Below are 115,343 nucleotides of genomic sequence, written 5' to 3' on the forward strand. Positions count from 1 at the left end.
ACCGGTGGCGCCGATCCCACCCGCCACCCCGGTGCCACCCCTACCGCCGGCCCCACCATTGCCCCACAAACCCGCATCACCACCCCGACCACCGGCCTGCCCCACCGCACCCGAGCCGCCGGCCCCACCGTTGCCCCACAAAATCCCGCCATCGCCCCCCGCCTGGCCGGTGCCCGCCGCCCCATTGGCCCCATCACCGATCAACGGCCGACCCAGCAACGTGTTCGTCGGGGCATTGATCACCCCCCACACACCCCGCTCCAACACCTGCAACGGCGAAACATTCACCACCTCCGCAGCCCCATAGGCCGCCCCCGCACCACTCAACGCCGCCACGAACCGCTCATGAAACACCCCCACCTGCACACTGAGGGCCTGATACTCCGCACCAAAAGTGCCGAACAACCGCGCCACCGCCGCTGACACCTCATCACCGGCCAACGGCGCCACCCCCACCGTCGCCGGCCCCGCCGCCAACGCCGCCGCCCGCACCACCTCCCCAAGACGACCCAACTCACCCGCCGCCACAGAAACACCCTCAACCGAAGCAACCACAAACGACGACAATTCAGGTCCTCTCCCAAAGACACCACAACGCGAATTCGCGAGAAACGCTACACGCGACACACCCCCACCACAGCCAATGCCAGAAATTGAAAGAAATGTCGTATTGAGCGTTTGCGGCATGTTACGAGTCGTTCATCAGTGCTGGCGAATGAGTTGGACTCGGATGACGTCCCGAACGCCGATGTACTGGCCTTAGCTGCAGTTGTCTTTCAATACACGAACAAATCAGAATACGTGGGTGAATTAATTAAGTTGGGCGCAGCACGGACCGGGGTGATCACCGCGCCACGGCGCAAGGCCGCAGCGCCGACGCAACGGGTTCTCAAGGCAGACAGAGCGTTACGACAGGGGCATGCCTGCTGAATGGGCGGTCGTCGCGCAATGTGGGGGGGCGCCGGTTCGAGGTCGAAACTTCGCGGTGGTGGCGGCGGGGCGTAGGCGAGTAGTCCCCAATTAATAGTGAACGCGACTCGCCGATCCCAAGAAACGTCCACGGTTCAACCACCCAGCGACGCGTTAGCCTGTGCTGCAACAGTCAGCACAATCAGCGGTTTCCCGTATTGAGGCCGCACGACCTGCCTTACCTACCTGACCGCAATATTTGAATTTCATTCGAGTCTGCCAAAAGGTCGCAGTCTCACATGTAGCGCGATGGCGTCCGTTGTGTATGTGGCAGAGAGCAGAGATGGTGCTGTTGCGCGACCGGCGGTTAGTCGGATGGCGGCCACGGAGGAGAACAGCCTGGGGCCGCGCAGATGCAGCGGGTCCTGTCGCTTGAGCGACTAGGCGTCCGGGTACCCACCCAGGTACCTACCGAGGGAGATGCCATGAAAACCGTCGAGGACCGTCGCGCCCGAAGCCGCATTCCGCGTTCGCGCGGCGCCGTCACTGGGTTGCTCCTAGTCATTCTGGGCGTCTGGGGAGCGCTGATCCCGTTCGTCGGCCCCAATTTCGACTTCGCCTACACCCCCGGACAGGCCTGGACCGCGGCACGTCTATGGCTGGAAGTGCTGCCGGGCGTGGCCACCGCGCTTGGCGGTCTGTTGTTGATCGCTGCCCGGAGTCGCGGCCCCGCAATGCTGGGCGGATGGCTGGCCGCCCTCGGCGGCACCTGGTTCGTGGTCGGCACCGCTTTCGCGCCGATTCTGCGGATCGGCAGTGTTGGAGACCCGGTCGGCGCGTCGAATGCCAAGCGCGCTGTTGTGCAGATCGCGTACTTCTCCGGGCTAGGTGCGTTGATCATTTTTCTCAGTGGGGCGGTCTTGTCGCGCTTAATGGTTCGGTTAGCACGTGACGTTCAGTCGGTGCCGTCGGCCCAGCCGGTGGAGGCCCGGTCCGAGCAGCAGTACACCGGCTTGGTCGAGCCGGATCGCGACCCGCAGCAGACGGATGTGCTGACCACTCCGCGCGACCAGTACGTGCCCGCCGAAGGGCACAAGCGTGGGTTGTTCCGACGGCACCGCACACCGGTCGCGCACCAGTAGTGAGCACTGGCAGGGGCCTGACCGGGCTGTGACCAGCTCGGTCGGCGCCATCTTGGGCGTCTGGGACCGGGGTGCCGCCGCTGAACTTGGGGTTTCCACCAGTCCGCTGGTATCAAACGCTGCGTTGTCAGCCGGAGTGGCCATTACCCCTTACCAGATCATCAATACCGTTGTCGGGGCGGCGCCGGGGCATTTACATGCGCCCGTTACTACGCATACGCCGACGAATCCGGATACGTGACTGAATTCAGTGCGCGGAGGTCCGCGCCAGGGCGCAAGTTCCACCACTCGGCGGCACCGTACTCGGCGACGCCGCGATGAGTGCGCAAGGTGTGCAACGTGTTTCAGTGGAAACGACTACCGGTCCAGCGCGATGCGACCGGTGACACGGGATGAATAGGTGGCTCGAGGCCGCATGGGAACTGTGACAGCGGCGGAAAACGAAAAATGAACCCTCATTGCGAAATCGCTGAGCTGCAGTGCAGTTCAGCGGCGATGCTTCGCAGGGGTAGCGATGGTCAGTGCCGCGCGTTAGGCAGCTAACTCTTAACGCTACGTGAAATTTCAGAGCGGCGTCGCTACCGCCTCTATTGAGGCTGACAATTGATTAATCTTTGAACCGATTAACAGGCTGCGGATCCACGGCGAGGGGCCGGTGACTGTAGTGCTGCCGGTGCCCTCGCGGATGTGGGAGACGTCATTGATGTCATTGGAGGTCATCACTGCGAAGCACCCAGCTCAGCCGCTCCGGAACTGGGCAACCTTGCGTCCTCGCTGAGCGCGGCCAATGGTGCCTGTTCGACGGGCTCAATGGAACATCGTCATTCCGACTAGAGCACCGAAAAAGCAGGTGCCCGGCTGACCAAGCCGGACACCTGCCTCAACCGTCGCCCCACCTACAGCAAGCCGAGCAACTGCAGATCGCTGACGACGGTTGCGCCACAACAGATCCAATAGGCAATGGTCTTCCCTGGTGTCGGAGCCGCCCGACTTGGTGTCGTTCTTTTCGTCTCGAAGGTGTACAGCGTGTGCGGTTCGTCGTTGTCATCTTCGACGTATTCCACCACCAACGGCGCAATCCGGTGTGCCGCAGCCTGTTGCGACATCATCGACTTGAATTCCGATGCCATGGCCACCTTGGCCGTGCACGACGCGGCCGCGCTGCGCCAAGCGCTGGCCGACGGCGACGTCACCGCACTCACCCGGGTGCCCGGTATCGGCAAGCGCGGCGCCGAACGGATGATCCTGGACCTGCGCGACAAAATCGGCGCGATGGGCACCTCGGCAACGGCGACCACCTTGAACGGCCACGCGGTGCGGGGCCCGGTGGTCGAGGCGTTGGTCGGGCTGGGCTTTGCCGCCAAGCAGGCCGAGGAAGCCACCGACAAGGTGCTGGCAGCCGACCATGATGCGACCACCTCGACGGCGCTGCGGGCCGCGTTGTCGCTGCTGGGTAAGGCCAAATGAGCGGCGCCGGCGACGAAGAATTCGATCGGGACGTCTCGCCCTCACTGGCGGTCGGCGAGGGGGACATCGACGGCAACCTGCGTCCGCGCTCGCTGCGTGAGTTCATCGGCCAACCGCGGGTCCGTGAACAGCTGCAACTTGTCATCGAGGGGGCAAAGAACCGCGGGGGCACCCCGGACCACATTTTGCTGTCCGGCCCGCCGGGGTCTGGGCAAGACATCACTGGCGATGATCATCGCCGCCGAGCTGGGCTCGTCGCTGCGGGTGACGTCGGGGCCGGCCCTGGCACGTGCCGGCGATCTGGCCGCGATGCTGTCGAATCTGGTCGAACACGATGTGCTGTTCATCGACGAGATCCACCGCATCGCCCGGCCCGCCGAGGAGATGTTGTATCTGGCGATGGAGGACTTCCGGGTCGACGTGGTGGTTGGGAAAGGCCCGGGCGCGACATCCATCCCGCTGGAGGTCGCGCCCTTCACGCTGGTCGGCGCGACCACCCGGTCCGGGGCGCTGACCGGACCGCTACGCGACCGGTTCGGTTTCACCGCGTACATGGACTTCTACGAGCCCGCCGAGTTGGAGCGGGTGCTGACCCGCTCGGCTGGCATCCTGGGCATAGAGCTGGGCGCCGAGGCCGGTGCGGAGATCGCGTTACGTTCGCGCGGAACGCCGCGGATCGCCAACCGGCTGCTGCGCCGGGTGCGTGACTACGCCGAGGTCCGCGCCGACGGCATCACCCGCGATGTCGCCAAGTCCGCGCTGGAGGTCTACGACGTCGACGAGCTGGGTTTGGACCGGCTGGACCGGGGGTGTTGTCTGCGTTGACCCGTAGCTTCGGCGGCGGTCCGGTCGGCGTGTCGACGCTTGCCGTGGCGGTCGGGGAGGAAGCCGCCACGGTTGAAGAGGTTTATGAGCCTTTTCTGGTGCGCGCCGGCATGGTCGCGCGCACGCCGCGCGGCCGGGTGGCGACCGCGCTGGCCTGGACGCACCTGGGCATGACACCGCCGGCGGGGGTCAGCCAGCCCGGACTGTTCGAGTAGGAGGTACTGAAATGGTCACCGCCGCTATGGTCTTCGCCGCGCTGGCGGCGCTACTGCATGTCTACATCTTCACCATGGAATCGTTGACGTGGACCTCTCCGCGCACCCGCGCGACGTTCGGCACCACGGCCGAAGAAGCCGAGACCGCCAACTGTTGGCGTTCAACCAGGGTTTCTACAACCTGTTCCTGGCGATCGTGGCCGGCATCGGCATCGCGCGATATGCACCGGGCACCGGGACGTGGGTACCGCGCTGGTGTTCGCCGGCGGCGGGTCGATGGCCGCGGTCGCGGTCGTGCTGTTCGTCTCGGCGCGGGACAAGGCGCGCGCCGCGCTCACTCAGGGTCTGTTCCCCGTGATCGCGATCATATTGCTCGCGGTGGGTTGAATTCGCGAATTTCGGTACCCGCGCAGACGCGGGTACCCGTGCGTCCGTGAAAAACGAACTGTACGAGCGTCCCAGAAATTGCAGATGCCCCCCTGCCGTGCCGCGGTCAGCGGATTACTCCTGGTCATCCTGGGTGCACACGGAGCACTGATACCGTTCATCGGTCTCCGCTTCGATTTTGCGTACGAGCCGGCGCGCGACAGACACGGCTTTCGCTGCTGATGGTTGGCGCTGCTTTCACGCGTCGGCGCGCGGGTACCCACGCCTCATGAAAAATATCGAGGACGCTCCGTCCGAGGACGTATCCCGCGTTCGCGCGGCGCCGTCACCGGACTGCTTCTAGTCATCCTGGGCGCCTGGGGAGCACTGATCCCGTTTGTCGGGCCGAACTTCGACTTCGCCTACACGCCAGGCCAGGCGTGGACCGCCGCGCGCGGTTGGTTGGAAGTGCTGCCGGGGGCTGTCACCGCGCTGGGTGGGCTACTGCTGATCGTCGCCAAGAGTCGCGCCGGCGGGATGCTCGGCGGCGGGCTGGCGGCACTCGGTGGAGCCTGGTTCGTGGTCGGCCCAGCGTTCGTGCCGCTGCTGGGCATTGGTTCGGTCGGCGACCCGGTTGCCGCCACCGAGCGCAAGCGCGTGGCGCTCGAGCTCGCGCACTTCTACGGCTTGGGTGTGTTGATCGTGTTTCTGGCCGGGGCCGGGGCCGGGGCCGGGGTGCCCGGGTGGCGGTGCGGTTGGCCCCCGACGTCACGCCGGTCCAACCGGTGCAGCCGACGCCCGAGCCCGACCACTAGTACATGACAGGACTGGTCGAGCCCGACCGCGAGGTGTCCCCGGACGCGTTGACCGCGCCTCGGGAGCAATACGTACCGGCCGACGAACACGAATCGCGACGCGGCAGGTTGTTCCGTCGCCACCGCACACCGGTTGCGCATCCCGTAGTCGGCCAGGCCTTTCGGTAACGGCAGCCCGGAGTTAGCCGGACTCGCCGTTGCCGCCTTTAGCCTGGCCCTGGACGCCGCTGCCGCCCTGACCGCCTTGGCCATGACTACCCGAGCTGCCCCCGCCGGTGCCCCCGTTGTTCTGATCGGAGCCACCGAACGCGCCGAGTCCGCCGGCGCCACCCAGGCTGCCATCCCAACCCTGATTACCGGGGAAGGCTTCGGGATTGTTGTTGAACGTGGTCGCTATTGCGCCGCCTCCGCCACCGCCGCCGATGCCAGGTCCGCCGGCGCCACTGGACGAACCCACGCCGCCGGCGCCACCCGGGGCAGATGCGTTCGACTTGGCGGCGCCACCACCGGCGCCGCCGTCTCCGGCGGCGGCGCCGGGTCCGCCAGCGGCTCCACCGCCGCCGCCGCCTCCCCCAGCGGCGTTTCCACCCCAGGCTGTACCGGTGCTGGTCCCGCCAGCGCCTCCGCCGCCTCCGCCACCGCCGGTGCCGCCGTCCCCGCCCGAGGCGGCACCGCCACCACCGCCCGTGCCACCGGCGCCCCCTTCGGCAGAGACGACGGAGCTGCTATTGCTGGACGTGCCACCGCCACCGCCCGTGCCACCGGCGCCGCCCCGGCCCCCGGCGGCACCCCCGCCGCCGCCGTCACCGCCACCACCGCCGGCGCCGCCTCCGCCGCCTCCGCCGCCGTATCCAAAGGTGCCGGTGGAGCTTGTGCTGTACTGGCCGCCGGAGCCGCCGTTACCACCGTCGCCGCCGTCGCCGCCCTGGCCGCCCAAGGTGTTGCCTGCGCCGGCCACCCCGCCGCCTCCGCCCGCACCGCCGTCGCCGCCCTGGCCGCCGGGTGCGCTGGCGGTGGCGCCAATGGGGTTGCTGCTCGCATTGATGCCGCCGGCGCCGCCGGCGCCGCCGCCTCCGCCGGTGCCACCCTGGCCGCCGACTCCACCGCCTTGGCCGTTGAGGCCGGCGCCGCCGTCACCGCCCTGGCCGCCGACTCCACCGCTGCCGCCGTTGCCACCCGCGGTAGGTGAAAATGAGGATGTGCCGGCGGTGCCGTCGCCGCCGTCGCCGCCTCTGCCACCGGTGCCGCCGGTGCCAGCGGTGCCGACGCTGCCGTCCGCGCCGCCGTCGGTGCCGTGTCCGCCCGCGCCGGTGGTTCCGCCCGTGCCGCCCTTGCCCCCGTTGGCCCCGGCACCTCCGGTGTTATTGGTATTACTGCCGCCGTCGCCGCCGACACCGCCGACGCCGCCATTACCGCCCTTGCCGCCGTTTCCGCCGCCGGAGCCGCCGATACCGGCCCCGCCGGCACCGCCCTGGCCCCCGGCACCGCCCTGGCCGCCTTGCTTGCCCTCCGACGGGTCGTTCAGGTCGTCGGTGCCGGCGGTGCCGTCGCCGCCTTGGCCGCCGGTGCCGCCTTGCCCGCCGCTGCCACCGGTGCCGATGTTGCCGGCGTTGCCGCCGTCGGCACCGATTCCGGCCGCTCCTGCGGTGCCGCCGGTACCGCCGGTACCCCCGTCTGCGCCGGCGCCGCCGGAGGTTCCCGTATTGGCACCGCCGACGCCGCCATTGCCGCCGATTCCGCCAGTGCCGCCCCTGCCACCGTTGCCGCCTCCCTGGCCGTTGATGCCGCCGCCGCCGTCACCGCCTTGACCGCCGGCGCCGCCCCGACCGCCTTGCGTGCCCTCCGACGGGTCGGTCACGGCGTCGTTACCAGCGATGCCGTTTCCGCCGTTTCCGCCGTTGCCGCCGGTGCCGCCTTGGCCGCCGGCGCCGATGCTGCCGACCACGCCGCCGTCGATGCCGCTGCCGGCCGCTCCTGCGGTGCCACCGGTGCCACCTTTGCCGCCATCGGCACCGTCCCCGCCCGTGCTACCGACGTTGGCGCCGCCCACGCCGCCGTTGCCGCCGCTTCCGCCGGTGCCGCCTTTGCCTCCGTTGCCGCCGCCTTGGTCGTTGATGCCGGCGCCGCCGTCGCCGCCTTGGCCGCCGGCGCCGCCCTGGCCGCCCTGATGGCCTGCGCTGGGCGTGGTGTCGTCGGAGATGCCGGCAGTGCCGGTGCCGCCTTGGCCGCCGGTGCCGCCGTGGCCGCCGGTGCCGCCGGTGCCGGCGCTGCCGGCGACGCCACCATCGGTGCCGGTACCGGCCGCCCCAGCAGTGCCGCCAGTGCCGCCTTTACCGCCGTCCGCGCCGTTGCCGCTGAGGGTTCCGGTGTTGGAACCGCCCAGACCGCCGGTGCCGCCTTGGCCCCCGACGCCGCCTTTGCCGCCCTGGCCGCCCCCTTGGCCGTTGATGCCGGCGCCGCCGACGCCGCCTTGGCCGCCGGCGCCGCCCTGGCCGCCCTGGTGGCCCGCGGTCGGGTCGGTCGGGCCGTCGGTGCCGTTGGTGCCGGTGCCGCCGCCACCGCCGGTGCCGCCGGTGCCGCCGATGCCGCCGGTGCCGTTGCTGCCGGTGCCGCCGCCGTCGGTGCCGACGCCGGCCGCCCCGGCCTTGCCGCCGGTGCCGCCTTTACCGCCATCCGCGCCGGCGCCGGCGACGGTGTCGGTGTTGGTACCGCCCTGGCCGCCGGTGCCGCCGCTTCCCCCGACGCCACCCTTGCCCCCGTCACCGCCGCCCTGGTTGTTGATGCCGGCGCCGCCGACGCCGCCTTGGCCGCCGGCACCGCCCTGGCCGCCCTGGTGTCCAGCGGTGGGTGTGGTGCCGGAGGTGCCGGCACTGCCGGTCCCGCCGCTGCCGCCGGTGCCACCGGTGCCACCGACGCCACCAGTGCCGTTGCTGCCGTCGACGCCCCCGTCGGTGCCGCGGCCCGCCGCTCCCGCGGCACCGCCGGCGCCTCCTTTGCCACCATCGGCGCCTGTGCCGCCATTCCCGCCTGTGGCGGCGGTGTTGTCGCCGCCGGCGCCGCCGGTGCCCCCGACTCCGCCGACCCCGCCATTTCCGCCGGCGCCACCGCTGTGGCCGTCGATGCCGGCGCCGCCGTCACCACCCTTGCCTCCCGCCCCGCCTAGGCCACCTATGTCGCCTGTTTGAGGGGCCGCGCCACTCACTCCGGACAGTCCGGCGCCACCGGCGCCGCCCGTGCCTCCGTTCCCGCCGGACCCGCCGACACCGTTGGCGCCGTGGGCGCCAGCACTACCGAGGAAATTCAGCGTTGTCACGGAACCGCCGGCACCGCCGGCTCCGGCACTCCCGCCGGTCCCGCCGGTGCCGCCGTCACCGCCATTGTTGCTGAAGAACGGTGCGTCCCCGCCGAGCCCTCCCGCGCCGCCCGCACCGCCGGATCCGCCTTGGCCCCCAGTTCCGCCGGTGCCGCCGAACAGCGACTGCACAGCTCCGCCCGCACCGCCTGTGCCTCCGGCCCCACCGAACCCGCCGAGGTCCCCGGTCATGCCGGTCGCTCCGATGGCTCCCGAACCACCGGCTGCCCCAGCACCCCCGGCTCCGCCGGCCCCACCGGTCCCGGATAGCGAGAACAGTTGTCTGTTAGCTCCGCCGGCGCCACCGGCGCCACCGGCCCCGCCGGCTTGTCCGGTCAGAGCCATGCCGGGCGCCCCGGACCCGCCTGCCCCGCCAGCCCCGCCGTTGCCGCCCCCGAGCAGGCCGTTGGCCCCGCCGGCGCCACCGGCCCCGCCCGACCCACCCGCCACCATCGCGCTCCCACCGGCCCCGCCGGCGCCGCCGGCACCCCACAGTCCCGCCGACCCGCCCGCGCCGCCGGCCTTCCCGGGCGCGCCCGACCCGCCGTTGCCGCCGTTGCCCCACAGGATTCCGCCGTCCCCGCCGGCTTGTCCGGTGCCGTCCATCCCGTTGACGCCGTTACCGATCAGGGGGCGCCCCAACAGTGTGTTGGTGGGCGCGTTGATCACACCGAGGACGCCCTGTTCCAGGCTCTGCAATGGTGAGGTGTTGACAGCTTCGGCCATCGCATATGCGCCCGCACCGGAGACCAATGTCCGGACGAACTGGTCATGAAACAATGTAAATTGCGCGCTGAGCGTCTGATACTCCTGACCAAAGGTGCCGAACAATTTCGAGACCGCCGCCGACACTTCGTCGGCCGCCAAGGGCGCCATTCCAGTCGTTGCCTGCGCTATAGCAGAGTTGGCAATACGCAACATCTCACTGATCCCACGCAGATCGCCTGCCGCCGCAGCAAATCCGTCGGGTGATGCAACAACGTAAGACGACAATTCGGTCCTCCTCACGGGCGCTGCAAACTCATGAATCGCGGCAGAACCTTACGTCTAGAACGTCGACTTGTCAGTCGTTTTACTCGATTCGAATTGGATTCTAACTAGTCCTCGAATTGAATTCACATCTAACTCAAACCAATTGCAACACGACACGGGAATTTCCGCGAGCACGGGGCGAGCTTCTTTGCAAGGAAAGTCCGCTGCTCGGACGGTAGTCAGACGACGCACCGACCGAATCGAATGCAAGAAAACCGGTCACCCGCGGGCGACCGGTTTTCTTGTGTCGGCGTTACAGCAACCCGAGTAGCTGCAGGTCGGTGATGTACTTGACGATGACCGCCGGTGAGACGTGCGGAATATCCTTATCCGGGCCGATCTTCGCGTCCTGCACGGCTGCGCGGAACCGGTCCGTCGGGGCCATCGATCCGTTGATCGGCTGCTGCGGCTGCTGATAGTTGTGCAGCAACGGCAGCAATGAGTACTGGCGCTGACGCTCCGGCAGCGCCCGCAGCGACGTCTCGAACCGCTGCAGCCACTCGTGGTAGTTGCCGATCCGATCGATCGCGTACCCGGCGTCCACCAGCCAGTCGATGTACTCGTCCAGGCCGATCCCGTCGTCGTACGGGTTCATCACGTGGTAAGTGGTGAACCCGTCGCCGCGCTGGGGTCCCAGTGTCGAGATCGCGTCGGCGATGAACTCCACCGGCAGCCCGTCATAGTGGGCGCGCTGCCGGTTGCCTGTTATTCCATCGGGGCCGTCCAGCTGGTAAAACGACTTCGGCGCGATGCCGGAGGCGACCACGCTCAGGATGGTCCGGGTGAACATGTCCGGCAGGTTCAGCTGACCGGCGTAGGTGGTGTCAGCCAGGATCATGTCGCAGCGGAATACCGCTACCGGCAACCCGCACAGGTCGTGCGCCTCGCGTAGCAGCACCTCACCGGCCCACTTGCTGTTGCCGTAGCCGTTGGCGTAGCTGTCGTTGATCTTGCGTGTCGCGCTCATCACCCGGACGTCGGCGTCCTCGACGAACTTGCCCGGTGTGATCTGGTCGCCGACTCCGATGGTGGAGACGTAGGTGTACGGCTTTTGCTTGCTGGTCAACGCGATCCGGATCAGCTCGGCGGTGCCCAGTGCGTTGGGCCCGAACAGTTCGCTGTACGGGAGCACGTGGTTGACCAGGGCGGCGGGGTCGACGATGAGGTCGACGGTGTCTGCCAGCCGCTGCCAGGTCGCAGCGTCCAGACCCAGGTTGGCCTCGCCCTTGTCGCCGGCGATCACCTCGAGGTGATCGGCCGCCAGCTTGCGGTAGTGCGCCAGCAGCTTGGGGTCACCGCTGTCGAACGTCCGGTCCAGGCGCTCACGGGCGTCCGCGTCACTCTTGGCCCGTACCAGGGCGATGACTTTGCCGTCGACCAGGTCCATCCGTTCCAGCCAGTCCAGCGCCAGGTAGCGGCCCAGGAAGCCGGTGGCGCCGGTCAGCAGCACGGTGCGCACCTCAGTGGCCGGTCCGGGCAGCTGCGGGGCGGCGGCCAGGGTTGCGGCGTCGATGAACTTGTCCAAGGTCAGGTCGGCGGCGTGCACCTCGGTGGCGCCCCGCCCGTGCACCGAGGCGAAGGTGGGCCGCTTGGACCCGGCCTGCTCGGCTTCGATGTAAGCGGCGACAGCGGCCAGGTCGTTGGCCGGGCTGACGATCACGCCCACCGGCACGTCGACGTCGAAGATCTCGTTCAGCAGGTTGCCGAACGTCAACGCGGACAACGAGTCGCCGCCGAGATCGGTGAAGTGCGCCTCGGGAGACACCTCGGAACTGGCTGCCCCGAGCATGGCGACGGCGGCCCGGGTGACGGTGGCCAGCACGGGGGCGTCCTTGCCGGTGCGGCGAAGTTCGCTCAGCTCGTTGGCTTGGCCGGCGGCCAGGTCGGCATACAGCTGTTCCAACCGCTCCCCGTAGTGCGCCTTGAGCTTTGGCCAGGCCAGCTTGCGGATGCCGGTCAACAGGCCGTTCTCCAGGGTGAACGGCGCGGTCTCGACGATGAAGTCGCGCGGCACCTCGTAGGACTGCAGGTCGGCGTCGCGGGCCACGGTCTGCAATGAGTCCGCGATCAGCGGCTTCAGCTCGTCGACGGAATACCGCGCCAGCGCGTCTTCGGTGGGCACCACGACCGCCAGCAGGTAGGGGTGTGCGCTGTTGCCGTAGACGTAGATCTGCCGGACCAGCGGGCTGTTGCCGAACACCGCTTCCAACTTGGCGACGGTGACGAACTCGCCCTGCGCCAGTTTCAGCACGTTGTTGCGTCGGTCGACGTAGACCACCCGGTTGGGACCGACCTCGGCGACGACGTCGCCGGTGCGGTAGTAGCCGTCTGCGTCGAACACGTTCGCGGTGATCTCGGGCCGTTTGTAATAGCCGGGGAACATGTTCTCGGTCTTGAGTAGCAGCTCGCCGCGCGGATAAGGCCGGTCGGTGTTGAAGTAGCCCAGGTCAGGCACGTCGGCCAACTTGTAGTCGATCACCGGTGGACGCTGCACTTCGCCGTCGAACAGGACCATGCCGGCCTCGGTGGAGCCGTAGCCGTCCAGCAGGTGCATTTCGAGCAGAGACTCGACCCAGGCCTTCAGCTCCGGGGAGGTGGGCGCCGAGCCGGTCATCGCGAAGATGAACCGGCCGCCGAGCAGCTGCTGGCGCTGCCTGACCAGCACCTCGGCCGGGTCGGCGCCGTTGTCGACCTCGCGCAGGAATTCGCCGTACAGCGTCTCCCAGATGCGTGGCACGAAGTTGAGCTCCGTAGGCCGCACCAGGGCCAGGTCTTCGAGCAGGGTGGACAGGTCACTTTTGGCGGCGAAGTACGCGGTACCGCCGTTGCCGAGCGTGCCGTAGAGGATGCCGCGGCCCATGACGTGGCTCATCGGCATGAAATTGAGGGTGATCGACGCAGCGGTGGGGCCGAACCAGTTCTTGGCCGACCGGCGGAACATCTTGGCGACGTTGTGCTGCGGGTACATCGCACCCTTGGGTGCACCGGTGCTGCCGGAGGTGTAGATCAACAGCGCCAGCGCATCCTCAGCCACGTCAGCTACCGGGGCGCCCGGTAGGGCTTCGCCACGTCCGAGCACGTCAGCCAGCGTTTCGACCGGCACGCCGGAGTCGGACAGGGCTGCGACGGCACCATCGAGGGCCTCCCGTTGGTCGTCGACCTCGGGGTGGTAGTCGAACACCACCAGCTTGGTGGGGGTGAACCCGGCGCGGATCAGCTGCACGGCGTCGGTGAGCTGGTTGATGCTCGCCGCGAGCAATCGGGGCTCGGTCTCGGTGACGATCGGCTGCAGCTGCGCGATCGAGGCGCTGGTCTGCAGCGGAACCGAGACGGCGCCCATGCTGCCCAAGGCCATGTCGATGCTGGTGTAGTCCACGCTGGTGAAACCGAGCACGCAGACCCGGTCACCGGCCTGCACGCCGTCGGCGGCCAGGGCGTTGCCGATCGCGGCCATGCGGTCGCCGAGTTCGCCATAGGTGATCGTCTCGAAGCGGGGGAGAAGTTTGAGGGTGGTGCGTCCGGTCGCAGGGTCGGCGATGAACTCCACAGCGCGCTGGCCCAATGCGGGCCGGGCAGCGTAGCCCTGCACGACGGTCTGCAGCACGTGCGGGAGCCGCAACTCCGGGCGCTGCAAGGCCTCGGCGACGGCTGGGTCGGGCTGGGCGGCGGCGAATTGCGGATCGTTGGCGACGAGGTCTTGGGTACGGCGGGTGAGCTGCTCTTCTTCAGTGATGGTCGACATGGCAATCCTCTTCGAACGAAAAATTTGCTTTGAAGGCTATGTGCGCTGCGTTGCGCTGACTATAAGAACGTTAGCAAAACTAACATTATTCCTCAACGGCCCCGGCTGGGGAGTGCCTGTGAGTTGCAACACCGGTGTCAGCGTGGTATTCCACCCCGGTGCCGTCGCGCGTTCGAGGTCTGCAGCCGACGGAAACTAGATGTCGGCCAGCAGGCCACCGATGATCGCGATGCCTTCGGACAGTAGGTCGTCGCTGATGGTCAATGGGGGCAGCAGCCGGATGATGTTGCCGTACATTCCACAGGTCAGTACGACGACTCCGGCCGCGTGGACCGCGGTGGCCAGCCGGGCGGTCAGCTCGGGGTCCGGCTCGGCGGTGCCCGATTTCACCAGCTCGACGGCGATCATCGCGCCGCGGCCCCGCACGTCGCCGATCCGGTCGTCGCCGGCCTGCAACCGCAGCAGCGGCTCGGTGACCAGCCGCTCGATCTCCCGTGCCCGCTCGATGAGGCCGTCGGACTCGATGGTCGCGATGGTGGCCAGCGCCGCCGCGCACGCGACGGGGTTGCCACCGAACGTGCCGCCCAGTCCGCCGCCGTGCGAGGCGTCCATGATCTCGGCGCGGCCGGTGATCGCGGACAGCGGCAGCCCGTCGGCGATGCCTTTGGCAGTGACGATCACGTCGGGCTCGATGTCCTCGTGTTCGCAGGCGAACATCGCCCCGGTACGCGCGAAGCCGGTCTGCACTTCGTCGGCGATGAACACGACGTCGTTCTCCCGGCACCAGCGCAACAGCGTCGGCAGAAAACCCTCGGCGGGCACGATGAACCCGCCTTCGCCCTGAATGGGCTCGATGATGACCGCGGCCAGGTTCTTGGCCCCGACCTGCTTTTCCATCACGCTGATCGCGCGGGCCGCCGCTTTCTCCCCATCGGTGGCCAGTTCCTTGTCCAGCAGCCCGTCCCGGTAGGGGTAGGACATCGGTGCGCGATAGATCTCCGGCGCGAACGGGCCGAACCCGCTCTTGTATGGCATGGACTTGGCGGTCAGCGCCATCGCCATATTGGTGCGCCCGTGGTACGCGTGGTCGAACGCGACCACCGCAGGCTTGCGGGTGTGGGACCGGGCAACCTTGATCGCGTTCTCGACGGCTTCAGCCCCGGAGTTGAACAGCACCGAGCGCTTTTCGCCGGCGCCGGGGGTGATGCGGTTCAGTTCCTCGGCGACGGCGACATACCCCTCGTACGGCGTCACCATGAAGCACGTGTGGGTGAACTCGGCGACCTGCCCGCGCACCGCCTCGACGACGGCCGGTGCCGAGTTGCCGATCGTGGTCACCGCGATGCCTGAACCCAGGTCGATCAGGCGGTTGCCGTCGACGTCCTCGATGATGCCGCCGCCGGCGCGGGCGACGAATACCGGCAGGGTGACCGCGACGCCGTGGGAAACCGCGGCAGTGCGGCGTTTGTTGAGTTCCAGCGACGCGGGACCCGGGATTTCGGTGACCAGATGACGGCTTTGCTCGAGGCTGGCCACGGACCGCTCCTTCCGCGGCGCGCCGGTCACGTCGCGAATGAAAGCCTAACTGCTGGCCCGCATCCGGCGGGCCGTTGGGCTGCGCCACCCGTGGTGGGGTCGGTTTGCGACGTTCCCGAATGGCAGACTGGACCGTTGACGACGTGATCGAGCGCCGGGTCCGACTGGCGCCGTCCCCGATTTTTCGCGGGATTTTCGAACACTACCGATACGAGAGACAGGCTTTTCGATGCAGAGTTTGATGTTGTTCGCGCCGTTCCTGATCATCATGGCCGGCTTCATGTTCATGGCTTCGCGGCGCCAGCGGCGGGCCGTGCAGGCGACCATCGACCTGCACGAATCGCTGCGGCCGGGGGACCGGGTGCACACGACCTCAGGGCTGGAAGGCACCATCGTCGGCATCACCGAGGACGACGTGGAACTCGAGATATCGCCAGGGGTGGTGACGACCTGGATGAAGCTGGCCATCCGGGACAAGATCCTGCCCGATGACGACGACGCGGAGGAGGACTCGGCCGTCGCCGCCGCGGAGGACGCCGACGACGAGACGCACGTCGCCAAGGATTCCTGACCGGGGCTACCTGCCGCGTCCGTGACGCTGGTCTGAACGCGGCACGTAGTCTTTCCGGAAGCTCGCACGGGGCAAGTACCGATTTCAAGGAGAAGGAACGTGGCATCGTCTTCTGCGCCGGTGCAGCCTGCCCGCTACCTGTCGGTGTTCCTGCTCATGCTCGTCGGCGTCTATCTGTTGGTGTTCCTCACCGGCGACAAGAAGGCCGCGCCGAAACTGGGCATCGATCTGCAGGGCGGCACCCGGGTGACGTTGACGGCGCGTACCCCGGACGGCAAGCGTCCCAGCCCGGAAGCGCTGGCGCAGGCGCGCGAGATCATCAACTCCCGCGTCAACGGCCTGGGTGTGTCCGGCAGTGAGGTGGTCGTCGACGGCGACAACCTGATCATCACGGTGCCCGGCAACGACGGCAACGAGGCGCGCAACCTAGGGCAGACCGCCCGGCTCTACATCCGTCCGGTGATCGACACCCGGCCGGCGCAGGCGATTCCCGAAGAGCCCAGGCCGGCCGAGGAGCAGCCGGCCCCCGGTGCTCCGGCGCCCGGTGGAACGGCTCCGGCCCCGGGTGCCCCGGCTCCGGCCCCGGGTGCCCCGGCTCCTGCCCCGGGTGCCCAGGCCCCGGCGCCGGGCGGTCCGGCATCCGGTGCCCCGGCTCCCGCGTCCGGCACCCCGGCGCCACCCCCGCGTGGACAACCACGGCCCTATCCGCAGGATCCGCCGCCGAGCCCGTCGCCTGCCCCCAGCCCGGCGCCTGCGCCCGGTCTGTCGCCTGCGCCCAGTGGGGAGCCGGCGCCGCCCGCAGCACCTGCGCCCCCCGATCCGCGCCAAGCTCTCGCAGAGCGCATCGCGCAGGAGAAGAAGTGGCGGCAGAGCACCAGTCAGTACATCCAGATGATCGCCCTGCAGTTCCAGGCCACCCGATGCGGCAAAGAGGACATCCTGGCCGGTAACGACGACCCGAACCTGCCACTGGTCACCTGCTCGACCGACCACAAGATGGCCTACCTGCTGGCGCCGTCGATCATCAGCGGCGACCAGATCCAGGACGCGTCGTTCAACCAGGACCAACGCAGCCTCGGCTGGGTGGTCGATCTGCAGTTCAAAGGTCCCGCCACCAGCGTCTGGGCCGACTTCACCGCCGCCCACACCGGCACCGAGACAGCCTTCACGCTGGACTCGCAGGTCGTCAGCGCGCCGCGGATCAGGGAGCCGATCCCCGGTGGACGCACCCAGATCAGCGGGGGCGAGCCACCTTTCAGCTCGGCGACCGCCAAACAGCTTGCGAACGTGCTGAAGTACGGCTCGCTGCCGCTGTCCTTCGAATCCTCAGAGGCCCAAACTGTCTCTGCGACACTGGGTCTGTCGTCGCTGCGGGCCGGTCTGATCGCCGGCGGGATCGGGCTGCTGCTGGTGCTGGTGTATGCCCTGCTGTACTACCGGGTGCTCGGATTGCTCACGGCGTTGTCGCTGATTGCTTCCGGCGCAATGGTTTTCGCAATTCTGGTGCTGCTCGGCCGATATATGAACTACACCCTGGACCTGGCCGGTATCGCCGGTCTGATCATCGGCATCGGTACGACGGCGGACTCGTTCGTGGTGTTCTTCGAGCGGATCAAAGATGAAATCCGCGAAGGCCGTTCCTTCCGGTCGGCGGTTCCGCGTGGTTGGGCACGGGCACGCAAGACCATCGTTTCCGGCAACGCGGTCACCTTCCTGGCTGCCGCCGTGCTCTACGCCCTGGCGATCGGCCAGGTCAAGGGCTTCGCGTTCACCCTGGGCCTCACCACGATCCTCGACCTCGCCGTCGTGTTCCTGGTGACCTGGCCGCTGGTGTACCTGGCCTCCAAGTCTTCGCGGCTGGCCAAGCCGGCGTACAACGGCTTGGGCGCTGTGCAGCAGGTCGCCCGCGAACGCCGCACCGCGTCTGCAGGTGCCCGCTCGAGCAACACCAATACGGGACGGGGATAACCGATGGCCAAAGACCCCGAGGACCGCTCGGCCACCACCGACAGTGCGAAGGCGGCCAAGACGACGCCGGCCACGAAGCCGGCCGCCAAGCCCGCCCGCCCCACGGCGCGCAAGACCACCGCGGCCAAAGCCGCCAAGTCGACCGCGGCCAAACCCGACGCGACGACGGCGGCGACAGCACCTGCCAAGGTCGCAACCGAGGAAAAGTCCAGCGTCGCAGCCAAAGACGACAGCACGGAATCACCGACGGCCACCACGGTCGCTGTCACAGACACCCAACCGGACACCGCCGGCGGCCCTAAGCACAGCTTCCTGTCCCGGCTCTACACCGGTACCGGCGCCTTCGAGGTGGTGGGACGCCGCCGGCTCTGGTACGGGATCAGCGGCGCCATCATGGCGATCGCGGTCCTGGCGATCCTCATCCGCGGCTTTGCGTTCGGCATCGACTTCAAGGGCGGCACCACGGTGTCACTGCCCGCGGCCGGGGCCGCCGGCACCATCCAGGTCGCCCAGGTCGAAGACATATACACCAAGGCGATCGGCAAAGATCCGGAATCGGTGGTCAGCGTCGGCAAGGGGTCGTCGGCCACCGTGCAGATCCGGTCCGAGCACCTCACCAACGAGCAGACCGAAAAGCTGCGCAACGCGCTGTTCGACGGGTTGCAGCCCACGGGTGCCGACGGCAAACCCAACAAGAGCGCGATCAGCGACGCCGCGGTCTCCTCGACCTGGGGTGGTCAGATCACCAAGAAGGCGATCCTGGCGCTGGCCGTGTTCCTGGCGCTGGTCGCGGTCTACATCACCGTGCGTTACGAGCGGTACATGACGTTGTCCGCACTAGCGGCAATGGTTTTCGACATCACGGTCACCGCCGGCGTGTATGCCCTGGTGGGTTTCGAGGTCACCCCGGCGACGGTGATCGGGCTGCTGACCATCCTCGGCTTCTCGATCTACGACACCGTCATCGTGTTCGACAAGGTCGAGGAGAACACCCACGGGTTCCAGCACACCACCCGGCGCACTTTCGCCGAGCAGGCCAACCTGGCGGTCAACCAGACGTTCATGCGCTCGATCAACACCAGCCTCATCTCGGTGCTACCCGTTGTTGCGTTGATGGTGGTGGCGGTGTGGCTGCTGGGGGTGGGCACGCTCAAAGACCTGGCGCTGGTGCAGCTGATCGGCATCATCGTCGGCACCTATTCGTCGATCTTCTTCGCCACACCGCTGCTGGTCACATTGCGCGAACGCACCGAACTGGTGCAGACCCACACGCGTCGGGTGCTGCGGCGGCGCGGGGTGGCCGTCCCGGCAAAGGCGTCCAGCGCCAAGAAATCTCGCGGGAAGCCCCCCGTCGATAAGACCGATGACGTGTCCGGCGACGACGAGACAGAGCAGACCGAGGCGGTCTCGCTCGCCAAAGCAGAAACTGACACCCCACCGGCCGCCAACAAACCGGCCCCCGGTGCGCGACCGGTGCGTCCCACCGGCACCCGGCGTCCCACCGGCAAGCGAAACGTCGGCAAGCGGTAGGCGCATGGCCACCCGGTGTCGCTGGCGAAAAGCTCTGCTGGTCAACGGCGTTGCCGCTGTGCTGGCGGTGGCGGGCCTGTCCGGATGCTCGGGCAGCGCAGCGGGCCAAATCGAGTACGTGGTCGACGGCATGGTGACGACCTATAACACCAACACCACCGTCGGCGCCGCATCGGCCGGGGCCCAGGCGTTCGCGCGGACCCTGACCGGATTCGGCTACCACGGACCCGACGGGCAGGTGGTCGCCGACCACGACTTCGGCACCATCTCGGTGGTGGGCGGATCTCCGCTGGTGCTCGACTACCAAATCGCCGACAACGCCGTCTATTCCGACGGCAAACCGGTGACCTGCGACGACCTGGTGCTGGCCTGGGCCGCCCAGTCCGGGCGGTTCGGTGGGTTCGACGCGGCCACCCAGGCCGGTTACGTCGACATCGCCAATATCGAGTGCACGCCGGGCCAGAAGAAGGCCCGCGTGTCGTTCATCCCGGACCGCGGCGTCGTCGACTACACGCAGCTGTTCACCGCGACGTCGATGATGCCGTCGCACATCCTGTCCGACACGTTGGGTTCCGACATCACCACGGCCCTGTTGACCAACAAGGTGTCGGTGGTGGAACAGGTTGCGCGACTGTGGAATACGACCTGGGATCTCAAGCCCGGGGCCGATCTCAAACGTTTTCCGTCGTCCGGTCCGTACCGGATCGAGTCGGTACTGGACGGCGGCGGAGTGGTGCTGGTGGCCAACGACCGCTGGTGGGGCGCCAAGGCGATCACCAAGCGCGTGACCGTGCGACCACAGGGCGGCGACATCCAGGATCGGGTCAACAACCGCCGGGTGGACGTGGTCGACGTGGCGGCCGGGTCGTCGGGAGCGCTGGCCACCCCGGACGACTATCAGCGCACCGACTCGCCCGCGGCGGGGATCCAACAGCTGATTTTCGCCCCGCAGGGTCCGCTGGCCCAGATCCCGTTCCGTCGGGCATTCGCGTTCTGTACACCCCGCGACGTGATCGCGCGCGACGCCGCGGTGCCGATCGCGAACTCGCGCCTGTCCTCGGCCACCGAGGACGCGCTGTCCGCCGCGGACGGTGCGGGCGAAGCCGGCCCGTTCAACAAGGCCAACTCCAACGCCGCCCGCGACGCGCTGCGCGGCACGCCGCTGACAGTGCGGATCGGCTACCGCGGCCCCAACGCCCGCCTGGCGGCCACCGTCGGATCCATTGCCGCGTCGTGCGGGCCGGCCGGGATCACCGTGACGAACGTGACCCTGGACACTTCGGGCCCGCAGGCGTTGCGGGAAGGGAAAATCGACGTGCTGCTGGCCGGCACGGGCGGCGCCACAGGCAGCGGCTCCACGGGTTCCTCGCCGATGGACGCCTACGCCTTGCACGGCGGCAACGGCAACAACCTCTCGGGTTACGCCAATCCGCAGGTCGACGGGATCATCGGCGCGCTGGCGGTGTCCGCCGACCCGGCCGAACGGGCCCGGTTGCTGGGCGAGGGCGCGCCGCTGTTGTGGGCGGACATGCCGACGTTGCCCTTGTACCGGCAGCAGCGGACCCTGCTGACGTCCAAGAAGATGTATGCCGTCAGCAAGAACCCGACCCGGTGGGGGGCGGGCTGGAACATGGACCGATGGGCTCTGGTGCAGTGAAACTACGGGTGCCGTGACCGACGTCGCCGCTCTGATCGACGGTCTGACCCGCAGGGTCGCCGACTTCCCCGAGCCCGGGGTGCAGTTCAAAGACCTCACCCCGGTCTTCGCGAACGCCGATGCGATGGCCGCGATCACCGAGGCGCTGACCGAAGTTTCCGTCGGCGCGGACCTGGTGGCCGGCATCGACTCCCGCGGTTTTCTGCTGGCCGCCGCCGTCGCCACCCGGCTGCGCACCGGTGTGCTGGCCATCCGCAAGGGCGGCAAATTGCCGCCGCCCGTGCTCAGCGAGGACTACCAGCGCGAATACGGCGCCGCCACCGTGGAGATTCCAGCTGACGGAATCGAGTTGGCCGGTCTGCGCGTTGTGATCATCGACGACGTGTTGGCCACCGGTGGCAGCGTCGGCGCCGCACAGCGGCTGCTGCAGCGCGCCGGGGCCCACCCGACCGGTGCGGCGGTGGTGGTGGAGCTGCCCGGGCTCGGTGGTCGCGAGGCGGTGGCGCCGTTGCCGGTGCACAGCCTCAGTCGCGCCTGACAATCCACTTCCCGCGATATCCTCTAGGTCGGAGGTGACCAGTGACCAACGTGGCGGACGAACAGAGCACGCTACAGGCTGTCGCCCCGGCTGCGGAAACGCCGTCCGGCCCGCCCACCGAGCCGCTCCCGATACCTCCCGCCGAGCCGGTCCCGGCACCTCCCGCCGAGCCGCTGAAGTCCAGCAGCAGCGCGTCCCGCCGGGTGCGGGCGCGACTGGCCCGCCGGATGACCGCGCGCAGCAGCGCCATCAACCCGGTGCTGGAGCCGCTCGTCGCGGTGCACCGGGAGGTCTATCCCAAGGCGGACCTCTCGCTGCTGCAGCGCGCCTATGAGGTGGCCGACCAGCGGCACGCCAGCCAGTTGCGGCATTCCGGCGACCCCTACATCACCCACCCGCTGGCCGTGGCAAACATTCTGGCCGAGTTGGGCATGGACACCACCACCCTGGTGGCCGCACTGCTGCACGACACCGTCGAAGACACCGGTTACACCCTCGAGGCGCTGTCCGAGGAATTCGGTGAGGAGGTGGGCCATCTCGTCGACGGCGTGACCAAGCTGGACCGCGTGGTGCTGGGCAGCGCCGCTGAGGGCGAGACGATCCGCAAGATGATCACCGCGATGGCCCGCGACCCGCGGGTGCTGGTGATCAAGGTGGCCGACCGGTTGCACAACATGCGGACCATGCGTTTCCTGCCGCCGGAGAAGCAGGCCCGGAAAGCCCGCGAGACGCTGGAAGTCATTGCGCCCCTTGCGCATCGGCTGGGGATGGCCAGTGTCAAGTGGGAGCTCGAAGATCTGTCGTTCGCGATTCTGCATCCCAAGAAGTACGAGGAGATCGTCCGGTTGGTGGCCGGGCGCGCCCCGTCCCGGGACACCTACCTGGCCAAGGTGCGCACCGAGATCACCACCACGCTGAGTGCCTCCAAGATCAAGGCGACGGTGGAGGGCCGCCCCAAGCACTACTGGTCGATCTACCAGAAGATGATCGTCAAGGGCCGCGACTTCGACGACATCCACGACCTGGTCGGCATCCGTATCCTGTGTGACGAGATCCGGGACTGTTATGCCGCTGTGGGCGTGGTGCATTCGCTGTGGCAGCCGATGGCGGGACGGTTCAAGGACTACATCGCCCAGCCCCGGTACGGGGTGTACCAGTCGCTGCACACCACCGTCGTCGGCCCGGAGGGTAAGCCGCTGGAGGTGCAGATCCGCACCAGCGACATGCACCGCACCGCGGAATTCGGTATCGCCGCGCACTGGCGCTATAAGGAAACCAAGGGCCGCAACGGTGTTCCGCATCAGCACGCCGCCGCCGAGATCGACGACATGGCCTGGATGCGTCAGCTGCTCGACTGGCAACGGGAGGCCGCCGACCCCGGGGAGTTCCTGGAGTCGTTGCGTTACGACCTTGCGGTGCAAGAGATCTTCGTGTTCTCACCCAAGGGCGACGTGTTCACCCTGCCCGCCGGCTCCACGCCGGTGGACTTCGCCTACGCCGTGCACACCGAGGTCGGCCACCGCTGCATAGGCGCCCGGGTCAACGGCCGGCTGGTGGCGCTGGAGCGCAAGCTGGAAAACGGCGAAGTCGTCGAGGTTTTCACGTCGAAGGCGCTCAACGCCGGTCCGTCGCGGGACTGGCAGCAGTTCGTGGTGTCGCCCCGCGCCAAGACCAAGATTCGCCAGTGGTTCGCCAAGGAGCGCCGGGAGGAGGCGCTGGAGACGGGCAAGGAGGCGATGGCCCGCGAGGTGCGTCGGGCCGGACTTCCGTTGCAGCGCTTGGTCAATGGTGAGTCGATGGCGTCGGTGGCGCGCGAACTGCACTACACCGACGTGTCCGCGATGTACGCTGCGATCGGCGAAGGGCACGTCTCGGCGCGGCATGTGGTGCAGCGGTTGCTGGCCGAGTTGGGCGGCATCGACCAGGCCGAGGACGACGTTGCCGAACGGTCGACCCCGGCAACAATGCCCCGGCGCCCGCGCAGCACCGAGGACGTCGGGGTCTCGGTGCCCGGCGCGCCCGGTGTGCTGACCAAGCTGGCCAAGTGCTGCACGCCGGTGCCTGGCGACCAGATCATGGGGTTCGTCACCCGCGGTGGTGGTGTGAGCGTGCACCGCACCGACTGCACCAACGCCGCATCGCTGCAGCAGCAGGCCGAGCGCATCATCGAGGTCCTGTGGGCGCCGTCGCCGTCGTCGGTGTTCCTGGTCGCGATCCAGGTCGAGGCGCTCGACCGGCACCGACTGCTCTCCGACGTCACCCGCGTGCTGGCCGACGAGAAGGTGAACATCCTGTCGGCGTCGGTCACCACCTCCGGCGACCGGGTGGCGATCAGCCGCTTCACCTTCGAGATGGGCGCCCCGAAGCACCTGGGGCATCTGTTGAACGTGGTCCGCAACGTGGAGGGCGTCTACGACGTGTACCGGGTGACGTCCGCGTCCTAGGTCGGTTCAATCGATTCGGACGACGGCGTACCGGTCGGGTCGCTCGGCTCGGGCTCCGGCGTCGTAGTGCTGCTGCTCGTTTCGCTGAACGTCGTCGTCGTCGTGGTGGACGGTGGAGCGGTGGGGGGCCCGTCGTCCGCGGCGAAGAACGCGACCAACGCGGCTACCAGGACCAGCAGCAATCCCGAACCCGCGACCGTCGCGATCAGCACCGTACGGCCGCTTCCCGCCTTGGCGGGGGTGGGTGGATCGGCGATGCCCTCGGAATCCACCGGCCGCAGCCCGGTGGGCGCCTCGGCCGGCGGCGGCGGGGGCAGGGGCAGCGCGGCCCCACCCAACGCCGCGCGCGCGGCGTCGGCGAGCTCGGTGACGGTCTGATACCGGTCTTGCGGGTCTTTGGCCATCCCGCGCGCGACCACCGCGTCGAAGGCCGGCGAAATACCGGGCACCAGGACCGTCGGTCGCGGCGGAGGGGAGTGCAGATGGCCCGAGATCTGTTCTGCGAACGACTCGCCGGGGTACGGTCGCGCACCCGTCAGGCACTCGTAGAGCACACAGCCGAGCGCGTACACGTCGGCCCGCGAATCGGTTGTGCCACTGAATCTTTCCGGCGCAAGATAGGCCAGGGTGCCCATCGTGGTCCCGGTCCCGGTGAGGGCGGTGTCGGTGGTGGCGCGGGCCAGCCCGAAGTCGATCAGGTAGACGAAGTCACGGGCCGCGGCGACCAGGATGTTGGACGGCTTGACGTCACGATGCACCAGCCCGGCCCGGTGCGCGCTGTCCAGTGCTGCCGCGGTCTGCTCGATGATCGCCACCGTCTGTTCGGGGGTCAGCCGGCCGCCGTTTTCGACGATGAACTGGGCCAGATCCCGGCCCTCGACCAGGCGCATATCCACATACAGGCGACCGTCGATCTCACCGAAACTGTGGATGGGCACCACATGCGGATCGTTCAGGCTGGCCGCGGTGCGGGCCTCGCGGCGGAATCGGTGCTGAAACTCCTTGTCCTCGACCAGATGCGGCGGCAACACCTTGATCGCGACGATCCGGTCGGTCTCGGTGTCGTAGGCGCGGTAGACCTGCCCCATACCGCCGCGACCCAGCAGTCCCTGCAACTGGTATCGACCGAATGCACTTTCGGTCACAAGTGCTCCTCCCCGGTGAGCCCGCCTTCGGGGACCCTAGCCGTTAAAGGCCGCCGTTGCCTGAAGCATCACTAATCCGTTCGTAGCGAGGTGATGGTCACGTCGACGGCCGGTCGTGTCTGGTCGCCCATGCCCACCACACCGCCGGCGGCGATCTTGTCCAGGGTGGCCAGGCCGTCGGCCTGGATGGTGCCGAACACGGTGTAGTCGGGCGGCAGCGCGGAGTCGCGGAAGACCAGGAAGAACTGGCTGCCGTTGCTGTTGGGCTGTTTGGAGTGGGCCATGGCCAGCGTGCCCCGCGGATAGATGACGGGTTGTTGCAGCTTCGGATCGCCGGGCTGGAACTGGTTGCTGGGGAACTCGTTGGCGAACTCGTAACCCGGGCCGCCCGTCCCCTCGGCTTTGGGGTCGCCGCACTGCAGGATCGACAGCCCCGGAGATGCGACCATCCGATGGCACTTGGTGTCCTTGAAGAAGTCCTGATTGGCCAGGCTGACAAAACTGTTCACCGTGCACGGCGATTTATTGTTGGCCAGCATCAGGCCGATGTTGCCCTGATTGGTGCTCATGCTCGCGCTGACCTCGGCCGGCTCGGTGGGCACCTTGCCGGTGCGCGGCGGCTTCACCGGCTTGGCGGCCGGCTCCGGCGACGCCGGGTACTGACAATTGGCGCCCACATTGGCCGGCGGCTTGAACTCCGGCATGGGCCCGGCGCCGCTGACGTCCACCGGCGGCAAGTTGCCCTGGGGTCCCGGTGCGGCGCTGCTGCTCGGCGTGGACGACGCCGACGGGGTGGCTTTGTGGTCGTCCTTCATGAAGACGAAGACGACGAGCGCCGCCACCACGGCGACCACTGTGGCCGCGGCACCGGAGATCAGCATGATGCGGCGTCTTTTAGCCTGCTTGGCGCGGCGTTCGAGCTGCCGTTCGAGTTTGCGCTTGGCGGTCTCACGGCGCTGTTTGTTCGTTGGCACGGCCGCTATCATTCCATGGCGCGGTACGGCGTTTTCGTCGCCTGTGGTCCGGGATGGGAAACTGGGCACCGTGTTGATCACCGGATTTCCCGCCGGGTTGCTGCAGTGCAATTGCTATGTGCTGGCCGAGCGACCAGGTACCGACGCCATCATCGTCGACCCCGGGCAGCGGGCGATGGGTCAGCTGCGGCGCATCCTGGACCAGCACCGGCTGACCCCGGCCGCGGTGCTGATCACCCACGGCCACATCGACCACATCTGGTCCGCCCAGAAGGTGTCGGACACCTTCGGCTGCCCCACCTACATCCATCCCGAGGACCGATTCATGCTCTCCGACCCGATCTACGGCTTGGGACCGCGCGCCGCGCAGCTGGTCGCCGGCGCATTCTTCCGCGAGCCCAGGCAGGTCGTCGAACTGGACCGCGACGGTGACAAGATCGACCTCGGCGGCATCTCGGTCAACGTCGACCACACCCCCGGGCACACCCGCGGCTCGGTGTGCTTCCGGGTGCTGGCCGACAAAGATCTGGTGTTCACCGGCGACACGTTGTTCGAACGTTCGGTCGGGCGCACCGACCTGTTCGGCGGCAGCGGCCGCGACCTGCTGCGCTCCATCGTCGATAAACTGTTGGTGCTCGACGACGCAACCGTGGTACTTCCGGGGCATGGCAACAGCACCACCATCGGCGCCGAGCGTCGTTTCAACCCGTTCCTCGAAGGTCTGAGCTCGTGAGCGACTTCGTGGCCCCGAAGGGCGTTCCCGACTATTTCCCGCCGGAATCGTCGCAGTTCGTCGCCGTGCGCGACGGGTTGTTGGCGTCGGCCCGGCGGGCCGGGTACGGCCACATCGAGCTGCCCATCTTCGAGGACACCGCGCTGTTTGCGCGCGGCGTGGGCGAATCCACCGACGTGGTGTCCAAGGAGATGTACACCTTCGCCGACCGCGGCAACCGCTCGGTGACGCTGCGCCCCGAAGGCACCGCCGGGGTGGTGCGAGCGGTGATCGAGCACGGTCTGGACCGTGGCGGGTTGCCGGTCAAGTTGTCCTATGCCGGGCCCTTCTTCCGCTACGAGCGTCCGCAGGCCGGCCGGTACCGGCAGTTGCAGCAGGTCGGTGTCGAAGCGATCGGTGTCGACGATCCCGCGCTGGACGCCGAGGTGATCGCTGTGGCCGACGCCGGATTCCGATCGCTGGGCCTGGCCGGGTTCCGCCTGGAGATCACCTCGCTCGGCGATGACAGTTGCCGTCCGCAGTATCGGGAACTGTTGCAGGATTTCCTGTTGGGCTTGCCGTTGGACGACGACACCCGGCGGCGCGCCGAGATCAATCCGCTGCGGGTCCTTGATGACAAGCGGCCCGAGGTGCGGGCGATGACGGCGCAGGCGCCGGTGTTGCTCGACCACCTCTCCGATGCCGCCAAGCAGCACTTCGACACCGTGCTGTCGCATCTGGACGCGCTCGGTGTGGCGTATGTCATCAACCCGCGGATGGTGCGCGGGCTGGACTACTACACCAAGACCACTTTCGAGTTCGTGCACGACGGACTGGGCGCCCAGTCCGGCATCGGCGGTGGTGGGCGATACGACGGTCTGATGCGCCAACTCGGCGGCCAGGACCTGTCCGGCATCGGTTTCGGGCTCGGCGTGGACCGGACGTTACTGGCGCTGCGTGCCGAAGGTAAAAGCGTGGGGTCGACGGCGCGCTGCGAGGTGTTCGGGGTGCCGCTGAGCGACGCGGCCAAGCTGCGCCTGGCGGTGCTGGCCGGGCAATTGCGGGCCGCCGGCGTGCGCGTCGATCTGGCCTACGGGGCCCGGGGGCTCAAGGGTGCTATGCGGGCCGCGGATCGCTCGGGGGCACGGTTCGCGTTGGTGGCCGGCGACCGTGATCTGGACGCCGGCACCGTGGGGGTGAAGGATCTCGGTTCCGGCGAGCAGGTTTCCGTGCCGATCGATTCGGTTGTCGCTGACATGCTTTCGCGATTGCGTGACTCCGAGCTCTACTGATGACAGTGCGTGGAGGCATCGGTTATTCACTGCCACGCTTCGAAAAGGCCGGGTGTCTCCTCGGGTCGCTCCACCTGATGCTGCGGGGTATGTGAGTAGACTCACAGCCGCTGATCGAGGGGGTTCGACAGCGTTAGCTGTTTTCCGTTCGCGTTGAGGAGGCCCCCGGTGTCGTACGTTGTCGCGGCCTCTGAGCTGTTGGCGACGGCCGCGCTGGAGTTGGGCGTGATGGAGTCGGCGCTGAGTGCGGTGAGCAGGGGCGCCGCGCAGTCCACCACGTCGCTGGCAGCTGCGGCAGCCGACGAGGTGTCAGCGCGGATCGCTGCGTTGTTCGAACGACATGGCCGGGAATTCCAGGCCGTCTCGGTCCAGGCAGCTCAATTCCACGGGCAGCTGGTGGACAATCTGACGGCGTCGGCACGGATGTATCTGAGCACCGAGATCGCCAACGTCGGACAGCTGTGGGGCAGCCCGCTGATCGGTGCCGGTGCCGAACTGCCGAACGCGGCGGCAGGCGTGCGCTTGACAGTCCCCGGTGCCGGACCGCTTTACAATCCGCGCTTCGTTCTCGAGCTGCCGTTTTTGGGACTTCCGCTGCTTGCTGGCGGTGTGCCGGGCCCGATCTCGGCGTCCCTGCTACAGGGTTACGACCTGCTCAACGGGGCGATCGGGGGGAGGTGGTTCCCGGACAGCATCGCTTCGGTGGTCAATTACCCCGCGAGCATCGGCATCTTCAGCGGCAGCCTGAATGCCCCGGGCGCAAACGTGGCCGTTGCCATCGGCCGATTGGCACTGCACAGTCAGATCCTCGACGCGGTGGCCACGGCCGGCGGTTCACCGGTACAGATCGCCGGCTTGTCGATGGGATCGCTCGTCGTGAACAGCGAGCTGGCGTATCTGGCGGCCGACCCGACCGCACCACCGGCTCATGCTCTGCAGTTCACCGTGTTCTCGAGTCCCGAGTTGGGCCTGGCTCGCACCTACCTACCGACCGGGACGCATGTGCCGCTGATCGACTACACGAGGCAGAGCTTGCCGAACACCCAATACGACGTCAGCGTGGTCTTTGGTCAGTACGACGCCTTCGGCAACCCGCCCGATCGGCCTTGGAATATTCCAGCGGTGGTCAACGCGCTGTTCGGGACGATCTACCAGCACAACACCACATCGCTCGTGTCGTTGGCGGACACCGTGGAGCTGTCCAGCGTTACGACACCGGCCGGCGGCACGATCACCACCTACATGGTGCCCGCGCCGATCCTTCCGATGCTGTTGCCGCTCGCGCAGCTCGGTGTTCCGCAACCCATCGTCGGCTCCCTCAATTCATTGCTGCAGCCGATCGTCAATGCCGGTTATTCGTCACTGACGCCAGCGGCGGGACCCTATTTCTCCGGCGGATCCCTGGTCGGCTTGTTCTGATGCTGTCCTGACAGCCGCAGACGTCGTCCACCTTGACTTGTCATCGAACTATTGTTCGAATAGGGCAATGCGTTGGACCGGCCAAACGGTAGCCGTCAACGGCACACCCGTCGATGATGGCGCGCTGCCGGGGCTGCAGCGGATCGGCTTCGTCCGCAGCGTGCGGGTGCCGCAGTTCGAGGGCATGACGTTTCACGAGGTGTTGTGCAAGTCGGCGCTGAACAAAGTGCCGGACGCGACAGCACTGCCGTTCAGCTACACCGTCAACGGGTACCGCGGCTGCTCGCATGCCTGCCGCTATTGCTTCGCCCGGCCCACCCACGAATACCTGGACTTCGACTCCGGCGCCGATTTCGACACCCAGGTCGTGGTGAAGACCAATGTGGCCGAGGTGCTGCGCCGCGAACTGCGAAGACCGTCGTGGCGGCGTCACACCGTGGCGCTGGGCACCAACACCGACCCCTATCAGCGCGCCGAGGGTCGTTACGCGCTGATGCCCGGCATCATCTCTGCGCTCGCCGAATCCGGCACGCCGATGTCGATCCTGACCAAAGGCACCCTGTTGCGCCGGGATCTGCCGCTGATCACCGAAGCGGCGCAACGGGTTCCGCTGTCAGTGGCGGTGTCGCTGGCGGTGGGAGACCCGCAGTTGCATCGCGAGGTCGAGCCGGGCACGCCCACGCCGCAGGCACGGCTGGGTCTTGTCACCGCAATTCGCGACGCGGGCCTGGACTGCCACGTCATGGTGGCACCGGTGTTGCCGCACCTGACCGACTCCGCTGAGCACCTCGACGAGCTGCTGGGTCTGATCGCCGCGGCCGGGGCAACCAGCGTGACCGTCTTCGGCCTGCACCTGCGCGGCTCGGTCCGCGCCTGGTTCATGTCGTGGCTGGCCCGCACCCACCCGGAACTGGTCGGCAGGTACCGGGAGCTGTACCGCCGCGGCGCATATCTGCCGGCCGACTACCGCGCCATGCTGAGCGAACGCGCCCGCCCGCTGGTCGCCAGGCACCGGTTGGGCGGGGACCACCGACCGTCGTCACCGGCAATGGAAGCGGCCGTCGCGCCGGAACCCCTGCAGCCGACGCTGTTCTGAGTCAATCGCGACGCGGCTTGGTCAAAGTGAACTGATCGATCGGGGTCACGGCGCCGTACGGCCCGGTCACCGCGTAGTGCGTCGCCTTGATCGACGTGTTGCCCCCGGGCCGCCCAGGATCGACATCGAAAGACGAGAAGCCGTAGGGATTGTCGCGGTCACGGAATGCCGACCAGGGCGCGTCCTCCAGCACGTATATCGGCGTCCGGTGACCGTTTTCCGGGTCGGTGTCGCCGACGCCGGTGATCACCCGGCATTTCAGGTCCGCGAAGAACTTGCCGTTGGTCGGCTTCGAGGTGCCGCCCCCGCCGATGACGAGGTGCACCGTCCCGCGGGTCGGGTCGATCACGTCGGTGCGGGTGTCGACGGGGATGGGCGTTCGGGTGTCGGTGCCGAGTGCGCCGCGCAGTGGATGCGAGCGTTCGTAGTGATGCTCGTGGCCGCACAGCACCAGATCAACCTGGTACTGGTCGAACAGTGGCAGCCAGTCCTGCCGGATCCCCAGATCCGCCCCGTTGGCCTCGGCGGTGGATATCGCCGTCTGATGCATGCAGATGACCAGCCAGTCAACGTCGGGATCGCGCCGAGCCGCCGCGAGTTCTTTTTCCAGCCAACGTCGTTGCTCGCCGCCGGAGTACCCGTGCACGTAGGAGTTGCCGGCGTCCTGCAGCGCTACGTCGTCGTTCTGCAGGGCGATGACCCGCACCGAGCCGGCGGTGAACGAGTACCACAGGCCGGCGAACTCGGCACCGGCCCCCGAATCCGGCACCGCGAAGAACGTCTGAAAGGCGCCGTAACCGATTGGGCCGTTGCCCTTTTCGTTCTCGTGGTTACCCGCCGCCGGCATCCACGGTCGGTAACGCGCGGACCGGGTGTTGTTCTGGAACCAGTCCGACCAGGTGCGCACCCGATCGCTGGCGAGGTTGGCGTAGCACAGGTCACCGTTGACCAGATTGAACAGCGGCGCCATCCGCTCGATTGCTGCAGTGGTGTCGCCGGCCGCCGGTGATCCAATGTGGTCATTGGTGTACGTGCCGTTGACCAGTGTGTCCAGCATCGGCGTGGACTGGTCACCGAAACTGGTGAAGCGCAATGCCTTTCGGCCGGACGGGGCGGTTCGCAGGGTGCCCAGTTCCGGGGTGGCGCCCTCGTGCACGGCGGCGTACACGTAGTCGGTGTCGGGCGTCAAGTTGGACAGGCGCGTGTGATTGACGCGAATTTCTCTGTTGGATTTGGCATCTCGGTAGGTCCGTGTCTCGGCCGCCACCACGCTGCCGAACCCGCCCGTCGGCGTACCCAGCAGCACCCGGGGGTTGCGCACGGCGTCGGTGGTGTGCCAAGAGACCACCGCCTCCGTCCCGGCGTTGCGGCCGAACTGCAGATGCAGCCCGCCCACCGGAGGCGCGCCGACACGATCGGGCTGGTACCAGACGCCGGGACTGCGGGACCGCAGCAGCGCAGTACCCCCCACCCCCGCGCCGGCGCCGAGCACCGCCGCCGCGGCCCCGGTTCCCAGCAGCGCGCGCCGGCTGACGCCGGTGCGTTGCGGGTCGTCGGTCATGGCTGCTTCATACCGCAAGCGGGTGAACACCAACGGAACGAGCCCAGGTAACGAATCCGGTAGCGTTTCCGATATGACGAACGTGCGAAAACTGGCGAGCGCGGTCGCAGCGGGCTTCCTCGGCGCGGCCGTGGTGGCCGCGACCCCGCCTGCGGCATCACATGCGGACCCGACGGGGCATCAGGTCACCTACACCATCGTCACCACCGGCAATCTCACCGGCAGTCTGCGCTACATCACCAGCGATCCGCCGAACCAGGCGGCCTTCGACGCCAATTCGGCGCAGTTCATGACCACCGTGCCGACGACGTTCAGCGGCGGAGAACCCCTGGTCTACAACGCGACGCTGACTAACCCGGGGCAGTGGGCGTTCATCGCTGCCAGCGGTTCCTGCCGGTGGCCCGACTGCAGCTCCGGCAACATCGCGGAGATCAAGTGTCAGATCGCTGTTGACGGCCAGGTGGTGGTGACGCAGAACGCCACCACCGCGGTCACCTGCGCTACGCGTCCCTGGTAACCGGCGCCGCGGGGAGCGTCGGCCCCAACGGGCGCGGAATTAGCGGTTACCGGCGCACTACGGTGGTTCGCGTGGTCACCGATGCTCAGGTCGAGCGCTGGCGCGCCGCCGTTCGCACTGCGCTGGACGCCTGGGTCGAGAATGCCGACCCGACGCTTGGCCGCGACGTCGCCGAGTTCGTCGCTTCCGGAGACGCCGGGCCAGATTTAATCGAGCGGCTGACCGCCGTCGGCGGCATCAAGACGTGGGAAACGTTGCCGCGCGACGATCGCTTGAAAGACGCTCATGCGTTGCTGCACACCATGCCTGCCCGAGTTCGACTGCGCTGGGCGGAGATAGTGCTGCTGCTCAAGCGGTACACCCTGACGCTGGCGCCGATTGCCGGCGGCGACGCCATCGAGAACCTGATCTGTGACCTCGTCGGCGAGTGGAGTTCGTTGGAGAGAAATTTCCCGGATCTCCCCGTCGGCTACGACACCCTGGATGAGATGGTTGTGGCGGCGGGCGGCAGGAGCGGCGAGTTGCTCGCGGCAGCGTTCAGCAGAGCCGCGGACCGGCCCAGCGGTTGGATGTGGCCGACCCGCAACATCCTGCTGTCGACACGCGGTTATGCCGCTGCCGTAGTCCGGCACGCCGCCGAACTCGCGCCGCTGGCCGCCGCACAAACCGGCGAGGACATCCGCGAGCGAGTGCTCGACTTGCTCGAACCTCTGGACGGCACTGCGCTCGCGGCCTTCGCGGACACCTTGGCCACGTTCATGGTGGAGGCAACCGGCAATGTTGCTGTACGTGCCGAGCGGCTGTGTGGACGTTGTGATAGAGCGGCGCTCTTTGCCGCGTTTCAGCGTCAGGTCTCCGGGCCCCCGGCGCGCCGAGCCGCCGCCTTGCGCGCTGCATGGCGGTATGCCGATATCGACGCCGATCGCCAATGGGCAACGGCCACAGCACAATCCGACCGCGCGCCCAGCGTGCGCCTGATCGTCGACGAATGGCGCGATGCCGCGGCGCCGATTATTCCCATCCCCGATCCGGGGCCGGGGTGGCCGGTCGTTGATCCCACGCCGGTCCGCCCAGCCTTGGAAAGGCTTTTCGCGCAGCTCAATTCGATAGTCGTGGGCAACGATTGGGGTGGCAGCCCGCCGCCGCTGATGGGTGCGGAAGACTTGCTGACCGTCGAAACGATGCTCCGTGCCGGCCGGGCACCCGACCGGAAGAATCCATGGCCGCGGTTCGCGAATTATCGAATGCGCGATGCGATCCGCGAATTTGCGGAGGCGGAGCATGTCGACATGGTGGTGCTACTGGTGGTGTGTCACTACCTGAGGGACCATCCCTTCGATTTCTACGAGTTCGCCGATGCTGTGCACGCCAAACTCGGCGGCCCGTCGCTGGCTGAGCTGGCCGGCTTGCTCGGTCACTTGACCGAGCAAGCTGACACCGGGCTGGTTTACCACTACGCGAAGGGCAACATAGGGCAGGGTTGGCCCTCCGCCGATGTGCTTCCGTTCCTCACTGCGAACGCTCAGTATCTGGCCGATAGGGCGATGAACGCCAGCCCCCACATCGAGTCGCCCAAGGTCTATTGGGACCTGCTGGCCGAACTTCCGGTGCTGCCGCCCGACGCGGCCGACGCACTGTTTCCCGCCGCTCTGGGGCCTAAGACCAGCAATCGGGCGCAAGCTCAGCGGGTTCTCGCCAAAGCTCCCGACCGCCGCGCCCGCATCTACACCGCGTTGGCTGACGGCCGCGTCAAGGTCCGACTGGCCGCAGCTCAATGGATAGCCCACACCGCAGACCATGCGGACGTGCCGCGGTTGGAGACCTGCCTGCGGATCGAGACCGACGACCGCGTCCGAGGGGCTCTGTTGGGTGCGCTGACCGCAGCGGGAAGGCCTGCGGCCGACTATCTGACACCCGAGCATCTGATTGCCGAAGCCGAAACGGCGCTGCGCAAAGATGCGCCGGCCGGCTTGTCCTGGTTGCTCTGGGAGCGGGTGCCGACGATGCGTTGGGAGCAGGGCCTGGCACCGGTGCCTGCGTCGGTCGTGCGTTGGCTGGTCATCAAGGCGTGTGAGGCCAACGACCCTGCGCCGGACGGAGGGCTGCGACACCACCTTGCGTTGTTCGCCGCCGAAGATCGATTCGCGTTGGGCGACTTCCTGATCGATGCCTGGACGACGGCTGACGAGTACGCCTTTCATTCCCGCCAGACTGCCCAGCAGACGGTCTCGGCCATCAAGTCCAAGGGCGTGCTGGCGGTGGTGGCCGCTTGCGCCAGCCCCAATGCGCCGACGCTGGCGGAGGAATTCCTGCGTAGTTTCGACACGGCGCGGATGGCGCAATGCAGCGCCCTGTTGACCATGCTCGGGCATATCGACAGCGTCGACGCCGTCCGGGTCCTCACGTCGGTGGCGTATCGGTCGAAGTCGGCTCGGCTGATCGAGGAGGCCGCCGCGCAACTGGCCGAGTTGCCCGCTCGGTGGGGATGGTCGGCGGACGAGGCCGCTGACCGCACAGTTCCCTACGTCGGATTCGACAACGCGGGCCGGCTGCAACTGAGTTACGGGCCCGAACCGTATTTCGCTGTGCTACAGGCGGATCTGAGTATCACGGTGTACGACGGCGACGGAAATCCGTGCACGAAAGGGGACCTGGCCGGTCCGTACAAGACGGTCCCGCGCGCGTATCTGGCGCGTGCCCGCAAGCTGCTCGCCCCGGTGGTCACCGCGCAGACCGCTCGACTGGCCGAGGCGATGCACCGGCAGCGCCGGTGGTCCGTGGCGGAGTTCGAACGCTATGTCCTCGGGCATCCGGTGCTGAGCCGATTGGCGCGCCGGTTGGTCTGGGTCGCCGAAACCGACTGCGGTCCAACGCTTTTCCGACCGCTCGGAGCTACGGCCGGGCCCGCTGGGACAGTTACCGTTCGAGTGGCGGGGGACGCCGACATGACCGCTGAGCAGGCCGCTGGCTGGCGCGCGGTGATCAATGCCGGAGACGCACCGCAGCTGTTCGACCAGGGCTAATCTGTGCGTCGGCGGTCGGGTTCTGCATGCGCGACGACGACGACGTCAGCCGGGACCCCGCCGACCGCCCGTAACGTATGCCCGACGGAGGCGTCGAAGTACGCGCTGTCGCCGGTGCCCAGGGTCACGGTCTGCTCGCCATAGCGGAGTTCGACGACTCCGGCGTGCACGAATACGAACTCCTGGCCGCTGTGGGTGGGATGCGGATCGTCGGCGGCGGCACCGGTTGGCCGAACTACGAACGGCGACATGGACTTTCCCAACAGCGAGGTGGCCAGCGCGCGGTAACGCCCCGGATCGGAATCGGCCCTGTCGACGACGAACGTTTCCTCGGCCGGGCTGTCGGAGAACAACCGGGCGACGTCGACGTCGAGCGCGCGAGCGACTTTGAGGGCCGCTGCTATCGACGGCGTGCTGTGCCCGCGTTCGACCTTCGACAGGTAACTCTTGGTCAGGCCGGCCCGCTCGGCCAGCTGCTCGAGGGTGAGTCCGCGTTGCCGGCGAACGGCACGGAGCAGTGCGGTCACCGGCCCAACCTTTCATGACACAAAGTTTCCTATGCGGTACATTGTGTCACATGGTCGCCGGCTCCACGTTCTCCGACTCGAAAGCGGAACTGATGCGCCGCGCCCAGGAACAATTGGACGCCGAATCGGTCGACGGGCACCTGACCACCCGCCAGCAGGTCGCGTTGACCTGCCGGGTGCTGTTCGACGCCGGCCACGACTCCGGGCTGGCCGGACAGATCACCGCCCGCGCCGAGCAGCCCGGCACCTACTACACCCAGCGCCTCGGCCTGGGCTTCGACGAGATCACCGCGGGCAACCTGCTGCTGGTCGATGAAGACCTCAACGTGGTACAAGGCGAGGGAATGGCCAACCCCGCCAACCGTTTTCACAGCTGGATCTATCGGGCTCGGCCGGATGTGCAGTGCATCGTGCACACCCATCCCTTCCACGTCGCGGCGCTGTCGATGCTGGAGGTGCCGCTGATCGTCTCGCACATGGACACCACGCCGCTGTATGACGACTGCGCGTTCCTGGCCAACTGGCCGGGCGTGCCCGTCGGCAACGAGGAAGGCGAAATCATCACCGCCGCACTGGGAGACAAAAAAGCGGCGCTGCTGGCCCACCACGGACAACTGGTAGCGGGGGCCAGCGTGGCGGAGGCGTGCTCGCTGGCGGTGCTCATCGAGCGCGCCGCCAAGCTGCAGCTCGCCGCCATGGCGGCGGGTGCGATCCAGCCGCTACCCGACGAGTTGGCCCGCGAAGCACACGACTGGACCCTGACCCCGTCGCGAAGCCGGGCGAACTTCGCCTACTACGCCAGACGAGCGCTCCAGCGGCACCCCGACGCGCTCACCGCCGGCTGAAAAGGAGCAATCGCGTGCCCACCGTTCACGGGATCATCGCCTACCCGGTCACGCCGTTCGGCGACGACGGCATCGACACCGAGCGGCTGGCCGCGCTGGTGGACCGGCTGGTCTCGTCCGGAGTCCACGCGATCGCCCCGCTCGGCAGCACCGGGGAGCTGGCCTACCTCGACGAGGCGGAGGTCGACGCGGTCGTCGACACCACCATGGCTGCGGTGCACGGGCGGGTGCCGGTGATCGTCGGTGTCTCAGATGTGACGACCGCCAGGACAATTCGGCGTGCCCAGTACGCGCAGCGGGCCGGCGCCGATGCGGTGATGGTGCTGCCGGTCTCCTATTGGAAGCTGTCCGACCCCGAGATCACCCAGCACTACCGCAGCATCGGTGAGGCTGTCGGAATCCCGATCATGGCCTACAACAATCCGGCCACCAGCGGCGTCGACATGCGTCCCGAATTGCTGGTCGAGATGTTCGACGGCATCGACAACCTCACCATGGTCAAGGAGTCCACCGGCGACCTGTCCCGCATGCAGCGCATCAGAGAACTCAGCGGCGGAAGGCTGCCCTTCTACAACGGCAGCAACCCGTTGGTGCTCGATGCGCTGAAGGCCGGTGCATCCGGATGGTGCACGGCCGCACCGAATCTGCGTCCCCAGCCGTGCATCGAGCTGTACGACGCGGTGCGCGCCGGCGATCTGGACCGGGCGCAGCGGCTGTACGACGACCTCAAACCGCTGCTGCAGTTCATCGTGGCGGGCGGGCTGCCCACCACCGTCAAGGCCGGACTGGACCTGCTCGGCACACCGGTCGGCGATCCCCGGGCACCGCAATTGCCGCTGGACCAGCAGGGCCGCAGCGCATTACAGCAGATCCTGACTTAACCCAGGTCGTTGGTGGCGAAGGTATCGCACTTGTTCGGGTCACCGTTCTGATATCCGATGGTGAACCACTTCTGGCGCTGCGCCGACGAGCCGTGCGTCCAGGATTCGGGGTTGACGCGACCGTTCACCTGCTCCTGGATACGGTCGTCGCCCACCGACGCCGCCGCCGATAAGGCATCGGAAATGTCCTTGTCGCTCAACGGGTTCAGGAACGGTTTGCCGGTGCTCTCCTGCGTGACGGTGGAGGCGTAGTGCGCCCACACCCCGGCGTAGCAGTCGGCCTGCAGTTCGGTGCGCACGCCACCACCTTTCGCGCCCTGCGCGCCGGACTGGGACCGGCCCAGGGTGCCCTGCAGATTTTGGATGTGGTGGCCGTACTCGTGGGCTACCACGTATTCCTCCGCGAAGGGTCCACCGCTGGACCCGAACCGGTCCACCAGCACCGAGAAGAAGTCGGTGTCGAAATACGCCGTCTTGTCCACCGGGCAGTAGAACGGTCCGACCTCGGTGCTGGCCGGTCCGCATCCGGTGCTCACCGAGCCGCTGAACAGCCGCATCTTGGGCTTGGTGTAGCCGCGAACCAGCTGCTTCCACACCGCGTCCAGCGAGTTACCGGTGGCCACCACCCGGCACTGCACGTACCTGTTGGCATCGGCCCCGGTCTTGCACTTGGTCAAGTCGAAACCGGGCGCCACGTCGCCGCTGGTGTCCACCGGCTGCTGGCTGACGATCCCGCCGGGGTCGACGCCCAGGAGCATCGCGACCACCACGATCAGCAATCCGCCGATCCCACCGCCGATGGCGATCGGACCCATCCCGCCACCGCCGCCGGACGAGGACGCAGAACTGGTATCGATCTGCATACCCTCGTTGAAGGTCATCGCACGCTCCCCGGAATCAGAGTTTGGTTACCGCGCCGCAATCAGCCTATCGCTGCGCTGTGGCGAATCGGTTGTCGGTGTAAGTACGCAGCGTGCGCAGGAATCGGCGCAGCGTGAGGTTCAGCAGCGGCGCGAACAGCGGCATCGCCAGCCGCGCCGGCCCGGCCGGTTGCACGGCCATGGTCCAGTTCAGCCGGCAACCGCCGGGAATGGCCTCAACCCGGTAATCCTCGGCTAGCGCAGCGAAAGTTTGCGTCGAGCTTCCGTTGAAGCGGAATGCGATGCGGCTGAACGGTTCCCAAGCCAAAAATTCCTCGCTGACGACGATGCCGCCGCGTAGGTCGGCGTTGCGGGTGGTGCCGACGCCGAATGGCTTCGGGCTGGTCCAGGTCACCGTCTTGATTACGGCGACCCAGCGCGGCCACGACTCGGCGTCGGAGAAGACCTCGAATAGCTGCTCGGGCGTGATGGCCAGGTCGACGCTGTTGCGAAACCGGAAGCGGGCGTTGTCGATGAAGTCCAGACCGACGTGTTCGCACGGGTGCATGGCCTCAGACATTAGCCGGGGCCTTCGCTGGCCGCGGCCAGCAACGGCACGATCACGTCGCTGATCGGGGTGGGCAGCCCGTGCCTGCGCGCCCGGCGGACGATCACCCCGTTACGCAGATCCCATTCCAGCGGTCGGTGGTGTTCGCGATCGGTCAGTATCGAAGTCGTCATGTCCTCGGGCACCGCCCGGAACGAATCGACGATCTGCCCAACGACGTCGTCGTCGAACTGGGCACCCTCGGCGCGGGCCACCGCGACGCATTCGGCCACATATCGGCGCGAGAGGGCAGCCACGTCGTCGCGGCGGAACATGCCGGATCGCCGCCCGGTCAGCACCATCAGTCCGGCCAGCGCGTTGAGCAGCAGCTTGCGCCACGTCACGGTGGTGAAGTCGGGGTCGCAGTCCACCCGGCAGCCCCCGGACCGCAGTAACTCTGCAACAGCTTCGGCCGCGGGTCCGGTGGGCAGCACCAGCGCGGCTTCCCCACGCAACCGCACCCACCCGTCGGGCTGGGTTTCTGCGGAGTACCACACGCTGCCGGGCACCACGGTCGACGACGGGCACAGCGGTTGCACCTGCTCGACCTGCTCGACGCCGTTCTGCAGCACCGTCACCACCGTGCGCTCATCACATAACCGAGTCAGCCAGCCTGCCGCGGCGTCGTTCTGGGTCGCTTTGACGGCCAGTATCACCACCTCGACCGGGCCGTCGACGTCGGCGGGGTCGGTGTGCACCGGCCCGGGCACCACAATCGCTGAACCGCCATCGGGCCGCAGTTCGATGCGTTCGCGTGGGGTATGGCCGCACAGCAACACCGGGTGACCGGCGCGGTGCAGCAGCGCGGCGACCGTTGTGCCGACGGCGCCGGGGCCCACGAGTGCGACAGAGGTAGGAATACCGGCAAAAGTACCGGGCGGAACCCGCCCTTTAGACTGGGCAGTCATCCAACCCAGGTCTGAAGGAGTTTTTGTGCTGCGCAGCCACGCCGCGGGTTCGCTACGGGACAGCGACGCCGGACAGCAGGTGACGTTGGCCGGTTGGGTGGCGCGCCGCCGCGATCACGGCGGTGTCATCTTCATCGACCTGCGTGACGCGTCCGGCGTCGCCCAGGTGGTCTTCCGTGAATCCGAGGTGTTGGCCCAGGCGCACCGGCTGCGCTCGGAGTTCTGCGTCGCCGTCACCGGCGTGGTCGAGATCCGCCCGGAAGGCAACGCCAACCCCGACATCGCCACCGGCGACATCGAGGTCAACGCCACCGCGCTGACCGTGCTGGGGGAGTCCGCGGCGCTGCCGTTCCAGCTCGACGAGCCGGCGGGGGAGGAGCTGCGGCTGAAGTACCGCTACCTGGATCTGCGCCGCGACGCACCGGCTGCGGCAATCCGGTTGCGCGCCAAGGTGAATGCGGCCGCCCGCGAGGTGCTGGGCCGGCACGACTTCGTCGAGATCGAGACACCGACCATCACCCGCTCCACGCCGGAGGGCGCGCGTGACTTCCTGGTGCCGGCCCGGTTGCGGCCGGGCACGTTCTATGCGCTGCCGCAAAGCCCGCAGCTGTTCAAGCAGCTGCTGATGGTGGCCGGCATGGAGCGCTACTACCAGATCGCCCGCTGCTACCGCGACGAAGATTTCCGTGCCGACCGCCAGCCCGAGTTCACCCAGCTCGACATGGAGCTCAGCTTCGTCGACGTCGACGACGTCATCGCGATCTCCGAGGAGATCCTGGCCGCGCTGTGGGCCCTGATCGGATACCAGATCCCCACCCCGATCCCGCGGATGACCTACGCCGACGCCATGCGCCGGTTCGGCTCCGACAAGCCCGACCTGCGCTTCGGTCTGGAGCTCGTCGAATGCGCAGAGTTCTTCAAAGACACGACGTTCCGGGTTTTCCAGGCACCCTATGTGGGTGCGTTGGTGATGCCCGGCGGGGCGTCCCAACCGCGGCGCACGCTGGACGGCTGGCAGGAATGGGCCAAGCAGCGCGGGCATCGGGGCCTGGCCTACGTGCTGGTGGGTGACGACGGCACGCTGGGCGGACCGGTCGCCAAGAACCTGACCGACGCCGAGCGCGACGGCCTGGCCGCTCACGTCGGCGCCGGCCCGGGCGACTGCATCTTCTTCTCGGCCGGCCCGGTGAAGCCGTCGCGCGCACTGCTGGGGGCGGCGCGCTCGGAGATCGCTCACCGGCTGGGTCTGATCGAACCCGGCAGCTGGGCGTTCGTCTGGGTGGTGGACCCGCCGTTGTTCGAGCCGGCCGACGACGCGGTGGAGGCCGGTGACGTCGCTGTCGGTTCCGGGGCGTGGACCGCGGTGCACCACGCATTCACCTCGCCGAAGGCCGAACACCAGGGCATCGTCGACAGCGACCCCGGCGCGGTGCTGGCCGACGCCTACGACATCGTCTGCAACGGCAACGAGATCGGCGGCGGCTCGATTCGTATCCACCGGCGCGATATTCAGGAGCGGGTGTTCGCGGTGATGGGCCTCGATCCCGCCGAAGCCGAGGAGAAATTCGGATTCCTGTTGGAGGCGTTCACCTTTGGCGCGCCGCCGCACGGCGGGATCGCGTTCGGCTGGGACCGGATCAATGCGTTGCTGTCCGGCGTCGACTCGATCCGCGAGGTGATCGCGTTCCCCAAAACCGGCGGTGGCGTCGACCCGTTGACCGATGCGCCCGCGCCGATCACCGCGCAGCAGCGCAAGGAGTCGGGAATAGATTTCACGCCCAAGCCGGTTCAGGGGGCATGACCGACAGGGATCTGGCTGAGCTGGCCAAGACGTTCAATCAGGACATCATCGCGGAGTTCCGCGCCAACGACGGGAAGGTGGGCGGCCAGTTCGAAGGCGCCGACCTGTTGCTGTTGCACACCACCGGCGCCAAGTCCGGCGAGCAACGGATCTCGCCGCTGGCCTACTTCGACATCGACGGCAAGCTGATCATCATCGGGTCCTTCGCTGGGGCGCCGGTGAGTCCGGCGTGGGTACACAACCTGCGGGCAAATCCTGCTGCCCGGATCGAAATCGGCACCGACGCCTACGACGTGACCGCGCGCGAACTGCCCGCCGAGGAGCGCGACGCGCTGTTCGACAAGGTCACCGCCAAGGCGCCCGGCTTCGCCGAGTATCAGTCGAAGACCACCCGGGTGATCCCGCTGTTCGAATTGCAGCGCGGACGCAGCGCAAGGGCGGCGGCAACGGCTACGACGACTTAGCCAGGAACTCCTTCACCAGCCGCCGCGGCGCCTGGGTCAGCCACGCCTCGGTGATCAACTCCTCGAGCTCGAAGAACCCGATATCGGCCAGCGTGACCAGCACGGCCGGGTAGCCGTCGAAGTGTGGGGTGGTGAAGTAGATGTCCGGCTCGTCGGCGATCAGCGCGAACTTCACGCCCTCGTCAGGCACCCGTACGCCCAGGATGTCGCCTGTCGGCGGCTGCACCCCGTGGCGCGTCAGCGCTTCGATGTCCGACCTGCGCAACGGGCGCTCCCAGGCCAGCAGCTTCTTGCCGACCCGCCAGTCGTGCTGTGAATGTTCGACGACCAGCGGCAACTCGGCGGCGATGCGCGCGACGTCGTCCCAGGTAGCCACGCCTCTCATTGTGCGCGCGTTTGCCGTGCTGAGGAATATCCAGCGCAGAAATCAGCCCACCGACATCGTTTGCTCGGCGGTCTGCTGCCCGCTCAGCCAGGTCACCAGCTTGTCGTAGACCGACGGGTGGTTGAGCAGATCGAAGTGGTTGAGGCCGGCCAGGATGAGCCCGTGTGCGGCGTCGAACGGGATCGACCGGTACTTGCCCTGACCCGCCGCGCTCTTCGGCCGGACCAGGTGGTCGCCCATCAGCAGACCCACCGCACGCGGCGCCGCGGTGGTGGAGACGAAGTGGTAGACCGCGCCGGGCAGGAACGGCACCTCCTGGCACCGGTCGCGCAGGAATTCGTCCGGGTCGCAGTCTTGCCAGTCTTCGTCGAGCAGAGCGCCGTAACGCAGGTCCTTCACGCCGGCGCTGCGGGTGTTGAGGAACTTCGACACGCCTCGGGTCTCGGGAAGCTGCGCCAGCACGAAGGATGCGGCGTTGACACCCTTTTCCAGGTCGGCTCCCAGATGCGGCGAGCCCAGGCACACCACGTGGGACACGTCGTCGGTCCACGCGTGTTCGTGCTGCTGGCCGTAGTGGCACGCGCTGCGCGAGACCAGCCCACCCATGGAATGGCCCACCAGCACCAGTTCCTCCACCGCAACCGGCCACACCGCGTACAGCCGATCGATCAGATCGGCCAGCGCCTGCCCGTTCTGGGAGATGTGCAGGCCGCTGTTGTAGCGCAGGTAGACCGGCGTGTAGCCGAGGTCCTTGCGCAGGCGTTTGCCGTAGGGGCGCAGTTCTTCGCCGGTGCGCGGTGCGCGCCACCAGGACCGCTCGGTCATGCACCAGCCGTGGGTGAAGACCACGATCCGGCTGGTGGCTTTCGGGAACGCCGTGGCGATGGCGTCCCTGCTCAACCCGACCGGCAGCCCCTTGCGGCGGATCTGCATGGTGAGCGCCAAGCCGTTGTCGCGGTTGGTCATCTCGTCGCCGTAGATGCCGTTGAGCGCGGCCAGCACCCCGGCGATCCGGGGCCGGGCCTCGATCGTCTCGTCGTCCTCATTGCTGCACGTGTTGGCAGCCAACGCCCCGGCGCCGTAGAGGGACCCGCGCACCGCGTGGTCCACCAGGCTGTAGATGGTGGACGCGGTGGTGTCGTGCACCACCCGCACCGGCGCGGCTGCCGGGCCGATGGTGCCGAAGACCCGGCCGGCGATACCCCGATGAATGTCCCGGACCAGCGTGGTCAGCACCCGGGTGCCTTCCCCCGCGAGATCGGCCAGCGAACGGATTTCGTCTGCCTGCACAACAAGCTCCTTTCGGCGTTTCAGTGAACAAGTGTTCCCGTTTCGCGTCCGATTGCAAACCGGCCGGCCAGATTCCCGGGTCTGCCCGCCGCAGCGCCGGCCGGCCCCCAGTAGGTTTGGGCATGTGACGGACTTTCGGGACACCAAGCGCTACCGGGTCACGCATCGCACCGAATACCGCTACTCCGACCTCGTGACCGGCTCCTACGGTCGCGGGTTCCTCACCCCGCGTGATTCGCTGCGCCAGCGCTGCGTCGCGCACCGGCTGGTCATCGACCCGGAGCCGGCGGACAGATCCACCAGCCGCGACACCTACGGCAACATCAGCTCGTACTTTCACGTCACCACACCGCACCGCGCGCTGACCATCATCAGCGACTCGATCGTCGACGTCGGACTGCCGACCGCCGACCTCTACACCAGCGGGCCGGCGCTGCAACCGTGGGAGGCGGCCCGCCCGGCCGGGATGCAGGGCGCGCTGGCTACCGATTTCACCCTCGACCTCACCCCGCCCGAGATCACCGACGAGGTACGCGACTACGCCGCACCCAGTTTCGCGCCCGGCCGCCCTCTGGTGGAGGTGTTGCGCGACCTGGCAAACCGCATCTACACCGACTTCACCTACCGTTCCGGTTCGACGACGGTTTCCACACGCGTCAACGAGGTTCTGACGGCGCGTGAAGGGGTATGCCAGGACTTCGCGAGGCTGGCGATCGCCTGTCTGCGCGCCAACGGTTTGGCGGCCTGCTACGTATCGGGATACCTGGCCACCAACCCGCCCCCCGGAAAGGATCGAATGATAGGCATCGACGCGACCCACGCCTGGGCGTCGGTATGGACGCCGCAACAGGCGGGTCAGCACGAGTGGATGGGGCTCGACCCCACCAACGACGCGCTGGTCGATCAGCGCTACATTGTGGTCGGGCGCGGCCGCGACTACGCCGATGTGCCACCGCTGCGCGGCATCATCTACACCAACTCCAAGCGCAGTGTCATCGACGTCGGTGTCGACGTCGTCCCATTCGAAGGTGATGAACTCTATGCGTGATTTCAGTTGTCCCAACTGTGGCCAACGCCTGACATTCGAGAACTCGGCCTGCCTGAATTGCGGCAGCGCCCTTGGCTTTTCGCTGGAACAGATGGCGCTGCTGGTGATCGCCAAAAAGGAAGAAGACAGCGACCACGCCGGCGCCGTCGCGGCGGCCGAATATCAGCTGTGCGCCAATCTGTATGTGGCGGAATGCAATTGGCTGGTCCCGGTCGATCCGCCGGGCACCCTGTGCGAGTCCTGCTCGCTGACCATCGAGCGGCCCAACGATGACGACACGGTTGGTCTGCCCGAGTTCGCCCGGGCCGAAGCGGCGAAGCGGCGTCTGGTCGCCGAACTGCACGAACTGAAACTGCCGATCATCGGCCGTGATGAAGATCCGGACTACGGACTGGCCTTCCGGTTGCTGTCCAGTGCGCACCAGAATGTCATCACCGGTCACGAAAACGGCGTCATCACATTGGATCTGGCTGAGGGTGACGACGTGCACCGCGAGCAGTTGCGGGTGGAGATGGACGAACCGTACCGCACCCTGCTCGGGCACTTCCGCCACGAGGTGGGCCACTACTACTTCTACCGGCTGATCCAGTCGCCGGAGTACCTGGCGCGGTTCAACGAGTTGTTCGGAGACCCCGACTCCGACTATCAGGCGGCGCTGGACCGGCACTACAGCGAGGGCGCACCGGACGGCTGGGAGAAGAACTACGTCTCCTCGTACGCGACCATGCACCCCGCCGAGGACTGGGCGGAGACGTTTGCGCACTACCTGCACATCCGCGACACGCTGGACACCTCGGCGTCCTGCGGCCTGGCGCCGGCGGCGGCCACGTTCGACCGACCGCCGTTGGGACCCAGCGCGTTTCCCACCATCATCGACATGTGGCTGCCGTTGTCGTGGTCGCTGAACATGGTGAACCGGTCGATGGGCCACGACGACCTGTATCCGTTCGTGCTGCCGCCGGCGGTGCTGGACAAGATGCAGTTCGTGCACACCGTGATCGACGAGACCACCGCGGCCGCCTGAGCTCGGCGCCGCTACGCGGGCATCGTCCGGCGCTCGTCGGGGCCACCCCATAGGGGCTGCATGCCGCCGGGCAACGCCAACTGCGTCGCAGCAAGCGCGTCGGCCAGGTCGCGCAGTGCGGCGTGCACCCAGGTGAGCAGCTCGGCCAGTTCTTCGCGGTGCCCGTCGACCAGCTCTTCCAACTCGGCGGGATCCGAGCGGCGCAGCCGGGTGCCGATCTCGTCCACGATCCGTTCCGGGCGTGACGAGCCCGACGAGCCGGGCAGGTCTTTGAGGCGCGCGCGCAACCGCTCCACCTGGTACAGCAGCGAGCGCGGGTTCTGCGGGTCGAACAGCATCAGTTCGGTCACCGCGGCCACGCTGACCTTGCCCAGCGTGCGACGACGGTAGATGACCGACGACTCGCAGGCCACCAGGGTGGCTTCCACGATGGACTGTTCGGCCACCGTGCCGCGCACCGTGGTCAGCGTGTCGGCCAGCAGCGCGGTCAACCACAGCCCGCGCTCGATCCGCTTGCCGATGTCCATCATCGTCCAGCCCACGTCGCGCACCATCGACTCGCCGGCCACCCCCGACAGGGTCAGCATCCCGGCCAACGCCTGCGACTGCGCGGCGGCCAGCAGCGCATCGGCCTCGGCCAGCGACTGCGGCGGGTCGGACCGCAGCGCGACGGCGCGTTCGACACTGGCCAGCACCATCCAGGTGTCGTTGGACAACTGGTCGCGCACCGCGCGCGCCGACAGCGCCAGCCCTTCCACCGACTGGATCAGCGAACCCGGCCGGTCCAGCTCGACCGTCATCGACCACAGCATCGAAGGAGCCACCGCGATCATCTCGGCGTGGTCGTACTCGGTGGCACCGCCCGCGCCGGTGTCGGTCCCGGTGATGCGGCCCAGCGCGGCCATCAGCACCGGCACGCACTCGCTTTCCTCGCTGTCCTGATGGTGGCGGTAGACGTGGTAGCGTTCGCGCGCCACGATCAACAGTCGCGCCATGTTCTCGGCGCGCTCGCCGTAGCGTCCCATCCAGAACAGATCGGACAGCACCCGTGGCGAGCTGACACCCCAGGTGCCGGCGCCGGTCTTGGCCGGCTGCGGCGCCGAGGGCAGGGTGATCGTCTCGGCTGTCGCGCGTTCCGTCGGGCGCACCCACACATCTTTGGCCGCAACGGTTTTCATGGTGTATGCAGCCGAACCTGGGGCGGTCACATAGCCCAGGCCGCCGATCATCGGGGCGTACCCGCCGCGCTGGGCGACGGTGAACAGCCGCATCCCGACACCGGCCGAGGACAGCACGCCGGCATGGTCGGTGGGGGCCGAGGAGAAGGTGGGCAGCACCTGACCGGCCCACCGCCACGGCACCGCTTCGATGCGGGCGGTCAACTCGGCGAGCTGCGCGGCCGACAGCGTCGGGCCGACCAGGGGTTCCCCGCCGTCCACCGGTTTGATCAGCAACGACGGCAGGTTCGCCAGCAGGTGTGAGAGCTCGGCCGGGATGCCGCCCCAGTAGACGGGTGCGGTCTGCAGCTGCAGGTCCTCGCCGAGCAGCCGCTCGGCCAGCTCCGGCAGGAAGCGCAGCAGCCCGGGGCTTTCCAGGATGCCGCTGCCCAGCGTGTTGACCACCGTCACCGTGCCGCGGTGCAGCGCCTCCACCAGCCCGACCACGCCCAGGCGGGAGTCGGCGCGCAGGTCGAGCGGGTCCACGTAGCTCGCGTCGACCCGGCGCAGCACCACGTCGACGCGTTTGAGGGTGCCCAGCGACCGCATCCACAGCTTGCCGTCGCGCACCACCAGGTCCGCGCTCTCCACCAGCGGGAAACCCAGCAGCGTGGCCAGATACGCCTGGTCGAACGCGGTCTCGGAGTAGATGCCGGGGCTCAGCACCACCACCACCGGGTCCTGCACCACGTCCGGCGCGGCGTCGATCAGCGCCAGCCGCAGCGCCTGCGCGAACGGGGTGTTCGCCCGCGGCGCGATCTGCTCGTAGAGGTCGGGGATCGCGTGCGCCAGCACCCGGCGATCGGCCAGCGCGTAGCCGGCGCCCGACGGCGCCTGAGTCCAGTCCGCGTTGACCCAGAAGTTGCCGTCGGAGCGCCGGCTGACATCGCAGCCGTGCATGAACAGCTGATGGTGCCCGGGCACGGTGATGCCGTTGGCGGGCCGGATGTAGCCGGGATGGGCAAAGACCAGCTGCGCGGGCAACAGTCCTTCGATGAGCAGCCGGCGCGGGCCGTACAGGTCGGCCAGCACGGCATCCAGCAGCCGCGAGCGCTGGACCAGCCCGGCTTCCAGCGCATCCCAGTCGGCCGCAGACACCACCAGCGGCAGCGTGTCCAGCCGCCACGGTCCGGGTTCGGGTCCGTGACCCGAGGCCGCTTCGCGCCCGGCCTGTCCGTCCGAGACCCCGGTGTAGGTGATGCCGTCGTGGTCGATCAGGCTGTGCACGACCGACCGCAGCCGGTTCAGGCCGCTGCGGCCGCGTTCGGCGATCGCGTCGGCAAGCTCGTCCCAGCCCGGCCGGACGTTGCCGTCGGCGTCGACGAACTCGTCGTAACCGGCACCGGGACCGTCGCGCAGATCGAACAGCGCTTCCTGGGTGCGCGCGGTGCGGTATCCGGCCAGCAGACGGTCGACGTCGTAGGACTCCGAGGAAGCTGCCGACGCTGCACTGAGACCGAGTGTCATATCTGCGGACGCCACTACCGCTGCACGGTACGCACGCGACGCAGATCCAGGATGCCCGGCGCGCCGACGTCGGTGAACAGTCGCGCCTGCTTTTCGCGCAGACCGGCCAGGTCGAGCTTGCCGGGTGTGAAGCCGGACGCCTCGAAGCGCCGCGCCCGGCGCGACTCGGCGGCCACGGCGTTGACCGGGGGCATGTCATAGGCAAGCCCACCGGGGTGAACGACGTGGTAGGTGCAGCCGCCGCGTGACGTCCCGGCGGTCAGGTCGATCAGCTCGAACTGCAGCGGGACATCGATGGAGATGGTCGGGTGCAACGCGCTCGGCGGCTGCCAGGCCTTATAGCGCACCCCGCCCACGTGAATATCGGGGTTGTCGGTCGCCAGCAGCGGTATCGGATAGCCGTTGCAGGTCACCGCATAGCGGTGTCGGTCGGCGCCGATGATCCGCACCTGGATGCGCTCCACCGAAGAGTCCACATAGCGGGCGGTGCCGGTGGCGGTGGATTCTTCGCCGAGGGTGTTCCACGGCTCGATGGCGCCGCGCAACTCGATCTCCACACCGTCGAACACCGCGGTGCCGATCCGCGGGAAGCGGAACTCGGTGAACGGGTCCAGCCAGCTGGTCTCGAAGGGGATGCCCTGCGCGCGCAGGTCGGCCGCCACGTCGGCGATGTCGTGGATCAGGAAGTGCGGCAGCAGGTACCGACCGTGCAGGTTGTCGCCGTGCCGGATCAGCGGAGCGCGCAGCGGCTGCTCCCAGAACCAGGCCACCAGCGACCGGACCAGCAGCGACTGCACCATCGCCATCCGCAGATGCGGCGGCATCTCGAACCCGCGCAACTCGAGCAGGCCCAGCCGGCCGCGGGAGCCTTCGGGACTGTAGAGCTTGTCGATGCAGAATTCGGCGCGGTGCGTGTTGCCGGTGATGTCGGTCAGCAGGTGGCGCAGCGCGCGATCGGTCACCCACGGCTTGGCCCCCCCACCGGCCGAGAGTCGCGCGATCTCGGCGAACGCGATCTCCAGCTCGTAGAGCGCCTCGTCGCGGCCCTCGTCCACCCGTGGCGCCTGGGAGGTGGTGCCGACGAACCGGCCCGCGAACAGGTAGGACAGCGCCGGGTGCCGCTGCCAGTAGGTGAGGAGCGAGACCAGCAGGTCGGGACGCCGCAGCAGCGGCGAGTCGGCTGGGGTGACGCCGCCGAGCGTGATGTGGTTACCGCCGCCGGTGCCGCCGTGGGTGCCGTCGATGTCGAACGACTCGGTGGACAGCCGGGTCAACCGGGCCTGCTCGTAGAGCGTTTCCAGCTGTCGGCGCTGCTCGTCGAAACTGGCCGTCGGCGCGACGTTGACCTCGATGACGCCGGGGTCGGGGGTGACCGTGGTGAAGATCAGCCGCGGGTCGGTCGGCGGGCCGTAACCCTCGATCACCACCGGGCAGCCGGCCTTGACCACCGCGGTCTCCACCCGCGCGACCAGGTCGATGAAATGTTCCAGGGCGGTGGTGGGCGGCAGGAAGATATACAGCAGCCCGTCGCGGACCTCGGCGACCAGGGCGGTCGTCGGCGCGTTCTCCGGGTCCACGACGACGGCTGTATCGCCCTCCGGTTCCGGCGGCAGCACCGACCCGAGGGTCCCCGGATCCACCTCGAACGACGCCGGGGGCGGTTGCCAGCTGATCGAACTCAGTGGCAACCGCAAGCCCGCCGGGGAATCGCCCTCGGTGAGCACCAGGCGCCCGCGCCGCAGTCGCCAGTTCGCGCTGGCCCAACCGGAGCCGTCGTCGCGGCGGTGCAGTGGCAGGACGAACGCCGCCGGGGTGGTGACCGCTTCGTCGAGCCGGGCCACCAGCGCGGCGCGGCCCGATTCGGTGTCCTGTTCGGCGTCGGGGTCCAGGTCGTCGCCGGGTGCCACCGGGTCACCGGCCGGCAGCCGGACCGACTTCGCCAACCGCACCAGCGGATCCTCGTACGCGGCGCGCACCTGGGTGAGCGGCAGCCCCAGCCCTTCGGCGACCGTCGCCAGCACGTCGCGTGCGGTCTCGTCGGCGACCGGGTCCGCCGGTTCGGGTGACCACGGGTCGGCCAGCAGCGTGTCGTCGCTCCACAGCGCGCGGCCGTCGGCGCGCCAATACAGACCGATCTGCCAGCGCGGCAGCGGCTCCCCGGGATACCACTTGCCCTGGCTGCGCTGCACCAGACCCTGCGGCGCCCACTGCGCCTTGAGCCGGGCGGCCAGCTCGGAGGCCAACCGCCGCTTGTGCGGTCCGTCGGCGGCGGTGCGCCATTCCGGGTCGACCTGATTGTCCACCGAGACGAACGTCGGCTCGCCACCCACCGTCAGCCGCACGTCGCCGGCGACCAGGCGCCGGTCGACCTGGTCGCCCAGCGCACAGATCGAGGCCCACGCGTCGTCGGTGTACGGCAACGTCACCCGCGGGTCTTCGTGCACCCGGGTGACGGTGTTGGTGAACTCCAGGGTCGAGGTACACGGATCGGTGCTGCCCGTGATCGGCGCGGCCGACGACGGATGCGGGGTGGCGGCCAGCGGGATGTGGCCTTCGCCGGCGAACAGCCCCGAGGTCGGGTCCAGCCCGATCCAGCCCGCGCCGGGCACGTACACCTCGGTCCACGCGTGCAGGTCGGTGAAGTCGGCGGCCGGTCCCGAGGGCCCGTCCAGGGGCGGCACGTCCGAGGCCAGCTGCACCAGGTAGCCCGACACGAATCGGGCGGCCAGCCCCAACTGGCGCAGGATCGACACCAGCAGCCATGCCGAGTCCCGGCAGGAGCCCACCCCGCTGCGCAGCGTGTGATCCGGCGTCTGGACGCCGGGTTCCATCCGCAGGCTGTAGCTGACGTCGGCGTTGATGGCCCGGTTCAGCGCGACCAGGAAGTCGATGGTGCGGGTGCCGGGGGGCACGTTGAAGTTGCCGACCCAGGCCTGCACCAAGTCGCCCGGGCCGGACCCTTCCGCGCCTTCGTCGACGGGACGCAGGAACGGTTCGAGGTCGTGCGCCAGCGCCTTGGGGTATAGCGATTTATCCGGGTCCCACGTCTCGGCCCACTCCTCGATGAAGAAGTCGAACGGGTTGATGACCTTGAGGTCGGCGATCAGGCCGACGGTGATGGTCAGCTCCCGGGTGGGCTTGGGGAAGACCAACCGGGCCAGAAAGTTGCCCAGCGCGTCCTGTTGCCAGTTGATGAAGTGCTCGCCGGGATCGATCCGCAGCGAGTAGGCCTCGATTGGGGTGCGGGAGTGTGGCGCCGGGCGCAACCGCACGACGTGCGGATACACCTGGACCAGCTTGTCAAAGGTGTAACTGGTGCGGTGCTCCAGTGCAACTTTGATACTCATAACCGCTGATCCCATCACATGAGACAGCCGCCCGCAGCGTGCGCCAGTGCTGGCTTACGTTGCGGGCGGCTGTTATTCGGGTTTTGGCCGTTCGGCGTGAACAGCCTGTTTCGGGGTGTTACCGCTGATGGCGCCTAGTACTGCTGACCAGGGTACTGCTGCTGGCCCGGGTAGGGCTGCTGGCCGGGGTACTGCTGCTGGCCGGGGTAGGGCTGCTGGCCCGGGTACTGCTGGCCGGGGTACTGCTGGCCGGGCGGCAGACCAGAGGCCTGGCCGGCCTGCTCCAGCGGCGCGACGTGCCCGCCGGTCAACTTGCGGTACGTATAGACCTGGATCAGCATCGCGACCGGGATGGCCGCGATCAGGCCGACGCCGCAGGCGAACTCACCGACGATCAGCACGGCGACCTGGACGAGCCAGGACAGCAGGGCGGGACCCACGTTCGCCTTGGTGGTGTTGATGCTGGCCTTGATGGAATCCACCGGCGACAGCGACCTGTCGATCGCGAACTGGATCGCGAACATCGACAGGAAAGCGAAGATCAGGCCCGGGATGTAGCACAGGAAGGTGCCGACGGCCACGCCGAGGGCTACCAGCAGCGCGGTCAGCACGGCCGGACCCAGGTTGCGCGGTTTCAGGAACGAGCCCAAGGACACCGGCCGGCCGTCGGCGACGTCCAGGCTGCCCGACGCCATGGCGGCCTGCATGTAGTAACCGACGACGGCCAGCACCAGCCCCATCAGGCCCATGCCGATGATCGATCCCATGCCGAGCGCACTGTCGGAGGCGTAGGTCGAGTAGGAACCCGTCTGCGGGTCGTAAGTGGTGGTGCCCGCGCTCATCAGGGAGGCGATGAACGCTCCGTACATGATGCCGCCGAGCACCGCGATGACGACGAAGAATATCGCCGCGGATCCGGCCATCGGGCCGACGTTCTTGGTGAACTTGCCCCACGCCCAACTGAAGGCGTCGCCCACACTGAAGGGGCCGGCGGCCGGGCCGGCGCCCGGGCCGGGCGGGGGTGCGCCGTACCCGCCGCCGGGTGGTGGCGGAGGTGGCGGCGCGCTGTAACCGGGCGCCTGGTAGCTGCCGGGCGACGGACTTTGCGGCTTGGAGAAGTCGGGCCCGGATGGGGGCGGGCTGAAGCTCGGTGGTGGCGGCGGAGGCGCCCCATAGCCACCGCCTTGGCGCGGCTGCGGCGGGTAGCCCGGAGGATATCCGCCCTGCGGGTCGGCCGGGTTGCCTGGATATTCTGGCGGCTGGCTCATTGCTGTCCTCTGCCTCGTAGTTCGCTCTTGTCGATCGGGGCCTGACTCGTGCGGGCGTAGCAAACGGGAACTTAGCAAATGTGCGCCCACCACGCGCGCATTGGTGGCCTGTCCGCCCTGCGTGGTATGCCTGAAAACGTGTCCGACGGTCTGTTCGACCTGCCCGGTACACCGGATCCGGCCGGTTTCGGTGCCGGAAGCGCCGCCGAGAGCGGATCGCCGCTGGCGGTGCGGATGCGCCCGGCGTCGCTGCAGGAGGTGGTCGGGCAGCAGCATCTGCTGGCGGCGGGGTCGCCGTTACGCCGTCTGGTCGAGGGCTCCGGCATGGCCTCGGCCATCCTTTACGGTCCGCCGGGCAGCGGCAAGACGACGCTGGCGGGGCTCATCTCGCAGGCCACCGGCCGCCGGTTCGAGGCGTTGTCGGCGTTGTCGGCCGGGGTCAAAGAGGTGCGCGCGGTCATCGAGAAGGCGCGGTTGGGGGCGCTCTCCGGCGAGCAGACGGTGTTGTTCATCGACGAGGTGCACCGGTTCTCCAAGACCCAGCAGGACGCACTGCTGGCCGCGGTGGAGAACCGGGTGGTGCTGCTGGTGGCGGCCACCACAGAGAACCCCTCGTTCTCGGTGGTCGCGCCGCTGCTGTCGCGGTCGCTGATCTTGCAGCTGCGCCCGCTGAGCGCCGATGACATCCGCACCGTGGTGCAGCGCGCCATCGAGGATCCGCGCGGACTGAACGGCACGGTGTCGGTGGCGCCGGAAGCCGTCGAACTGTTGGTGCAACTGGCGGCCGGCGACGCCCGCCGCGCGCTGACCGCACTGGAGGTGGCCGCCGAGGTCACCGACCACGTCTCCGTCGAAACCGTGGAACAGTCGCTGGACCGGGCCGCGGTGCGGTACGACCGCGACGGCGACCAGCACTACGACGTCGTCAGCGCGTTCATCAAGTCGGTGCGCGGCTCCGACGTGGACGCCGCGCTGCACTATCTGGCACGGATGCTGGTCGCGGGGGAGGATCCGCGCTTCATCGCGCGCCGGCTGATGATCCTGGCCAGCGAGGACGTGGGCATGGCGGACCCGACTTCGCTGTTGGTGGCGGTCGCGGCGGCGCAGACGGTGGCGCTGATCGGGATGCCCGAGGCACAGCTGACGCTGGCGCACGCCACCGTTCACCTGGCCACCGCGCCCAAGTCCAACGCCGTGACCACGGCGCTGGGCGCGGCGATCAACGACATCAAGGCCGGCAAGGCGGGCCTGGTGCCGGCGCAGCTACGCGACGGGCACTACGCGGGTGCCGCAGCGCTGGGCAACGCGCAGGGTTACAAATATTCCCACGACGCCCCGGACGGCGTCGTGGCGCAGCAATATCCGCCAACCGAATTGGTGGGCGTCGACTACTACCGGCCCACCGGCCGGGGTGCGGAACGCGAGATCGTCGGCCGGCTGGACCGGTTGCGCGCGATCATTCGCGGGAAACGGGGACAGTCATGAAAACCTTCAGCGACGAGGAGATGGCGCCGCTGCTGGCAACGGCCAAGCCCTACAGCGTCGTGATCCTCACGCGCGGACCCAACTACGGCGACGACGGCGCGTCCGGGATCGTGTGGGAGCACGGCCGGCGCAACTTCGGCCTGCGCGACGACGGTGTGCTGGCCGTGGTGCTGCCGAGCACCGACGAGTCCGACGTGTGCGGTGTCGCGGTGTTCGCCGCCTCCGTCGCGGACACGGACGCGATCATGGCCGGCGACCCGGGCGTCGTCGCCGAGGTGTTCAGCTATGAGGTGCACCCGTGCCTGGGGTTCCCCGGGGACGCTGCCGTAGCGCCTCAGTGTCGGGCCGGTCAGACCAGTTCCGGCACCCGCAGCCGCGCGATCGCCAGTTCGAACTCGCCGACATCGTCCTGGTCGACGCCCAGGTCCCGCAGTATCGCCGTGCGCAGCGAGCGGGCCGCCTCGCTGCTGCGTTCCATCGCTTCGCGGCTGTCGTAGGTCACCGACGCCACCGCCCGCGCCGAGGTGCGGTCGATCATCACGCTGGCGCTGCAGAACCCGTCGAACTCCTCAATGGCCGGCAGCACCGCCAACTTGTAGAAGTCCAGGGCGTGTTCGAACTGTTCGGGCCGGGCCTTGAGCCAGGTGGCGCGCACGCACGCGCCCAGACCCGAGCGCCGGTTGCGGTGCAGCGCGGCGATCTCCCACTGGTCGACGACGGCGCTGCCGCCGAGGATCTTCACGGCGCGGCTGCGCACCGGCCACACGCGCTCCGCGCTGGCGCGCATCACCTCCTCGGTCTCCCAGGCACTCGTCGCGACGCATCGGGCCGAATCCCGGTCCACCAGCAGCGACATGCCCAGACAACCGTCGACCTCGCGAAGCGTGGGCAGCACCACGTCGCGCATGTGGGCGATACCCATGTTGAGCAGCGAAGGTTGCGCCTGGATGGTGGTGGAGCGTGCGTACACGATCGGCCCCTTTCTGCCGTCGGGGGGTTCATCACCCACCTTCCTCCGACCCCGCCGGTGTGGCAACCGTCACATCTGTACTTGGCGGCGCGTAGGGCGTGCACCGTAGGCTGACCGGGTGCATACCGATGTGCTGGAGGTGGACACCACGCGTCGCCGCTACGTCGATCTCACCGATGCGGTGCGGTCGTTCTGCGGCAGCCACGAGGACGGCCTGTGCAACATCTTCGTCCCGCACGCCACCGCCGGTGTCGCGATCATCGAGACGGGTGCGGGCTCCGACGAGGACATGGTGGACACCCTGGAGCGGCTGCTGCCGCGCGACGACCGTTACCGGCATGCGCACGGCTCGCCCGGCCACGGTGCCGATCACGTGCTGCCGGCGATCGTCGCACCGTCGATCACGGTGCCGGTCAGTGGCGGCGAGCCGTTGCTGGGCACCTGGCAGAGCGTCGTCCTGGTCGACCTGAACCGGGACAACCCCAAGCGGTCGGTCCGGTTGAGCTTCGTCGGCGGCTGACTGGCAGGCTGGGCGGGCCGAATTCGGTATTCGGTAGCCTGCTGCGGCGCATAGGCTGACGGTTGACCTGGTACCGGATCGAGGAAGAAGAAGAGTGCAGACACACGAGATCAGGAAGCGTTTCCTTGATCATTTCGTGAAGGCGGGTCACACCGAGGTGCCCAGTGCCTCAGTGATCCTGGACGACCCCAACCTGCTGTTCGTCAACGCCGGCATGGTGCAGTTCGTGCCGTTCTTCCTGGGGCAGCGCACGCCGCCGTACGCCACCGCCACCAGCATCCAGAAGTGCATCCGCACACCCGACATCGACGAGGTGGGCATCACCACCCGGCACAACACGTTCTTCCAGATGGCCGGCAATTTCAGCTTCGGCGACTATTTCAAGCGCGAGGCCATCGCGCTGGCCTGGGACTTGTTGACCACCAACGTCATCGAGGGTGGTTACGGCATGGACCCGGAGAAGCTCTGGGCCACGGTCTATCTCGACGACGACGAGGCCGCGGGTTTGTGGCAGGAGATCGCCGGGTTGCCGCCGGAGCGGATCCAGCGGCGCGGGATGGCCGACAACTACTGGTCGATGGGCATCCCCGGGCCGTGTGGGCCGTCGTCGGAGATCTACTACGACCGCGGGCCCGAATTCGGCGTCGACGGTGGTCCGATCGCCAACGAGGACCGCTATCTCGAGGTGTGGAACCTCGTGTTCATGCAGAACGAGCGCGGCGAGGGCACCTCCAAGGAGGACTACGAGATCCTCGGGCCGCTGCCGCGCAAGAACATCGACACCGGCATGGGTGTGGAACGTATCGCGCTGGTGCTGCAGAACGTGGCCAACGTCTACGAGACCGACCTGCTGCGGCCAGTCATCGACCTGGTGGCTGCCCGCGCACCGCGCGGTTACGACGTCGGGAATCATCCCGACGACGTGCGGTACCGCATCATTGCCGACCATTCCCGCACCGCCGCGATCCTGATCGGCGACGGGGTCAGCCCCGGCAACGACGGCCGCGGTTACGTGCTGCGCCGACTGCTGCGCCGGGTGATCCGCTCGGCCAAACTGCTGGGTATCGACACCCCGGTGGTGGGCGATCTGATGGCCACCGTGCGCGACGCGATGGGTCCGTCGTACCCGGAACTGGTCAGCGACTTCGACCGGATCAACCGCATCGCCGTCGCCGAGGAGACGGCGTTCAACCGCACGCTGGTTTCGGGTTCCCGGCTCTTCGACGACGTGGCCGGGGCCACGAAATCCGCCGGGGTGTCGGTGGTTTCGGGCTCGGACGCGTTCACCCTGCACGACACCTACGGCTTCCCGATCGAGCTCACCTTGGAGATGGCCGCCGAGTCCGGCCTGACGGTCGACGAGGCCGGTTTCCGCGAGCTGATGGCCGAGCAGCGCCGGCGGGCCAAGGCCGACGCGGCCGCCCGCAAGCACGCGCACGCCGATCTGACCGCCTACCGCGAACTGGTCGACGCCGGACCGACGGAGTTCACCGGGTTCGACGAATTGTCATCTCAGGCAAGGATTCTCGGCATTTTCGTGGACGGCAAGCGGGTGCCGGTGGTGTCGCACGCCGACGGTGTCGACGCCGACCGGGTGGAGCTGATCCTGGACCGCACGCCGCTCTACGCGGAGTCCGGCGGGCAGATCGCCGATGCCGGCACCATCAGCGGCACCGGGTCGGGCGGCAGCGCCAAGGCCGCGGTGACCGACGTGCAGAAAATCGCCAAAACCGTTCACGTGCACCGGGTCAACGTCGAATCCGGCGAGTTCGTCGAAGGCGACACCGTGCTCGCCGCGGTGGACCCCGGCTGGCGCAAAGGCGCCACCCAGGGCCACTCCGGCACCCACATGGTGCATGCTGCGCTGCGACAAGTGTTGGGCCCCAACGCCGTTCAGGCCGGATCGCTGAACCGCCCGGGTTATCTGCGTTTCGACTTCAACTGGCAGGGCCCGCTGACCGAAGACCAGCGCACCCAGATTGAGGAAGTCACCAACGAGGCCGTCCAGGCCGACTTCGAGGTGCATACCTTCCTCGAGAATCTCGACAGAGCCAAGGCGATGGGCGCGATGGCGCTGTTCGGCGAGGCGTATCCAGATCAGGTGCGGGTGGTGGAGATCGGTGGACCGTTCTCGCTGGAACTCTGCGGCGGCACCCACGTGCACAACTCGGCGCAGATCGGTCCGGTGACCATCCTGGGCGAATCGTCCATCGGTTCCGGGGTGCGCCGGGTGGAGGCCTACGTCGGCCTGGAGTCGTTCCGGCACCTGGCCAAGGAACGTGCGCTGATGGCTGGACTGGCGTCGTCGTTGAAAGTGCCCTCCGAGGAGGTGCCCGCGCGGGTGGCCAACCTGGTCGAGCGGCTCAAGGCGGCGGAGAAGGAACTCGACCGCGCCCGGCAGGCGACCGCCCGGGCTGCTGCGTCAAATGCCGCCGCCGGGGCCGAGCGCATCGGTAATGTCCGGCTGGTGGCGCAACGCATGTCGGCCGGGACCACCGCCGCGGACCTCCGTGCGCTGGCCGGCGACATCCGCGGCAAGCTGGGCAGCGATCCCGCGGTGGTGGCGCTCATTTCCGAGGGGGAAGGTGCGAGCGTGCCGTATGCGGTGGCGGCCAACGCCGCCGCGCAGGATCTGGGACTCAGCGCCAACGAGCTGGTCAAGCAGCTGGCGGTGGCCGTCGACGGCCGCGGCGGCGGCAAAGCCGACCTGGCGCAGGGATCGGGCAAGGACCCGGCCGGCATCGACGCGGCCCTTGCCGCGGTACGCGCACAGATAGCGCGGGTCGGTTGAGTGGGGTTGCCGCGGGAATCTGACCGGCCGGGCGAGGACGACCCCGGGCGTGGACGTCGGCTGGGGATCGACGTGGGAACCGTGCGGATCGGGGTGGCCGCCAGCGACCCGGACGGCATCTTGGCCACCCCGGTGGAAACCGTGCGTCGCGACCGGTCCGGCCGGCATCTGCGGCGACTGGCCGCGCTGGTCGCCGAGATAGAGGCCGTCGAAGTGGTCGTCGGGCTGCCCCGCACCCTGGCCGACCGGATCGGCTCGTCAGCGCAGGACGCGATCGAAGTCGCCGACGAGCTGGCGCGGCGGGTGGCGCCGGTGCCGGTTCGGCTGGCCGACGAACGGTTGACCACCGTCACCGCGCAGCGTTCGCTGCGCGACGCGGGTATGCGGGCCAAACAGCAACGCGCGGTGATCGATCAGGCTGCGGCGGTCGCGATCCTGCAGGGCTGGCTGGATCAACGCCGTGCCCTGACCGCTGAACGGGTGTCGGATGTCTGAACTCGACGAAAGCCAGGACGAGACCAGGGCCAAGCCCCAAGCCGTCGGCCCGAGCCGAACGACGCGGGCCGCCCGCAAGCGCGCGCAGCGAACCCGCCGCCGGCGCCGCTTCGCGGGTGTCTTCGCGATCAGCCTGCTGACGGTGGTCGTGGTGGCCGCGGTGCTGCTCGGCTCCAAGATGTGGCACCTGGTCACCGCGAGAGACGACGACTTCTCCGGCGATGGCAAGCGCGACATCGTGATTCAAATCCTGTCCGGGGACTCGACCACCGCGGTGGGGGAGACCCTGCTCAAGCGCGGGGTGGTGCGCACGGTGCGCGCGTTCGTCGACGCCGCCCACGGCAACGCGGCCATCACGTCGATACAGCCCGGCTTCTACCGGATGCGCACCGAGATTCCCGCGGCCAATGCGGTGTCGCGCCTGGTCGATCCGAAAAGTCGGGTGGGCAGGCTCGTCATTCCGGAGGGACGTCAGCTCGACGACACCACCGACATGAAGACCAACAAGACGACGCCCGGCATCCTCACCCTGATTTCGCGGGCCACCTGCGTCGACCTGGACGGCAACCAGCGCTGCGTGTCGGTGGCCGATCTGCGGACCGCGGCCGGCAAGGGCACATCGGCGGCGCTGCTGGTGCCGGACTGGGCCGTGGAGCGGGTGCAGGAACTCGGCGACGACCATCGCCGGATCGAGGGCCTGATCGCGCCGGGGACGTTCAACATCGATCCGGCCGGCTCCGCCGAAACCACCCTCGCCAACCTGATCGGCGCCGGCGCGACGCAATACCTGACCTCGGGGCTGGTCGACACCGCCAAGTCGTTGGGCCTGTCGCCCTACGACGTCCTGGTGGTGGCCTCGTTGCTGCAGCAGGAAGCCAATGCCCAGGACTTCGCGAAGGTGGCGCAGGTCATCTACAACCGGCTGCACGAACATCGCAAGCTGGAGTTCGACTCGACGGTCAACTACCCGCTGGACCGCCGCGAGGTAGCCACCAGCGACGGCGACCGCGCGCAGCGCACGCCCTGGAACACCTACATGGTCGACGGGCTGCCGCGCACCGCGATCTGTTCGCCGGGGGTGGAGGCGCTGAACGCCGCGGTGCATCCGGCGCCCGGTGACTGGCTGTACTTCGTCACCATCGACGGTCAGGGGACCACCCTGTTCACCCGCGACTACCAGCAGCATCTGGCCAACATCGAACTGGCCAAGCGCAACGGTGTCCTCGATTCCGCTCGCTGAGCGGGGCCGCGGCGGCAGAAAGGCCGCGGTGCTGGGCTCGCCGATCGCGCATTCCCGATCGCCGCAGCTGCACCTGGCCGCCTATCGCGCGCTGGGCCTGCAGGACTGGACCTATGACCGCATCGAGTGCGACGCCGACGCGTTGCCCGGGGTGGTGGCGGGCTTGGGACCGGAGTGGGTGGGGCTCTCGGTGACGATGCCGGGCAAGTTCGCCGCGCTGCGCTGCGCCGACGAACACACCCCGCGTGCCGAGCAGGTCGGATCGGCCAACACACTGGTGCGCACGCCGCGCGGCTGGCTGGCCGACAACACCGACATCGACGGCGTCGCCGGTGCGCTGGGCCAGGTCAGTGGGCACGCCCTGGTGCTCGGGTCGGGTGGCACCGCACCGGCCGCGGTGCTGGGGTTGGCTCAGCTGGGGGTCGGGGAGATCACGGTGGTCGCGCGCGATCCGGACAAAGCGGCGCGGTTGGTGGAGCTGGGCGCTCGGGTCGGGGTGTCGACGGGGTTCTGCGGCCTGCACGACGACGGGCTGGCCGGCGCGGTCGCCGCCGCCGACGCGTTGGTCAGCACCATCCCGGCCGACGTCGCGGCCCGCTACGCCGAGACGTTCGCCGCGGTCCCGGTGCTGCTGGACGCGATCTACCATCCGTGGCCGACGCCGTTAGCCGCAGAAGTGCAGGCCGCCGGCGGGCGGGTGGTCAGCGGTCTGCAGATGCTGCTGCATCAGGCGTTCGCGCAGGTGGAGCTGTTCACCGGATTGCCGGCACCGCGTGCGGCGATGGCGCGCGCGGTGGCCGGATAGCGGTGCCCGTCGCCCGCGACAGTCCTCATATGCGCGTCGACACGCCGGTGAGCGGCGGCATTTCGGGGACGCTCGCGCCGGCCGGCCCTGACTTGCGCCTCAGCGCAACCCGAATACCGTCGCCCGCATGCGGGTCGGGCTGGTCATCGCGTGGATGGCGGTGCTGTGTTGCTACGACGTCCGGGACCGACGACTGCCCAACCTGCTGACCCTGCCCGGCGCTGCGGCGATCCTGGCCGGCGCGGTCGAGGCCGGTCGCGGGGTCCCCGCCGTGGCCGGCGCGGCAGCCCTGACCGGGGCGTACCTGCTGGTGCACCTGGTGTCGCCGACGGCGATGGGCGCCGGCGACGTCAAGCTGGCGATCGGTCTGGGCGGGCTGGCCGGGTGCTTCGGTGCCGGAGTGTGGTTTCTGGCGGCGATCACCGCGCCGCTGCTCACGGCGGTGGTGGCGCTGGTGCTCGGAGCGCGCGCGGTGCCGCACGGTCCGTCGATGGTGTTGGCGACGGCGGGCGCGACCGCGCTGGCCGTGCTGGGCTGAGGGGCCTATTCGACGTTGACGCCGTAGTCGAGCGCAATGCCGCGCAGCCCCGAGGCGTAGCCCTGGCCGATGGCGCGGAACTTCCACTCGCCGTTGCGGCGGTAGAGCTCACCGAAGACCATCGCCGTTTCGGTAGAGGCGTCCTCGAACAGGTCGTAACGGGCCAGCTCGCTGCTGGTGACCTGGTCCCACACCCGGATGTAGGCGTTGCGCACCTGGCCGAATGTCTGTCCCTGGCCGTGCGGGTCATGGATGGAGACCACGAAATAGATGGCGGCTATGGTGGCCGGCACCGCGACCAGGTCGACGTTGATGACCTCGTCGTCGCCCTCGCCGGACCCTTCGAGGATGTCCCCGGTGTGCTCGATGGATCCATCGGGGGAGCGGAGGTTGTTGTAGAACACGAAGTGGCTGTCGGACAGCACCTTGCGGTTCTCGCCGCACGCGAGCGCGCTGGCATCCAGGTCGTAGGTACTCTCCCAACCCAATCCCACCGACACCGCGGTCAGATTCGGGGCCTGCTTCGACAGAGAGACGTTGGCGCCCTTGTTCAGGCTGACACCCATGCCGATCACCTTTCCAGCGCGTGCGGATTGCCGTGCGGGGTTGCCCCGGTCCGACCAGGAGTAATCGTCACGCTAGTACATCGGCGGCAGGCCCGGCCGGTGCCGGCCGCGCGCGTGGGAAGATAACCGGGTGTTGCGCTGGATCACTGCCGGAGAGTCCCATGGCCGGGCGTTGGTGGCCCTGGTGGAAGGCATGGTCGCCGGGGTGGAAGTCACCTCCGCCGAGATCGCTGACGAACTGGCCCGCCGCCGGCTGGGTTACGGCCGCGGTGCCCGGATGAAATTCGAGCGCGACGCGGTCACCATGCTGTCCGGGGTGCGGCACGGCGTCACCCTGGGCGGGCCCATCGCGATCGAGATCGGCAACACCGAATGGCCCAAGTGGGAGACCGTGATGTCGGCCGACCCCGTCGACCCCAAAGAACTGGAGAACAGCGCGCGCAACGAGCCGCTGACCCGGCCGCGGCCCGGCCACGCCGACTACGCGGGCATGCTCAAGTACGGCTTCGACGACGCCCGGCCGGTACTCGAACGCGCCAGCGCCCGCGAGACCGCCGCCCGGGTGGCGGCCGGCACGGTCGCGCGGGCATTCCTGCGCCAGGCGTTCGGCGTCGAGGTGATCTCGCACGTCATCTCCATCGGTGCGTCCGCGCCCTATGACGGTCCGCCGCCGCGCGCGGAGGACCTGACCGCCATCGACGCCAGCCCGGTCCGCGCGTTCGACGGCACCGCCGAAGCGTCGATGATCACCGAGATCGAGGCCGCCAAGAAGGACGGCGACACGCTCGGCGGTGTCGTCGAAGCGGTAGCGCTGGGCCTACCGGTCGGATTGGGTTCCTTCACCAGCGGCGAGAACCGGCTGGACAGTCAGCTGGCCGCCGCGGTGATGGGCATCCAGGCGATCAAGGGCGTCGAAATCGGCGACGGGTTCGAAACCGCGCGCCGGCGCGGCAGCCGCGCGCACGACGAGATGTATCCCGGTCCCGACGGGGTCGTGCGCTCGACCAACCGCGCCGGCGGCCTCGAAGGCGGGATGACCAACGGCCAGCCGCTGCGGGTGCGCGCGGCGATGAAGCCGATCTCCACCGTGCCGCGGGCGCTAGCCACCGTCGACCTGGCCACCGGTGACGAGGCCGTCGCCATCCACCAGCGCTCCGACGTGTGCGCCGTGCCGGCCGCCGGAGTCGTAGTCGAATCCATGGTCGCGCTGGTGCTCGCGCGTGCGGCGCTGGAGAAGTTCGGCGGCGATTCCCTGGCCGAGACCCGGCGCAACATCGAGGCCTACCAGCGTTCGGTTGCCGACCGGGAAGCGCCGGCGGCCCGGGCGTCCGGAAGCTAGCCCGCCATGGCTCCCAAGGCGGTACTCGTGGGCTTGCCGGGTTCTGGCAAGTCGACCATCGGGCGTCGGCTCGCCAAGGCGCTCGGGGTGAGCATGCTGGACACCGACGCCGCCATCGAGGCGCAGACCGGGCGTTCCATTGCCGACATCTTCGCCACCGACGGCGAGCAGGAGTTCCGTCGCATCGAGGAGGAGGTGGTGCGCGCGGCGCTCGCCGAACACGACGGCGTGCTCTCGCTGGGCGGCGGCGCGGTCACCAGCCCCGGGGTGCGCGCCGCGCTGGCCGGCCACACCGTGGTCTATCTCGAGATCAGCGCCGCCGAAGGGGTGCGGCGCACCGGCGGCAGCACCGTGCGCCCGCTGCTGGCCGGACCCGACCGTGCCGAGAAATTCCGGGAACTGATGTCCAAACGCATTCCGCTGTACCGCCGGGTCGCGACCATCCGGGTCGACACCAACCGGCGCAACCCCGGCGCGGTGGTCCGCTACATCGTGTCGCGGCTCAAGACCGAGGTAGAGGCCGCCCAATGACTGACAGCGCCGGCATGAAACATGACATTGCGCCGGTCACCGTGCCGGTGGCCGTCGACCCGCCGTACCCCGTGCTGATCGGCACCGGGCTGCTCGACGAGCTCGAGGAGTTGCTCGCCGGCCGGCACAAGGTAGCCGTCCTGCACCAACCGGTGCTCGCGCAGCTCGCGGAAGAGATTCGAATCCGGTTGGCCGACAAGGGAGTTGATGCGCACCGCATCGAAATCCCGGATGCCGAAGCGGGCAAGGACCTGCCGGTCGTCGGTTTCATCTGGGAAGTGTTGGGCCGTATCGGGATCGGGCGCAAAGACGCACTGGTCAGCCTGGGCGGTGGCGCCGCTACCGATGTCGCCGGGTTCGCTGCGGCAACCTGGCTGCGCGGGGTGTCGATCGTGCACGTGCCGACCACCCTGCTCGGCATGGTCGACGCCGCCGTCGGCGGCAAGACCGGGATCAACACCGACGCGGGCAAGAACCTGGTCGGCGCGTTCCACCAGCCGCTGGCCGTGCTGGTGGACCTGTCGACGCTGAAAACGTTGCCGCGCAACGAGATCGTGGCCGGGATGGCGGAAGTGGTCAAGGCCGGTTTCATCGCCGATCCGGTGATCCTGGATCTCATCGAAGCCGACCCGCAGGCGGCGCTGGACCCTGAGGGCGAGGTGCTGCCCGAGTTGGTGCGGCGCGCCATCGCCGTGAAGGCGGACGTGGTGGCCGCCGACGAGAAGGAATCCGAACTGCGCGAAATCCTCAACTACGGACACACTTTGGCCCACGCGATCGAACGCCGGGAGCGCTATCAATGGCGGCACGGCGCCGCGGTCTCGGTGGGGCTGGTGTTCGCGGCCGAACTGGCCCGGCTCACCGGCCGTCTCGACGACGCCACCGCCGCGCGACACCGCACCATCCTGGAGTCACTGGGCCTGCCGGTCAGCTACGACGCCGACGCGTTGCCGCAGCTGATCGAGTTCATGGCCGGCGACAAGAAAACCCGCGCCGGGGTGCTGCGGTTCGTGGTCCTGGACGGACTGGCCAAGCCGGGCCGGCTGGTGGGCCCCGACCCGGGCCTGCTGGTGACGGCCTATGCGGGAGTGTGCGCGCCATGAGCACCACGGTGAACGTGATCAACGGCCCCAACCTCGGGCGGCTCGGCCAGCGCGAACCCGCCGTCTACGGCAGCACCACCCACGACGAGCTGGTTGCGTTGATCGACCGTGAGGCCGCCGAACTCGGGCTCAAAGCTGTTGTGCGGCAAAGCGATAGCGAAGCCGAGCTACTGGACTGGATACACCGGGCAGCGGACGCCGGGGAGCCGGTAATCCTGAATGCCGGCGGGCTGACCCACACCTCGGTGGCGCTGCGCGACGCCTGCGCCGAACTGCGCGCGCCGCTGATCGAGGTGCACATCTCCAACGTGCATGCGCGCGAAGAGTTCCGGCGCCATTCCTACCTGAGCCCGGTCGCCACCGGAGTGATCGTCGGCCTGGGAATCCAGGGGTACCTGCTGGCCCTGCGGTATCTGGCCGGTTAGTCCTTGCGCAGATCCGGCTTCTTGGTCGGCCGGGTGTGGTCGTCGGTGCGGATGACTTCGGTTTTGGCGTCGCTGTCGTCGGTGCGGATGACTTCGGTCTTGGCGTCGCTGTCGTGCGTGCGGATGACTTCGGTCTTGGCCTCGTCGTCGTGGGTGGGGATGACCTCGGTGCGCTCGTCGGCACGTTCCTTCGTGGCGACCGCGGAGGTCCGCTGCTCCGAACGGCCGCCACCGGCGGTCGGGATCTCGCCGGTCGGGCTGTCGTCGTCGTCGCGCACGGCGGAGAACACGTCGGTGTTGTCCTCCCGCTCCCGGGAACCGTCCCGGGAACCGTCGTGCTTCTCGGGATCGGGAGCGTTGCGGTCGATGCGCCACCGGCCGACGGCCACGCCGATGATCGCGAACACGAAGACCAGCAGCGCGGTGAACGCTGCGAACGTTGTTAGCTCGTTGAGGATGCCGCCGGTGTAGATGCCCTTGTAGAAGATGGCGATGATCCAGGCGATCAGGCCGCTGACCAAGCCGGCGATCAGTCCGCCGAGCAACCAGATCATGGCCAGGTCGGCGCGCCGGTCCGGGTCCGGGTTGGCTTTGGCGTCGGCGCGTCCGTCCAGCACGCCCCACACGACCGAGGCGATCACGTAGAGCGTCAATAGCACGATGCTGATCAGCGCAGACTGCGTCTGAAATGCATTGATCAGCGCTCCCTGGATCAGCCGGAGCACGACCATCGCGGCCGCAAAGACCAAACCGCGCACCATCCACTTGTTCATGGGCAAACAGCGTAGCGAGTACCGTCAAGGGTCGTGACACATTCCCAGCGTCGACACCACCTCAAAGCCAAGATCAGTGCCGCCGGACTAGACGCGATGCTGGTCACGGACCTGATAAACGTCCGGTATCTTTCCGGTTTCAGCGGGTCCAACGGCGCGTTGCTGGTGTTTGCTGACGATCGCGAGGCCGTGTTGGCCACCGACGGCCGGTATCGCACCCAGGCCGCGCAGCAATCGCCGGATCTGGAGGTGGCCATCGAACGCGCCCTCGGGCGCTATCTGTCCGGCCGGGCCGGGCAGGACGGTGTGCGGAAACTGGGCTACGAAAGCAACGTCGTCACGGTCGACGGCTTCGACGCGCTGTCGAACGCACTCGACGGCCACCACACCGAGCTGGTCCGCGCGGCGGGCACCGTGGAGGCGCTGCGCGAGGTGAAGGATGCCGGTGAACTCGCGCTGCTACGGCTGGCCTGCGAGGCGGCCGACGCCGCGCTGGCCGACCTGGTGGAGCACGGCGGGCTGCGGCCGGGTCGCACCGAACGCCAGGTGGCACGCGAACTGGAGAGCCTGATGCTCGACCACGGGGCCGACACCATCTCGTTCGAGACGATCGTGGCGGCCGGGCCCAACTCGGCGATCCCGCACCACCGGCCCACCGACGCGGAACTGGCCCCGGGCGACTTCGTCAAGATCGACTTCGGCGCCCTGGTCGCCGGCTACCACTCGGACATGACCCGCACCTTCGTGCTGGGCAGCGCGGCCGACTGGCAGCTGGAGATCTACGACCTGGTCGCCACGGCGCAACGCGCCGGCCGGGAGGCGCTGCGCCCGGGAGTTGACCTGCGCGATGTGGACGGCGCAGCGCGCCAGATCATCACCGACGCCGGCTACGGCGAGCACTTCGGTCACGGCCTGGGGCACGGGGTCGGACTGCAGATCCATGAAGCGCCGGGCATCGGCGCGACGTCCGCCGGTACACTACTTGCGGGCTCCGTGGTCACCGTGGAGCCCGGCGTCTATCTAGCCGGCCGCGGCGGTGTCCGCATCGAGGACACGCTGGTAGTGCCCTCGGAAACCTTGGCCGCCGCGCAGACCGCCGGACACACCCCGGAATTGTTGACCCGGTTCCCGAAGGAACTGGCCATTTTGTAGGAGATTTGAACGACCGTGGCGAGCACTGCTGACTTCAAGAACGGACTTGTCCTGGTCATCGACGGCCAGTTGTGGACCATCACCGACTTCCAGCACGTCAAACCCGGCAAGGGTCCGGCCTTCGTGCGCACCAAGCTCAAGAACGTGCTGTCGGGCAAGGTCGTCGACAAGACCTACAACGCCGGCGTGAAGGTCGACACCGCCACCGTGGACCGGCGCGACACCACCTACCTGTACCGCGACGGCTCGGACTTCGTGTTCATGGACAGCCAGGACTACGAGCAGCACCCGCTGCCGGAGTCCTTGGTCGGCGACGACGCGCGCTTCCTGCTGGAGGGGCTGCCCGTGCAGGTGGCGTTCCACAACGGCGCGCCGCTGTACATCGAGCTGCCGGTGACCGTCGAGATGGTGGTCACCCACACCGAGCCCGGCCTGCAGGGCGACCGGTCCAGCGCCGGCACCAAGCCGGCCACCCTGGAGACCGGCGCCCAGATCCAGGTGCCCCTGTTCATCAACACCGGAGACAAACTCAAGGTGGACTCGCGTGATGGCAGCTACCTGGGCCGGGTAAACACCTGAACATGCCGGACCGGAAACCGTCGCGTCCTGTTCGAGGGCGGCACCAGGCGCGCAAGCGGGCCGTGGATCTGCTGTTCGAGGCCGAGGCCCGCAACCTCAGCCCGGCCGAAGTTGTCGACGGCCGCACCGTACTGGCCCAGGCCAACCCGGATGTGGCTGCGCTGCAGCCGTACTCGGCCGCGGTGGCCCGCGGCGTCGCCGAGCATTCGGCCCACATCGACGAGCTGATCACCACGCACCTGCAAACCTGGACGCTGGACCGGTTGCCCGCGGTGGACCGCGCCATCCTGCGGGTTGCGGTGTGGGAGTTGCTGTATGCCGACGACGTGCCCGAGCCGGTGGCCGTCGACGAGGCCGTCGAACTGGCCAAGGAACTGTCCACCGACGATTCCCCCGGTTTCGTCAACGGGGTGCTGGGTCAGGTGATGCTGGTGACCCCGCAGATCCGGGCGGCCGCCCGGGCGCTGCGCGGCGCGGCGCAGGAGAACGTGCCGTGACCCGGTTGGAGCTGCGGGTGGTGCTGTCGGTGCTGGCGGCGGTCGTGGTGGTGGTGGGCGCGGTGGTCAGCGCCGCGTTCGGGTGGACCATCGTGGCCTCGGTGCTGGCGATCTTCGGGCTCGGGGTGGGCGCCTGGGTGTACCACACCGTCGAACGCCTGATCCTGGCCCGCCGGATCAGCACGGTACGCACGGCCGCCAAGCCGCTGCAGCCGTTGCTGCCGGTGATGGCCGCAATCATGGGCCTGACCCAGGGCGTGGTGCGTTCACTCAGCGATGTCACCGATCTGCCGGGCAAGCGCTGGGAGATGCCCCAGTTGCCGCTGTTGAAGTGGATGGAGAACCCGCTGGGGAGTCGCGGCGGTAAACAGATCGTGGATGCCGACGAGTCCGACGACGGACCGGCCTGAGTCCAAAATCCTCGACCGAAATCGTCGCGCTTTGTCCGCGGGCGGGACACAATGGCGGCTGGCCATCCGCACCGAACGGACGCGCTGTTTGCACCCACGCTATTTGCGCCAACAGAAGGTGACGACATGACTCGACAAGGTGCCCGTCCGCGACGACTGCGGGTCTCGGCGCTGGCGGCGGTTGCCAACCCGTCCTACACCCGCGTCGACACCTGGAACATGCTCGACGACGCGTGCCGGCATCTGGCGGAAGTCGACCTGGCCGGACACGACAAGACCCACGACCTGGCCGTGGTCAAGCGGCTGATGGACCGGATCGAAGCCTACGAACGGTATTGGCTGTATCCCGGCGCGGCGAACCTGGCGACATTCCGTGCCCACCTGGAAGTCCTGTCCACGGTCCGACTCGCCGAAGAGGTGTCGCTGGCCACCCGGCTGCTCTCCGAATACGGCGACCGCACAGCGCTTTTCGACACCAGTGCGCCGCTAGCCGACCAGGAGCTGGTCGCCCAGGCCAAGCAGCAGCAGTTCTACACGGTGCTGCTCGCCGACGATTCTCCGCCCACAGCGCCGGAAAGTCTGGTGGAGTGCCTGCGCGCGCTGCGCAATCCGGCCGACGACGTCCAGTTCGAGATCCTGGTGGCCCCCAGCGTCGAGGACGCCATCACCGCGGTGGCGCTCAACGGCGAGATCCAGGCCGCGATCATCCGTCACGACCTGCCGCTGCGGTCGCGTGACCGGGTGCCGCTGATGAACACGCTGCTGGGCGCCAATGACGACACCACGGTCTCCGACCGCAGCCACGACTGGGTGGAGTGTGGCGAATGGATCAGGGAACTGCGACCGCACATCGACCTGTATCTGCTCACCGACGAGTCGATCGCGGCCGGCACCGACGACCAGGCCGACGTCTACGACCGGACGTTCTACCGGCTCAACGACGTGACCGACCTGCACAGCACGGTGATCGCCGGGCTGCGCAACCGTTTCTCCACACCGTTTTTCGACGCGCTGCGCGCCTATGCGGCCGCGCCCGTCGGCCAGTTTCACGCCCTTCCGGTGGCGCGCGGTGCCAGCATCTTCAACTCGAAGTCGTTGCAGGACATGGGGGAGTTCTACGGCCGCAACATCTTCATGGCCGAAACATCCACCACCTCAGGTGGATTGGACTCGCTGCTGGACCCGCACGGCAACATCAAGAAGGCGATGGACAAGGCGGCCGTCACCTGGAACGCCAACCACACCTATTTCGTCACCAACGGCACCTCGACGGCCAACAAGATCGTCGTGCAGTCGCTGACCCGCCCGGGTGACATCGTGCTGATCGACCGCAACTGTCACAAGTCGCACCACTACGGGTTGGTGCTGGCCGGGGCGTACCCGCGCTACCTGGAGTCCTATGCGCTGCCGCAGTTCGCCATCTACGGCGCGGTGCCGCTGAGCACGATCAAGAAGGCGTTGCTGGAACTCGACGAGGCCGGGCAACTGGACAAGGTGCGGATGCTGTTGCTCACCAACTGCATCTTCGACGGTGTGGTCTACAACCCCCGGCGGGTGATGGAGGAGGTGCTGGCGATCAAGCCCGACATCGTCTTCTTGTGGGACGAGGCCTGGTACGCCTTCGCGACGGCGGTGCCCTGGGCCCGCCAGCGCACCGCCATGGTGTCCGCCGACCGTCTCGAGCAGATGCTGGCGTCGCCGGAATACCGTGAGGAATACCGCAAATGGCGCGAGTCGATGGAAGGCGTACCCCGCTCGGAATGGGTGGAACGCCAACTGATGCCGGATCCCGATCGCGCGCGGGTGCGGGTCTATGCGACGCACTCCACCCACAAGTCGCTCTCGGCGTTCCGGCAGGCGTCGATGATCCACATCCGCGACCAGGATTTCAACGCCCGCGCGCGCGACGCCTTCGGTGAGGCGTTTCTGACCCACACCTCGACCTCGCCGAACCAGCAGCTATTGGCGTCGTTGGATCTGGCCCGCCGACAGGTCGACATCGAGGGCTTTCAACTGGTTCGGCAGGTGTACGACATGGCGCTGGTCTTCCGACACCGGGTCCGTAAAGACCGGCTGATCAGCAAGTGGTTCCGCATCCTCGACGAATCCGACCTGGTGCCCGAGGAGTACCGGGCCTCCCATGTCAGCTCCTACCGCGAAGTCCGCCAGGGCGCGCTGGACGAGTGGAACGAGGCCTGGCGTTCCGACCAGTTCGTGCTGGACCCGACGCGGGTCACGCTGTTCCTCGGCAAGACCGGGATGAACGGCTACGACTTCCGCGAGAAGATCCTGATGGACAAGTTCGGCATCCAGATCAACAAGACGTCGATCAACAGCGTGCTGCTGATCTTCACCATCGGGGTGACCTGGTCGAGCGTGCACCATCTGCTCGACGTGCTGCGCCGCACGGCCACCGACTTCGACCGTATCCAGAAGGCGGCGAGCGCCGCCGACTGGGCGCTGCACGAGCGGCGGGTGGAGGAGATCACCGAGGACCTCCCGCACCTGCCCGACTTCAGCCAGTTCGACGTCGCGTTCCGGCCGGACGAGAACAGCGTGTTCGGCGACACCCGGTCGGCGTTCTACGCCGGATACGAAGAGTCCGACCGGGAGTACGTGCTGATCGGCACCGCAGGGCGCCGGATCGCCGAGGGAAAGACGCTGGTGTCCACCACCTTCGTGGTGCCCTACCCGCCGGGCTTCCCGGTGCTGGTGCCCGGCCAGGTGGTTTCCAAGGAGATCGTCTACTTCCTGGCGCAACTCGACGTCAAGGAAATCCACGGTTATAACCACGAACTGGGGCTGTCGGTGTTCACCCAGGACGCGCTGCAGCGGTTGGAGACCAAGCGCAGCGCGGTGGCCTCGGTCAGCAGCAACGGCAACGGGTCCGAGCCGACGGGGTCTGAGCAGACGCTGGTGGCCAACGAGCACACCGTCCCGGTGAACTGAGGGCCGCCTTCGCGCGTCCTGTCGCCGAGCGTCACGCCAGCGTGGCTGTGGCTGTCGAGCGTCACGCCAGCGTGGCTGTGGCGAGTGTCACGCCAGTGTGGCTGTGGCTGTCGAGCGTCACGCCAGCGTGGCTGTCGCGAGTGTCACGCCAGCGTGGCTGTGGCTGTCGAGCGTCACGCCAGCGTGACTGTCGCGAGTGTCGCGCCAGTGTGGCTGTGGCTGTCGAGCGTCACGCCAGTGTGGGGCGGTAGCAGTTGGGGTGTCGATGCTTGTGCTTGCGCACGTCGAGTGTCACGCCAGCGTGGCTGTGGCCGTCGAGCGTCACGCCAGCGTGACGCCCCCAGCGCCGGGGGCGCAAACATCGGCTTGCGAGTCGGGCCTACAACCGGAGCGCGCGATAGGTGTGCCGGACGAACCTCGGTTGCGCGGTCCGCAGCCGGGCCAGCGTCGGATTGCCCGCGACTGCCGCGGCCGCGTTCACCGTCAGGTCGGGGCAGTACTGAATTAGGTACATCAGGATCAGGTCCGCGCTCGGGTCGGCCTGCCACCACGTCCCGTAGGCGCCCGGCCAGCTGAACGTCCCCACGCCGCCCGGCCCGAACAGCGGGGTGGCCTTGGCCGGGTCGGTCACCACCGACAGGTTCAGGCCGAATCCGCGTCCCACCCAGTACGGCGACCCGAGGAAGTTGTGCCGCTTCTGCTCCTCGGTCAGCCGGTCGGTGCGCATCAGCGCCACCGACTCCGGGGTCAGGACCCGAACGCCGTCGACCGACCCGTCGCCCAGCAACATGCGCACGAATCGCAGATAGTCGTCGGCCGTCGACCACAGCCCACCGCCGGCGTTGCAGAACGTCGGGGGCTTGACGTGCGGCGGACCCATCACGTCGTGCCGCAGCCGGCCGTGCTCGTCGTGCCGGTACATGGTGGCGGCCCGGGATCGCGCCTCAGGCGTGACGAAGAACCCCGTGTCCGGCATGCCCACCGGTCCGAGCACCCGCTCGTCGAAAACCTCGTAAAGCGGCTTGTCCTCGATGCGGGACAGGATCACGCCGAGCAGGTCGATGGCGTGGCTGTAGGTCACCTTTTCGCCCGGTTGATGCACCAGCGGCAATTCGGCGAGTTCGCTCAGCCAGACGTCGGAGCCCTGGTTGAACGGCAGCCGCAGATACGCCTGCGCAATCGGACCGGTCACTGAAAAGCCGTATGCCAGGCCGCTGGTGTGGGTGAGCAGGTCCTCGATCAGGATGGGCCGTCGCGCGGGATGGGTGCGGTCCAACGGGCCACGCGGATCGTCGAGCACCTGCAGGTCGGCCAGCTCCGGCGCCCACCGGGTGATCGGATCGCGCAACGTCAGCTTGCCTTCGTCGACCAGGCTCATGACCGCTGCCACCGTCACCGGTTTGGTCATGGAGGCGATGCGGAACAACGTGTCGCGCTGCATGGGTAGGCCGGCCTCGACATCCCGATACCCGATTTCGTTGACCTGCAACACTTCTCCGTGCTGCCAGACCACCGTGAGGGCTCCGGCCAGCAGACCCGCCTCGCACACCTCGCGGATGGTCGCCTGATTGCCGTCGAGATTCACTCGGGTAGGTTAGCGGCCCGGCCGCGCGCGCGGGAAATTGGCGTTTCCGCAAAGATCGACCGAGGCCGCCGCACCGGTCAGACCCCACCGTTAGTTGCTGCCGGGAAACGGTTTGCACCGCGCGGGCCGCATGTTACTGTCGCGCTCTCCGGCAAAGTGATCTGGTGAACGCGCTGTGAGGGCGGCGACTCGGGAGAATGGTGTCGTTGCTGGTGAACCAGGGTGCGGGTGTGCAGTCACCGAGGTCCGCGATGAAGGGTGGGGGCGCGACGCCCAGGCTCCGTCCACACCGTACGACGAGGGTAGCGACCCGCTGCTCAATACCACCGGTTGGTTAACTCAGCAAAGGCTGGCCATGAATGGCTTGATCTCACAAGCGCAAATCTCCCATCGACCCGTCTCCCGTAAACCCTCGACCCCGGTGTCTGTCGCGATCCTGTTCGCCGCAGCACTTGTCGCGACCGTCATCACCGGCTGCGGCGGAAACAAGTCCTCCGAGCCGTCCAAGTCCTCGGGATCCTCGACCACGTCGGCGACGAGCGGAGCCGCTGGAACGTCCGGATCGTCCACGGCCCCCTCACCCGACGCGCAACAGCTGCTGACGGACAGTTCCAAAGCCACCACCGGGCTGCGCAACGTGCACATCAATCTGTCGACCGCCGACATCAACACCTTGCCGATGGAATCGGTCAATGCTGATGTGACCAATGAGCCCGAGAATCTGGGTGGACGGGCCGTCGGCGACGCCACCATCAGGTTGCAACCCAAGACTCCCGCGGTACCCAAGACGTTCATCGTCACCAACAAGACCATGTTCATCAAGGACGACGCCGGCAAGTACAACTCGGTCGGCGAGGCGGTCAAGTTCTACGACCCAGGCGTGGTGCTGGACAAGGAAAAGGGTATCGGCGCGGTCATCGCGAAGGTCCAGAACCCGCAGGTTGCCGGGAACGACAACATCGACGGGGTCGCCGTGATCAAGGTGACCGGGACCATCGACCCGGCGGTCGTGGACCCGCTGGTGCCGCAGATCGGCAAGGACGCCAAGGGCCCATTGCCGATCACGCTCTACATCGCCGACGTCAAAGCGCCGGGGGCGCCCGGCACGCCGCCGAGCGCATATCTGGTGCGCATGGTGCTCGACAAGGACAAGGGTCACGTCACCATCAACTTGTCCAAATGGGGTGCGCCGGTGACCATTCCGAATCCGGAAGGTTAGCCGGGCAGTCTCCGATCGGGACCGACCCGGGCAAGGCGGCATCGCTCGAGCGACCGACGCGCCCGGGTCGCATCCCGTTTGACGTGCACTTTCTAACACCGAACAGACATCCTTTGAGAATCCTCCAAGGCTCCTCCAAGGCCGGCCCTCCACCATTTGGGCCAGCTCGCCGGAAAGCCCGGCGCGCAGCCGATTTCATTCGACCAGACCCGGAGGACCACGAATGACCAACGACCTCCCCGAGGTTCGGGAGCGCGGCCTTGCGCCGGGTCCTGAGCCCGGGCGGAACGGGGAAGCTCAAGAGCGGGGCCCCGGCCCGCGTCCCGGGCCTCCGCCGGGCGGCCCGCCGGTGCTTCCCGACGTGTGGGTGTACAACGGGCGGGCCTACGATTTGAGCGATTGGATCGACAAGCATCCCGGTGGCGCCTTCTTCATCGGGCGAACCAAGAACCGGGACATCACCGCGGTCATCGAGTCATACCACCGCGACCCGAAAGTGGTCGAGCGCATCCTTGATCGCCGCTATTCGCTGGACCGCGCCGCAACTCCGCGCGACATCCATCCCAAGCACAACGCGCCGCCGTTTCTGTTCAAAGACGACTTCGACAGCCGCCGGGACACACCGAAATACCGGTTCGGCAATCAGGAAGACCTGATGCACCGGGTCAAGACGCGGCTCACCGAGCCGGTGCTGGCCGCGCGAATCAAGCGCATGGACCGCGTTTTCAACATCGTGGTGGTGCTCCTGGCCATCTCCTATTTCGGGGTGCAGGCGGTGCGTTTGATCGAGCCGCGGTGGATGCCGTTGTGGGCGTTCGTGTTTGCGATGGTGCTGCTGCGCAGCTCGCTGGTCGCCTACGGCCACTACGCCCTGCACCGTGCCCAGCGGGGCCTGAATAGGGTGTTCGCCAACACATTCGACCTGAATTACATCGCGTTGGCGCTGGTCGTGGCCGACGGTCACACCCTGCTGCACCATCCGTACACGCAGAGCGACGTCGACATCAAGAAGAACGTCTTCACGATGATGATGCGACTGCCGCGGCTGTATCGCATTCCGGTGCACACCCTGCACAAATTCGGTCACCTTCTCACCGGTATGGCCGTGCGGATCGCCGACGTGTGGAACATGACCCGCAAGGTCGGTGTCGAAGAGGGCTACGGGAGTTGGCGCAATGCGCTGCCGCATTTCCTCGGGTCGTCCGGGGTGCGATTGCTGCTGGTGGCCGAGATGGTGGTTTTTCTGGCAGCCGGCGACTTCTGGGCCTGGGCTTTGCAATTCGCCGTCACGCTGTGGATCAGCACCTTTCTGGTGGTGGCCAGCCACGAGTTCGAGGACGAGGACAGCGCCGCCGTGCCCGCAGGACAGGACTGGGCCGTCGATCAGGTCCAGCACGCCAACGACTTGTCGGTGCTCGGCAACCGCTACGTCGACTGCTTCCTGTCGGCGGGCTTGAGCTCGCACCGCGTCCATCACGTATTGCCGTTCCAGCGCAGCGGATTCGCCAACATCGTCACCGAGGACGTGCTGCGCGAGGAGGCAACGAAGTTCGGTGTCGAATGGTTGCCGCCGAAGAGCTTCTTCGGCGACCGGCTGCCCAAGCTGTGCCGCAGCTATCTGTTGTCGCCGTCGCGGCCGGCGCGGGAACGCAAGTGGGGCGTGGTGCGCGAACATCTTTCGCCGACGGCGTTCAAGGACAGCGCCAGGTACGTGGTGGCCGGCTTCGTCGGGATCGGGTCGGTGTGAGTACCCCTACGGAGGGCGGCGTGATGTTCCCCGCCGCAGCAGAAGTCGAAGTCCGGCTGGCTCAGTTGCCGCCGGCGCCACCGACCACGGTGGCGGTCATCGAGGGCATCGCGACCGGTTCGCCGCCGCGGGTCGTGCACCAGGCCGATGCCGCCGAGCGAGTCGCGGAGCTCTTCGACGATCCCGAACAGCGGCAACGGATCCCGCGGCTGTACCGCAAGACGCGGGTCGGGGCCCGCCGGATGGCGGTGGACCCGCTGGATCCCGCGTTCGACGCGTTCCGCAAGGAACCCGGCACCGTCCGGGACCGGATGAACCTGTTCTTCCAGCACGCGGTTCCGCTGGCGGTCGACGTCAGCAGACGTGCTCTGGCCGGTCTGCCGTACCGGACCGACGAGATCGGGCAGGTGGTGTTCGTCACCAGCACCGGATTCATCGCACCGGGTGTCGATGTCGCGATCGTCAAGGAACTGGGATTGCCGAAATCGGTGTCGCGCGTCGTGGTGAACTTCATGGGCTGTGCGGCGGCGATGAACGCCATACGCACCGCCGCCACCTACGTTCGGGCCCATCCGAGCATGAAGTCGTTGGTGGTGTGCATCGAATTGTGTTCGGTGAACGCCGTTTTCGCCGACGATGTCAACGACGTGGTGGTCCACAGCCTGTTCGGTGACGGGTGCGGGGCGTTGCTGATCGGCGCCAGCCAGGTGCACAAGCAGCTGCCGCAGGGCAACGTGGTGATCCGCAGCGCGTTCACCCAGCTGCTCGACGACGCCGAAGACGGCATAGTGCTGGGCGTCAACCACAACGGCATCACCTGCGAACTGTCGGAGAACCTACCCGACTACATCTTCCGCAGTGTCGCACCGGTGGTAGCAGAAGTATTGCGGGACAATGGATTACAGAAATCCGACATTGATCTGTGGGCGATCCATCCCGGTGGGCCCAAGATCATCGAGCAGTCCGTGCGATCGTTGGGTATCGGCCCGGAGCGGGCGTCGCACAGCTGGGAGGTGCTGGCCCGGTTCGGCAACATGCTCAGCGTCTCGCTCATCTTCGTGCTGGAACTCATGGTGCGACAGGCGGATTCGGCCAAGCCGATCTCGACGGGCGTGGCGTTCTCGTTCGCGCCGGGGGTCACCGTAGAAGGCATGTTGTTCGACATCATCCGGGGTGAATGAAATGAGCAATCGGCTGAGCGAGCGGGTGCTGTACCGCGAGTTGATGACCGACAATCTGCGCTGGGATGCGTTGCAGTTGCGCGAGGGCGACATCGTCATCTCCACGCCGCCGAAGTGTGGGATGACCTGGACGCAGCGGTTGGTGTCGTTGCTCGTCTTCGACGGGCCTGAGCTGCCCGGACCACTGTCGACGGTGTCGCCGTGGCTCGACCAGACGATCCGGCCCATCGGCGAGGTCATCGCCGTCCTCGACGCGCAGCGGCACCGGCGGTTCATCAAGACCCACACGCCGCTGGACGGCCTGGTGCTCGACGACCGGGTCACCTACCTGTGCGTGGGGCGCGACCCGCGTGACGCCGCGGTGTCGATGCTGCATCAGACGACCAACATGGATCGCGCGCGGGTGCGGGCGCTGCACGAGATCGCGGTGCCTCCGCAAGAGCGCCTGGGTCCGCCGGGACCCGAACCCGGTCCGCTGGGCCGCGGACCGATCGACGAATTCCGGCACTGGCTGGAAGGGCCCGCGCTGCCGCCACCCGGGGTGGGTTTCACCCCGCCGAAGGGAATCGGCACTCTGGCCAACGTGATGCACCAGTTCGGCAAGGTATGGGAGCGCCGCCACCTGCCCAACGTGGCGCTCCTCCACTACGCCGACTATCAGGCCGATCTGGTGGGGGAGATGCTGCGCCTTGCTGCGGTACTCGGCTACGACCTGAGCCGCGAGCGTGCGCAGGAGCTGAGCCGGCATGCCTCACTCGGTGAAATGCGTTCTCGGGCAGCCGAAGTCGCGCCGAACACCACCGACGGCATCTGGCGCAGCGATGAGCAGTTCTTCCGTCGCGGCGGCAACGGTGAGTGGCAGGAGTACTTCACCCGCGACGAGTACCGCCGCTACAACCACCGGATCAACCAGCTTGCGCCCCCGGACCTGCTTGCCTGGGCGCACGAGGGCCGCCGCGGGTACGACCCGGAAGTAGTCGCGGCGTCAGGTTAGTCCGCTCAACCCGTCCGCTCCGAATACGAACCCGCCGCCCCCGCCGGTGCCTGGATTACCTACCGGGCCGCCGACGCCGCGGTTACCGCCGTTGCCGCCGTTGCCGATCAACACCGCGTTCCCTCCGGAGCCACCCGCGCCGCCGAGACCCCCACTGACGTTGTCGCCACCGGCCCCGCCGGCACCGGCGACACCCAGAATGGCGACGTCGCCGCCGCGGCCACCGTTTCCGGCCGACGCACCACCGATCGTGATGCCACCGGTTCCTCCGTCACCGCCGAAACCGATGATGACGGCGCCGTTGCCGCCGCTGCCGCCGTCGCCTCCCGGGCCGGTCAGCCCGACTCCGCCGGTGCCACCGGGGCCACCACTCAGGCACAGCACCAGCGCATCGCCCCCGTCACCGCCGGCGCCCCCGGTGAGTCCGAAGCCACCGGTCCCGCCGGTTCCGCCGATGCCGAACAGGAGGCCGGGATTGCCGCCGGTCCCACCCTGACCGCCGGTGCCGGTCGCGCTGACGCCGGCGGCGCCGCCGGCGCCACCGGGACCGCCCACCAGCGCGCCCACCCCGCCGGCTCCGCCGGTGCCGCCGAGCAGGCTGCCGCTGCCACCCGACCCGCCGTTGCCCCCGACCGCGGTGACCACGCCGCCGAGAGGTCCGGCCGATCCGCCGGCCCCGCCCGTCCCGCCCAGTATTCCGCCGGTTCCCCCAACGCCGCCGTTGCCGCCGGATCCGAACAAGCCACCGCCACCGCCGCCGCCGCCTACGCCACCCCGGAAGGAGTCGGCCAGCGTGGACCCACCGGCGCCGCCGAATCCACCGCGGCCGAACAGCAGTCCGCCGCTGCCGCCGGCCCCGCCGATCCCGCCGTCGCCGGTCGCGCAGTATGCACCGGTGCCGCCGGTGCCGCCGGCGCCGATCAATCCGCCCGCACCGCCGCCGCCTCCGCCGGTGCCGCCTGCTCCGGCTGACCCGCCGGCGCCACCGGTGCCGAGCAGGATTCCGCCCGCTGCACCGTCGAGGCCGGAGCCGGTCGGCGCGTTGGCCCCGTTACCGATCAGTGGACGGCCCAGCAGCGCTTCGGTGGGGGCGTTGACAACGTTGAACGCGCCCTGCAGCGGCCCCGCGATGCCGGCGGATCCGGCGGTGCCGACGGTGACCGGCGAGAACCCGCCGTTGCCGCCGTTGCCGGCGACACCGATCAGCCGGGCATCACCGCCCGCGCCGCCGATACCCCCCGTCCCGGCCGAGCTGTCACCGCCGGCCCCGCCGGCGCCGCCATTGCCGATCAGCAAGCCGCCCCGCCCTCCGGCCCCGGCGGCTCCGCCGTTCCCCAGTTCACTGAACCCGCCGGCAGCCCCAGCGCCGCCGTTGGACACCCAGCCGCCGTCACCGCCCGCGCCGCCGGTCCCGCCCAGACCCGAAATGCTCTGTCCGCCAACACCACCGGGTCCTCCGTCGGAAAGGAACATGCTCGCCGCACCGCCTGCGCCGCCGCTCCCGCCCGCCCCGGATCCGCTCGCCGCCCCGCCACCGCCGCCGGATCCGCCCGCGCCGACCAGGAACCCCGCAGTTCCGCCCGGTCCGCCGGCGCCGCCGTTGTCGAAGACGCCCACCCCGCCGGCGCCGCCGCTCCCACCCGGTCCGGCCGGCAGGCCCGCAGCGCCACCCGCCCCGCCCGCACCTCCGGTGCGGCCGACCCCGCCGTCGCCGCCGTTGCCGCCGCCCTCGGCGACCATCTGGCCCATGAACCCGGCGGCGCCGCCCCCGCCGCCGGTGCCGCCGACACCGGTCGGGTTTGCCCCACCGACTCCGCCGGGCCCGCCCCCGCCGAGCCACACCCCGGATCCGCCGGCGCCACCGGCGCCGCCCAGTCCGGTCGCGCTGCTGGACATTCCGCCGCTGCCGCCGGCGCCGCCGTTGCCGAGCAGCAGGCCGCCGGCCCCGCCCGTACCGCCGTTGCCGCCGACGCCGGCCGTCATGCTGCCACCAGCGCCGCCGGGACCTCCGTTGCCGAACAGGCCGGCTGCGCCGCCGTTGCCGCCGTGTTGTCCGGGGTCGCCCGATCCGCCGGCGCCGCCGCTGCCGATCAGCCAGCCGGCCGCGCCACCGTTCTGACCCGATCCCGGCGCGGCGTTGGCGCCATTGCCCACCAACGGGCGCCCGGTCAGTGTCTGCACCGGGTCGTTCACCGAGGCCAGCAACGTCTGCAACGGACCGGCGTTGCTCGCCTCCGCGCTCGAGTAGGCACCCGCCCCGGTGCTCAGCAGCTGTACGAACCGGGTGTGAAATGTCATGGCCTGGCCCGCGACCGCCTGGAACTGCTGTCCATGTCCGGAAAAGAGCGCCGCGATCGACGCCGACACTTCGTCATTCGCGGCCGCCGCGATGTGTGTGGTGGAATTCGCGGCCACCGCCTGGGCCGTTCGAATCAGGTCGGCGACGCGGGCCGCATCACCGGCAGTGGCTTGCAGGATTTCTGGTACGACACCGACAAACGACATGGTGTTTGGCTTCCTTCGACGTGGACGGGAACCACGCGTGGTCCGCCGGAATAGCCCTGCGGGCTGAGCCGGGGGTGCCCGGGCAACATCGCCCTAAACGTGCAGTCGCCGTCCGGCGCATCGTGCCCGTTTGGGCCGCAGAACGAACGATTGCCTGGTTCTGGCCCGCCGTCAGTGCTGTGCGCGGATGATCTGACCGGGGGATATCGGGTTGGTCCCGGCGGCGACGCGGCTCGCACCGGCGGGAGCAGCACAGTGCTGTGGCATCGGGGAGGGGCCGAGGGATGAACTTTGTCATGCTGCCGCCGGAGGTCAATTCGGCGCTGATGTTCGCAGGGGCGGGGACGGGGCCGATGTCGGCTGCCGCGACATCCTGGGAGCTGCTCGCGACGGAGATGAACGCGTCGGCGGCGGGATTCTCCTCGGTGATCTCCGACCTGACCGGGCAGGCGTGGCAAGGCAGTTCGTCGGTTGCCATGACCGAGACCGCCGCCCGGTATGCGTCCTTCTTGAATGTGGCTGCGGCGCAAGCGGAATTGGCAGCGCGCCAGGCGCAGACCGTGGTGAGCGCGTTCGAGGCAGCGCAGGCCGCCACGGTGCGTCCGTTGGTGGTCGCAGCCAACCGGAACAACCTGGTGGCGTTGGTCGTCTCAAACCTGTTCGGCCAGAACGCGCCCGCGATCGCCGCCGTCGAGTCGGTCTACGAGGAGATGTGGGCGCGCGATGTGAGCGCGATGGCCGGTTATCACGGCGAGGTTTCGGCAGCGGCAGCGCAATTGCCGTCGTGGCAAACCGCTGCGCTCGACCTGGTCAATGCACCCACTCAGGTGCTGCTGGGACGACCGCTGGTCGGCAACGGGGCCGCCGGCACGGCGAGCAATCCCGCCGGAGGCGCCGGGGGGCTGCTCTTCGGCGACGGCGGCGACGGCTACTCCAACTCCGCGCCGACGGGCAGCGGCGGCAGCGGCGGGTCCGCCGGCCTGGTCGGCACCGGGGGGAACGGCGGCAACGGTGGTACCGCGGGATTCGGCGGCGCCGGCGGAACAGGCGGGCTGCTGTTCGGTGCCGGAGGCCAGGGTGGCGGTGGTGGGGCCGGCGGCGCCGGCGGCAACGCCGGTCTGCTCGGGTTCGGCGGTGCCGGGGGCGCGGCTACCGGCGCGGGCCAACCCGGGGGCAATGGCGGAAGCGGTGGAGCTCTGGCCGGCAATGGCGGTGGCGGGGGCTTCAGCGCGTCCGGCAACGGCGGTGCCGGAGGCAGCGGCGGCGCCATCGCGGGCAGCGGGGGCGACGGCGGGTCGAGTGGGTCGGGCAACGGCGGCGACGGTGGAGCGGCGGCGGTCATGTTCGGCAACGGCGGCAGTGGCGGCAGTTCGTTGTTCGGCGGCGACGGTGGCGACGGGGGCGCCGGGGCGTCCCTGGCCGGCAGCGGCGGCAACGGCGGCAACGGGGGACAGGCCGCCCCCGGTGGCAACGCCGGTGACGGCGGCAACGGCGGCGACGCGGGTGACTTCGGCAGCGGCGGTGCCGGCGGCGCGGGTGGCAACAACCTGGTCGGCACGGTTGGCGCGATCGGCGGCAACGGCGGTAGCGGCGGCGCGTCCGTCATCGGCAACGCCGGTCCCGGCGGCAACGGCGGCGCCGCGCAGACAGCCAACGGGTTCGCCCAGGGTGGCAACGGTGGCAACGGCGGTAGCTCGGCAGGATCGGGCACCGGTGGCTTCGGCGGACTCGGCGGAGATGCGAGCTCACTCACCGGCGACGCGACCGGCGGCCGGGGCGGCGCCGGTGGCAGCGGTGGGTTGACCGGCAACGGCGGACCGGGCGGCAACGGCGGTGACGCCGAGGCCGGGTTGGTCGCGCGCGGCGGCGCCGGCGGCCCCGGTGACAACGGCGGCATCGTCGCCCCGGGCGGCAATGGCGGCAACGGCGGCAACGGTATTGGCGGCGTTGACGGTTTCGGCGGCAACGGCGGGGCCGGAGGTAACGGCTTCGGCGACGCCGATGGCCGCGGCGGCTTCGGCGGTTTCGGCAGCACCGCCGACGGCGCACCGGGTTGACTTTCGTTGCTGCGCTGACATTTCACATCGGTTGCGGTTGGGCAAAGTTACGGCAGCGTCCCTGCGGCGAGGGGGCCGGTACCGCCTGTCCGGCTATAGTGTTGGCTCCTATGAGCGGACGGCACAGATGCGAGAAGCCCTGGCGCACAGCGCTTCACGCAACCATGTCGGCATTCGCGGTGGCACTGTTCGGGATCGGCGCCGCCCCCGTGGCCGACGCGGCTGCCGCCACCGCGACGTTGACGGTGGAACACACCTGGCAGACCGGTTTCATCGCCCGCTTCATCGTCACCAACATGAGCGTGGCGCCGCTGACCGACTGGAAGCTGGAATTCGACCTGCCGGCGGGCGAATCCGTTTCGCATACCTGGAACAGCACGGTCACCCAGGTGGGCACGCACTACGTGATCACCCCGGCGAACTGGAATCGCACGATTGCCCCCGGTGGTACCGCCAACGGCGGCATGCGCGGCGTGTTGTCCGGTACCTATTCGCCGCCCGTGAACTGCCGGATCAACGGGCAATACTGTTCCTAGCGACGGCATCCAGCCAGTGGCGCAACAGCTCTGTGATTCGTGCAAAAGTCGCGCATAGGCAGGCAATTCGCGCAGAGGTGGGCAAACCACCGAGGGTGTCCGAATCCGGGACAGCTGAGCCGTATGGGACTGAAGTGACCAACATCCTTTTCGGCCTCCGCTGAGCCGCTGCCGGCGCCGAATCACCCACCCCAGCCCGTGTTAGGCTGCCCGGCAGTCGACATCCTTTAACGATCCGTCCGGAGAGGCGGAGAAGGAGGTCAAGCTCTCGTATGGGTGCTGTCCGGGAACCGCGAGAATTGATGTCAGCGGCCGACGTTGGTCGGACCATCTCTCGTATGGCTCATCAGATCATCGAGAAGACCGCACTGGACAACCCCGACTCGACCCGTGTTGTCCTGCTGGGAATCCCCACCCGCGGCGTCACACTGGCGGGCCGGCTGGCCGCCAACATCGCCGAATTCAGCGGCGTCGACGTCGGCCACGGCTCGCTGGACATCACCCTCTACCGCGATGACCTGATGATCAAACCGCCGCGACCACTGGCCGCGACGTCGATCCCGGCCGGCGGCGTCGACGACGCACTGGTCATCCTGGTCGACGACGTGCTGTATTCCGGTCGCTCGACCCGCTCCGCCCTGGACGCGCTGCGCGACGTCGGACGTCCCCGGGCAGTGCAACTGGCCGTCCTCGTCGATCGCGGCCACCGCGAGTTGCCGGTGCGCGCGGACTATGTCGGCAAGAACGTGCCCACCTCGCGCAGCGAGAGCGTGCACGTGCGGTTGCGCGAGGACGACGGGCACGACGGCGTGGTGATCACCCGATGACCAGGCGACACCTGCTCAGCGCCGGGGACCTGACCCGCGACGAGGCCACCGCGATACTCGACGACGCCGACCGCTTCGCCCAAGCCCTGGTGGGCCGTGACATCAAGAAACTCCCGACGCTGCGTGGACGCACCGTCGTCACGATGTTCTACGAGAACTCCACCCGCACCCGCGTCTCGTTCGAGGTGGCCGGCAAGTGGATGAGCGCCGACGTGATCAACGTCAGCGCGACCGGGTCCTCGGTCGGCAAGGGCGAGTCGTTGCGCGACACCGCGCTGACCCTGCGCGCGGCCGGCGCCGACGCGCTGATCGTGCGGCATCCCGCCTCGGGTGCGGCGCATCTGCTCGCCGAGTGGACCGGTCGCCAAGATGGTCCGTCGGTGATCAACGCCGGTGACGGCACCCACGAGCATCCCACCCAGGCTCTGCTGGATGCGCTGACCGTGCGGCAACGACTCGGCGGCATCGAGGGTCGCCGGGTGGTGATCGTGGGTGACATCCTGCACAGCCGGGTGGCCCGCTCCAACGTGATGCTGCTGCACACCCTGGGTGCGGAGGTGGTGCTGGTCGCGCCGCCGACCCTGTTGCCGCGCGGGGTGGAGAGCTGGCCGGTCACCGTGTCCAACGACTTCGACGCCGAACTGCCTGCTGCCGACGCGGTGCTGATGTTGCGGGTGCAGGCCGAGCGGATGAACGGCGGCTTCTTCCCCTCGGTGCGCGAATATTCGGCGCTGTACGGACTGTCCGCGCGGCGCCAGGCGCTGCTGCCCGGACACGCCGTGGTGCTGCACCCGGGCCCGATGCTGCGCGGTATGGAGATCTCCTCTGCGGTCGCGGACTCGTCGCAATCGGCTGTGCTGCAACAGGTTTCCAACGGTGTGCATGTGCGCATGGCGGTGTTGTTCCACGTTCTGGTGGGTGCCGAGGAGGCGGCGGCATGAGTGTGCTGATTCGGGGCGTCCGACGCTACGGTGCGGGCGATCCCGTCGACGTGCTGGTGGCGGACGGCCAGATCGCTGAAATCGGTGCCGGACTCGAGATTCCCGACACCGCCGACGTCATCGACGCCTCCGGTCAGGTGTTGCTGCCCGGCTTCGTGGATCTGCACACGCATCTGCGCGAGCCCGGCCGGGAGTACGCCGAAGACATCGAAACCGGTTCGGCGGCAGCCGCTCTCGGCGGTTACACAGCGGTGTTCGCGATGGCCAACACCGATCCGGTGGCCGACAGCCCGGTGGTCACCGACCACGTGTGGCACCGGGGTCAGCAGGTCGGCCTGGTCGATGTCCACCCGGTCGGTGCGGTCACCATCGGGCTGGCCGGCAAAGAGCTCACCGAGATGGGGATGATGCATGCCGGTGTCGCCGGGGTGCGGATGTTCTCCGACGACGGCATCTGCGTGCACGACCCGCTGGTGATGCGCCGCGCGCTGGAATACGCCACCGGGCTGGGGGTGCTGATCGCCCAGCACGCTGAAGAGCCGCGGCTGACCGTCGGGGCGATCGCCCATGAAGGGCCCACTGCCGCCCGGCTCGGACTCACCGGATGGCCGAGGGCCGCCGAGGAATCCATCGTCGCCCGCGACGCCCTGCTGGCCCGCGACGCCGGAGCCCGGGTGCACATCTGCCACGCCTCCACCGCCGGCACCGTCGAGCTGGTGAAATGGGCTAAGGAGCAAGGTATTTCGATCACCGCCGAGGTCACCCCGCATCACTTGCTGCTGGACGATAGCAGGCTGGCCAGCTACGACGGGCGCAATCGGGTCAACCCGCCCCTGCGCGAGGCCGCCGACGCTATCGCGCTGCGTCAGGCCCTGGCCGACGGGGTAATCGACTGTGTGGCCACCGATCACGCCCCGCATGCCGAGCACGAGAAGTGCGTCGAGTTCTCCGCGGCGCGTCCGGGCATGCTCGGCCTGCAGACCGCGTTGTCGGTGGTGGTGCAGACGATGGTGCGTCCGGGCCTGCTGACCTGGCGTGACGTCGCCCGGGTGATGAGCGAGAATCCGGCGCGCATCGTGGGGCTGCCCGATCAGGGCCGGCCGTTGGAAGTGGGGGAGCCGGCCAACGTGACCGTGGTCGATCCGGACGCCACCTGGACGGTCACCGGCGGCGAGTTGGCCAGCCGTTCGGCCAACACGCCATACGAGTCGATGACACTGCCTGCGACGGTCACTGCGACGCTGTTGCGCGGCAGGGTCACCGCCCGAGACGGGAAGAGTCCGGTATGAATTCAGGCACCATGGTGGGATCGCTGATCTTTGCGGCGGTCCTGGTGGTGTTGCTGGCGGTGGTCATCCAGTTGATGATGCGGGGCTGGCGACGCCGGGCCGAACGGCAGGTGGAGCTGGTCGGCGAGCTGCCCGACCTGCCCGACGAGGTGGGGGCCGCCCTGATCACCACGCCCGGCCTCTACGTCGGTTGCACTCTGTCCCCGGCCTGGAACGACCGGATCGCCGTCGGCGATCTCGGGTACCGCAGCAAGGCGGTGCTGACCCGCTACACCGGCGGGATTCTAGTGGAACGCATTCGTGCGCAACCGATCTGGATTCCGCGGGAGTCGGTGGTGGACATCCGTTGTGAGCGCGGCATCGTCGGCAAGGTGGGTGTGCGCAACGGGATCCTGGCTATCCGGTGGCGGTTGCCGTCGGGCACCGAGATCGACACGGGGTTCCGGGCGAACAACCGGGACGACTATGCGAAGTGGTTGGAAGAAGAGGAGCCCGGGCAAGTGAGTTGCGTCGATGACGATGCAGGGGGGCAACCGCCCGCCGGCGGGGAACGAACCGACGAGGAGTGGCGCACATGAGTCGAGCGCTGCTGGTGCTGGAGGACGGGAAGGTTTTCGCCGGCACCCCGTTCGGCGCGGTCGGGCAGACACTCGGTGAGGCGGTGTTCAGCACCGGCATGTCCGGCTATCAGGAGACCCTGACCGACCCCAGCTACCACCGTCAGATCGTGGTGGCCACCGCCCCGCAGATCGGCAATACCGGCTGGAACGCCGAGGACGGCGAGAGCCGCGGCGATAAGATCTGGGTCGCCGGCTACGCGGTGCGCGACCCGTCGCCGCGCGCGTCGAACTGGCGCGCCACCGGCACGCTGGAGGACGAGTTGGTGCGCCAGCGCATCGTCGGGATCGCCGGGATCGACACCCGCGCGGTGGTCCGCCATCTGCGCAGCCGCGGCTCGATGAAGGCGGGCGTGTTCTCCGGGCCGGCTCTGGCCGATCCCGAACAGCTGATCGAGCGGGTGCGCGCGCAGGAGGCGATGCTGGGCGCCGACCTGGCCGGCGAAGTCAGCACGCCTGAGACGTACACGATCGAACCCGAAGGGCAGCAACGCTTTACCGTGGCCGCGCTGGATCTGGGTATCAAGACCAACACCCCGCGTAACTTCGCCAAGCGCGGGGTACGTAGCCACGTGCTGCCCGCCGGGGCGAGTTTCGAGCAGATCGCCGAGCTCAGACCCGACGGAGTTTTCCTGTCCAACGGGCCCGGCGACCCGGCCACCGCCGACCACACTGTCGCCCTCACCCGCGAGGTGCTGGGCGCCGGAATCCCGTTGTTCGGCATCTGTTTCGGCAATCAGATCCTGGGCCGGGCGCTGGGGCTGTCGACCTACAAGATGGTGTTCGGCCATCGCGGGATCAACATCCCGGTGATCGACCACGCCACCGGACGGGTGGCGGTAACGGCGCAGAACCACGGCTTCGCATTGGAAGGGGAGGCGGGCCAGCGGTTCGACACGCCGTTCGGCCCAGCGGTGGTGAGCCACACCTGTGCCAACGACGGCGTTGTCGAGGGCGTCAGACTCGTTGACGGAAAGGCTTTTTCGGTGCAATACCATCCGGAGTCCGCGGCCGGCCCGCACGATGCGGAATACCTGTTCGACCAGTTCATCGACCTGATGGACGGGAACCGCTAGTGCCGCGACGCCAAGACCTCAACCACGTGCTGGTGATCGGCTCCGGGCCGATCGTAATCGGCCAGGCCTGCGAATTCGACTACTCCGGCACCCAGGCCTGCCGGGTGCTGCGCGCCGAGGGACTGCAGGTCAGCCTGGTCAACTCCAACCCGGCCACCATCATGACCGACCCGGAGTTCGCCGACTTCACCTACGTCGAACCGATCACCGCCTCGTTCGTGGAGAAGGTGATCGCCCAGCAGGCCGAGCGCGGCAACCGGATCGACGCGCTGCTGGCCACCCTGGGCGGCCAGACCGCGCTCAACACCGCGGTGGCGCTCTACGAGCGCGGCGTGCTGGAACGGTACGGCGTGGAGCTCATCGGCGCCGACTTCGAAGCGATCCAGCGCGGTGAGGACCGGCAGCGGTTCAAGGACATCGTCACCAAGGTCGGCGGCGAATCCGCCCGCAGCCGAGTGTGTTTCACCATGGACGAGGTGCGGGACACGGTTGCCGAACTGGGCCTGCCGGTGGTGGTGCGGCCCAGCTTCACCATGGGCGGTCTCGGCTCCGGCATGGCCCGGTCGGTCGAGGAGGTCGACCGGATCGCCGGCGCCGGGCTGGCCGCCAGCCCCAGCGCCAACGTGCTGATCGAGGAATCCATCTACGGCTGGAAGGAATTCGAACTCGAGCTGATGCGCGACGGCCACGACAACGTGGTGGTGGTGTGCTCGATCGAGAACGTCGACCCGATGGGTGTGCACACCGGCGACTCGGTCACGGTGGCGCCGGCGATGACGCTGACCGACCGGGAATACCAGCGGATGCGCGACCTGGGCATCGCGATCCTGCGCGAGGTCGGCGTGGACACCGGCGGCTGCAACATCCAGTTCGCGATCAACCCCGACGACGGACGGCTGATCGTCATCGAGATGAACCCGCGGGTGTCGCGTTCGAGTGCGCTGGCGTCCAAGGCGACCGGCTTCCCGATCGCCAAGATCGCCGCGAAGCTGGCCATCGGCTACACCCTCGACGAGATCGTCAACGACATCACCAAGGAAACCCCGGCCTGCTTCGAACCCACCCTGGACTATGTGGTGGTCAAAGCGCCGCGTTTCGCCTTCGAGAAGTTCCCCGGCGCCGACCCGACCCTGACCACCACCATGAAGTCCGTCGGCGAGGCAATGTCGTTGGGCCGCAACTTCGTCGAGGCGCTGGGCAAGGTGATGCGCTCGCTGGAGACCACCCGCGCCGGGTTCTGGACCAAGCCCGATCCGCCCGATTCGACGCTGGACGAGGTGCTGACCCGATTGCACACGCCCACCGAAGGCCGGCTCTACGACATCGAACTCGCGCTGCGGCTGGGCGGTTCGGTGGAGCAGGTGGCCAAGGCCAGCGGTGTCGACCCGTGGTTCGTGGCCCAGATCGACGAGTTGGTGGCCCTGCGCGCCGAACTCGTGGACGCACCCGTGCTCGACGCAGAACTGCTGCGTCACGCCAAGCACTGCGGGCTGTCGGACCGCCAGATCGCCGCGCTGCGACCGGAACTGGCCGGCGAAGACGGGGTGCGCTCGCTGCGCGAACGGCTGAACATCCACCCGGTGTACAAAACGGTGGACACCTGCGCGGCCGAGTTCGAGGCCAAGACGCCGTATCACTACAGCAGCTACGAACTCGACCCGGCCGCCGAGACCGAGGTCGCCCCGCAGACGGTGCGCCCCAAGGTGCTGATCCTGGGTTCCGGCCCCAACCGCATCGGGCAGGGCATCGAGTTCGACTACAGCTGCGTGCACGCGGCAACCACGTTGAGCCAGGCCGGTTTTGAGACGGTCATGGTGAACTGCAACCCAGAGACGGTGTCCACCGACTACGACACCGCCGACCGGTTGTACTTCGAGCCGCTGACGTTCGAGGACGTGCTGGAGGTGTTCCGCGCCGAGGAGCAGTCCGGGGCCGGCGGCCGGGGTGCCGGCGGTGTCGCCGGGGTCATCGTGCAACTGGGCGGCCAGACCCCGCTGGGGTTGGCCCAACGCCTGGCCGATGCCGGGGTGCCGATCGTCGGGACCCCGCCGGAGGCGATCGACCTGGCCGAGGACCGCGGCGCGTTCGGCGACGTGCTCAACGCCGCGGGCCTGCCCGCCCCCAAGTGGGGCACCGCGACCACGTTCGACCAGGCGCGTCGTATCGCCGCCGACATCGGCTATCCGGTGCTGGTCCGGCCGTCCTACGTGCTCGGCGGTCGCGGCATGGAGATCGTCTACGACGAGGCGACCCTGCGCGGCTACATCACCCGCGCCACCGAACTGTCCCCCGAGCACCCGGTGCTCGTCGACCGCTTCCTCGAGGACGCGGTCGAGATCGACGTCGACGCGCTGTGTGACGGCGCCGAGGTCTACATCGGCGGGATCATGGAACACATCGAGGAGGCCGGCATCCACTCCGGTGACTCCGCGTGTGCCCTGCCGCCGGTGACGTTGGGTCGCAGCGATATCGAGAAGGTCCGGAAGGCGACCGAGGCCATTGCCCGCGGGATCGGTGTGGTGGGTCTACTCAACGTGCAGTACGCGCTCAAGGACGACGTGCTCTACGTATTGGAGGCCAACCCGCGGGCAAGCCGCACCGTCCCGTTCGTGTCCAAGGCAACCGCGATCCCGCTGGCCAAAGCCTGCGCGCGAGTCATGTTGGGCGCCAGTATTTCTCAGCTCCGCAGCGAGGGCATGCTGGCCGAGACCGGGGACGGCGCCAGCGCGGCGCCGGATGCCCCGATCGCGGTCAAGGAAGCCGTGTTGCCGTTCCACCGGTTCCGCCGCGCCGACGGTGCCGCGATCGATTCGCTGCTCGGTCCGGAGATGAAGTCCACCGGCGAGGTGATGGGCATCGACCGCGATTTCGGCACCGCCTTCGCCAAGAGCCAGACAGCCGCCTACGGTTCACTGCCCGCGCGGGGCACGGTGTTCGTGTCGGTCGCCAACCGGGACAAGCGGTCGCTGGTGTTCCCGGTCAAGCGGCTGGCCGACTTGGGTTTTCACGTGCTGGCCACCGAGGGTACAGCGGAGATGTTGCGCCGCAACGGAATTCCGTGCGACGAGGTCCGCAAGCACTTCGAGGCGCCGCAGGACGGGCGGCCGGTGGTGTCGGCTATCGACGCGATCCGGGCCGGCGAGGTCGACATGGTGATCAACACGCCCTTCGGCAACTCCGGCCCGCGCATCGACGGTTACGAGATCCGCTCGGCCGCGGTGGCGGTCAACATCCCGTGCATCACCACGGTTCAGGGCGCCTCGGCCGCCGTGCAGGGCATCGAGGCCGGCATCCGCGGTGACATCGGCGTGTTGTCGCTGCAGGAGCTGCACCGCAACCTGGGTTCGCGTAACGGCCACGATGGCTAGTTTCGGGGCCCGGCTGGCCGCGGCCAGGGCACAGCGCGGGCCGTTGTGCCTGGGCATCGACCCGCACCCCGAACTGCTGCGGGCGTGGGATCTGCCGGCCACCCCGGCCGGGCTGGCCGAGTTCTGCGACGTCTGTGTGCAGGCCTACGCCGGGTTCGCGGTGGTGAAACCTCAGGTGGCGTTCTTCGAGGCGTACGGCGCGGCCGGCTTCGCGGTGCTCGAGCAGACCATCGCCGCGCTGCGCGCCGACGGCGTGCTGGTGCTGGCCGACGCCAAGCGGGGCGACATCGGGACCACGATGGCCGCCTACGCCGCGGCCTGGGCGGGGGATTCGCCGCTGGCCGCCGACGCGGTGACGGCGTCGCCCTATCTGGGATTCGGCTCGCTGCGCCCGCTGCTGGACGTCGCGGCGGCCCATGACCGGGGGGTGTTCGTGCTGGCGGCCACCTCCAACCCCGAGGGAGCCACGGTGCAGCGCGCCGACGTCGGTGGCCGCACCGTGGCGCAGTTGATCGTGGACCACGTCGCGGCCGCGAACGCTGCGGCGCAACCCGGCTCCGTCGGCGTGGTCGTCGGCGCCACCGTCCTCGACCCGCCCGATCTGAGCGCTGTCGGGGGACCGGTCCTGGTGCCCGGGGTGGGAGCCCAGGGCGGCCGTCCCGAGGCGCTGGCGGGGCTCGGCGGGGCCGGGGCGGGCCTGCTGTTGCCGGCGGTCTCGCGTGAGGTGCTGCGCGCCGGCCCGGGTGTCGCGCAGGTGCGCGCGGCCGCCGAGCGCCTGCGCGACACCGTCGCGTATCTAGCCGGCGCCTGACTGGCCCACCCGGACCACGATCGCGCTAGCGTTGTCGTGCCCGCCGGCGGCGTCGGCCGCGTCCAGGATTCCGGTCACCGCCCGCTGTGGGTCGCTGTCCTGCAGGAAGGCCTCCAGGAATGCGTACGGGACCTGTTCGGCGACGCCGTCGCTACACAGCAGGAAGGCGTCGCCGGGACGAGGATTGACGTTCAGGACGTCCGGCTCCGGTAGGTCCGGGTGCCCGATATAGCGGGTCAGCTGATAGCGGGCGGCCCCGGCTTCGTGTGAATCGAAGGCATACCAGCCGTTGACCGCGCCCAGCCACGCCATCGTGTGGTCCACGGTCAGCTGCTCCAGCAGCTCGCCGCGTAACCGGTAGGCCCGCGAATCGCCGACCTGGGCGATCCACAGCCCGTCCCGGCCGGCGGCCATGGCGGTGAGCGTGCACCCGGTCAGCGCGCCGAGTTGGCGGCCGATCGCGCGGACGCGCTCCTGCGCTTCGGCGACCGCTTCCCGAATGCTCGCCGGCGTGATCTGCGCCCCGGTCAGGGCTGCCACCACGGTGTCTACCGCGGTCTGCCCGGCCAGCGCGCTGCCGCGTCCGTCACCCATGCCGTCGGCGACGACCGCCAGCAGCGGATCGGTGCCGAGGTGCACGACGTCGTAGTTCGCCTGATAGCGGCGTCCGATGTGGCTGCCGGCCGCGGTCCGCCAGTCCAGCATGAGGGCAGTATCGCAGCTCTGCGGGCGGTTCCCGGCGCCGGGAAGCGCCGCGCCGCACGTGCGCGACACGCGCGGACACGCCGCGGCGATCCGTGATCCTGGGCACGGGGACCGGCGCGCACCCCCCGACCGTGGGTGGCCCGCTGCCCTGCCGAGCCGTACGGTGCCGCACCAGCACCCTAAAACCGCAGTTCAACGTCGCTATTGGCGGCCCGTGGAACGGCGCGGCCACCGGTTTCCGCCCGCCGTCCGACGGTGCCGCGCCGCACGTCGACGGCGCGATGTCGCGCTCGCACGCTGGGCGTTTAGCCCCGGAACCGGGGGGTCGGGTTAGATTTCGTCGGAGACCGTGAGTACGGTCGTCAGCGCTGGCCGAAGTACGTGGTCGAGACAAATGACGATCGATAGTTATCGACGAGAGACGGAGGAATCGTGGCCCTTCCCCAGTTGACCGACGAGCAGCGCGCGGCAGCGTTGGAGAAGGCTGCTGCCGCACGTCGGGCACGAGCCGAACTCAAGGATCGGCTCAAGCGTGGCGGCACCAACCTCACCCAGGTCCTCAAGGACGCCGAGAGCGACGAAGTCCTGGGCAAGATGAAGGTGTCTGCGCTGCTGGAGGCCTTGCCGAAGGTGGGCAAGGTCAAGGCGCAGGAAATCATGACCGAGCTCGAAATCGCCCCGACCCGTCGCCTACGCGGCCTGGGCGACCGTCAGCGCAAGGCGCTGCTGGAAAAGTTCGGCTCCTAGTCGGCTGGACGATCCAACCCAGCCCCCGGCCCGGGAGCGCCAATGAGTGCCGGCGGGGGACCGGACTCCGGCCGCGTGGTCGTGCTGTCCGGTCCCTCCGCGGTCGGCAAGTCGACGGTCGTCCGGTGCCTGCGGGAGCGCATCCCGGACCTGCACTTCAGCGTCTCGGCCACCACCCGGGCGCCGCGGCCCGGTGAAGTCGACGGTGTCGACTACCACTTCGTCAGCCCCACCGCCTTTCAGCGCCTGATCGACCAGGGCGAGCTGCTGGAATGGGCGGAGATCCACGGGGGGCTGCACCGGTCGGGCACGCTGGCGGCCCCGGTGCGCGATGCCAAAGCAGCGGGTTTCCCGGTGCTCGTCGAGGTCGATCTCGCCGGTGCCCGAGCGGTCAAGGCGGCCATGCCGGAGGCGCTCACGGTGTTCCTGGCCCCGCCCAGCTGGGCGGACCTGGAGGCCAGACTGGTCGGGCGGGGCACCGAAACGGCCGAGGTGATCCAGCGCCGCCTGGACACCGCGCGGATCGAATTGGCCGCTCAGGGCGACTTCGACGTCGTCGTGGTGAACAGCCGATTGGAGTCTGCGTGCGCCGAATTGGTATCCTTGCTGGTTAGCAACCCATCCAGTGCTTGACCCAACCGTACTTTTGAAGCCGCCTATGAGCAGCTGCGTGCAGCCAGGAGAATTTTTACGTGACTATTCCGCAGTCCGACGTGTCGTTGACCGCCGTGGATCAGTTCGATCCGTCGGCCGGTGGGGCCGGTGCCTATGACACCCCGTTGGGCATCACCAACCCGCCCATTGACGAATTGCTGGAACGCGTCTCGAGCAAGTACGCGCTGGTGATCTACGCCGCCAAGCGGGCCCGGCAGATCAACGACTACTACAACCAGCTCGGCGAGGGCATCCTCGAGTACGTCGGCCCGCTGGTCGAACCGGGGTTGCAGGAAAAGCCGCTGTCGATCGCGATGCGCGAAATCCACGCCGACCTGCTCGAACACACCGAGGGCGAGTAACAGGGTCCGGCGCGCCATGGAGAGTCAGCGCAGTGAGGGCAGCAAGCGCGGCTCCAGACGCGTCGTAGTCGGAGTTTCCGGCGGGATCGCGGCCTACAAGGCCTGCACTGTGGTGCGGCAGCTGCGCGAGGCCGGGCACAGCGTGCGGGTCATTCCCACCGAGTCCGCGCTGCAGTTCGTCGGGGCGGCCACCTTCGAGGCGTTGTCCGGGGAAACAGTGCAGACCGGCGTCTTCAAGGACGTGCCCGAGGTGGCGCATGTGCGTCTCGGCCAGCAGGCTGACCTGGTGGTGGTCGCACCGGCCACCGCTGATCTGCTGGCCCGCGCGGTGGCCGGCCGCGCCGACGACCTGCTGACCGCGACGCTGCTCACCGCGCGATGTCCGGTGTTGTTCGCGCCGGCGATGCACACCGAGATGTGGCTGCATCCGGCCACCGTCGACAACGTCGCCACCCTGCGCCGCCGGGGGGCGATCGTGCTCGAGCCCGCCTCCGGACGGCTGACCGGCACCGACAGCGGCGCCGGCCGACTGCCCGAGGCCGAGGAGATCACCACGCTGGCCCACCTGCTGCTGGACCGCCACGACGCGCTGCCCTACGACCTGGCCGGGTGCCGGGTCCTGGTGACCGCCGGTGGCACCCGGGAGGCGATCGATCCGGTGCGCTTCATCGGGAACCGCAGTTCGGGCAAGCAAGGCTATGCCGTGGCGCGGGTCGCCGCGCAGCGCGGGGCCGAGGTCACGCTGATTGCGGGACACACCGCCGGGCTGATCGATCCGGCCGGTGTCAACGTGGTGCACATCAGTTCGGCAGAGCAGCTCGGTGAAGCGGTGTCCAAGCACGCGTCGGAAGCCAACGTGCTGGTGATGGCGGCGGCGGTGGCCGATTTCCGGCCCGCGCAGGTTTCCACCGCCAAGATCAAGAAGAGCCCCGACACCCAGGCCGGACCCGCTCCCATCGAGTTGCTGCGCAACGACGACGTGCTGGCCGGCGCCGTACAGGCCCGCTCGCACGGCCAGTTGCCGAACATGCGCGCCATTGTGGGGTTTGCCGCCGAGACCGGCGACGCCAACGGTGACGTGCTGTTCCACGCCCGGGCGAAGCTGCGACGCAAAGGCTGTGACCTGCTGGTGGTCAACGCTGTCGGCGAGGGCAAGGCATTCGAGGTGGACAGCAACGACGGCTGGCTGCTGGCGGCCGACGGCACCGAGTCGGCACTGCAGCACGGATCGAAGACGCTGATGGCGAGCCGTATTGTGGATGCGATCGTCGCCTTTCTGCACGGGGAGACACCGCAGTAACGTGGCGGGGCAGCCCGTGCTCCGGGCGGCCCATCGAATTTGCAAACACCCGGCGCAGCCGGTTGAGTAAGAGCCAGGAAAAATAATTCGCCTAACTAACCTTTGGCGAGCACGACGGGAAGGAATCACAGGGTGAGCGAGAAGGGCCGGCTATTCACCAGCGAATCGGTGACCGAGGGGCATCCAGACAAGATCTGTGACGCGATCAGTGACTCGGTCCTCGACGCGCTGCTCGCGGAGGACCCTCGCTCCCGTGTCGCCGTCGAGACGCTGGTGACCACCGGCCAGGTGCACGTCGTGGGTGAGGTCACCACCTCGGCCAAGGAGGCGTTCGCCGACATCACCAACACCGTGCGCAAGCGCATCCTCGAGATCGGCTACGACTCGTCGGACAAGGGCTTCGACGGGGAGACCTGCGGGGTGAACATCGGCATCGGCGCCCAGTCGCCAGACATCGCCCAGGGCGTCGATACCGCGCACGAAGCACGTGTCGAAGGGGCGGCCGACCCGTTGGACTCGCAAGGCGCCGGTGACCAGGGGCTGATGTTCGGCTACGCGATCAACGACACCCCGGAGTTGATGCCGCTGCCCATCGCGCTGGCGCACCGGCTGTCGCGGCGACTGACCGAGGTCCGCAAGAACGGGACCCTGGACTACCTGCGGCCCGACGGCAAGACCCAGGTCACCATCGAGTACGAGGACAACGTGCCGGTCCGGTTGGACACCGTCGTCGTCTCCACCCAGCACGCCGACGGCATCGACCTGGAGAACACCCTCGACCCCGACATCCGCCGGCACGTGCTGGACACGGTGCTGGCCGACCTGGCCCACGAGACCCTGGATTCGTCGTCGACCCGGGTGCTGGTCAACCCGACCGGCAAGTTCGTGCTGGGCGGTCCGATGGGCGACGCCGGGCTGACCGGCCGCAAGATCATCGTCGACACCTACGGCGGCTGGGCCCGCCATGGCGGCGGCGCGTTCTCCGGCAAGGACCCGTCCAAGGTGGACCGGTCGGCCGCGTACGCGATGCGGTGGGTGGCCAAGAACGTCGTGGCCGCCGGCCTGGCGCAGCGCGTCGAGGTGCAGGTGGCCTACGCCATCGGCAAGGCGGCGCCGGTCGGGTTGTTCATCGAGACGTTCGGCACCGAGGCCGTCGACCCGGTGAAGATCGAGAAGATCATCCCGGAGGTCTTCGACCTGCGGCCCGGCGCGATCATCCGCGACCTGAACCTGCTCCGGCCGATCTACGCTCAGACCGCCGCCTACGGGCACTTCGGGCGTACCGACATCGAGCTGCCGTGGGAGCAGCTGGACAAGGTCGACGACCTCAAGCACGCCATCTAGCCTGCCGAGCAGACGCAAAAGCCCCTATTTCGTGCCGAAATTAGGGGCTTTTGCGTCTGCTCGCCGTCAGGTGGGCGGCAGCGGGTGGTCGGGGTCCAACCCGGCCAGGCCGTCGATGCTGTGTTGATTGCGTCCGATCGAACGGGTATAGGCCTCCGCGGGCTGCTTGGCGTGATACGTGTCGAGCACCTGGCGGTCGTCGACCAGTTCGTAATACGGCACCGCGAACCCGCAGGCATCGGCGATCCGCTCCACGTCGATCACGATGGCCGCCCGCACCCCGGGGTGTAGATCCCCGAAATGTCTTCTGACACGGTCGAATTCGTCATCGTCGGGGCGCAGCATCCGGCCGGTGCCGAACAACCGCAGGATGCGGGAGTTGCGGCTGAACGAGCAGAACATGACCGTGATGCGCCCGTTGTCGCGCAGGTGCGCAATGGTCTCCACCCCGCTGCCGAACAGGTCCAGGTACGCCACTGTGTGGTCATCGAGTACCGCGAAGGTGTCGGCGTAGCCTTTCGGCGACAGGTTGATGTGGCCGCCCTGCGACGGTGCGGTCGCCACGAAGAACATCGCCTGCTCAGCGATGAACTCCCGCAACGAGTCGTCGATACGCGAAAACACCTTCGCCATATCGACTGAGCCTAGTGCCTAGGGTGCAATCCCTTCCTGACCAGCACCGCGCCGGCCGAGCGACCGCCGGTGACTCAGGCGCTGAACCGGTAGTCGTCGAGGTCGAAACGCCTGCTGCGCCAATAGGCTTCGACCGTGGTGGTGGGCCGCAACGGCACGTCGCCGTTCTTGTCGAAGTAGTAGCTGTTGGCCAGCCGGCAGCTGTCCTGCCAGAAGATCTGCCGGTGCCGCTTGCTCATCATCTCGGCGAAATACCGGTCGTTGGCGGCCGCGGTCACCTCGACGCGGTGCGAGCCGTCGCGGTCGGCCCGTTTCAGGCACCGCACGATGTGGTGGGTCTGGGTCTCGATCAGCGCGAAGTACGAGGAACCGACGTAGCCGTACGGCCCGAAGATGGTGAACATGTTGGGGAATCCGGGAACGCTGACGCCTTCATAGGCCTGCAGCCGGTGTTCGTCCCAGAACCGGGCCAACGACCGCCCGCCGCTGCCGGTGACGGCATAGGTGGGGACGTTGTCGGTGTCCATGACCTTGAAGCCGGTGGCCAGGATCAGCACGTCGATCTCGTGCTCCTCGCCGTCGGTGGTGACTACCGCTGCGGGGGTGACCCTGTCGATCGGCTCGGTGACCAACCGGACGTTGTCGCGGTTGTACGTGGCCAGGTAGGTGTTGTGGAAACCGGGACGCTTGCATCCCACGGCATAGTGCGGGGTGAGTTTCTCGCGCACCACCGGGTCTTTGACCTGCTGTCGCAGGTAGCCGCGGCCCGCCGTGGCCATGCTCTTGGCGAACGGGAACACCGTGAAGTACTGCGCCGAGAGCGGGAACGTCACCTCGACGAAAGCCTGACTCAGTAGCCGCTGAATGACGTTGCCGCCGGGAATCCGCATCGCCCAGCGCGCCGCGGCCGGCAACGGCACGTCGAATTTGGGAAAGCACCAGATCGGGGTGCGCTGAAAAACGGTGAGCCGGCTGACAACCGGCGCGATCTCCGGGATGACCTGGACGGCGGAGGCTCCGGTCCCGATGATCGCCACCCGCTTGCCGGTCAGGTCCTGGCTGTGGTCCCAGCGCGCGGTGTGCATGGTGATGCCGTCAAACGATTCCACGCCGGCGATGTCGGGCAGATTCGGCACCGTGAGCACGCCGCTGGCGCTGATCAGGAATCGGGCGGTGATCTCGTCACCCGGATCTGTCTGCAGCCGCCACAACGCCCGCTCGTCGTCGAACTCCGCGGAGATCACCTTGGTGTTGAACCGGATCCGGGACCGGATGCCGTACTTGTCCACGCAGTGATCGGCATAGGCTTTCAGCTCGCCGCCGGGGGCGTAGGTCCGCGACCAGTCCGGGCTCTGCTCGAACGAGAACTGGTAGGAGAACGACGGAATGTCCACGGCGATGCCGGGATAGGTGTTCCAATACCAGGTGCCGCCGACCCCGTCGGCGGCCTCGATCACCAGGTAGTCGGACAGGCCCGCCTCGTCGAGCTTGATGGCCGCGCCGATGCCGGAGAACCCGGCGCCGACGATGACGGTGTGATAGTCGGGTGCCCCACCCATGGCGAATTCCTCCGATGACAATGCCGGTGCCGGCTCATGGCTATATGTCTGAGCCTACGTTCACGAGTACAGCGCCTTTTTCAACGCCGCCAGCCCGCGGTTGGTGGCCTCGGCCGCGGCGGGCACTACCGGCGCGAAGCTGACGTAGCCGTGCACCAGGGTCGGCTCGTTGCTGACCTCCACGGCGACCCCGGCGGCGCTGAGCAGCTGCGCGTAGCGGGCACCGTCGTCGCGCAACGGGTCGTGCTGGGCGGTGCCGATGAAAGCCGGCGGCAGCCCGGACAGCTCCCCGTTGCCGGGGGCAAGGCTGGCCGGCAGCGTGGTGTGGTCGGTGACGTCGAGGTGCGGCACGTACCACGCCAGGAAGGCGTCGATGACTTCCTCGTCCAGGATCGGGTCCACCGCGTACTCGATGAACGACGGCAGCGTCCGGTCACCGATGCACGACGGGTACCACAGCAGCTGGTAGACCAGCGCCGGGCCGCCGTTGTCGCGGGCGAGTTGGGTCATGACAGCTGAGATGTTCCCGCCCGCGGAGTCGCCGGCGACGGCTATCCGACCGGGGTCACCGCCGAGCTCGGCGGCGTTGTCGGCGACCCATCGCAGCGCCGCCCAGGAGTCGTCGACCGCGGCCGGGAACGGATGCTCGGGGGCCAACCGGTAGTCGACGGACACCACGATCGCGTCCGCGCCGACGGCGTGGGCGCGCGCGACGTGGTCGTGGGTGTCCAGGTCGCCCAGCGCCCACCCGCCACCGTGGTAGAAGACCACCACCGGCAGGTTGTCCTGCGCGGCGGTCGGCGGCCAGTAGATGCGGACCGGGATGTCGGTGTGCTCGCCGTAGCCGACCGTGCGTTCCTCGATGCGCAGCTGCGGGAGCATCTCCGCGGGAAACTTCAACGCCGCCAAGGCCGCCCGGGCGACCTCGACCCCGTCGGCCGCGTTGAAGGTCATCGGAATGACATCGAGCAGCATCTTCAGGGTCGGATCGATGCCCGGTGGGGTGCTGGTCGGCTCCGTCATGGCTTCACCGTACGCACGTTCGCCATTATCCGTGCAGCGCGGCGCGCAACGCTGTTAACCCGCGGTCCATCGCGGCGGTGGCGGCGGGCACCACGCCCGCGTACCCCAGGTATCCGTGCACCATCGTCTCGGCGTTGTGCACCTCGACCGGGACCCCGGCGGCGGACAGCAGTTCGCCGTACCGGATGCCGTCGTCGCGCAGCGGGTCGTGGCCGGCGACCGCAATGTAAGCGGCCGGCAGGCCAGACAGGTCCGCGGCCCGGCCCGGGGCCATGCCCGACGGCGGATCGGCCATGTCGGCGTCGCCGGCATACCACCGGGAGAAGTCCGAAATCGCCTTCGCGTCGAGGATCAGCGCGTCGGCGTTCTCGGTGAACGACGGCAGCGACGCGTCCCACATCGTGGACGGATACCACAACATCTGGAATGCGATCGGCGGTCCGCCCTCGTCGCGGGCCCGCTGCGCGATCACCGCCGCGATCGTGCCGCCCGCGGAGTCGCCGGCCAGCGCAATACGGCCGGGGTCGGCGCCCAGGTCCGTGCCGTGATCGGCGACCCATCGCGTTGCGGCCCACGCGTCCTCGACGGCCGCCGGGTAGGGGTGCTCGGGGGCCAGGCGGTAGTCGACCGACACCACGATCGCATCGGCGCCGACGGCATGCTGGCGCGCTGTGCCGTCATGGGTGTCCAGATCGCCCATCACGAACCCACCGCCGTGGAAGAACAACACCACCGGGTAGCTCCCCGAATCGGTTGCCGGCCAATAGATCCGGACACCGATAGGGCCGCCGGGCCCGTCCAGCGAACGATCTTCCACGCGCAGTTCGGGATGCAGCGGGCGGCGCGGCAGATCCCGCAACCGCTGTCGCACGGCGTCGATTCCGTCTTCGGTTGATAGCCGAAAGGGAACAGCATCCAGTACCTTCAGCAGGATGGAGTCCACACCGGGGTTCGCGTCGGGGGCCCCTACGCCGAGGTTGTCCAAGTTGGGCATGGGGGTACCGTACGCAGCCCGTCTGGTGGTCGGCGGTTGGGTGGCCGCGGGGTGGGCGGGCATCGCCTACGGCATCTACCTGACGGTGATCGCGGTGCGCCTGCCGCCCGGCAGCGAGCTGACCGGGCACTGGACTTTCCAGCCGCCGTTCAAGGCGTCGATGGCGGTGCTGCTGGCCCTGGCCGCGCTGGCGCACCCGGTGGTCCGCGAGCGGCGCTGGCTGGTGCCCGCCCTGGTGTTCTCGGCCGGCGGTGACTGGCTGCTGTCGATTCCCTGGTGGAAACACTCGTTCGTGTTCGGGTTGGGCTCATTCTTGTTGGCGCACATATGTTTTCTCGGAGCGCTGCTGCCGCACGTCGCCCCCACGCGCGGTCGGGTCGCGGCGGCCGCGGTGATGGTCGTCGCATCGGTGGCGATGCTGATCTGGTTCTGGCCGCACCTGAACGACGGCACGCAGAATCTGACCATCCCGGTGACCGTCTACATCACCGTGCTCTCGGCGATGGTGTGCACGGCGTTGCTGGCACGCCTGCCCACCATCTGGACCGCCGTCGGGGCGGTGTGTTTCGCGGCGTCGGACTCGATGATCGCGATCGGCCGGTTCATCCTGGGCAACGAGGCGCTGGCGGTACCCGTCTGGTGGTCCTATGCCGCCGCCGAGATACTGATCACGGCCGGCTTCTTCTTCGGCCGCGACGACCTGTACCGCACCGCGGACACCGCCACGCCCGCGGAGAGCTGAGCGCCGGCAACAAATACCTTGGCTGACAACATATCTCGCGGTTCAGGTGCTGCCGAGGTAGAGCCGGTGGCGCGGGTGCTGCCCATGCTGACGGTGCCGCACCTGGATCGGGACTTCGACTATCTGGTCGCACCCGAGCAGTCCGACGATGCGCAACCCGGGGCGCGGGTCCGGGTGCGCTTTCACGGCCGGCTCGTCGACGGGTTCATCCTGGAACGCCGCCACGACACCGACCACCCCGGCAAGCTGGGCTGGCTCGACCGCGTCGTATCGCCGGAACCGGTGCTCACCACCGAAGTCCGACGGCTGGTCGAAGCCGTCGCCGCCCGGTACGCCGGTACTCGGGCCGACGTGCTGCGCCTGGCGATACCCGCCCGGCACGCCCGGGTGGAGAAGGAAGCGATCGTGGTCCCGCAGCGGCCGGTGGTCGCGCCCGTCGACCCGGCGGGCTGGGCAACCTTCCACCGCGGTGCACAGTTTCTGGCCGCACTGGCCGAGTCGCGGGCTGCCCGCGCGGTGTGGCAGGCGCTGCCGGGTCAGTCGTGGGCCGACCGGTTCGCCGAAGCGGCCGCGCAGACGCTGGCGGCCGGTCGCTCGGTCCTTGCGGTCGTGCCTGACCAGCGCGATCTCGACCTGCTGCACCGGGCCGTGCTCGGCGTTGTCAACGAGGACAGCGTGGCGGCCCTGTCGGCGGGACTGGGCCCCGCCGCGCGTTACCGCCGGTGGCTGGCCGCCTTGCGCGGGGGCGCGCGGGTGGTGATCGGCACCCGGTCCGCGGTGTTCGCGCCGCTGGCCGACCTCGGTCTGGTCATGGTGTGGGCCGACTCCGACGACAGCCTGGCCGAGCCCCGAGCGCCCTATCCGCATGCCCGGGAGGTGGCGATGCTGCGGGCGCACCAGGCCCGTTGTGCCGCCCTGATCGGCGACTACGCCCGTACCGCGGAGGCCCAGGCGCTGGTGCGCAGCGGCTGGGCGCACGACATCGTCGCCGCCCGACCGGTGGTGCGCAGCCGGACTCCCCGGGTGATCGCCCTCGATGACAGCGGCTACGTCGACGAACGCGACCCGGCGGCGCGCACCGCACGGTTACCGTCCATCGCCCTGCGCGCTGCCCGCACCGCGCTGGCAGCTGAGGCTCCGGTGCTGGTCCAGGTGCCGCGGCGCGGGTATGTTCCGTCGCTGGCCTGTGGGCGTTGTCGCGCGATCGCCCGCTGCCGGCACTGCACCGGTCCGTTGGCCCTGGTCGAGCGCGGTGCGGGGACCGCATGCCGGTGGTGCGGGCGGGTCGACGCGGCGCCGCGGTGTGCGCGCTGCGGTTCGGATGCGGTGCGGGCGGTGGTGGTCGGCGCCCGGCGTACCGCCGAGGAGCTCGGCCGCGCCTTCCCGGGCACCGCAGTGGTCACGTCGGCGGGCGAGGCCATCGTGTCGGCGGTGGCCGCCCGGCCTGCGCTGGTGGTGGCCACGCCGGGTGCGGAACCATCGGCGACCGGCGGGTACGGGGCGGCATTGTTGCTGGACACCTGGGCGCTGCTGGGCCGGCAGGATCTGCGCGCGGCCGAGCACGCGCTGTGGCGGTGGATGTCTGCCGCCGCTCTTGTCAGGGCCCGCGGCGAGGGCGGGGTGGTCATCGTGGTCGCCGAATCCTCGCTTCCGACAGTGCAATCGCTGATCCGGTGGGACCCGGTCGGTCACGCCGACGCCGAGCTCGCGGCCCGCGCCGAGGTCGGTCTGCCGCCGAGTGTGCACATCGCCGCGCTGGACGGCAGCGCCGATGCGGTGAGTGCGTTGCTCGCCGAGGCGCGGTTACCCGACTACGCCGAGTTGCTCGGCCCGGTGGATCTGCCGGCCGGTGCCCGTCGCCCGGCGGCCATCGCATCCGGTGCGCCGGTCACCAGGATGCTGGTGCGGGTGCCGCGGGAGCACGGCCTGGCGCTGGCGGCCGCGTTGCGCGGCGCTGTCGGCGTCCTCAGCGCCCGCCAGACCCACGAGCCGGTCCGGGTGCAGATCGATCCGCTGCACATCGGGTGACGCGCCGCGCCCGGCCGTCGACCATACCCGCAAACTACTATTGTGGTGAGAAATAATCGATGGCTACGACTGTGCAGCTGTTACGCTTTTCGCTGCTAGCCGACCTAGGCGAAGGGTGCAGCGTGGCAGGGGACAACGCGACGGTCGATGATTCGCTGGACGTCATCACCGACTCGCTGCTGACCGCCTCCCGACTGCTGGTGGCGATCTCGGCGCGGTCGATCGCCCAGGTCGACGAGACCATCACCATCGCGCAGTTCCGCACCCTGGTGATCCTTTCCCACCGTGGCCCCATCAACCTCGCCACGCTGGCGAATCTGCTGGGCGTGCAACCCTCGGCGACCGGACGGATGGTGGACCGGTTGGTCAGCTCCGGGATGATCGACCGGCTGCCGCACCCCACTTCGCGCCGCGAACTGCTGGCGGCGCTGACCAAGCGGGGCCGCGACGTCGTCCGGCAGGTCACCGCCTACCGCCGCAAGGAAATCGCGCGGATCGTCGGACAGATGCCCCCGGCCGAACGGCACGGGCTGGTGCGTGCCCTGACCGCCTTCACCGCCGCCGGCGGTGAGCCCGACGCCCACATCGACATCGAAGACATCTGAGTGCCAAGCGGCTTGCTCTCACGCGGCGTCGTCCACCGGCAGGGACGGACTTCCTAGACTGAGCGCGTGCGCCTCGTCTTCGCTGGAACCCCCGAACCCGCGCTGCCCGCGCTGCGCCGGCTGCTCGACTCGCCGAATCACGACGTGGTCGCCGTGCTGACCAGGCCGGACGCAGCCTCAGGGCGCCGGGGCCGGCCCGAGCCGTCACCGGTCGCCCGCGAGGCACTCGAGCGCGGCATCCCGGTGTTGCGGCCGGCGCGGCCGAACTCGGCGGAGTTCGTCGCCGAACTGACGGAATTGGCGCCGCAATGCTGCGCGGTGGTGGCTTACGGAGCGCTGCTCGGCGACGGGCTGCTGGCCGTGCCCCCGTCGGGTTGGGTGAACCTGCATTTCTCGCTGTTGCCGGCCTGGCGCGGCGCGGCGCCGGTGCAGGCGGCGATCGCCGCCGGCGACACCATCACCGGGGCCACCACATTCCAGATCGAAAAGAGCCTGGACTCCGGACCCGTCTACGGGACCGTCACCGAGACCATCCGGCCGACCGATACCGCCGGTGAACTGCTTGAGCGCCTTGCGGTTTCGGGTGCGGCACTGCTCGCCGCCACCCTGGACGGGATCGCCGACCAGTCGCTGACACCGCAACCGCAGCCCGCCGACGGGGTCAGCCTGGCCCCCAAGATCACCGTGGAGCAGGCCCGGGTGCGCTGGGACCTGCCGGCGCCCGTGGTCGAACGACGCATCCGCGCGGTGACACCCAATCCGGGCGCCTGGACGCTGCTCGGTGACCTGCGTGTGAAAATCGGTCCGGTGCAACTGGCGCAGGACGCGCCGAAGTCGCTGTCGCCCGGCGAGATTCACGTCACACGCAACGCGGTGTGGATAGGTACCGCTTCGGCGGCGGTGCGGTTGGGCCAGATTCAGCCGCCCGGCAAGAAGCCGATGAACGCTGCGGACTGGGCCCGCGGTGCGCGGCTGGACGAGACGACCAGGGCCTCATGAGTCCCGCGCAGGACAAGCCCTACCGGAAACGTCCGGACCGCAAACCGCAACGGCCGCAACGGCCGTCGCAGCAGCGGGGCCCGCGGCGCAAGAACCTGGACCCGGCCCGCCAGGCCGCCTTCGACGCCCTGCGGACGGTCAGCGAGCGCGACGCCTACGCCAACCTGGTCTTGCCCGCCCTGCTGCGCGAACGCGGAATCACCGGCCGCGACGCCGCATTCGCGACCGAACTGACCTACGGCACCTGCCGGACCCGTGGGCTGCTCGACGCCGTGATCGCCGCGGCCGCCGGCCGCCCGCCGGACACGATCGACCCGGTGCTGCTCGACCTGTTGCGCATGGGCAGCTACCAACTCCTGCGCACCCGGGTGGATGCGCATGCCGCGGTGTCGACCACCGTCGAGCAGGCCGGGCTCGAATTCGATTCGGCGCGAGCAGGTTTCGTCAACGGGGTGCTGCGCACCATCGCCGCGCGCGACGAGCAGTCCTGGCTGGACGAACTGGCGCCGCGCAATGATCCGGTAGGCCGTGCCGCGTTCGTGCACGCCCATCCGCGGTGGATCGCCCAAGCGTTTACCGACGCTCTGGGTGCCGCTGCGGGCGAGCTGGACGCAGCGCTCGCCAGCGACGACGAACGCCCCCAGGTTCATCTGGCGGCTCGTCCCGGAGTGCTCACGGCCGCCGACCTCGCCGACGCGGTCGGGGGCACGGTCGGCCGATTCTCGCCCTACGCGGTGTATCTGACCGGCGGCGATCCGGGCGGGTTGGCGCCGGTGCGCGACGGGCAGGCGCTGGTCCAGGACGAAGGCAGCCAGCTGGTGGCGCGCGCGCTGACGCTGGCACCCCTGGACGACCGTGAGGGCGGCCGGTGGCTGGATCTGTGCGCCGGGCCGGGTGGCAAGACCGCGCTGCTGGCGGCGTTGGGTGCCCAGTCGGGAGCGGCGGTGACGGCGGTCGAGCCGACCGGGCACCGCGCCGAGCTGGTGGAGGTGAACACCCGCGGATTGCCGGTCGAGGTGCTGCGGGTCGACGGGCGCGACTCCGGCCTCGAACCGGGTTTCGACCGGGTACTGGTCGACGTGCCGTGCACCGGGCTGGGTGCGTTGCGCCGCCGGCCGGAGGCCCGCTGGCGGCGGCAGCCGTCCGACGTTCCCGCGCTGGCCAAGCTGCAACGCGAGCTGCTTGCCGCCGCGATCTCCCTGACCCGGCCGGGCGGGGTGGTGCTGTACGCCACCTGCTCACCGCACCTGGCCGAGACGGTCGGGGTGGTCGCCGACGCGCTGCGCCGCCACCCGGTGACCGCGCTGGACACGCCGCCGTTGTTCGACCCGGTGGCCGACGGGATCGCGACCGGTCCCTCCGGTCACTACGTACAGCTGTGGCCACACCGACACGGCACCGATGCGATGTTCGCCGCGGCCCTGCGCCGCCAGTAAGGTGTCGCACATGTCTTCTCGGGGGGGACCGCTGATAGCCCCGTCAATTCTGGCCGCTGATTTCGCCCGACTCGCCAAGGAAGCGGCGGCCGTCGACGGCGCCGACTGGTTGCACGTCGACGTGATGGACAACCACTTCGTGCCGAATCTCACGATCGGCCTGCCGGTGGTCGAGAGCCTGCTGGCCGCGACCGACATCCCGATGGACTGCCATCTGATGATCGACAACCCGGACAAGTGGGCGCCGCCCTATGCCGAGGCCGGTGCCTACAACGTCACGTTCCACGCCGAGGCCACCGACAATCCGATCGCGGTCGCCCGCGACATCCGGGCCGCCGGAGCCAAGGCCGGCATCAGCGTCAAGCCGAAGACCGCGCTGGATCCCTACCTGGACATACTGCCGCACTTCGACACCCTGCTGATCATGTCCGTCGAACCCGGTTTCGGTGGTCAGAGCTTCATACCCGAGGTGCTCAGCAAGGTACGCGCGGTGCGCAAGCTGGTGGACGCCGGCGAACTGAGCATCCTGGTCGAGATCGACGGCGGCATCAATGAGGACACCATCGAGCAGGCCGCCGAAGCCGGCGTCGACTGCTTCGTCGCGGGGTCCTCGGTGTACGGCGCAGACGACCCGGCCGCCGCGGTCAAGGCGCTGCGGCGGCAGGCCGCCGCGAAGTCGCCGCACCTGGGCAGCGGCTCATGACCGGACCGACCGTCCCCGAGCAGGTCAAGAGCATCGAAGAGGCCATGAAACTGGCCATCGACCACTCCTACCAGGTGAAGGGGACCACCTACCCCAACCCGCCGGTCGGGGCGGTCATCGTCGACCAGGAAGGTCGCGTCGTCGGCGCCGGTGCCACCCAACCGGCCGGGGGCGATCACGCCGAGGTCATGGCCCTGCGCCGGGCCGGCGGGTTGGCCGCCGGCGGCATCGCGGTCATCACCATGGAACCGTGCAACCACTACGGCAAGACACCCCCGTGCGTGAACGCCCTGATCGAGGCGCGGGTGGGAACGGTGATCTACGCCGTCGACGACCCCAACGGCATCGCGGGCGGCGGCGCGGGCCGGTTGACGGCGGCCGGACTGCAGGTGCGATCAGGGGTGATGGCCGACGCGGTCGTGGCCGGCCCGCTGCGGGAATGGCTGTTCAAGCAGCGCACCGGGCTGCCGCACGTGACGTGGAAGTACGCCACCAGCATCGACGGCCGCAGCGCCGCCGCCGACGGGTCCAGCCAGTGGATCTCCAGTGAGGCCGCGCGCGCGGACCTGCACCGTCGTCGGGCGATCGCGGATGCGATCGTGGTCGGCACCGGCACTGTCATCGCCGACGATCCCGCCCTGACCGCCCGGCTGCCGGACGGCTCGCTGGCCCCGCAGCAGCCGCTGCGGGTGGTGGTGGGCAGGCGCGAGATACCGCCGGAAGCCAAGGTGCTCAACGACGATTCGCGCACGATGGTGATCCGGACCCGCGAGCCGGTCGAGGTGCTCCGCGCGCTCAGCGATCGCACCGACGTGCTGCTCGAAGGCGGCCCGACGCTGGCGGGGGCCTTCCTGCGCGCCGGGGCGATCAACCGGATCCTGGCCTATGTGGCGCCAATCCTGCTCGGCGGTCCGGTGAGCGCGGTCGACGACGTCGGGGTGTCCAGCATGGCCCAGGCGCTGCGTTGGCAGTTCGACAGCGTCGAACAGGTCGGACCGGACCTACTGCTCAGCCTGGTGGCTCGGTAGCCGTCGGCGCCGGCTGGGCTTCGGCTGCGTGCCGCGGTGCTCCGGCCGTAGGTGCCGAGGGCGGTGCCGGTGCTGCGTGTTCGAAGACCGGCTGTTCCTCGGCATGCTCGTCGCGGGCGCCGATCAACAGCCCCAGTAGCGCGCCGACCACACAGATCGCCACGGTGACTTTGAAAATGTCCCCGTACATCAAAGCGAACGCGTGCAGGTAGGACCCGGCCGTACGTTCCAACCCGGCCAGAATGTGGTTGAACCGGTAGAGCCCCCATGCACTCAGCGCGGCCACCCCGATCAGCATGCCCGTCATCCTGGCCACCACCACCGACGCCGACGCGATGCCGTGCTGAGCGGCAGGAACCACCCGCAGCGCCGCCGAGGACAGCGGTCCGATCACCAGGCCCAGACCCAATCCGGCGATCAGCAGGTCGGTGTGCACGGCGGGCAGCAATATCCCGAGGACGTCGTGCTTGCGGGACATCAGGTCGGCACGCCAATACGAAATGAGCCAGTATCCGCACCCGGCGATCAGCAATCCGACGAAGACGACGATGCGGTCGCCGGTGCGGGTGGCGATCCAGCCGCCGAGCAGCGCGCCCACCGGCAGTGCGATCAGGAACCACAGCAGCAGGCCCGCCGCCTGATTCTGGTTCATCCCGAGCACGCCCTGCCCGAACAACTCCACGTTCACCAGGGTCACCATCAGCGCCGCGCCGGCGCACACCGAGGCACCCAATGCGGACAGGAACGGCCGGAAACGCACGCCGGCCGGGTCGATGAGCCGGGTACGAGCGAAACGTTCCCAGACGAAGAACAGCACGCCAACCACCACCGCGCCGATCACCAGCGGCAGACCGTAGCTCGGCAGCACCTGTCTGCCGTCCGGTTTGGGGTTGTAGAGGCCGATGACCGCCAGGCCCAGCGCGAGCGCCAACAGTAAACCGCCGGTGACGTCGATCTTCTCCGGCTGTGCGCTGCGGTCGTGGGACGGCAGGCTGAAGTGGATCATCACCATCGCGGCCAGGGTCAGCGGCACATTGACCCAGAACACGTCGCGCCAGTCGTGGAACAGCCACACGATGAAGATGCCGTACAGCGGACCCAGCACGCTGCCGAGTTCCTGGGCGGCGCCGATACCGCCGAGCACGCCGGCCCGGTTGCGCTGGGCCCACAGGTCGGCGCCCAGCGCCAGCGTCACCGGCAACAGGGCACCGCTGGCAATGCCCTGAATGGTGCGCCCGGCGATCAGGTAGTGGAACGCCCGGTCGGGATCGGGGTCCACCATGTAGTCGCCGAACTCCGGATTCCAGTTGCCCAGCTTCACCGACATCGCGGTGATCACCGAGCCGACGATGAACATGGCCAGGCTGGACTGCAGCACGAACTTACGTCCGAAGCGGTCCGATGCCCGGCCCAGCAGCGGCATCGCGGCGATGTAGCCCAACAGATACATCGTGACGATCCAGGTGATGCGCTGCAGCTCGTTGACCGGAATGCCGACGCTGGTCATGATGTCGCGCATGATGGTGACCACGACATAGGTGTCGAGGGCGCCCAGCAGCACCGCGAGGCTGCCTGCGCTGATCGCTATCCGGCGTCCTGCTCGCATTCTCATCGGATCAGCTCTCCGGCTTCGTGACGACGACGGGCTGGTTCCAGTTCGACAGCGTCATCTGGATCGAGTTGCCCGACCCCTTGTCGATCATCACCTGCGCCAACTGGTGCTCACCGGTCTCCTGGATCCAGACGGTGGTCGGAACCTGGTCTGTGGCGTTCAGCGGCGCGAGCTTGTTCACCACGTCGCCGTTGACCTTTCCGCTGATGCGCACGGCAGTCTGCCCGTTGATCATGTCGCGGCCCTCGGCTTTCGGATCGTTGAGATTCGCCAGAATGTTGGCGACGCCCGTTTCCGGGCTGAGAATTGCCGACGGGTCGTAGTGCAACAGTTCCTCGATCTTGCCCACGTCGGTCCATTGCCCGGGGGACAGGGCGGTGGTGTACAGCTCGCCCTCCAAGATCACGAAGTCGGCCTGAACCTCGTTGCCGAACGCAATGATTCGGGCGTTGCCCTTGCCGGCGGTGGTCGGGGTGGTGGTCAGATCGCCGGTGAGGTTCTTCAGCGGCAGGCCCGCAATCTTGCCGTTCACCGTCAAGTTCAGATGCGCGCTCTTGACGCCTTTGGTGACCGCGGCGGACTGGCTGACCAAGGTCTTTGCGTCGGGAAGTGGACCACCTTTGGCTTTCTTGCTGATCGTGCACCCGCCGCTGAGCGTGACAGCGACGCTCAGGATGGCGAAGACGGCTAAGAGTCGTCGGGGGGTCTGCATACGTTGCATCGTAGAGGGTGCCCATGTCAGACCCCTGGTAGCCGGGCGGGTGCAGACCGCCGCAAACAGTCACTAACCTGGTGCGATGTTCACCGGAATTGTCGAGGAGCTGGGGCAGGTGGTCGGCCGGGACGCGCTGGTCGATGCCGCGCGGCTGATCATTCGCGGGCCCACCGTGACCGCCGACGCCGGTCACGGCGATTCGATCGCCGTCAACGGCGTGTGTCTGACAGTGGTCGACGTGCTGCCCGACGGCCAGTTCAGCGCCGACGTGATGGCCGAGACGCTGAACCGCTCGAATCTGGGCCGGCTGCAACCGGGGAGCCCGGTGAACCTGGAACGCGCGGCGGCGATCAACAGCCGGCTGGGCGGACACATCGTGCAGGGTCACGTGGACGGGACCGGTGCGATCGTCGCCCGCACGCCCGCTGAGCACTGGGAAGTGGTGCGCGTCGAGATGCCCGCGGCCGTGGCCCGCTACGTCGTGGAGAAGGGGTCGATCACCGTGGACGGGATTTCGCTCACCGTTTCCGCCCTGGGCGCCCAGCCCCGGGACTGGTTCGAGGTCTCCCTGATTCCGACCACCCGGGAGCTGACCACGTTGGGTTCCGCCCCGGTCGGCACCCAGGTGAATCTGGAGGTGGACGTGATCGCGAAGTACGTCGAGCGCCTGCTGCAAGCCCAGCGCGACTGATGTGGGCCTCCCACTCAACACGCAGCGGCAATAACCCGGGGCCGGCGGTGGTTCATACTGAATGCAACACGGCGGTTTTCGTGCTGGCCGTTCGAACAGCAAGGTAGCAACGATGACGAGGTTGGACTCCGTCGAGAGGGCGGTTGCCGACATAGCGGCGGGCAAGGCCGTCGTTGTCATCGACGACGAGGAACGCGAAAACGAGGGCGACCTGATTTTCGCGGCCGAGAAGGCCACCCCGGAGCTGGTGGCGTTCATGGTCCGCTACACCTCGGGATACCTGTGCGTGCCGCTGGCCGGGGAGATCTGCGACCGGCTGGGTCTGCTGCCGATGTACGCGGTGAACCAGGACAAGCACGGCACCGCCTACACCGTGACTGTCGATGCGAGACTCGGTGTGGGAACCGGGATCTCAGCGTCGGACCGGGCCACCACGATGCGGCTGCTGGCAGATCCGGCGAGCATCTCGCAGGATTTCACCCGTCCCGGTCACGTGGTTCCGTTGCGCGCCAAGGATGGTGGTGTGCTGCGGCGTCCCGGTCACACCGAAGCCGCGGTCGATCTGGCCCGGATGGCGGGCCTGCAGCCGGCCGGCACCATCTGCGAGATCGTCAGTCAAAAAGACGAGGGCGCGATGGCCCAGACCGACGAGCTGCGGGTCTTCGCCGACGAGCACGGTCTGGCGCTGATCACCATCGCCGACCTGATCGAGTGGCGCCGCAAGCACGAGAAGCACATCGAGCGCATCGCCGAGGCCCGGATCCCGACCCGGCACGGGCAGTTCCGCGCCATCGGCTACAGCAGCATCTACGAGGACGTCGAGCATGTCGCGTTGGTCCGCGGTGACATCGCCGGACCCAACGGCGACGGCGACGACGTGCTGGTGCGGGTGCACTCGGAGTGCCTCACCGGGGACGTGTTCGGCTCGCGCCGGTGTGACTGCGGGCCGCAACTGGATGCCGCCATGGCGATGGTCGCCCGGGAGGGCCGCGGCGTGGTGTTGTACATGCGCGGCCACGAGGGCCGCGGCATCGGCCTGATGCACAAGCTGCAGGCCTATCAACTGCAGGACGCCGGCGACGACACGGTGGATGCCAACCTCAAGCTCGGATTGCCCGCCGACGCACGCGATTACGGGATCGGCGCGCAGATCCTGGTCGATCTCGGGGTCCGCTCGATGCGGCTGCTGACCAACAACCCGGCCAAGCGGGTCGGCCTGGACGGATACGGGTTGCACATCATCGAACGGGTGCCGCTGCCGGTGCGGGCGAACGCCGAGAACATCCGCTACCTGATGACCAAACGCGACAAGATGGGCCACGACCTGGCGGGCCTGGACGATTTCCACGAATCCATTCATCTGCCAGGCGAATTCGGCGGTGCCTTGTGAGGGGTACGCGGTGAGCGGTGGCGCTGGCGTGCCGGACATCCCGGCGCTCGACGCTTCAGGCGTGCGGTTGGGCATTGTCGCCAGCACCTGGCACGGGACGATCTGCGACGCGCTGCTGGCCGGGGCGCGCAAAGTCGCCACCGCGTCCGGTATCGACGATCCGACGGTGGTACGGGTGCTGGGTGCCATCGAGATCCCGGTCGTGGCACAGGAACTGGCCCGCAGCCACGATGCCGTCGTCGCGCTCGGTGTGGTGATCCGCGGTGAGACACCGCATTTCGACTACGTCTGCGACGCGGTGACCCAGGGACTGACCCGGGTCTCGCTGGACGCGGCCACGCCGGTGGCCAACGGGGTGTTGACCA

The 115,343-nt window shown here is 68.5% G+C and carries 87 protein-coding genes and 10 pseudogenes (1 of these 97 running past the window's edge); 68 read left to right on the forward strand and 29 right to left on the reverse strand.

From position 1 onward, the window contains the following. On the reverse strand, nt 1-567 hold a 567-nt coding region (locus tag AC5Y3Z_RS04860), incomplete at its 3' end, for a PE family protein (protein ID WP_500001800.1). Nucleotides 568-1,394: 827 nt separating this feature from the next. Here AC5Y3Z_RS04860 and AC5Y3Z_RS04865 point away from each other — a divergent pair. Then, nucleotides 1,395-2,051, forward strand: a complete 657-nt coding sequence (locus AC5Y3Z_RS04865; protein ID WP_473139522.1) for a hypothetical protein — start codon at nt 1,395-1,397, stop codon at nt 2,049-2,051. A 995-nt stretch (nt 2,052-3,046) separates the two neighbouring features. Here the strand turns inward: AC5Y3Z_RS04865 and AC5Y3Z_RS04870 are convergent. Beyond that, nucleotides 3,047-3,175: pseudogene (locus AC5Y3Z_RS04870) on the reverse strand (F0F1 ATP synthase subunit gamma); the annotation flags it as partial. A 1-nt stretch (nt 3,176) separates the two neighbouring features. Between AC5Y3Z_RS04870 and AC5Y3Z_RS04875 the strand changes: the two are divergent. The 4 pseudogenes from AC5Y3Z_RS04875 to AC5Y3Z_RS04890 form a co-directional block, all read left to right on the forward strand. Further along, a pseudogene (locus tag AC5Y3Z_RS04875) lies at nt 3,177-3,518 on the forward strand (helix-hairpin-helix domain-containing protein); the annotation flags it as partial. After that, a pseudogene (ruvB, locus tag AC5Y3Z_RS04880) lies at nt 3,515-4,558 on the forward strand (Holliday junction branch migration DNA helicase RuvB). The pseudogenes AC5Y3Z_RS04875 and ruvB, both read left to right, overlap by 4 nt. An 11-nt stretch (nt 4,559-4,569) precedes the next feature. Further along, nucleotides 4,570-4,945 (forward strand): annotated as a pseudogene (locus AC5Y3Z_RS04885) (DUF1304 domain-containing protein). 303 nt (nt 4,946-5,248) lie between these two features. After that, nucleotides 5,249-5,907, forward strand: a pseudogene (locus AC5Y3Z_RS04890) (hypothetical protein). Nucleotides 5,908-5,920: 13 nt separating this feature from the next. On the opposite strand, the gene AC5Y3Z_RS04895 reads toward AC5Y3Z_RS04890, so the two are convergent. The 3 genes from AC5Y3Z_RS04895 to gabT all read right to left on the reverse strand — a co-directional run bounded on the left by AC5Y3Z_RS04895 (nt 5,921) and on the right by gabT (nt 15,401). Beyond that, nucleotides 5,921-10,012, reverse strand: coding sequence for a PE family protein (locus tag AC5Y3Z_RS04895; RefSeq protein WP_473139523.1), 4,092 nt, complete (start codon nt 10,010-10,012; stop codon nt 5,921-5,923). A 364-nt stretch (nt 10,013-10,376) separates the two neighbouring features. After that, the gene (gene car / locus AC5Y3Z_RS04900; protein ID WP_473139524.1) at nt 10,377-13,865 is read right to left on the reverse strand and encodes a carboxylic acid reductase; all 3,489 of its coding nucleotides are present in this window, start codon (nt 13,863-13,865) and stop codon (nt 10,377-10,379) included. 195 nt (nt 13,866-14,060) lie between these two features. Beyond that, nucleotides 14,061-15,401 (reverse strand): 4-aminobutyrate--2-oxoglutarate transaminase, encoded by a 1,341-nt coding sequence (gene gabT / locus AC5Y3Z_RS04905; RefSeq protein WP_473139525.1) that lies wholly within the window; start codon nt 15,399-15,401, stop codon nt 14,061-14,063. A 229-nt stretch (nt 15,402-15,630) separates the two neighbouring features. On the opposite strand from gabT, the gene yajC reads away from it, so the two are divergent. The 6 genes from yajC (at nt 15,631) to AC5Y3Z_RS04935 (ending at nt 24,109) form a co-directional block, all read left to right on the forward strand. Next, a complete protein-coding gene (yajC, locus tag AC5Y3Z_RS04910; protein WP_473139526.1) occupies nt 15,631-15,972 on the forward strand; it encodes a preprotein translocase subunit YajC in 342 nt (113 codons plus the stop codon). Between the two features lie 99 nt (nt 15,973-16,071). Further along, complete coding sequence (secD, locus tag AC5Y3Z_RS04915; protein ID WP_473139527.1) at nt 16,072-17,940, forward strand: protein translocase subunit SecD; 1,869 nt, start codon at nt 16,072-16,074, stop codon at nt 17,938-17,940. A 3-nt stretch (nt 17,941-17,943) separates the two neighbouring features. Next, complete coding sequence (gene secF, locus AC5Y3Z_RS04920) at nt 17,944-19,470, forward strand: protein translocase subunit SecF (protein WP_473139528.1); 1,527 nt, start codon at nt 17,944-17,946, stop codon at nt 19,468-19,470. Between the two features lie 4 nt (nt 19,471-19,474). After that, nucleotides 19,475-21,127 carry an ABC transporter substrate-binding protein gene (locus tag AC5Y3Z_RS04925; RefSeq protein ID WP_473139529.1) on the forward strand — a complete coding sequence of 551 codons (1,653 nt, stop codon included), beginning with the start codon at nt 19,475-19,477 and terminating at the stop codon, nt 21,125-21,127. Then, a complete protein-coding gene (locus tag AC5Y3Z_RS04930; protein ID WP_473139530.1) occupies nt 21,057-21,665 on the forward strand; it encodes an adenine phosphoribosyltransferase in 609 nt (202 codons plus the stop codon). The genes AC5Y3Z_RS04925 and AC5Y3Z_RS04930 overlap by 71 nt, the downstream gene beginning before the upstream one ends. A gap of 50 nt (nt 21,666-21,715) precedes the next feature. Next, a complete protein-coding gene (locus AC5Y3Z_RS04935; protein ID WP_463825432.1) occupies nt 21,716-24,109 on the forward strand; it encodes a RelA/SpoT family protein in 2,394 nt (797 codons plus the stop codon). Nucleotides 24,110-24,213: 104 nt separating this feature from the next. On the opposite strand, the pseudogene AC5Y3Z_RS04940 reads toward AC5Y3Z_RS04935, so the two are convergent. Further along, a pseudogene (locus AC5Y3Z_RS04940) lies at nt 24,214-25,254 on the reverse strand (serine/threonine-protein kinase); the annotation flags it as partial. Between the two features lie 71 nt (nt 25,255-25,325). After that, entirely contained in the window at nt 25,326-26,228 is a 903-nt protein-coding gene (locus AC5Y3Z_RS04945) for a peptidylprolyl isomerase (RefSeq protein WP_463824972.1), read from the reverse strand. Between the two features lie 70 nt (nt 26,229-26,298). Here AC5Y3Z_RS04945 and AC5Y3Z_RS04950 point away from each other — a divergent pair, with 70 nt between their 5' ends. The 4 genes from AC5Y3Z_RS04950 (at nt 26,299) to AC5Y3Z_RS04965 (ending at nt 30,747) form a co-directional block, all read left to right on the forward strand. Further along, nucleotides 26,299-26,961, forward strand: coding sequence for an MBL fold metallo-hydrolase (locus tag AC5Y3Z_RS04950; RefSeq protein WP_473139531.1), 663 nt, complete (start codon nt 26,299-26,301; stop codon nt 26,959-26,961). After that, nucleotides 26,958-28,232, forward strand: coding sequence for a histidine--tRNA ligase (gene hisS, locus AC5Y3Z_RS04955; RefSeq protein WP_473139532.1), 1,275 nt, complete (start codon nt 26,958-26,960; stop codon nt 28,230-28,232). The genes AC5Y3Z_RS04950 and hisS overlap by 4 nt, the downstream gene beginning before the upstream one ends. Before the next feature lie 168 nt (nt 28,233-28,400). Beyond that, complete coding sequence (locus tag AC5Y3Z_RS04960) at nt 28,401-29,651, forward strand: PE-PPE domain-containing protein (protein ID WP_473139533.1); 1,251 nt, start codon at nt 28,401-28,403, stop codon at nt 29,649-29,651. A 67-nt stretch (nt 29,652-29,718) separates the two neighbouring features. Further along, nucleotides 29,719-30,747, forward strand: coding sequence for an Rv2578c family radical SAM protein (locus tag AC5Y3Z_RS04965; protein ID WP_473139534.1), 1,029 nt, complete (start codon nt 29,719-29,721; stop codon nt 30,745-30,747). 1 nt (nt 30,748) lies between these two features. On the opposite strand, the gene AC5Y3Z_RS04970 is transcribed toward AC5Y3Z_RS04965, so the two are convergent. After that, nucleotides 30,749-32,308, reverse strand: coding sequence for a purple acid phosphatase family protein (locus AC5Y3Z_RS04970; protein WP_473139535.1), 1,560 nt, complete (start codon nt 32,306-32,308; stop codon nt 30,749-30,751). Between the two features lie 73 nt (nt 32,309-32,381). Between AC5Y3Z_RS04970 and AC5Y3Z_RS04975 the strand changes: the two genes are divergently transcribed. Then, nucleotides 32,382-32,825: an Rv2576c family protein gene (locus AC5Y3Z_RS04975; protein ID WP_463824979.1), complete on the forward strand. Its 444-nt coding sequence runs from the start codon at nt 32,382-32,384 to the stop codon at nt 32,823-32,825. Between the two features lie 71 nt (nt 32,826-32,896). Continuing rightward, nucleotides 32,897-35,848, forward strand: a complete 2,952-nt coding sequence (locus AC5Y3Z_RS04980) for a DUF4132 domain-containing protein (protein ID WP_473139536.1) — start codon at nt 32,897-32,899, stop codon at nt 35,846-35,848. Here the strand turns inward: AC5Y3Z_RS04980 and AC5Y3Z_RS04985 are convergent. Then, nucleotides 35,845-36,375, reverse strand: a complete 531-nt coding sequence (locus AC5Y3Z_RS04985) for a helix-turn-helix domain-containing protein (protein ID WP_473139537.1) — start codon at nt 36,373-36,375, stop codon at nt 35,845-35,847. The two genes, AC5Y3Z_RS04980 and AC5Y3Z_RS04985, sit on opposite strands and share 4 nt — an antisense overlap. Before the next feature lie 50 nt (nt 36,376-36,425). On the opposite strand from AC5Y3Z_RS04985, the gene AC5Y3Z_RS04990 reads away from it, so the two are divergent. Together AC5Y3Z_RS04990 and AC5Y3Z_RS04995 are read left to right on the forward strand one after the other, a co-directional pair. Continuing rightward, nucleotides 36,426-37,220 carry an aldolase gene (locus AC5Y3Z_RS04990; protein WP_473139538.1) on the forward strand — a complete coding sequence of 265 codons (795 nt, stop codon included), beginning with the start codon at nt 36,426-36,428 and terminating at the stop codon, nt 37,218-37,220. Nucleotides 37,221-37,234: 14 nt separating this feature from the next. Further along, complete coding sequence (locus tag AC5Y3Z_RS04995) at nt 37,235-38,101, forward strand: dihydrodipicolinate synthase family protein (protein WP_473139539.1); 867 nt, start codon at nt 37,235-37,237, stop codon at nt 38,099-38,101. On the opposite strand, the gene ypfJ is transcribed toward AC5Y3Z_RS04995, so the two are convergent. From ypfJ to AC5Y3Z_RS05010, 3 genes are read right to left on the reverse strand one after another with little or no spacing between them, the layout of a single operon-like run. Beyond that, entirely contained in the window at nt 38,098-38,982 is an 885-nt protein-coding gene (gene ypfJ, locus AC5Y3Z_RS05000) for a KPN_02809 family neutral zinc metallopeptidase (RefSeq protein WP_463824985.1), read from the reverse strand. The two genes, AC5Y3Z_RS04995 and ypfJ, sit on opposite strands and share 4 nt — an antisense overlap. A 46-nt stretch (nt 38,983-39,028) precedes the next feature. Continuing rightward, complete coding sequence (locus tag AC5Y3Z_RS05005; RefSeq protein ID WP_473139660.1) at nt 39,029-39,529, reverse strand: SRPBCC family protein; 501 nt, start codon at nt 39,527-39,529, stop codon at nt 39,029-39,031. 11 nt (nt 39,530-39,540) lie between these two features. Then, nucleotides 39,541-40,428 (reverse strand): oxidoreductase, encoded by an 888-nt coding sequence (locus AC5Y3Z_RS05010; protein WP_473139661.1) that lies wholly within the window; start codon nt 40,426-40,428, stop codon nt 39,541-39,543. Nucleotides 40,429-40,474: 46 nt separating this feature from the next. Here AC5Y3Z_RS05010 and aspS point away from each other — a divergent pair, with 46 nt between their 5' ends. Then, complete coding sequence (gene aspS, locus AC5Y3Z_RS05015; RefSeq protein WP_473139662.1) at nt 40,475-42,277, forward strand: aspartate--tRNA ligase; 1,803 nt, start codon at nt 40,475-40,477, stop codon at nt 42,275-42,277. Next, the gene (locus AC5Y3Z_RS05020; protein ID WP_473139540.1) at nt 42,274-42,741 is read left to right on the forward strand and encodes a nitroreductase family deazaflavin-dependent oxidoreductase; all 468 of its coding nucleotides are present in this window, start codon (nt 42,274-42,276) and stop codon (nt 42,739-42,741) included. Before aspS ends, AC5Y3Z_RS05020 begins: the two co-directional genes overlap by 4 nt. Here the strand turns inward: AC5Y3Z_RS05020 and AC5Y3Z_RS05025 are convergent. Both AC5Y3Z_RS05025 and AC5Y3Z_RS05030 read right to left on the reverse strand, forming a co-directional pair. Then, complete coding sequence (locus tag AC5Y3Z_RS05025) at nt 42,728-43,117, reverse strand: MmcQ/YjbR family DNA-binding protein (RefSeq protein ID WP_463824987.1); 390 nt, start codon at nt 43,115-43,117, stop codon at nt 42,728-42,730. The genes AC5Y3Z_RS05020 and AC5Y3Z_RS05025 overlap by 14 nt on opposite strands. A gap of 51 nt (nt 43,118-43,168) precedes the next feature. Beyond that, nucleotides 43,169-44,416 (reverse strand): esterase/lipase family protein, encoded by a 1,248-nt coding sequence (locus tag AC5Y3Z_RS05030; protein WP_473139541.1) that lies wholly within the window; start codon nt 44,414-44,416, stop codon nt 43,169-43,171. Nucleotides 44,417-44,540: 124 nt separating this feature from the next. Between AC5Y3Z_RS05030 and AC5Y3Z_RS05035 the strand changes: the two genes are divergently transcribed. Together AC5Y3Z_RS05035 and AC5Y3Z_RS05040 are read left to right on the forward strand one after the other, a co-directional pair. Next, nucleotides 44,541-45,464 carry a transglutaminase family protein gene (locus AC5Y3Z_RS05035; protein ID WP_473139542.1) on the forward strand — a complete coding sequence of 308 codons (924 nt, stop codon included), beginning with the start codon at nt 44,541-44,543 and terminating at the stop codon, nt 45,462-45,464. Further along, on the forward strand, nt 45,457-46,488 hold the full coding sequence (locus tag AC5Y3Z_RS05040; protein WP_463824990.1) for a zinc-binding metallopeptidase family protein: 1,032 nt from the start codon (nt 45,457-45,459) through the stop codon (nt 46,486-46,488). The genes AC5Y3Z_RS05035 and AC5Y3Z_RS05040 overlap by 8 nt, the downstream gene beginning before the upstream one ends. A gap of 11 nt (nt 46,489-46,499) precedes the next feature. On the opposite strand, the gene AC5Y3Z_RS05045 is transcribed toward AC5Y3Z_RS05040, so the two are convergent. From AC5Y3Z_RS05045 to AC5Y3Z_RS05055, 3 genes are all read right to left on the reverse strand, one after another. Then, nucleotides 46,500-49,172: a circularly permuted type 2 ATP-grasp protein gene (locus tag AC5Y3Z_RS05045; protein ID WP_473139663.1), complete on the reverse strand. Its 2,673-nt coding sequence runs from the start codon at nt 49,170-49,172 to the stop codon at nt 46,500-46,502. Nucleotides 49,173-49,186: 14 nt separating this feature from the next. After that, nucleotides 49,187-52,519: a transglutaminase family protein gene (locus tag AC5Y3Z_RS05050; RefSeq protein WP_473139543.1), complete on the reverse strand. Its 3,333-nt coding sequence runs from the start codon at nt 52,517-52,519 to the stop codon at nt 49,187-49,189. 134 nt (nt 52,520-52,653) lie between these two features. Continuing rightward, nucleotides 52,654-53,787 (reverse strand): DUF2189 domain-containing protein, encoded by a 1,134-nt coding sequence (locus AC5Y3Z_RS05055; RefSeq protein WP_463824992.1) that lies wholly within the window; start codon nt 53,785-53,787, stop codon nt 52,654-52,656. Between the two features lie 126 nt (nt 53,788-53,913). Here AC5Y3Z_RS05055 and AC5Y3Z_RS05060 point away from each other — a divergent pair, with 126 nt between their 5' ends. Then, nucleotides 53,914-55,272 (forward strand): replication-associated recombination protein A, encoded by a 1,359-nt coding sequence (locus tag AC5Y3Z_RS05060; RefSeq protein ID WP_463824993.1) that lies wholly within the window; start codon nt 53,914-53,916, stop codon nt 55,270-55,272. Then, nucleotides 55,269-55,595, forward strand: a pseudogene (locus AC5Y3Z_RS05065) (hypothetical protein); the annotation flags it as partial. The gene AC5Y3Z_RS05060 and the pseudogene AC5Y3Z_RS05065, both read left to right, overlap by 4 nt. Nucleotides 55,596-55,621: 26 nt before the next feature. On the opposite strand, the gene AC5Y3Z_RS05070 reads toward AC5Y3Z_RS05065, so the two are convergent. Beyond that, complete coding sequence (locus AC5Y3Z_RS05070; RefSeq protein ID WP_473139544.1) at nt 55,622-56,242, reverse strand: hypothetical protein; 621 nt, start codon at nt 56,240-56,242, stop codon at nt 55,622-55,624. Nucleotides 56,243-56,372: 130 nt separating this feature from the next. On the opposite strand from AC5Y3Z_RS05070, the gene AC5Y3Z_RS05075 reads away from it, so the two are divergent. The 6 genes from AC5Y3Z_RS05075 (at nt 56,373) to AC5Y3Z_RS05100 (ending at nt 62,631) form a co-directional block, all read left to right on the forward strand. Further along, the gene (locus AC5Y3Z_RS05075) at nt 56,373-56,762 is read left to right on the forward strand and encodes a secondary thiamine-phosphate synthase enzyme YjbQ (RefSeq protein WP_473139664.1); all 390 of its coding nucleotides are present in this window, start codon (nt 56,373-56,375) and stop codon (nt 56,760-56,762) included. A gap of 94 nt (nt 56,763-56,856) precedes the next feature. Beyond that, a complete protein-coding gene (gene alaS / locus AC5Y3Z_RS05080) occupies nt 56,857-59,553 on the forward strand; it encodes an alanine--tRNA ligase (RefSeq protein WP_473139545.1) in 2,697 nt (898 codons plus the stop codon). Nucleotides 59,554-59,559: 6 nt separating this feature from the next. Continuing rightward, the gene (ruvX, locus tag AC5Y3Z_RS05085) at nt 59,560-60,048 is read left to right on the forward strand and encodes a Holliday junction resolvase RuvX (protein WP_473139546.1); all 489 of its coding nucleotides are present in this window, start codon (nt 59,560-59,562) and stop codon (nt 60,046-60,048) included. Further along, nucleotides 60,041-61,288, forward strand: coding sequence for an endolytic transglycosylase MltG (gene mltG / locus AC5Y3Z_RS05090; RefSeq protein ID WP_473139547.1), 1,248 nt, complete (start codon nt 60,041-60,043; stop codon nt 61,286-61,288). Before ruvX ends, mltG begins: the two co-directional genes overlap by 8 nt. Continuing rightward, nucleotides 61,275-62,093, forward strand: a complete 819-nt coding sequence (locus AC5Y3Z_RS05095; protein ID WP_473139665.1) for a shikimate dehydrogenase — start codon at nt 61,275-61,277, stop codon at nt 62,091-62,093. The genes mltG and AC5Y3Z_RS05095 overlap by 14 nt, the downstream gene beginning before the upstream one ends. Before the next feature lie 127 nt (nt 62,094-62,220). After that, nucleotides 62,221-62,631, forward strand: a complete 411-nt coding sequence (locus AC5Y3Z_RS05100; RefSeq protein ID WP_473139548.1) for a prepilin peptidase — start codon at nt 62,221-62,223, stop codon at nt 62,629-62,631. 5 nt (nt 62,632-62,636) lie between these two features. Here AC5Y3Z_RS05100 and AC5Y3Z_RS05105 read toward each other — a convergent pair whose 3' ends face one another. Beyond that, nucleotides 62,637-63,197, reverse strand: a complete 561-nt coding sequence (locus AC5Y3Z_RS05105) for a TerD family protein (protein WP_463825000.1) — start codon at nt 63,195-63,197, stop codon at nt 62,637-62,639. Between the two features lie 130 nt (nt 63,198-63,327). Here AC5Y3Z_RS05105 and aroC point away from each other — a divergent pair, with 130 nt between their 5' ends. The 4 genes from aroC to aroQ are packed head-to-tail and all read left to right on the forward strand — an operon-like array spanning nt 63,328 to nt 66,595. Continuing rightward, nucleotides 63,328-64,536 carry a chorismate synthase gene (aroC, locus tag AC5Y3Z_RS05110; protein ID WP_473139549.1) on the forward strand — a complete coding sequence of 403 codons (1,209 nt, stop codon included), beginning with the start codon at nt 63,328-63,330 and terminating at the stop codon, nt 64,534-64,536. Nucleotides 64,537-64,542: 6 nt separating this feature from the next. Then, nucleotides 64,543-65,067: a shikimate kinase gene (locus tag AC5Y3Z_RS05115; RefSeq protein WP_463825002.1), complete on the forward strand. Its 525-nt coding sequence runs from the start codon at nt 64,543-64,545 to the stop codon at nt 65,065-65,067. A gap of 14 nt (nt 65,068-65,081) precedes the next feature. After that, entirely contained in the window at nt 65,082-66,170 is a 1,089-nt protein-coding gene (aroB, locus tag AC5Y3Z_RS05120) for a 3-dehydroquinate synthase (RefSeq protein ID WP_463825439.1), read from the forward strand. Then, entirely contained in the window at nt 66,167-66,595 is a 429-nt protein-coding gene (gene aroQ, locus AC5Y3Z_RS05125; protein WP_473139550.1) for a type II 3-dehydroquinate dehydratase, read from the forward strand. Before aroB ends, aroQ begins: the two co-directional genes overlap by 4 nt. On the opposite strand, the gene AC5Y3Z_RS05130 is transcribed toward aroQ, so the two are convergent. Beyond that, on the reverse strand, nt 66,592-67,368 hold the full coding sequence (locus tag AC5Y3Z_RS05130) for a B-4DMT family transporter (protein ID WP_473139551.1): 777 nt from the start codon (nt 67,366-67,368) through the stop codon (nt 66,592-66,594). The genes aroQ and AC5Y3Z_RS05130 overlap by 4 nt on opposite strands. Before the next feature lie 33 nt (nt 67,369-67,401). Between AC5Y3Z_RS05130 and AC5Y3Z_RS05135 the strand changes: the two genes are divergently transcribed. From AC5Y3Z_RS05135 to AC5Y3Z_RS05155, 5 genes and pseudogenes are all read left to right on the forward strand, one after another. Further along, nucleotides 67,402-68,520, forward strand: a complete 1,119-nt coding sequence (locus AC5Y3Z_RS05135; protein ID WP_473139552.1) for a M24 family metallopeptidase — start codon at nt 67,402-67,404, stop codon at nt 68,518-68,520. Between the two features lie 15 nt (nt 68,521-68,535). Then, nucleotides 68,536-69,099: an elongation factor P gene (gene efp / locus AC5Y3Z_RS05140; RefSeq protein ID WP_463825006.1), complete on the forward strand. Its 564-nt coding sequence runs from the start codon at nt 68,536-68,538 to the stop codon at nt 69,097-69,099. Between the two features lie 2 nt (nt 69,100-69,101). Continuing rightward, the gene (nusB, locus tag AC5Y3Z_RS05145; RefSeq protein WP_463825007.1) at nt 69,102-69,596 is read left to right on the forward strand and encodes a transcription antitermination factor NusB; all 495 of its coding nucleotides are present in this window, start codon (nt 69,102-69,104) and stop codon (nt 69,594-69,596) included. Next, on the forward strand, nt 69,593-70,006 hold the full coding sequence (locus AC5Y3Z_RS05150; protein ID WP_463825008.1) for an antitermination protein NusB: 414 nt from the start codon (nt 69,593-69,595) through the stop codon (nt 70,004-70,006). The genes nusB and AC5Y3Z_RS05150 overlap by 4 nt, the downstream gene beginning before the upstream one ends. 126 nt (nt 70,007-70,132) lie before the next feature. Beyond that, nucleotides 70,133-72,880, forward strand: a pseudogene (locus AC5Y3Z_RS05155) (aminotransferase class I/II-fold pyridoxal phosphate-dependent enzyme); the annotation flags it as partial. Between the two features lie 454 nt (nt 72,881-73,334). Here the strand turns inward: AC5Y3Z_RS05155 and AC5Y3Z_RS05160 are convergent. Further along, the gene (locus AC5Y3Z_RS05160; protein ID WP_473139554.1) at nt 73,335-74,540 is read right to left on the reverse strand and encodes a serine hydrolase domain-containing protein; all 1,206 of its coding nucleotides are present in this window, start codon (nt 74,538-74,540) and stop codon (nt 73,335-73,337) included. A 421-nt stretch (nt 74,541-74,961) separates the two neighbouring features. On the opposite strand from AC5Y3Z_RS05160, the gene AC5Y3Z_RS05165 reads away from it, so the two are divergent. The 4 genes from AC5Y3Z_RS05165 (at nt 74,962) to AC5Y3Z_RS05180 (ending at nt 79,681) form a co-directional block, all read left to right on the forward strand. Beyond that, the gene (locus AC5Y3Z_RS05165) at nt 74,962-75,759 is read left to right on the forward strand and encodes an LppX_LprAFG lipoprotein (protein WP_473139555.1); all 798 of its coding nucleotides are present in this window, start codon (nt 74,962-74,964) and stop codon (nt 75,757-75,759) included. 223 nt (nt 75,760-75,982) lie between these two features. Further along, on the forward strand, nt 75,983-77,506 hold the full coding sequence (locus tag AC5Y3Z_RS05170; protein ID WP_473139556.1) for a fatty acid desaturase: 1,524 nt from the start codon (nt 75,983-75,985) through the stop codon (nt 77,504-77,506). Between the two features lie 23 nt (nt 77,507-77,529). After that, on the forward strand, nt 77,530-78,687 hold the full coding sequence (locus AC5Y3Z_RS05175) for a type III polyketide synthase (RefSeq protein ID WP_463825441.1): 1,158 nt from the start codon (nt 77,530-77,532) through the stop codon (nt 78,685-78,687). A gap of 1 nt (nt 78,688) precedes the next feature. Next, nucleotides 78,689-79,681, forward strand: coding sequence for a sulfotransferase domain-containing protein (locus AC5Y3Z_RS05180; protein WP_473139557.1), 993 nt, complete (start codon nt 78,689-78,691; stop codon nt 79,679-79,681). Here AC5Y3Z_RS05180 and AC5Y3Z_RS05185 read toward each other — a convergent pair. Next, a complete protein-coding gene (locus AC5Y3Z_RS05185) occupies nt 79,673-82,186 on the reverse strand; it encodes a PE family protein (protein WP_473139558.1) in 2,514 nt (837 codons plus the stop codon). The genes AC5Y3Z_RS05180 and AC5Y3Z_RS05185 overlap by 9 nt on opposite strands. A 284-nt stretch (nt 82,187-82,470) precedes the next feature. On the opposite strand from AC5Y3Z_RS05185, the gene AC5Y3Z_RS05190 reads away from it, so the two are divergent. The 9 genes and pseudogenes from AC5Y3Z_RS05190 to pyrF all read left to right on the forward strand — a co-directional run bounded on the left by AC5Y3Z_RS05190 (nt 82,471) and on the right by pyrF (nt 93,708). Then, a complete protein-coding gene (locus AC5Y3Z_RS05190) occupies nt 82,471-84,243 on the forward strand; it encodes a PPE family protein (protein ID WP_473139559.1) in 1,773 nt (590 codons plus the stop codon). A gap of 110 nt (nt 84,244-84,353) precedes the next feature. Next, nucleotides 84,354-84,779 carry a cellulose-binding domain-containing protein gene (locus AC5Y3Z_RS05195; RefSeq protein ID WP_473139560.1) on the forward strand — a complete coding sequence of 142 codons (426 nt, stop codon included), beginning with the start codon at nt 84,354-84,356 and terminating at the stop codon, nt 84,777-84,779. A 272-nt stretch (nt 84,780-85,051) separates the two neighbouring features. After that, nucleotides 85,052-85,606, forward strand: coding sequence for a bifunctional pyr operon transcriptional regulator/uracil phosphoribosyltransferase PyrR (gene pyrR / locus AC5Y3Z_RS05200; protein ID WP_463825017.1), 555 nt, complete (start codon nt 85,052-85,054; stop codon nt 85,604-85,606). Then, complete coding sequence (locus AC5Y3Z_RS05205; RefSeq protein ID WP_463825018.1) at nt 85,603-86,547, forward strand: aspartate carbamoyltransferase catalytic subunit; 945 nt, start codon at nt 85,603-85,605, stop codon at nt 86,545-86,547. Before pyrR ends, AC5Y3Z_RS05205 begins: the two co-directional genes overlap by 4 nt. Next, nucleotides 86,544-87,836, forward strand: a complete 1,293-nt coding sequence (locus tag AC5Y3Z_RS05210) for a dihydroorotase (protein WP_463825019.1) — start codon at nt 86,544-86,546, stop codon at nt 87,834-87,836. The genes AC5Y3Z_RS05205 and AC5Y3Z_RS05210 overlap by 4 nt, the downstream gene beginning before the upstream one ends. Beyond that, nucleotides 87,833-88,321 (forward strand): annotated as a pseudogene (locus AC5Y3Z_RS05215) (PH-like domain-containing protein); the annotation flags it as partial. The gene AC5Y3Z_RS05210 and the pseudogene AC5Y3Z_RS05215, both read left to right, overlap by 4 nt. Before the next feature lie 89 nt (nt 88,322-88,410). Then, nucleotides 88,411-89,529: a glutamine-hydrolyzing carbamoyl-phosphate synthase small subunit gene (carA, locus tag AC5Y3Z_RS05220; RefSeq protein ID WP_463825020.1), complete on the forward strand. Its 1,119-nt coding sequence runs from the start codon at nt 88,411-88,413 to the stop codon at nt 89,527-89,529. Then, entirely contained in the window at nt 89,529-92,897 is a 3,369-nt protein-coding gene (carB, locus tag AC5Y3Z_RS05225; RefSeq protein WP_473139561.1) for a carbamoyl-phosphate synthase large subunit, read from the forward strand. Before carA ends, carB begins: the two co-directional genes overlap by 1 nt. Beyond that, nucleotides 92,890-93,708, forward strand: coding sequence for an orotidine-5'-phosphate decarboxylase (gene pyrF, locus AC5Y3Z_RS05230; RefSeq protein ID WP_473139562.1), 819 nt, complete (start codon nt 92,890-92,892; stop codon nt 93,706-93,708). The genes carB and pyrF overlap by 8 nt, the downstream gene beginning before the upstream one ends. On the opposite strand, the gene AC5Y3Z_RS05235 is transcribed toward pyrF, so the two are convergent. Continuing rightward, complete coding sequence (locus AC5Y3Z_RS05235) at nt 93,694-94,413, reverse strand: PP2C family protein-serine/threonine phosphatase (RefSeq protein ID WP_473139563.1); 720 nt, start codon at nt 94,411-94,413, stop codon at nt 93,694-93,696. The genes pyrF and AC5Y3Z_RS05235 overlap by 15 nt on opposite strands. 432 nt (nt 94,414-94,845) lie before the next feature. On the opposite strand from AC5Y3Z_RS05235, the gene mihF reads away from it, so the two are divergent. The 5 genes and pseudogenes from mihF to metK all read left to right on the forward strand — a co-directional run bounded on the left by mihF (nt 94,846) and on the right by metK (nt 98,820). Beyond that, nucleotides 94,846-95,160, forward strand: a complete 315-nt coding sequence (gene mihF / locus AC5Y3Z_RS05240) for an integration host factor, actinobacterial type (RefSeq protein WP_036355303.1) — start codon at nt 94,846-94,848, stop codon at nt 95,158-95,160. Nucleotides 95,161-95,202: 42 nt separating this feature from the next. Beyond that, the gene (gene gmk / locus AC5Y3Z_RS05245) at nt 95,203-95,793 is read left to right on the forward strand and encodes a guanylate kinase (protein WP_463825024.1); all 591 of its coding nucleotides are present in this window, start codon (nt 95,203-95,205) and stop codon (nt 95,791-95,793) included. Between the two features lie 59 nt (nt 95,794-95,852). After that, a complete protein-coding gene (gene rpoZ / locus AC5Y3Z_RS05250) occupies nt 95,853-96,176 on the forward strand; it encodes a DNA-directed RNA polymerase subunit omega (RefSeq protein WP_463825025.1) in 324 nt (107 codons plus the stop codon). After that, nucleotides 96,142-97,476: pseudogene (coaBC, locus tag AC5Y3Z_RS05255) on the forward strand (bifunctional phosphopantothenoylcysteine decarboxylase/phosphopantothenate--cysteine ligase CoaBC); the annotation flags it as partial. The gene rpoZ and the pseudogene coaBC, both read left to right, overlap by 35 nt. Before the next feature lie 132 nt (nt 97,477-97,608). Next, nucleotides 97,609-98,820 carry a methionine adenosyltransferase gene (metK, locus tag AC5Y3Z_RS05260; protein ID WP_463825027.1) on the forward strand — a complete coding sequence of 404 codons (1,212 nt, stop codon included), beginning with the start codon at nt 97,609-97,611 and terminating at the stop codon, nt 98,818-98,820. Nucleotides 98,821-98,886: 66 nt separating this feature from the next. On the opposite strand, the gene AC5Y3Z_RS05265 is transcribed toward metK, so the two are convergent. From AC5Y3Z_RS05265 to lipI, 4 genes are all read right to left on the reverse strand, one after another. Then, nucleotides 98,887-99,453, reverse strand: a complete 567-nt coding sequence (locus AC5Y3Z_RS05265) for a pyridoxamine 5'-phosphate oxidase family protein (RefSeq protein ID WP_473139564.1) — start codon at nt 99,451-99,453, stop codon at nt 98,887-98,889. Between the two features lie 74 nt (nt 99,454-99,527). After that, on the reverse strand, nt 99,528-101,012 hold the full coding sequence (locus AC5Y3Z_RS05270; RefSeq protein ID WP_473139565.1) for a flavin-containing monooxygenase: 1,485 nt from the start codon (nt 101,010-101,012) through the stop codon (nt 99,528-99,530). Nucleotides 101,013-101,072: 60 nt separating this feature from the next. Further along, nucleotides 101,073-102,035 (reverse strand): alpha/beta hydrolase, encoded by a 963-nt coding sequence (locus AC5Y3Z_RS05275; protein WP_473139566.1) that lies wholly within the window; start codon nt 102,033-102,035, stop codon nt 101,073-101,075. Nucleotides 102,036-102,060: 25 nt separating this feature from the next. Continuing rightward, nucleotides 102,061-103,029, reverse strand: coding sequence for an esterase LipI (gene lipI, locus AC5Y3Z_RS05280; protein ID WP_463825031.1), 969 nt, complete (start codon nt 103,027-103,029; stop codon nt 102,061-102,063). Here lipI and AC5Y3Z_RS05285 point away from each other — a divergent pair. The 7 genes from AC5Y3Z_RS05285 (at nt 103,028) to ribD (ending at nt 110,570) form a co-directional block, all read left to right on the forward strand. Next, complete coding sequence (locus AC5Y3Z_RS05285; protein ID WP_463825032.1) at nt 103,028-103,771, forward strand: lysoplasmalogenase; 744 nt, start codon at nt 103,028-103,030, stop codon at nt 103,769-103,771. The genes lipI and AC5Y3Z_RS05285 overlap by 2 nt on opposite strands. An 84-nt stretch (nt 103,772-103,855) precedes the next feature. After that, nucleotides 103,856-105,799 carry a primosomal protein N' gene (locus AC5Y3Z_RS05290; RefSeq protein WP_473139666.1) on the forward strand — a complete coding sequence of 648 codons (1,944 nt, stop codon included), beginning with the start codon at nt 103,856-103,858 and terminating at the stop codon, nt 105,797-105,799. A gap of 122 nt (nt 105,800-105,921) precedes the next feature. Beyond that, the gene (locus tag AC5Y3Z_RS05295; RefSeq protein WP_463825033.1) at nt 105,922-106,404 is read left to right on the forward strand and encodes a MarR family winged helix-turn-helix transcriptional regulator; all 483 of its coding nucleotides are present in this window, start codon (nt 105,922-105,924) and stop codon (nt 106,402-106,404) included. 66 nt (nt 106,405-106,470) lie between these two features. Further along, a complete protein-coding gene (gene fmt, locus AC5Y3Z_RS05300; RefSeq protein WP_463825034.1) occupies nt 106,471-107,403 on the forward strand; it encodes a methionyl-tRNA formyltransferase in 933 nt (310 codons plus the stop codon). Then, nucleotides 107,400-108,839 carry an RsmB/NOP family class I SAM-dependent RNA methyltransferase gene (locus AC5Y3Z_RS05305; protein WP_473139567.1) on the forward strand — a complete coding sequence of 480 codons (1,440 nt, stop codon included), beginning with the start codon at nt 107,400-107,402 and terminating at the stop codon, nt 108,837-108,839. The genes fmt and AC5Y3Z_RS05305 overlap by 4 nt, the downstream gene beginning before the upstream one ends. A gap of 10 nt (nt 108,840-108,849) precedes the next feature. Further along, nucleotides 108,850-109,542, forward strand: coding sequence for a ribulose-phosphate 3-epimerase (gene rpe, locus AC5Y3Z_RS05310; protein ID WP_473139568.1), 693 nt, complete (start codon nt 108,850-108,852; stop codon nt 109,540-109,542). Beyond that, nucleotides 109,539-110,570, forward strand: coding sequence for a bifunctional diaminohydroxyphosphoribosylaminopyrimidine deaminase/5-amino-6-(5-phosphoribosylamino)uracil reductase RibD (ribD, locus tag AC5Y3Z_RS05315; RefSeq protein WP_473139569.1), 1,032 nt, complete (start codon nt 109,539-109,541; stop codon nt 110,568-110,570). The genes rpe and ribD overlap by 4 nt, the downstream gene beginning before the upstream one ends. On the opposite strand, the gene AC5Y3Z_RS05320 is transcribed toward ribD, so the two are convergent. Both AC5Y3Z_RS05320 and AC5Y3Z_RS05325 read right to left on the reverse strand, forming a co-directional pair. After that, on the reverse strand, nt 110,551-112,176 hold the full coding sequence (locus AC5Y3Z_RS05320; protein ID WP_473139667.1) for an MFS transporter: 1,626 nt from the start codon (nt 112,174-112,176) through the stop codon (nt 110,551-110,553). The two genes, ribD and AC5Y3Z_RS05320, sit on opposite strands and share 20 nt — an antisense overlap. Nucleotides 112,177-112,186: 10 nt before the next feature. Next, nucleotides 112,187-112,903: an LppX_LprAFG lipoprotein gene (locus AC5Y3Z_RS05325; RefSeq protein ID WP_463825037.1), complete on the reverse strand. Its 717-nt coding sequence runs from the start codon at nt 112,901-112,903 to the stop codon at nt 112,187-112,189. Between the two features lie 76 nt (nt 112,904-112,979). Here AC5Y3Z_RS05325 and AC5Y3Z_RS05330 point away from each other — a divergent pair, with 76 nt between their 5' ends. From AC5Y3Z_RS05330 to ribH, 3 genes are all read left to right on the forward strand, one after another. Further along, a complete protein-coding gene (locus AC5Y3Z_RS05330; protein ID WP_463825038.1) occupies nt 112,980-113,588 on the forward strand; it encodes a riboflavin synthase in 609 nt (202 codons plus the stop codon). Nucleotides 113,589-113,700: 112 nt separating this feature from the next. After that, a complete protein-coding gene (locus tag AC5Y3Z_RS05335; protein WP_463825039.1) occupies nt 113,701-114,978 on the forward strand; it encodes a bifunctional 3,4-dihydroxy-2-butanone-4-phosphate synthase/GTP cyclohydrolase II in 1,278 nt (425 codons plus the stop codon). A 10-nt stretch (nt 114,979-114,988) separates the two neighbouring features. Continuing rightward, nucleotides 114,989-115,343, forward strand: partial view of a 6,7-dimethyl-8-ribityllumazine synthase gene (gene ribH / locus AC5Y3Z_RS05340; protein ID WP_463825040.1) — the 5' portion only. 128 nt of this gene lie beyond the right edge of the window; only the first 355 of its 483 coding nucleotides appear in the window; its start codon is at nt 114,989-114,991; its stop codon lies beyond the right edge, outside the window.

The sequence above is a fragment of the Mycobacterium sp. NGS61 genome, assembly GCF_059812325.1.

Coding starts and splice junctions, on each gene's coding strand:
- AC5Y3Z_RS04865 (WP_473139522.1), top strand. CDS start 1,395: ATGAAAACCGTCGAGGACCGTCGCGCCCGAAGCCGCATTCCGCGTTCG.
- AC5Y3Z_RS04895 (WP_473139523.1), bottom strand. CDS start 10,012: ATGTTGCGTATTGCCAACTCTGCTATAGCGCAGGCAACGACTGGAATG.
- car (WP_473139524.1), bottom strand. CDS start 13,865: ATGTCGACCATCACTGAAGAAGAGCAGCTCACCCGCCGTACCCAAGAC.
- yajC (WP_473139526.1), top strand. CDS start 15,631: ATGCAGAGTTTGATGTTGTTCGCGCCGTTCCTGATCATCATGGCCGGC.
- secF (WP_473139528.1), top strand. CDS start 17,944: ATGGCCAAAGACCCCGAGGACCGCTCGGCCACCACCGACAGTGCGAAG.
- AC5Y3Z_RS04925 (WP_473139529.1), top strand. CDS start 19,475: ATGGCCACCCGGTGTCGCTGGCGAAAAGCTCTGCTGGTCAACGGCGTT.
- AC5Y3Z_RS04930 (WP_473139530.1), top strand. CDS start 21,057: ATGCCGTCAGCAAGAACCCGACCCGGTGGGGGGCGGGCTGGAACATGG.
- AC5Y3Z_RS04965 (WP_473139534.1), top strand. CDS start 29,719: ATGCGTTGGACCGGCCAAACGGTAGCCGTCAACGGCACACCCGTCGAT.
- AC5Y3Z_RS04970 (WP_473139535.1), bottom strand. CDS start 32,308: ATGACCGACGACCCGCAACGCACCGGCGTCAGCCGGCGCGCGCTGCTG.
- AC5Y3Z_RS04975 (WP_463824979.1), top strand. CDS start 32,382: ATGACGAACGTGCGAAAACTGGCGAGCGCGGTCGCAGCGGGCTTCCTC.
- AC5Y3Z_RS04990 (WP_473139538.1), top strand. CDS start 36,426: ATGGTCGCCGGCTCCACGTTCTCCGACTCGAAAGCGGAACTGATGCGC.
- ypfJ (WP_463824985.1), bottom strand. CDS start 38,982: ATGACCTTCAACGAGGGTATGCAGATCGATACCAGTTCTGCGTCCTCG.
- AC5Y3Z_RS05005 (WP_473139660.1), bottom strand. CDS start 39,529: ATGCACCCGTGCGAACACGTCGGTCTGGACTTCATCGACAACGCCCGC.
- AC5Y3Z_RS05020 (WP_473139540.1), top strand. CDS start 42,274: ATGACCGACAGGGATCTGGCTGAGCTGGCCAAGACGTTCAATCAGGAC.
- AC5Y3Z_RS05040 (WP_463824990.1), top strand. CDS start 45,457: ATGCGTGATTTCAGTTGTCCCAACTGTGGCCAACGCCTGACATTCGAG.
- AC5Y3Z_RS05045 (WP_473139663.1), bottom strand. CDS start 49,172: ATGACACTCGGTCTCAGTGCAGCGTCGGCAGCTTCCTCGGAGTCCTAC.
- AC5Y3Z_RS05050 (WP_473139543.1), bottom strand. CDS start 52,519: ATGAGTATCAAAGTTGCACTGGAGCACCGCACCAGTTACACCTTTGAC.
- AC5Y3Z_RS05055 (WP_463824992.1), bottom strand. CDS start 53,787: ATGAGCCAGCCGCCAGAATATCCAGGCAACCCGGCCGACCCGCAGGGC.
- AC5Y3Z_RS05060 (WP_463824993.1), top strand. CDS start 53,914: ATGCCTGAAAACGTGTCCGACGGTCTGTTCGACCTGCCCGGTACACCG.
- mltG (WP_473139547.1), top strand. CDS start 60,041: ATGTCTGAACTCGACGAAAGCCAGGACGAGACCAGGGCCAAGCCCCAA.
- AC5Y3Z_RS05100 (WP_473139548.1), top strand. CDS start 62,221: ATGCGGGTCGGGCTGGTCATCGCGTGGATGGCGGTGCTGTGTTGCTAC.
- AC5Y3Z_RS05105 (WP_463825000.1), bottom strand. CDS start 63,197: ATGGGTGTCAGCCTGAACAAGGGCGCCAACGTCTCTCTGTCGAAGCAG.
- AC5Y3Z_RS05115 (WP_463825002.1), top strand. CDS start 64,543: ATGGCTCCCAAGGCGGTACTCGTGGGCTTGCCGGGTTCTGGCAAGTCG.
- aroB (WP_463825439.1), top strand. CDS start 65,082: ATGAAACATGACATTGCGCCGGTCACCGTGCCGGTGGCCGTCGACCCG.
- aroQ (WP_473139550.1), top strand. CDS start 66,167: ATGAGCACCACGGTGAACGTGATCAACGGCCCCAACCTCGGGCGGCTC.
- AC5Y3Z_RS05130 (WP_473139551.1), bottom strand. CDS start 67,368: ATGAACAAGTGGATGGTGCGCGGTTTGGTCTTTGCGGCCGCGATGGTC.
- nusB (WP_463825007.1), top strand. CDS start 69,102: ATGCCGGACCGGAAACCGTCGCGTCCTGTTCGAGGGCGGCACCAGGCG.
- AC5Y3Z_RS05170 (WP_473139556.1), top strand. CDS start 75,983: ATGACCAACGACCTCCCCGAGGTTCGGGAGCGCGGCCTTGCGCCGGGT.
- AC5Y3Z_RS05175 (WP_463825441.1), top strand. CDS start 77,530: ATGTTCCCCGCCGCAGCAGAAGTCGAAGTCCGGCTGGCTCAGTTGCCG.
- AC5Y3Z_RS05180 (WP_473139557.1), top strand. CDS start 78,689: ATGAGCAATCGGCTGAGCGAGCGGGTGCTGTACCGCGAGTTGATGACC.
- AC5Y3Z_RS05185 (WP_473139558.1), bottom strand. CDS start 82,186: ATGTCGTTTGTCGGTGTCGTACCAGAAATCCTGCAAGCCACTGCCGGT.
- AC5Y3Z_RS05190 (WP_473139559.1), top strand. CDS start 82,471: ATGAACTTTGTCATGCTGCCGCCGGAGGTCAATTCGGCGCTGATGTTC.
- AC5Y3Z_RS05195 (WP_473139560.1), top strand. CDS start 84,354: ATGAGCGGACGGCACAGATGCGAGAAGCCCTGGCGCACAGCGCTTCAC.
- pyrR (WP_463825017.1), top strand. CDS start 85,052: ATGGGTGCTGTCCGGGAACCGCGAGAATTGATGTCAGCGGCCGACGTT.
- AC5Y3Z_RS05205 (WP_463825018.1), top strand. CDS start 85,603: ATGACCAGGCGACACCTGCTCAGCGCCGGGGACCTGACCCGCGACGAG.
- AC5Y3Z_RS05210 (WP_463825019.1), top strand. CDS start 86,544: ATGAGTGTGCTGATTCGGGGCGTCCGACGCTACGGTGCGGGCGATCCC.
- carA (WP_463825020.1), top strand. CDS start 88,411: ATGAGTCGAGCGCTGCTGGTGCTGGAGGACGGGAAGGTTTTCGCCGGC.
- pyrF (WP_473139562.1), top strand. CDS start 92,890: ATGGCTAGTTTCGGGGCCCGGCTGGCCGCGGCCAGGGCACAGCGCGGG.
- AC5Y3Z_RS05235 (WP_473139563.1), bottom strand. CDS start 94,413: ATGCTGGACTGGCGGACCGCGGCCGGCAGCCACATCGGACGCCGCTAT.
- gmk (WP_463825024.1), top strand. CDS start 95,203: ATGAGTGCCGGCGGGGGACCGGACTCCGGCCGCGTGGTCGTGCTGTCC.
- AC5Y3Z_RS05265 (WP_473139564.1), bottom strand. CDS start 99,453: ATGGCGAAGGTGTTTTCGCGTATCGACGACTCGTTGCGGGAGTTCATC.
- AC5Y3Z_RS05270 (WP_473139565.1), bottom strand. CDS start 101,012: ATGGGTGGGGCACCCGACTATCACACCGTCATCGTCGGCGCCGGGTTC.
- AC5Y3Z_RS05275 (WP_473139566.1), bottom strand. CDS start 102,035: ATGACGGAGCCGACCAGCACCCCACCGGGCATCGATCCGACCCTGAAG.
- AC5Y3Z_RS05285 (WP_463825032.1), top strand. CDS start 103,028: ATGGGGGTACCGTACGCAGCCCGTCTGGTGGTCGGCGGTTGGGTGGCC.
- lipI (WP_463825031.1), bottom strand. CDS start 103,029: ATGCCCAACTTGGACAACCTCGGCGTAGGGGCCCCCGACGCGAACCCC.
- AC5Y3Z_RS05290 (WP_473139666.1), top strand. CDS start 103,856: ATGCTGACGGTGCCGCACCTGGATCGGGACTTCGACTATCTGGTCGCA.
- AC5Y3Z_RS05305 (WP_473139567.1), top strand. CDS start 107,400: ATGAGTCCCGCGCAGGACAAGCCCTACCGGAAACGTCCGGACCGCAAA.
- rpe (WP_473139568.1), top strand. CDS start 108,850: ATGTCTTCTCGGGGGGGACCGCTGATAGCCCCGTCAATTCTGGCCGCT.
- ribD (WP_473139569.1), top strand. CDS start 109,539: ATGACCGGACCGACCGTCCCCGAGCAGGTCAAGAGCATCGAAGAGGCC.
- AC5Y3Z_RS05320 (WP_473139667.1), bottom strand. CDS start 112,176: ATGCGAGCAGGACGCCGGATAGCGATCAGCGCAGGCAGCCTCGCGGTG.
- AC5Y3Z_RS05325 (WP_463825037.1), bottom strand. CDS start 112,903: ATGCAACGTATGCAGACCCCCCGACGACTCTTAGCCGTCTTCGCCATC.
- AC5Y3Z_RS05330 (WP_463825038.1), top strand. CDS start 112,980: ATGTTCACCGGAATTGTCGAGGAGCTGGGGCAGGTGGTCGGCCGGGAC.
- AC5Y3Z_RS05335 (WP_463825039.1), top strand. CDS start 113,701: ATGACGAGGTTGGACTCCGTCGAGAGGGCGGTTGCCGACATAGCGGCG.